This window comes from Nocardioides sp. NPDC092400 (assembly GCF_040684155.1).
GTDB lineage: Bacteria > Actinomycetota > Actinomycetes > Propionibacteriales > Nocardioidaceae > Nocardioides.
Window position 1 is genome coordinate 1094400 of sequence record NZ_JBFBFJ010000001.1, and the last position, 110424, is coordinate 1204823.

At 73.7% G+C, this 110424-nt stretch carries 118 protein-coding genes and 1 pseudogene (1 of these 119 cut by a window edge); 77 read left to right on the forward strand and 42 right to left on the reverse strand.

Annotated elements, in window-relative coordinates; all coding sequences use genetic code 11:
- The 7 genes from AB0N29_RS05365 to AB0N29_RS05395 form a co-directional block, all read left to right on the forward strand.
- A protein-coding gene (locus AB0N29_RS05365) for a hypothetical protein (RefSeq protein ID WP_364864705.1) crosses the window boundary here: on the forward strand, positions 1-166 show its 3' portion. Its footprint begins 398 nt before the window's first position; the window shows 166 of its 564 coding nt (coding positions 399-564); its start codon lies off the left edge, out of view; the stop codon is at positions 164-166.
- Positions 163-915: a hypothetical protein gene (locus tag AB0N29_RS05370; RefSeq protein WP_364864707.1), complete on the forward strand. Its 753-nt coding sequence runs from the start codon at positions 163-165 to the stop codon at positions 913-915. Before AB0N29_RS05365 ends, AB0N29_RS05370 begins: the two co-directional genes overlap by 4 nt.
- A gap of 72 nt (positions 916-987) precedes the next feature.
- On the forward strand, positions 988-1992 hold the full coding sequence (locus tag AB0N29_RS05375; RefSeq protein ID WP_364864709.1) for an NAD(P)/FAD-dependent oxidoreductase: 1005 nt from the start codon (positions 988-990) through the stop codon (positions 1990-1992).
- The gene (locus AB0N29_RS05380) at positions 1989-2183 is read left to right on the forward strand and encodes a ferredoxin (protein ID WP_166188077.1); all 195 of its coding nucleotides are present in this window, start codon (positions 1989-1991) and stop codon (positions 2181-2183) included. The genes AB0N29_RS05375 and AB0N29_RS05380 overlap by 4 nt, the downstream gene beginning before the upstream one ends.
- Positions 2184-2190: 7 nt before the next feature.
- Positions 2191-3102 carry a 3-oxoacyl-ACP reductase gene (locus AB0N29_RS05385; RefSeq protein ID WP_364864712.1) on the forward strand — a complete coding sequence of 304 codons (912 nt, stop codon included), beginning with the start codon at positions 2191-2193 and terminating at the stop codon, positions 3100-3102.
- A 13-nt stretch (positions 3103-3115) separates the two neighbouring features.
- Complete coding sequence (locus AB0N29_RS05390; RefSeq protein ID WP_364864714.1) at positions 3116-3883, forward strand: glucose 1-dehydrogenase; 768 nt, start codon at positions 3116-3118, stop codon at positions 3881-3883.
- 16 nt (positions 3884-3899) lie between these two features.
- Positions 3900-4397, forward strand: a complete 498-nt coding sequence (locus AB0N29_RS05395; protein ID WP_364864716.1) for a PPOX class F420-dependent oxidoreductase — start codon at positions 3900-3902, stop codon at positions 4395-4397.
- A 172-nt stretch (positions 4398-4569) separates the two neighbouring features.
- On the opposite strand, the gene AB0N29_RS05400 is transcribed toward AB0N29_RS05395, so the two are convergent.
- The gene (locus AB0N29_RS05400) at positions 4570-5172 is read right to left on the reverse strand and encodes a TetR family transcriptional regulator (protein ID WP_302271030.1); all 603 of its coding nucleotides are present in this window, start codon (positions 5170-5172) and stop codon (positions 4570-4572) included.
- A gap of 211 nt (positions 5173-5383) precedes the next feature.
- Here AB0N29_RS05400 and AB0N29_RS05405 point away from each other — a divergent pair, with 211 nt between their 5' ends.
- Genes AB0N29_RS05405 through AB0N29_RS05415 form a run of 3 tightly spaced genes read left to right on the forward strand, consistent with a single transcriptional unit; the run spans position 5384 to position 8514 of the window.
- Positions 5384-6676 carry a glycosyltransferase family 4 protein gene (locus AB0N29_RS05405; protein WP_302271032.1) on the forward strand — a complete coding sequence of 431 codons (1293 nt, stop codon included), beginning with the start codon at positions 5384-5386 and terminating at the stop codon, positions 6674-6676.
- On the forward strand, positions 6663-7424 hold the full coding sequence (locus tag AB0N29_RS05410; protein ID WP_364864719.1) for a class I SAM-dependent methyltransferase: 762 nt from the start codon (positions 6663-6665) through the stop codon (positions 7422-7424). Before AB0N29_RS05405 ends, AB0N29_RS05410 begins: the two co-directional genes overlap by 14 nt.
- Positions 7417-8514 (forward strand): prenyltransferase, encoded by a 1098-nt coding sequence (locus tag AB0N29_RS05415; RefSeq protein ID WP_364864721.1) that lies wholly within the window; start codon positions 7417-7419, stop codon positions 8512-8514. The genes AB0N29_RS05410 and AB0N29_RS05415 overlap by 8 nt, the downstream gene beginning before the upstream one ends.
- Here the strand turns inward: AB0N29_RS05415 and AB0N29_RS05420 are convergent.
- The gene (locus tag AB0N29_RS05420) at positions 8473-9135 is read right to left on the reverse strand and encodes a class I SAM-dependent methyltransferase (RefSeq protein WP_302271649.1); all 663 of its coding nucleotides are present in this window, start codon (positions 9133-9135) and stop codon (positions 8473-8475) included. The genes AB0N29_RS05415 and AB0N29_RS05420 overlap by 42 nt on opposite strands.
- A 76-nt stretch (positions 9136-9211) precedes the next feature.
- On the opposite strand from AB0N29_RS05420, the gene AB0N29_RS05425 reads away from it, so the two are divergent.
- Together AB0N29_RS05425 and AB0N29_RS05430 are read left to right on the forward strand one after the other, a co-directional pair.
- A complete protein-coding gene (locus AB0N29_RS05425) occupies positions 9212-11281 on the forward strand; it encodes an acyl-CoA dehydrogenase (protein ID WP_364864723.1) in 2070 nt (689 codons plus the stop codon).
- A gap of 62 nt (positions 11282-11343) precedes the next feature.
- The gene (locus tag AB0N29_RS05430; protein WP_364864725.1) at positions 11344-12483 is read left to right on the forward strand and encodes a CDP-glycerol glycerophosphotransferase family protein; all 1140 of its coding nucleotides are present in this window, start codon (positions 11344-11346) and stop codon (positions 12481-12483) included.
- Between the two features lie 390 nt (positions 12484-12873).
- On the opposite strand, the gene AB0N29_RS05435 is transcribed toward AB0N29_RS05430, so the two are convergent.
- Positions 12874-14118, reverse strand: coding sequence for an alpha/beta hydrolase (locus tag AB0N29_RS05435; protein ID WP_364864726.1), 1245 nt, complete (start codon positions 14116-14118; stop codon positions 12874-12876).
- Between the two features lie 96 nt (positions 14119-14214).
- Here AB0N29_RS05435 and AB0N29_RS05440 point away from each other — a divergent pair, with 96 nt between their 5' ends.
- Positions 14215-15645: a wax ester/triacylglycerol synthase family O-acyltransferase gene (locus AB0N29_RS05440; RefSeq protein WP_302271039.1), complete on the forward strand. Its 1431-nt coding sequence runs from the start codon at positions 14215-14217 to the stop codon at positions 15643-15645.
- Positions 15646-15648: 3 nt separating this feature from the next.
- Here AB0N29_RS05440 and AB0N29_RS05445 read toward each other — a convergent pair whose 3' ends face one another.
- Positions 15649-17202, reverse strand: coding sequence for a DNA polymerase ligase N-terminal domain-containing protein (locus tag AB0N29_RS05445; RefSeq protein WP_364864729.1), 1554 nt, complete (start codon positions 17200-17202; stop codon positions 15649-15651).
- A gap of 62 nt (positions 17203-17264) precedes the next feature.
- On the opposite strand from AB0N29_RS05445, the gene AB0N29_RS05450 reads away from it, so the two are divergent.
- The 5 genes from AB0N29_RS05450 (at position 17265) to AB0N29_RS05470 (ending at position 22830) form a co-directional block, all read left to right on the forward strand.
- Positions 17265-18221: an NAD-dependent epimerase/dehydratase family protein gene (locus AB0N29_RS05450; RefSeq protein WP_364864731.1), complete on the forward strand. Its 957-nt coding sequence runs from the start codon at positions 17265-17267 to the stop codon at positions 18219-18221.
- A gap of 111 nt (positions 18222-18332) precedes the next feature.
- Positions 18333-19688, forward strand: a complete 1356-nt coding sequence (locus AB0N29_RS05455; RefSeq protein ID WP_364864733.1) for a hypothetical protein — start codon at positions 18333-18335, stop codon at positions 19686-19688.
- 28 nt (positions 19689-19716) lie between these two features.
- Positions 19717-20649, forward strand: a complete 933-nt coding sequence (locus tag AB0N29_RS05460; protein ID WP_364864735.1) for a LysR substrate-binding domain-containing protein — start codon at positions 19717-19719, stop codon at positions 20647-20649.
- A gap of 31 nt (positions 20650-20680) precedes the next feature.
- On the forward strand, positions 20681-21928 hold the full coding sequence (locus tag AB0N29_RS05465; protein ID WP_364864737.1) for a CoA transferase: 1248 nt from the start codon (positions 20681-20683) through the stop codon (positions 21926-21928).
- Positions 21925-22830 carry a CoA ester lyase gene (locus AB0N29_RS05470; RefSeq protein WP_364864739.1) on the forward strand — a complete coding sequence of 302 codons (906 nt, stop codon included), beginning with the start codon at positions 21925-21927 and terminating at the stop codon, positions 22828-22830. The genes AB0N29_RS05465 and AB0N29_RS05470 overlap by 4 nt, the downstream gene beginning before the upstream one ends.
- Here AB0N29_RS05470 and AB0N29_RS05475 read toward each other — a convergent pair.
- Positions 22819-23580 (reverse strand): DinB family protein, encoded by a 762-nt coding sequence (locus AB0N29_RS05475; protein ID WP_302271048.1) that lies wholly within the window; start codon positions 23578-23580, stop codon positions 22819-22821. The two genes, AB0N29_RS05470 and AB0N29_RS05475, sit on opposite strands and share 12 nt — an antisense overlap.
- A gap of 72 nt (positions 23581-23652) precedes the next feature.
- Here AB0N29_RS05475 and AB0N29_RS05480 point away from each other — a divergent pair, with 72 nt between their 5' ends.
- From AB0N29_RS05480 to AB0N29_RS05490, 3 genes are all read left to right on the forward strand, one after another.
- Positions 23653-24342 carry a sugar O-acetyltransferase gene (locus AB0N29_RS05480; protein ID WP_364864742.1) on the forward strand — a complete coding sequence of 230 codons (690 nt, stop codon included), beginning with the start codon at positions 23653-23655 and terminating at the stop codon, positions 24340-24342.
- A 52-nt stretch (positions 24343-24394) separates the two neighbouring features.
- Positions 24395-26587 carry an RNA polymerase recycling motor ATPase HelR gene (helR, locus tag AB0N29_RS05485; protein ID WP_364864744.1) on the forward strand — a complete coding sequence of 731 codons (2193 nt, stop codon included), beginning with the start codon at positions 24395-24397 and terminating at the stop codon, positions 26585-26587.
- A gap of 88 nt (positions 26588-26675) precedes the next feature.
- Positions 26676-27545, forward strand: coding sequence for a formate/nitrite transporter family protein (locus tag AB0N29_RS05490; protein ID WP_302271053.1), 870 nt, complete (start codon positions 26676-26678; stop codon positions 27543-27545).
- A 34-nt stretch (positions 27546-27579) separates the two neighbouring features.
- Here AB0N29_RS05490 and AB0N29_RS05495 read toward each other — a convergent pair whose 3' ends face one another.
- The gene (locus tag AB0N29_RS05495; RefSeq protein WP_302271054.1) at positions 27580-29220 is read right to left on the reverse strand and encodes an ATP-binding protein; all 1641 of its coding nucleotides are present in this window, start codon (positions 29218-29220) and stop codon (positions 27580-27582) included.
- A 193-nt stretch (positions 29221-29413) separates the two neighbouring features.
- Between AB0N29_RS05495 and AB0N29_RS05500 the strand changes: the two genes are divergently transcribed.
- The 8 genes from AB0N29_RS05500 (at position 29414) to AB0N29_RS05535 (ending at position 35481) form a co-directional block, all read left to right on the forward strand.
- Entirely contained in the window at positions 29414-29707 is a 294-nt protein-coding gene (locus AB0N29_RS05500; protein WP_302271055.1) for a DUF4193 family protein, read from the forward strand.
- A 73-nt stretch (positions 29708-29780) separates the two neighbouring features.
- Positions 29781-30122: a DUF2200 domain-containing protein gene (locus tag AB0N29_RS05505; protein WP_302271056.1), complete on the forward strand. Its 342-nt coding sequence runs from the start codon at positions 29781-29783 to the stop codon at positions 30120-30122.
- Positions 30123-30190: 68 nt separating this feature from the next.
- Positions 30191-30730 (forward strand): DUF1269 domain-containing protein, encoded by a 540-nt coding sequence (locus tag AB0N29_RS05510; protein ID WP_302271058.1) that lies wholly within the window; start codon positions 30191-30193, stop codon positions 30728-30730.
- Positions 30731-30780: 50 nt separating this feature from the next.
- Positions 30781-31344 carry a GrpB family protein gene (locus AB0N29_RS05515; RefSeq protein ID WP_364864749.1) on the forward strand — a complete coding sequence of 188 codons (564 nt, stop codon included), beginning with the start codon at positions 30781-30783 and terminating at the stop codon, positions 31342-31344.
- Between the two features lie 56 nt (positions 31345-31400).
- Positions 31401-32561 carry a hypothetical protein gene (locus AB0N29_RS05520; protein ID WP_364864751.1) on the forward strand — a complete coding sequence of 387 codons (1161 nt, stop codon included), beginning with the start codon at positions 31401-31403 and terminating at the stop codon, positions 32559-32561.
- A 184-nt stretch (positions 32562-32745) separates the two neighbouring features.
- Positions 32746-33693, forward strand: coding sequence for a MetQ/NlpA family ABC transporter substrate-binding protein (locus tag AB0N29_RS05525; RefSeq protein WP_364864754.1), 948 nt, complete (start codon positions 32746-32748; stop codon positions 33691-33693).
- A 4-nt stretch (positions 33694-33697) separates the two neighbouring features.
- On the forward strand, positions 33698-34822 hold the full coding sequence (locus tag AB0N29_RS05530) for a methionine ABC transporter ATP-binding protein (RefSeq protein ID WP_364864757.1): 1125 nt from the start codon (positions 33698-33700) through the stop codon (positions 34820-34822).
- Complete coding sequence (locus AB0N29_RS05535; RefSeq protein ID WP_302271067.1) at positions 34822-35481, forward strand: methionine ABC transporter permease; 660 nt, start codon at positions 34822-34824, stop codon at positions 35479-35481. Before AB0N29_RS05530 ends, AB0N29_RS05535 begins: the two co-directional genes overlap by 1 nt.
- A gap of 44 nt (positions 35482-35525) precedes the next feature.
- On the opposite strand, the gene AB0N29_RS05540 is transcribed toward AB0N29_RS05535, so the two are convergent.
- Positions 35526-36098: a DinB family protein gene (locus AB0N29_RS05540; protein ID WP_364864761.1), complete on the reverse strand. Its 573-nt coding sequence runs from the start codon at positions 36096-36098 to the stop codon at positions 35526-35528.
- Between the two features lie 95 nt (positions 36099-36193).
- Here AB0N29_RS05540 and AB0N29_RS05545 point away from each other — a divergent pair, with 95 nt between their 5' ends.
- From AB0N29_RS05545 to AB0N29_RS05555, 3 genes are read left to right on the forward strand one after another with little or no spacing between them, the layout of a single operon-like run.
- Positions 36194-37291, forward strand: a complete 1098-nt coding sequence (locus AB0N29_RS05545) for a hypothetical protein (protein WP_364864762.1) — start codon at positions 36194-36196, stop codon at positions 37289-37291.
- 11 nt (positions 37292-37302) lie between these two features.
- Complete coding sequence (locus AB0N29_RS05550; protein WP_302271072.1) at positions 37303-38196, forward strand: ABC transporter ATP-binding protein; 894 nt, start codon at positions 37303-37305, stop codon at positions 38194-38196.
- Positions 38193-39014, forward strand: a complete 822-nt coding sequence (locus AB0N29_RS05555) for an ABC transporter permease (protein ID WP_302271073.1) — start codon at positions 38193-38195, stop codon at positions 39012-39014. Before AB0N29_RS05550 ends, AB0N29_RS05555 begins: the two co-directional genes overlap by 4 nt.
- Here AB0N29_RS05555 and AB0N29_RS05560 read toward each other — a convergent pair.
- Entirely contained in the window at positions 39004-39807 is an 804-nt protein-coding gene (locus tag AB0N29_RS05560; protein WP_364864765.1) for an alpha/beta fold hydrolase, read from the reverse strand. The two genes, AB0N29_RS05555 and AB0N29_RS05560, sit on opposite strands and share 11 nt — an antisense overlap.
- A 148-nt stretch (positions 39808-39955) precedes the next feature.
- Between AB0N29_RS05560 and AB0N29_RS05565 the strand changes: the two genes are divergently transcribed.
- The 6 genes from AB0N29_RS05565 (at position 39956) to AB0N29_RS05590 (ending at position 44941) form a co-directional block, all read left to right on the forward strand.
- Positions 39956-41185 carry a hypothetical protein gene (locus AB0N29_RS05565; protein ID WP_364864768.1) on the forward strand — a complete coding sequence of 410 codons (1230 nt, stop codon included), beginning with the start codon at positions 39956-39958 and terminating at the stop codon, positions 41183-41185.
- A 97-nt stretch (positions 41186-41282) separates the two neighbouring features.
- Positions 41283-41600 carry a hypothetical protein gene (locus AB0N29_RS05570; protein ID WP_364864771.1) on the forward strand — a complete coding sequence of 106 codons (318 nt, stop codon included), beginning with the start codon at positions 41283-41285 and terminating at the stop codon, positions 41598-41600.
- Complete coding sequence (locus AB0N29_RS05575; RefSeq protein ID WP_364864773.1) at positions 41600-42652, forward strand: hypothetical protein; 1053 nt, start codon at positions 41600-41602, stop codon at positions 42650-42652. The genes AB0N29_RS05570 and AB0N29_RS05575 overlap by 1 nt, the downstream gene beginning before the upstream one ends.
- The gene (locus tag AB0N29_RS05580; RefSeq protein WP_364864775.1) at positions 42649-43221 is read left to right on the forward strand and encodes a DUF4919 domain-containing protein; all 573 of its coding nucleotides are present in this window, start codon (positions 42649-42651) and stop codon (positions 43219-43221) included. Before AB0N29_RS05575 ends, AB0N29_RS05580 begins: the two co-directional genes overlap by 4 nt.
- A complete protein-coding gene (locus AB0N29_RS05585) occupies positions 43214-44257 on the forward strand; it encodes a hypothetical protein (protein ID WP_364864777.1) in 1044 nt (347 codons plus the stop codon). Before AB0N29_RS05580 ends, AB0N29_RS05585 begins: the two co-directional genes overlap by 8 nt.
- A 117-nt stretch (positions 44258-44374) precedes the next feature.
- Positions 44375-44941: a dihydrofolate reductase family protein gene (locus AB0N29_RS05590; protein ID WP_364864779.1), complete on the forward strand. Its 567-nt coding sequence runs from the start codon at positions 44375-44377 to the stop codon at positions 44939-44941.
- Between the two features lie 35 nt (positions 44942-44976).
- Here AB0N29_RS05590 and AB0N29_RS05595 read toward each other — a convergent pair whose 3' ends face one another.
- Together AB0N29_RS05595 and AB0N29_RS05600 are read right to left on the reverse strand one after the other, a co-directional pair.
- Positions 44977-46194, reverse strand: coding sequence for a SpoIIE family protein phosphatase (locus AB0N29_RS05595; RefSeq protein WP_302271084.1), 1218 nt, complete (start codon positions 46192-46194; stop codon positions 44977-44979).
- A gap of 136 nt (positions 46195-46330) precedes the next feature.
- Positions 46331-47578, reverse strand: coding sequence for a serine hydrolase domain-containing protein (locus AB0N29_RS05600; RefSeq protein ID WP_302271085.1), 1248 nt, complete (start codon positions 47576-47578; stop codon positions 46331-46333).
- A gap of 134 nt (positions 47579-47712) precedes the next feature.
- On the opposite strand from AB0N29_RS05600, the gene AB0N29_RS05605 reads away from it, so the two are divergent.
- Together AB0N29_RS05605 and AB0N29_RS05610 are read left to right on the forward strand one after the other, a co-directional pair.
- Entirely contained in the window at positions 47713-48861 is a 1149-nt protein-coding gene (locus tag AB0N29_RS05605) for a sensor histidine kinase (protein ID WP_364864782.1), read from the forward strand.
- Positions 48858-49538, forward strand: a complete 681-nt coding sequence (locus AB0N29_RS05610) for a response regulator transcription factor (protein WP_302271088.1) — start codon at positions 48858-48860, stop codon at positions 49536-49538. The genes AB0N29_RS05605 and AB0N29_RS05610 overlap by 4 nt, the downstream gene beginning before the upstream one ends.
- 9 nt (positions 49539-49547) lie before the next feature.
- Here AB0N29_RS05610 and AB0N29_RS05615 read toward each other — a convergent pair whose 3' ends face one another.
- Complete coding sequence (locus AB0N29_RS05615) at positions 49548-50000, reverse strand: VOC family protein (protein WP_364864784.1); 453 nt, start codon at positions 49998-50000, stop codon at positions 49548-49550.
- Between the two features lie 87 nt (positions 50001-50087).
- On the opposite strand from AB0N29_RS05615, the gene AB0N29_RS05620 reads away from it, so the two are divergent.
- Positions 50088-50315, forward strand: coding sequence for a hypothetical protein (locus AB0N29_RS05620; RefSeq protein WP_364864786.1), 228 nt, complete (start codon positions 50088-50090; stop codon positions 50313-50315).
- Positions 50316-50332: 17 nt separating this feature from the next.
- Here AB0N29_RS05620 and AB0N29_RS05625 read toward each other — a convergent pair whose 3' ends face one another.
- The 4 genes from AB0N29_RS05625 to AB0N29_RS05640 are packed head-to-tail and all read right to left on the reverse strand — an operon-like array spanning position 50333 to position 52599.
- Positions 50333-50959 (reverse strand): dihydrofolate reductase family protein, encoded by a 627-nt coding sequence (locus AB0N29_RS05625; RefSeq protein ID WP_302271092.1) that lies wholly within the window; start codon positions 50957-50959, stop codon positions 50333-50335.
- Between the two features lie 47 nt (positions 50960-51006).
- Positions 51007-51396 (reverse strand): hypothetical protein, encoded by a 390-nt coding sequence (locus AB0N29_RS05630; RefSeq protein ID WP_364864790.1) that lies wholly within the window; start codon positions 51394-51396, stop codon positions 51007-51009.
- A 51-nt stretch (positions 51397-51447) separates the two neighbouring features.
- A complete protein-coding gene (locus AB0N29_RS05635) occupies positions 51448-51708 on the reverse strand; it encodes a hypothetical protein (protein WP_364864792.1) in 261 nt (86 codons plus the stop codon).
- A gap of 21 nt (positions 51709-51729) precedes the next feature.
- Positions 51730-52599, reverse strand: a complete 870-nt coding sequence (locus AB0N29_RS05640; protein WP_364864794.1) for an alpha/beta hydrolase — start codon at positions 52597-52599, stop codon at positions 51730-51732.
- Positions 52600-52712: 113 nt separating this feature from the next.
- On the opposite strand from AB0N29_RS05640, the gene AB0N29_RS05645 reads away from it, so the two are divergent.
- The 6 genes from AB0N29_RS05645 to AB0N29_RS05670 are packed head-to-tail and all read left to right on the forward strand — an operon-like array spanning position 52713 to position 58170.
- On the forward strand, positions 52713-54944 hold the full coding sequence (locus AB0N29_RS05645; protein WP_302271098.1) for an acyl-CoA dehydrogenase: 2232 nt from the start codon (positions 52713-52715) through the stop codon (positions 54942-54944).
- Complete coding sequence (locus AB0N29_RS05650) at positions 54941-55471, forward strand: MaoC family dehydratase N-terminal domain-containing protein (protein WP_302271099.1); 531 nt, start codon at positions 54941-54943, stop codon at positions 55469-55471. Before AB0N29_RS05645 ends, AB0N29_RS05650 begins: the two co-directional genes overlap by 4 nt.
- Positions 55468-55884 carry a Zn-ribbon domain-containing OB-fold protein gene (locus AB0N29_RS05655; RefSeq protein ID WP_364864797.1) on the forward strand — a complete coding sequence of 139 codons (417 nt, stop codon included), beginning with the start codon at positions 55468-55470 and terminating at the stop codon, positions 55882-55884. Before AB0N29_RS05650 ends, AB0N29_RS05655 begins: the two co-directional genes overlap by 4 nt.
- A gap of 1 nt (position 55885) precedes the next feature.
- Complete coding sequence (locus AB0N29_RS05660) at positions 55886-56272, forward strand: MaoC family dehydratase (protein WP_302271102.1); 387 nt, start codon at positions 55886-55888, stop codon at positions 56270-56272.
- Positions 56272-57438 carry a lipid-transfer protein gene (locus tag AB0N29_RS05665; RefSeq protein ID WP_364864800.1) on the forward strand — a complete coding sequence of 389 codons (1167 nt, stop codon included), beginning with the start codon at positions 56272-56274 and terminating at the stop codon, positions 57436-57438. Before AB0N29_RS05660 ends, AB0N29_RS05665 begins: the two co-directional genes overlap by 1 nt.
- A 54-nt stretch (positions 57439-57492) precedes the next feature.
- Complete coding sequence (locus tag AB0N29_RS05670; protein ID WP_364864802.1) at positions 57493-58170, forward strand: DUF4396 domain-containing protein; 678 nt, start codon at positions 57493-57495, stop codon at positions 58168-58170.
- A gap of 5 nt (positions 58171-58175) precedes the next feature.
- Here AB0N29_RS05670 and AB0N29_RS05675 read toward each other — a convergent pair whose 3' ends face one another.
- Complete coding sequence (locus tag AB0N29_RS05675; protein ID WP_364864804.1) at positions 58176-59588, reverse strand: PLP-dependent aminotransferase family protein; 1413 nt, start codon at positions 59586-59588, stop codon at positions 58176-58178.
- Here AB0N29_RS05675 and AB0N29_RS05680 point away from each other — a divergent pair.
- The 4 genes from AB0N29_RS05680 (at position 59587) to AB0N29_RS05695 (ending at position 62280) form a co-directional block, all read left to right on the forward strand.
- Positions 59587-60567, forward strand: coding sequence for a DMT family transporter (locus AB0N29_RS05680; RefSeq protein WP_364864806.1), 981 nt, complete (start codon positions 59587-59589; stop codon positions 60565-60567). The genes AB0N29_RS05675 and AB0N29_RS05680 overlap by 2 nt on opposite strands.
- 38 nt (positions 60568-60605) lie before the next feature.
- Positions 60606-60860, forward strand: a complete 255-nt coding sequence (locus tag AB0N29_RS05685; protein WP_364864808.1) for a hypothetical protein — start codon at positions 60606-60608, stop codon at positions 60858-60860.
- Positions 60861-60938: 78 nt separating this feature from the next.
- Complete coding sequence (locus AB0N29_RS05690; RefSeq protein WP_364864811.1) at positions 60939-61769, forward strand: sulfurtransferase; 831 nt, start codon at positions 60939-60941, stop codon at positions 61767-61769.
- A 79-nt stretch (positions 61770-61848) separates the two neighbouring features.
- Positions 61849-62280, forward strand: a complete 432-nt coding sequence (locus tag AB0N29_RS05695) for a VOC family protein (protein WP_364864813.1) — start codon at positions 61849-61851, stop codon at positions 62278-62280.
- Positions 62281-62298: 18 nt separating this feature from the next.
- On the opposite strand, the gene AB0N29_RS05700 is transcribed toward AB0N29_RS05695, so the two are convergent.
- Both AB0N29_RS05700 and AB0N29_RS05705 read right to left on the reverse strand, forming a co-directional pair.
- Positions 62299-62742 carry a hypothetical protein gene (locus AB0N29_RS05700; protein ID WP_302271113.1) on the reverse strand — a complete coding sequence of 148 codons (444 nt, stop codon included), beginning with the start codon at positions 62740-62742 and terminating at the stop codon, positions 62299-62301.
- Between the two features lie 97 nt (positions 62743-62839).
- Positions 62840-63256 (reverse strand): nuclear transport factor 2 family protein, encoded by a 417-nt coding sequence (locus AB0N29_RS05705; RefSeq protein WP_302271114.1) that lies wholly within the window; start codon positions 63254-63256, stop codon positions 62840-62842.
- A 73-nt stretch (positions 63257-63329) separates the two neighbouring features.
- On the opposite strand from AB0N29_RS05705, the gene AB0N29_RS05710 reads away from it, so the two are divergent.
- Positions 63330-63500 carry a hypothetical protein gene (locus AB0N29_RS05710; protein WP_364864816.1) on the forward strand — a complete coding sequence of 57 codons (171 nt, stop codon included), beginning with the start codon at positions 63330-63332 and terminating at the stop codon, positions 63498-63500.
- Between the two features lie 104 nt (positions 63501-63604).
- Positions 63605-63994 carry a hypothetical protein gene (locus AB0N29_RS05715; RefSeq protein WP_364864818.1) on the forward strand — a complete coding sequence of 130 codons (390 nt, stop codon included), beginning with the start codon at positions 63605-63607 and terminating at the stop codon, positions 63992-63994.
- A gap of 51 nt (positions 63995-64045) precedes the next feature.
- On the opposite strand, the gene AB0N29_RS05720 is transcribed toward AB0N29_RS05715, so the two are convergent.
- The gene (locus AB0N29_RS05720) at positions 64046-64780 is read right to left on the reverse strand and encodes a dienelactone hydrolase family protein (RefSeq protein WP_364864820.1); all 735 of its coding nucleotides are present in this window, start codon (positions 64778-64780) and stop codon (positions 64046-64048) included.
- 27 nt (positions 64781-64807) lie between these two features.
- Between AB0N29_RS05720 and AB0N29_RS05725 the strand changes: the two genes are divergently transcribed.
- Both AB0N29_RS05725 and AB0N29_RS05730 read left to right on the forward strand, forming a co-directional pair.
- Complete coding sequence (locus tag AB0N29_RS05725) at positions 64808-66304, forward strand: cryptochrome/photolyase family protein (protein ID WP_364864822.1); 1497 nt, start codon at positions 64808-64810, stop codon at positions 66302-66304.
- A 13-nt stretch (positions 66305-66317) separates the two neighbouring features.
- Entirely contained in the window at positions 66318-66821 is a 504-nt protein-coding gene (locus AB0N29_RS05730; protein WP_302271123.1) for a hypothetical protein, read from the forward strand.
- 118 nt (positions 66822-66939) lie between these two features.
- On the opposite strand, the gene AB0N29_RS05735 is transcribed toward AB0N29_RS05730, so the two are convergent.
- Both AB0N29_RS05735 and AB0N29_RS05740 read right to left on the reverse strand, forming a co-directional pair.
- Positions 66940-67143, reverse strand: coding sequence for a cold-shock protein (locus AB0N29_RS05735; protein WP_300954850.1), 204 nt, complete (start codon positions 67141-67143; stop codon positions 66940-66942).
- 215 nt (positions 67144-67358) lie between these two features.
- Entirely contained in the window at positions 67359-68429 is a 1071-nt protein-coding gene (locus AB0N29_RS05740) for a spore photoproduct lyase family protein (protein WP_364864826.1), read from the reverse strand.
- Between the two features lie 60 nt (positions 68430-68489).
- On the opposite strand from AB0N29_RS05740, the gene AB0N29_RS05745 reads away from it, so the two are divergent.
- Complete coding sequence (locus AB0N29_RS05745) at positions 68490-69731, forward strand: DUF480 domain-containing protein (protein ID WP_364864829.1); 1242 nt, start codon at positions 68490-68492, stop codon at positions 69729-69731.
- A gap of 10 nt (positions 69732-69741) precedes the next feature.
- Here AB0N29_RS05745 and AB0N29_RS05750 read toward each other — a convergent pair whose 3' ends face one another.
- Both AB0N29_RS05750 and kstD read right to left on the reverse strand, forming a co-directional pair.
- On the reverse strand, positions 69742-70623 hold the full coding sequence (locus AB0N29_RS05750) for a MaoC/PaaZ C-terminal domain-containing protein (RefSeq protein WP_364864831.1): 882 nt from the start codon (positions 70621-70623) through the stop codon (positions 69742-69744).
- On the reverse strand, positions 70623-72377 hold the full coding sequence (gene kstD, locus AB0N29_RS05755; protein WP_364864833.1) for a 3-oxosteroid 1-dehydrogenase: 1755 nt from the start codon (positions 72375-72377) through the stop codon (positions 70623-70625). The genes AB0N29_RS05750 and kstD overlap by 1 nt, the downstream gene beginning before the upstream one ends.
- 167 nt (positions 72378-72544) lie before the next feature.
- On the opposite strand from kstD, the gene AB0N29_RS05760 reads away from it, so the two are divergent.
- The 7 genes from AB0N29_RS05760 (at position 72545) to AB0N29_RS05790 (ending at position 78797) form a co-directional block, all read left to right on the forward strand.
- Positions 72545-73456 (forward strand): acetaldehyde dehydrogenase (acetylating), encoded by a 912-nt coding sequence (locus AB0N29_RS05760; RefSeq protein WP_364864835.1) that lies wholly within the window; start codon positions 72545-72547, stop codon positions 73454-73456.
- Between the two features lies 1 nt (position 73457).
- Entirely contained in the window at positions 73458-74537 is a 1080-nt protein-coding gene (gene dmpG / locus AB0N29_RS05765; RefSeq protein ID WP_302271130.1) for a 4-hydroxy-2-oxovalerate aldolase, read from the forward strand.
- A 128-nt stretch (positions 74538-74665) separates the two neighbouring features.
- Positions 74666-75052 (forward strand): VOC family protein, encoded by a 387-nt coding sequence (locus tag AB0N29_RS05770; protein WP_364864838.1) that lies wholly within the window; start codon positions 74666-74668, stop codon positions 75050-75052.
- 86 nt (positions 75053-75138) lie between these two features.
- Positions 75139-76305 carry a 3-hydroxy-9,10-secoandrosta-1,3,5(10)-triene-9,17-dione monooxygenase oxygenase subunit gene (hsaA, locus tag AB0N29_RS05775; protein WP_364864840.1) on the forward strand — a complete coding sequence of 389 codons (1167 nt, stop codon included), beginning with the start codon at positions 75139-75141 and terminating at the stop codon, positions 76303-76305.
- A gap of 1 nt (position 76306) precedes the next feature.
- Positions 76307-77227, forward strand: a complete 921-nt coding sequence (hsaD, locus tag AB0N29_RS05780) for a 4,5:9,10-diseco-3-hydroxy-5,9,17-trioxoandrosta-1(10),2-diene-4-oate hydrolase (protein WP_364864843.1) — start codon at positions 76307-76309, stop codon at positions 77225-77227.
- Positions 77224-78123 carry an iron-dependent extradiol dioxygenase HsaC gene (hsaC, locus tag AB0N29_RS05785; RefSeq protein WP_302271134.1) on the forward strand — a complete coding sequence of 300 codons (900 nt, stop codon included), beginning with the start codon at positions 77224-77226 and terminating at the stop codon, positions 78121-78123. Before hsaD ends, hsaC begins: the two co-directional genes overlap by 4 nt.
- 17 nt (positions 78124-78140) lie before the next feature.
- Positions 78141-78797: a flavin reductase family protein gene (locus AB0N29_RS05790; protein ID WP_364864846.1), complete on the forward strand. Its 657-nt coding sequence runs from the start codon at positions 78141-78143 to the stop codon at positions 78795-78797.
- A gap of 52 nt (positions 78798-78849) precedes the next feature.
- On the opposite strand, the gene AB0N29_RS05795 is transcribed toward AB0N29_RS05790, so the two are convergent.
- The 7 genes from AB0N29_RS05795 to AB0N29_RS05825 all read right to left on the reverse strand — a co-directional run bounded on the left by AB0N29_RS05795 (position 78850) and on the right by AB0N29_RS05825 (position 86025).
- Positions 78850-79932: a winged helix DNA-binding domain-containing protein gene (locus AB0N29_RS05795; RefSeq protein ID WP_364864848.1), complete on the reverse strand. Its 1083-nt coding sequence runs from the start codon at positions 79930-79932 to the stop codon at positions 78850-78852.
- 82 nt (positions 79933-80014) lie between these two features.
- Entirely contained in the window at positions 80015-81091 is a 1077-nt protein-coding gene (locus AB0N29_RS05800; RefSeq protein ID WP_364864850.1) for a spore photoproduct lyase family protein, read from the reverse strand.
- Positions 81092-81149: 58 nt separating this feature from the next.
- Positions 81150-81287: a hypothetical protein gene (locus tag AB0N29_RS05805; protein WP_302271138.1), complete on the reverse strand. Its 138-nt coding sequence runs from the start codon at positions 81285-81287 to the stop codon at positions 81150-81152.
- A 98-nt stretch (positions 81288-81385) separates the two neighbouring features.
- Positions 81386-82369 carry an acyl-CoA dehydrogenase family protein gene (locus AB0N29_RS05810; RefSeq protein ID WP_364864853.1) on the reverse strand — a complete coding sequence of 328 codons (984 nt, stop codon included), beginning with the start codon at positions 82367-82369 and terminating at the stop codon, positions 81386-81388.
- Position 82370: 1 nt separating this feature from the next.
- On the reverse strand, positions 82371-83327 hold the full coding sequence (locus tag AB0N29_RS05815) for an acyl-CoA dehydrogenase family protein (RefSeq protein WP_302271140.1): 957 nt from the start codon (positions 83325-83327) through the stop codon (positions 82371-82373).
- On the reverse strand, positions 83324-84496 hold the full coding sequence (locus AB0N29_RS05820) for an acyl-CoA dehydrogenase family protein (RefSeq protein ID WP_364864855.1): 1173 nt from the start codon (positions 84494-84496) through the stop codon (positions 83324-83326). Before AB0N29_RS05820 ends, AB0N29_RS05815 begins: the two co-directional genes overlap by 4 nt.
- A 5-nt stretch (positions 84497-84501) precedes the next feature.
- Complete coding sequence (locus AB0N29_RS05825; protein WP_364864857.1) at positions 84502-86025, reverse strand: FadD3 family acyl-CoA ligase; 1524 nt, start codon at positions 86023-86025, stop codon at positions 84502-84504.
- 81 nt (positions 86026-86106) lie between these two features.
- Between AB0N29_RS05825 and AB0N29_RS05830 the strand changes: the two genes are divergently transcribed.
- From AB0N29_RS05830 to AB0N29_RS05845, 4 genes are read left to right on the forward strand one after another with little or no spacing between them, the layout of a single operon-like run.
- The gene (locus tag AB0N29_RS05830; RefSeq protein ID WP_302271143.1) at positions 86107-87330 is read left to right on the forward strand and encodes an acyl-CoA dehydrogenase family protein; all 1224 of its coding nucleotides are present in this window, start codon (positions 86107-86109) and stop codon (positions 87328-87330) included.
- Positions 87327-88154 (forward strand): SDR family oxidoreductase, encoded by an 828-nt coding sequence (locus AB0N29_RS05835; protein WP_364864860.1) that lies wholly within the window; start codon positions 87327-87329, stop codon positions 88152-88154. Before AB0N29_RS05830 ends, AB0N29_RS05835 begins: the two co-directional genes overlap by 4 nt.
- 25 nt (positions 88155-88179) lie before the next feature.
- A complete protein-coding gene (locus AB0N29_RS05840) occupies positions 88180-88788 on the forward strand; it encodes a TetR/AcrR family transcriptional regulator (protein ID WP_364864862.1) in 609 nt (202 codons plus the stop codon).
- Positions 88781-89944 (forward strand): acetyl-CoA C-acetyltransferase, encoded by a 1164-nt coding sequence (locus AB0N29_RS05845; protein WP_364864864.1) that lies wholly within the window; start codon positions 88781-88783, stop codon positions 89942-89944. Before AB0N29_RS05840 ends, AB0N29_RS05845 begins: the two co-directional genes overlap by 8 nt.
- Positions 89945-90090: 146 nt before the next feature.
- On the opposite strand, the gene AB0N29_RS05850 is transcribed toward AB0N29_RS05845, so the two are convergent.
- From AB0N29_RS05850 to AB0N29_RS05875, 6 genes are read right to left on the reverse strand one after another with little or no spacing between them, the layout of a single operon-like run.
- Positions 90091-90456 (reverse strand): hypothetical protein, encoded by a 366-nt coding sequence (locus tag AB0N29_RS05850; protein WP_302271149.1) that lies wholly within the window; start codon positions 90454-90456, stop codon positions 90091-90093.
- Between the two features lie 2 nt (positions 90457-90458).
- Entirely contained in the window at positions 90459-90917 is a 459-nt protein-coding gene (locus AB0N29_RS05855) for a hypothetical protein (RefSeq protein ID WP_302271150.1), read from the reverse strand.
- 29 nt (positions 90918-90946) lie between these two features.
- The gene (locus AB0N29_RS05860; protein WP_364864867.1) at positions 90947-92014 is read right to left on the reverse strand and encodes a nitronate monooxygenase; all 1068 of its coding nucleotides are present in this window, start codon (positions 92012-92014) and stop codon (positions 90947-90949) included.
- Positions 92011-92793 carry a CoA-transferase gene (locus AB0N29_RS05865; protein ID WP_364864869.1) on the reverse strand — a complete coding sequence of 261 codons (783 nt, stop codon included), beginning with the start codon at positions 92791-92793 and terminating at the stop codon, positions 92011-92013. Before AB0N29_RS05865 ends, AB0N29_RS05860 begins: the two co-directional genes overlap by 4 nt.
- The gene (locus AB0N29_RS05870; protein ID WP_364864871.1) at positions 92790-93683 is read right to left on the reverse strand and encodes a CoA-transferase; all 894 of its coding nucleotides are present in this window, start codon (positions 93681-93683) and stop codon (positions 92790-92792) included. Before AB0N29_RS05870 ends, AB0N29_RS05865 begins: the two co-directional genes overlap by 4 nt.
- Positions 93680-94450 (reverse strand): enoyl-CoA hydratase family protein, encoded by a 771-nt coding sequence (locus tag AB0N29_RS05875; protein ID WP_364864873.1) that lies wholly within the window; start codon positions 94448-94450, stop codon positions 93680-93682. Before AB0N29_RS05875 ends, AB0N29_RS05870 begins: the two co-directional genes overlap by 4 nt.
- A 37-nt stretch (positions 94451-94487) precedes the next feature.
- Here AB0N29_RS05875 and AB0N29_RS05880 point away from each other — a divergent pair, with 37 nt between their 5' ends.
- From AB0N29_RS05880 to AB0N29_RS05895, 4 genes and pseudogenes are all read left to right on the forward strand, one after another.
- The gene (locus AB0N29_RS05880) at positions 94488-95243 is read left to right on the forward strand and encodes an SDR family oxidoreductase (RefSeq protein WP_364864875.1); all 756 of its coding nucleotides are present in this window, start codon (positions 94488-94490) and stop codon (positions 95241-95243) included.
- A gap of 50 nt (positions 95244-95293) precedes the next feature.
- Entirely contained in the window at positions 95294-96175 is an 882-nt protein-coding gene (locus tag AB0N29_RS05885) for an SDR family oxidoreductase (RefSeq protein WP_364864877.1), read from the forward strand.
- Between the two features lie 242 nt (positions 96176-96417).
- Positions 96418-96543 (forward strand): annotated as a pseudogene (locus tag AB0N29_RS05890) (type IV toxin-antitoxin system AbiEi family antitoxin domain-containing protein); the annotation flags it as partial.
- Between the two features lie 202 nt (positions 96544-96745).
- A complete protein-coding gene (locus AB0N29_RS05895; RefSeq protein WP_364865460.1) occupies positions 96746-97351 on the forward strand; it encodes a hypothetical protein in 606 nt (201 codons plus the stop codon).
- A 217-nt stretch (positions 97352-97568) separates the two neighbouring features.
- Here the strand turns inward: AB0N29_RS05895 and AB0N29_RS05900 are convergent, their stop codons facing one another.
- The gene (locus tag AB0N29_RS05900) at positions 97569-98732 is read right to left on the reverse strand and encodes a steroid 3-ketoacyl-CoA thiolase (protein WP_364864879.1); all 1164 of its coding nucleotides are present in this window, start codon (positions 98730-98732) and stop codon (positions 97569-97571) included.
- 133 nt (positions 98733-98865) lie between these two features.
- Here AB0N29_RS05900 and AB0N29_RS05905 point away from each other — a divergent pair, with 133 nt between their 5' ends.
- Together AB0N29_RS05905 and AB0N29_RS05910 are read left to right on the forward strand one after the other, a co-directional pair.
- A complete protein-coding gene (locus AB0N29_RS05905; protein ID WP_302271162.1) occupies positions 98866-100110 on the forward strand; it encodes a cytochrome P450 in 1245 nt (414 codons plus the stop codon).
- Between the two features lie 40 nt (positions 100111-100150).
- The gene (locus tag AB0N29_RS05910; protein WP_364864882.1) at positions 100151-101392 is read left to right on the forward strand and encodes a cytochrome P450; all 1242 of its coding nucleotides are present in this window, start codon (positions 100151-100153) and stop codon (positions 101390-101392) included.
- A gap of 21 nt (positions 101393-101413) precedes the next feature.
- Here the strand turns inward: AB0N29_RS05910 and map are convergent, their stop codons facing one another.
- Positions 101414-102217: a type I methionyl aminopeptidase gene (map, locus tag AB0N29_RS05915; RefSeq protein ID WP_302271164.1), complete on the reverse strand. Its 804-nt coding sequence runs from the start codon at positions 102215-102217 to the stop codon at positions 101414-101416.
- Between the two features lie 27 nt (positions 102218-102244).
- Here map and AB0N29_RS05920 point away from each other — a divergent pair, with 27 nt between their 5' ends.
- Positions 102245-103066 (forward strand): pentapeptide repeat-containing protein, encoded by an 822-nt coding sequence (locus tag AB0N29_RS05920; RefSeq protein WP_364864886.1) that lies wholly within the window; start codon positions 102245-102247, stop codon positions 103064-103066.
- Here the strand turns inward: AB0N29_RS05920 and AB0N29_RS05925 are convergent.
- Genes AB0N29_RS05925 through AB0N29_RS05935 form a run of 3 tightly spaced genes read right to left on the reverse strand, consistent with a single transcriptional unit; the run spans position 103063 to position 106251 of the window.
- The gene (locus AB0N29_RS05925) at positions 103063-104226 is read right to left on the reverse strand and encodes a thiolase domain-containing protein (protein ID WP_364864888.1); all 1164 of its coding nucleotides are present in this window, start codon (positions 104224-104226) and stop codon (positions 103063-103065) included. The genes AB0N29_RS05920 and AB0N29_RS05925 overlap by 4 nt on opposite strands.
- Positions 104226-105278 (reverse strand): thiolase domain-containing protein, encoded by a 1053-nt coding sequence (locus AB0N29_RS05930; protein WP_364864890.1) that lies wholly within the window; start codon positions 105276-105278, stop codon positions 104226-104228. The genes AB0N29_RS05925 and AB0N29_RS05930 overlap by 1 nt, the downstream gene beginning before the upstream one ends.
- 13 nt (positions 105279-105291) lie before the next feature.
- On the reverse strand, positions 105292-106251 hold the full coding sequence (locus AB0N29_RS05935; RefSeq protein WP_364864892.1) for an OB-fold domain-containing protein: 960 nt from the start codon (positions 106249-106251) through the stop codon (positions 105292-105294).
- Positions 106252-106309: 58 nt separating this feature from the next.
- Between AB0N29_RS05935 and AB0N29_RS05940 the strand changes: the two genes are divergently transcribed.
- From AB0N29_RS05940 to AB0N29_RS05950, 3 genes are read left to right on the forward strand one after another with little or no spacing between them, the layout of a single operon-like run.
- Complete coding sequence (locus tag AB0N29_RS05940) at positions 106310-107353, forward strand: LLM class F420-dependent oxidoreductase (RefSeq protein ID WP_364864894.1); 1044 nt, start codon at positions 106310-106312, stop codon at positions 107351-107353.
- The gene (fadD8, locus tag AB0N29_RS05945) at positions 107350-108996 is read left to right on the forward strand and encodes a fatty-acid--CoA ligase FadD8 (RefSeq protein ID WP_364864896.1); all 1647 of its coding nucleotides are present in this window, start codon (positions 107350-107352) and stop codon (positions 108994-108996) included. Before AB0N29_RS05940 ends, fadD8 begins: the two co-directional genes overlap by 4 nt.
- Positions 108997-109033: 37 nt before the next feature.
- Complete coding sequence (locus tag AB0N29_RS05950) at positions 109034-109579, forward strand: TetR family transcriptional regulator (protein ID WP_302271173.1); 546 nt, start codon at positions 109034-109036, stop codon at positions 109577-109579.
- Positions 109580-109599: 20 nt separating this feature from the next.
- Here the strand turns inward: AB0N29_RS05950 and AB0N29_RS05955 are convergent, their stop codons facing one another.
- A complete protein-coding gene (locus AB0N29_RS05955) occupies positions 109600-109869 on the reverse strand; it encodes a hypothetical protein (protein WP_364864899.1) in 270 nt (89 codons plus the stop codon).
- Between the last annotated feature and the right edge of the window lie 555 nt (positions 109870-110424).

The window sequence follows — 110424 nt, forward strand, 5'->3', positions numbered from 1 at the left end:
CGGCGACCTCGACGCCGACTCCGCGCTCGTGTACGTCGCCGCCGACAGCGAGGTCGAGAACGTCACCACCGAGGGCAGCAAGCAGCCGCGCTACTACCGGCTGCAGCTCGACATGGTCCGCGAGGACGGCGAGTGGCTCGCCTCCTCCGTGCAGTTCGTGGGATGAGGAGGGACGTGGACGTGTCGACCACCGACGAGAAGACCTGTCCGTTCTGCGCGGAGACCATCAAGGCCGCCGCCATCCGCTGCCGCTACTGCGGCTCCGACCTCGAGCCGGCCGCTGCACCTGCCGCCGCGCCGGTCCCGGACCGGGTGCCGGGCCCGGACCCGGCGCCGGACCCGGTGCCGGACCCGGTGCCGACGCCGGTGCTGGACCCGGTGCCGGCCGACCGCGCGCCCCGTCGCTGGCCGGCGCTCGTCCTGGCCGTCGTGGTGGCGGTCCTGGCCGTCGTCGGCGTACGGATGCTGGTGGTCGACGCCGACGAGCCCGGCGTGCCGGACGGCACCACGCCACTGGCCGATGGCGTGGTCTTCGAGTCCGAGGGGGCCAAGTCCGCCGGCCTGAGCGCGGCCAGCGAGGCGGCCGAGAAGGTGCTGTCGTACTCCGCGAAGACGCTCGACGAGGACATGGAGGCCGCGCTGCCCCTGCTCGCGCCGCGGATGCGCACGGAGTACGCCGAGACGCTCGAGGCGATCCGGGAGGACACCGAGCGCAACCAGGCGGTCGTCGAGGCCAGCGTCGTCGCCGCCTCGGCGATCTCGGTGAGCGAGCACGACGTGAAGGCGCTGCTGTTCGTGAACCAGTCGACGACCGGCAAGGAGTCCGAGCAGCCGCGGGCGGACCTCAACCGGGTGGTGGTGACCCTCCATCGCGGTGAGGGGGACTGGGTCGTGACGGATCTCGACGCGCTCTGATAGAACTGTCCCGACCGGACTGGAACACGTTCTAGTGCCACCACCCCGGGCGTGAGGAGCAGGTACGCCGCCGTGACCGCCACCCAGGCCCCGACCGCGCCCCGCCGCGTCGAGACCGACGTGCTCGTCGTGGGCGCCGGCCCGACCGGCCTCTTCGCGACGTACTACGCCGGCTTCCGCGGGCACCGCGTCGCCGTCGTCGACTCCCTGCCCGAGCTCGGCGGCCAGGTCACCGCGATGTACCCCGAGAAGCAGATCCTCGACGTCGCCGGGTTCCCCTCGGTCAAGGGCCGCGACCTGGTCGCGGGCCTCGTTGAGCAGGCCGCGACCGCCGACCCGACGTACCTGCTGGACCGCACCGCCACGACGCTCGAGCACGGCACGGACGGTGTGGTGGTCACGCTCGACGACGGCACCGAGGTCGCCGCCGGGGCGGTGCTGGTCACCGCCGGCATCGGCAAGTTCAGCCCGCGCCCCCTGCCGGCCGGCGAGGGGTGGCTCGGCCGCGGCCTGGAGTTCTTCGTGCCGAGCTTCGCGCCGTACGCCGGCAAGGACGTGGTCGTCGTCGGCGGTGGCGACAGCGCCTTCGACTGGGCGCTCCACCTCGAGCCGATCGCCCGGTCGGTCCGGCTGGTGCACCGCCGTGACGCGTTCCGCGCCCACGAGCGGACCGTCCAGCAGGTGCGCGACTCCTCGGTCGAGATCGTGACCCGTGCGGAGGTGACCGCGCTCCGCGGCGAGCAGGTCCTCGAGTCCGTCGAGCTCCTCGTCGACGGCGAGCCCGCGACGTACCCCGCCCAGGCGGTGGTCGCCGCGCTCGGGTTCCTCGCCGACCTCGGGCCGCTCCAGGACTGGGGCATCGAGGTGCGCAAGCGGCACGTCGTGGTCGACTCCGCGATGCGGACCAGCCTGCCCCGCGTCTTCGCCGCGGGCGACATCACCGAGTACCCCGGCAAGGTCCGGCTGATCGCCGTCGGCTTCGGCGAGGCGGCGACCGCCGTCAACAACGCGACCGTGGCGATCGACCCGACCGCCCACGTCTTCCCCGGCCACTCCAGTGAAGGGAGCCAGTCATGAGCAGGATCAAGGTCGACTTCGACCTCTGCGAGTCCAACGCGCTGTGCGAGGCGATGGCGCCGGAGGTCTTCGAGCTCGACGACGACGACTACCTGCAGGTGAAGGCCGAGGAAACCACGCCCGAGAACGAGGGCGACGTCAAGCGAGCCGTCGCGGCCTGCCCGCGCGCGGCCATCTCCCTGGAGGACTGAGCACCTGATGAGCACCACCACCGACGACCTCTCCCTCGACGGCCGCGTCGCCGTCGTCACCGGCGCCGGCGCCGGCCTGGGCCGGGCCGAGGCCCTCGCCCTGGCCGCGGCCGGCGCGAGGGTCGTCCTCATCGACCTCCCCGGCGCCGCCGACGAGGCGGTCGAGGAGATCCGCTCCCGCGGCGGCGAGGCCACCGTGGTCGAGGGCGACGTCTCCGAGCGGTCGACCGCCGACGCGATGGTCGCGGCCGCCGTGGACGGCTTCGGCTCGCTCGACATCGTCGTGAACAACGCCGGGATGACCCGCGACCGGATGCTCTTCAACATGTCCGACGAGGAGTGGGACGCGGTCATCAAGGTGCACCTGCGCGGCCACTTCCTGCTCTCGCGCAACGCCGCGGCGTACTGGCGCGGGAAGTCGAAGGAGGCCGACGCCCCGGTGTACGGCCGCGTCGTGAACACCGCGAGCGAGGCGTTCCTGGGCGGGTCGCCGGGGCAGCCGAACTACGCCGCCGCCAAGGCCGGCATCGCCGCGCTGACGCTGTCGACCGCCCGCGGTCTCGGACGCATCGGCGTGCGCGCCAACGCCATCTGCCCGCGCGCCCGGACCGCGATGACCGCACAGGTCTTCGGTGAGGACACCTCCGGCTCGGAGATCGACCCGTACTCGCCCGACCACGTCGCGCCGCTCGTCGCCTACCTCGCCTCACCGGCGGCGGACGCGATCACCGGCCAGGTCTTCGTCGTGTACGGCGGGATGGTGGCGCTCGTCGCCGCGCCCGTCGTCGAGCAGCGCTTCGACGCCTCCGGCTCGGTCTGGGAGCTCGAGGACCTCGCCAAGCAGGTCGGCGGGTTCTTCGAGGGGCGCGACCCCTCGGTCGGCTTCGCGGCCGACTCGATCATGCAGCTGACGGTCTGAGGGAGGTCTGGTCGTGGGACGTCTCGCGGGGAAGGTCGCCATCGTCACCGGTGGCGCGATGGGGCAGGGCGCGGCGATCAGCCGCGCGTTCGTCGCCGAGGGGGCCTCGGTCGTGCTCGCCGACATCGCCGAGGACGCCGGTCAGGCGCTGGCCGACGAGCTGGCGGCGGGCTCCGAGGGCGGCGCGCACTTCGCGCGCCACGACGTCGGAGACGCCGCCTCGTGGGCGACGCTGGTCGAGGACACCCACCAGCGCTTCGGGCCCGTGGGCGTCCTGGCCAACAACGCCGGGCTGCTGCGCTTCGGGGAGATCGGCACGATGCCCCAGGAGGAGGTCGAGCTGCTGTTCCGCGTCAACCAGCTCGGCTGCTTCCTCGGCATGCAGGCCGTCACCGCGACGATGCGCGAGCACGGCGGCGGCTCGATCGTCAACGCCTCCTCGGTCGAGGGCCTGGCCGGGATGGCCGGCTGCGCGGCGTACGCCGCGACGAAGTGGGCGATCCGCGGGATGACCAAGTGCGCGGCCATGGAGCTCGGCCCGCACGGCATCCGGGTCAACTCCGTGCACCCCGGGATGATCGACACCCCGATGACGCGGGTGCACGGCGGCGACGCGGCGATGGAGTACGGCGCCTCCAAGGTGCCGCTGCGGCGCGTCGGCCAGCCCCAGGACATCGCACCGCTGTACGTCTACCTCGCCTCGGAGGAGTCGGCGTACGTCAACGGTGCCGAGATCGCCATCGACGGCGGCGTGACGTCCACGCACGCCTTCGGTGGCTGACCGCTAGGTTCACGCCATGGCCAACCAACGTTCCCAGGTCGTCATGTCCGACGCCGAGGTGGACACCTTCCTCACCCAGCAGCGCAGCTCCACCGTCGCGACGATCGGCCCGAACGGCCAGGTGCACCTGGTCGCGATGTGGTACGCCTGGCTCGACGGCCACATCTGGATCGAGACCAAGGCCAAGTCGCAGAAGGTCGTCAACCTGCGCCGCGACCCGCGGATGAGCTTCCTCGTCGAGGCCGGCCACACCTACGACCAGCTCCGCGGCGTCTCGCTCGAGGGCTCCGGCGTCGTCATCGAGGACGAGCAGACCGTCTGGGACGTCTGCGTCAACGTCTTCGAGCGCTACAACGCGCCGTACACCGAGGAGCTGCGGCCGTTCGTCGAGGTGATGGCCCGCAACCGCGTCGTCGTCCGCCTCGACGTCGACCGCACCCGCAGCTGGGACCACCGCAAGCTCGGCATGGATCCCATGGACCTCGGCGGCTCCACCGCGGAGTTCCTGGACTGACCTGCGCGGGGCTGGTGTGCCAGCCGGTCGCTGGAAGTTTCATCGGCTGGCCGCTGAACCTGTCGGTGGGACGCTGAAACTTCATCGGCCAACCGGAAGCTTCATCGGCTGGCCGATGAACCTCCCGGCCAACCGGCGGTCGAGAGCCAGTCGGGCGACCCGGCCCGCAGGGTCAGTCGCGGAGGATCAGGTGGACGGCGCGCTCGATCTGCTTGCCGGTGTCGGCGGCGGTCTGGCGGCCGGTGACCCAGGCGACGAGGGCGGCGAGCCAGACGTCGCCGATGACGCGGGCGATGGTGACGTCGTCCTCGTTGGGCTCGGTCTGGCCGGGGTGCATGGCGCGGGTGAGCATCCGGGTCAGGAGCATGCCGACGGTGTGGATCTCGGCCTGGACCGAGGCGTCGGCGAACATGAACGCCCGGGTGAGGGCCTCGGTGAGGTGCGGGCTGCTCTGCAGGCCGCGGGTGGTGCCCTTGAGGACGTTGATGACGCGCTCGGAGGCGGTGTCGCCGGGGACGACCTCGTCGCGGCGCAGCACCTCGGTGCGCTCGAGCTCGCGGCCCAGGGCGCTGACGAGCAGGTGGATCTTGGAGGGGAAGTAGCGGTAGAGCGTGCCGAGGGCGACGTCCGCCTGGTCGGCGACGGCCCGCATCTGCACGGCGTCGAAGCCGCCCGTCGAGGCGAGGTCGATGGTCGCGTCGAGGATCCGCTTGCGCCGGTCGCGCTGGGCTGCGGAGCCGAGGTCCTCCACGCTGAGGGAGTTGGTCGTGCTCATCGCTGCTGCCCCTGGGTGCTCGTTCCGGTCATGTCGAGCCGGTGTCCTGCACAGCGGGATCCGATGCAGATCCCGGACGAGACCGCCGGTATGTGGCACTAGGCTACCGGCAGGTGTTCCGTGATAGGAACACGTTCCAGTTCGTCCGGTCCGGCGTGTCAGACATCCGGTTCATGTCCGGATGTCGGCAACGGCACAGTCGAGAAAGGTCGTGACGCGCGTGCGGATCGCGATGCTGTCCTACCGGAGCGCACCCCACACCGGCGGTCAGGGCGTGTACCTGCGGCACCTCAGCCGTGAGCTGGCCAACCTCGGTCACGAGGTCGAGGTGTTCTCGGGGCAGCCCTACCCCGAGCTCGACCACCCCGACGTCCGGCTGACCAAGGTCCCGAGCCTGGACCTCTACCGCCAGCCCGACCCCTTCCGCGTGCCGAAGCTGCGCGAGTTCCGCGACCGCATCGACGTCGAGGAGTTCGCGACGATGTGCGTCGCCGGCTTCCCCGAGCCCAAGACGTTCAGCTCCCGGGTGGTGCGCGTGCTGCGCGACCGGGTCGACGACTTCGACGTCGTCCACGACAACCAGGTGCTCGGCTACGGCATGCTCGAGATCGAGCAGCTGGGGTTGCCGCTCATCACCACGCTGCACCACCCGATCACCTTCGACCGGCGCATCGACATCAGCCAGACCCGCAACCCGTGGCGCAAGCTCACGCTCTGGCGCTGGTACGGCTTCCTGCGGATGCAGGCGAAGGTCGCCCGCGCCGCCCGGAAGATCCTCACGCCCTCGGAGGCATCCAAGCGCGACATCGCCCAGGACTTCGGCGTCGACCCGGCCCGGATGCAGGTGATCCTGCTCGGCGTCGAGGACACCTTCAAGCCGCCGACGAAGCCGCGCGTCCCCGGCCGGATCCTGGCCATGGCCAGCGCCGACGCCCCGATGAAGGGCATCGCGACGCTGCTCGAGGCCTTCGCCAAGCTGCGGACCGAGCGGGACGTCGAGCTGGTCCTGATCACCAAGCCCCGGCCCGGCGGGACGACCGAGAAGCTCATCGAGCGGCTCTCGATCGGCCACTGCGTGCGGTTCGTCAGCGGGGTCACCGACGCCGAGCTGGTCGAGCTGATGGGCTCCGCCGAGGTCGCCTGCGTGCCGTCGCTCTACGAGGGCTTCTCGCTGCCGACCGCCGAGCTGATGGCGTGCGCGACCCCGCTGGTCGTCTCCCGCGCCGGCGCGATCCCCGAGGTCACCGGCCCCGACGGCGAGGCCGCCGACCTGGTCACGCCCGGTGACGTCGGCGAGCTCACCGCCGCGTTGGGTGCCCTCCTCGACGACCCCGAGCGCCGCGAGCGGATGGGTGCCGCCGGCCGTCGCCGGGTCGAGGAGATGTTCAGCTGGCGTGCCGTGGCGGTCAAGGTCGCCGAGGCGTACGAGGAAGTGATCGAGGACTACCGCCGCGAACGCGCCGCGGGTCCGTCGGACGAGAGGAACAACCGTGCTCACCGTTGACTTCGACCGCCTGGGGCTGCGCCCGGGCGACCGTGTGTTGGACATGGGCTGCGGCGCCGGCCGGCACGCGTTCGAGATGTACCGCCGTGGGGGCGACGTCATCGCCTTCGACATGGACGCCGACGAGCTGGCGAAGGTCCGCGACCTCTTCGAGGCCATGAAGGACGCCGGAGAGGTCCCCGAGGGCGCGCAGGCCGACGTCAAGGAGGGCGACGCCCTGCAGCTGCCCTTCGCCGACGGTGAGTTCGACCGGATTGTCGCCGCCGAGGTGCTCGAGCACATCTGGGCCGACGTGGACGCGATCAAGGAGCTCGTCCGCGTGCTGCGCCCCGGCGGCACCCTGGCGATCTCGGTGCCGCGCTGGCTGCCCGAGGTCATCAACTGGAAGCTGTCGGAGGAGTACCACAACGCGCCCGGCGGCCACATCCGTATCTACACCGACCACGAGCTGGTCGACAAGGTCACCAAGGCCGGCCGGCCCAACGACGGCGAACCCGGCGACGCGATGGTCTTCGAGGGCAAGGACTACGCCCACGGCCTGCACGCGCCGTACTGGTGGATCAAGTGCGCCGTGGGCGTCGAGAACGACGACCACCCGCTCGCCAAGGCCTACCACCGGCTCCTGGTGTGGGAGATCATGAAGCAGCCGACCGCGCTCAGGCTCGCGGGCAAGGTGCTCGACCCGCTGATCGGGAAGAGCATGGTGCTGTACTTCCGCAAGCCCGGGACCGCGGGTGCCGATGACTGAGCAGCTCCCGCACGTCGACGGGGTGCTGACCGCCTCCCAGGTCGCCGACACCGCTGCGTCGATCGCGGCCATGCAGGAGCCCTCGGGCGCCGTGCCGTGGACGACGGGTGAGCACGTCGACATCTGGAACCACGTCGAGGCCGCCATGGCGATGCTCGTCGGCGGGCAGGTCGAGGCCGCCGAGCGCGCCTACGCCTGGGTCCCCACGATGCAGCGCCCCGACGGGTCCTGGCCGATGAAGATCGTCGCCGGCGAGGTCGACGACGAGCGCGGCGAGGTCAACATGTCGGCGTACTTCGCCGTCGGCCTCTGGCACCACTGGCTGGTGCGCCGCGACCTCGCCTTCGTGCGGCGGTACTGGCCCAGCGTGCGCGCGGGCCTGGACTGGGTCGTCGGCCAGCAGCTGCCCTTCGGGGGCATCCGGTGGACGCCGACCGAGGAGGGCGCCCTGCTCGCGGGCTCCTCCAGCATCTACCAGTCGCTGCGCGCGGGGGTGGCGCTGGCCGACCTGCTCGACGACCCGCAGCCGGAGTGGGAGCTCGCCGGCGGACGGCTCGGCCACGCGGTGCGCGAGCACCGCGACCTGTTCCTGGACAAGGCGACCTACTCGATGGACTGGTACTACCCGGTCCTCGGCGGCGCGGTCCGCGGCCAGGCCGCCCTCGACCTGCTGGCGACCCGGTGGGACGACTTCGTCGTGCCCGACCTCGGCATCCGCTGCGTCGACACCAACCCGTGGGTGACCGGCGCGGAGACCTGCGAGCTGGTGATGGCGCTCGACGCGATCGGCGACCACCGCCGGGCGCTGCGGCTGCTCGCCGACATGCAGCACCTGCGTGCGGACGACGGGCGGTACTGGACCGGCTGGGTCTTCGGCGACGACGTCAACTGGCCGCACGAGTGGACGACGTACACCGCGGCCGCGGTCGTCCTGGCCGTCGACGCGCTCGGCGAGGTCGCCGGGCACGGCACCGCCGGCTCGGGGATCATGCGCGGGACCTCGCTGGCCCCCCACTTCGCCGAGCTGGCCCTCGAGTGTGGCTGCGAGTCAGCCGACGAGCTCGCCCGCAGCGCCGGTCGTCCGTCGTAGGACGCGCATGGAGCCCAGCGCCTCGACCTCCTCGAAGGCGCCGGACTCCAGCGCGCGCAGGAAGACGTGGTACGGCGGCTGGCCGCCGTCCGCCGGGTCCGGGAAGACGTCGTGGATGACGAGCAGCCCGCCGACGTCGAGCCAGCGCGCCCAGCCGGTGTAGTCGTTCTGGGCGTGCTCCTCGGCGTGGCCTCCGTCGATGAAGAGCATCGACAGCGGGGTGCGCCAGTGGGCGCTGACCGTCGTGCTGCGGCCGATGACCGCGACGACCTGGTCCTCCAGGCCGGCCAGGCGCAGGGTCCGGCGGAACGTCGGGAGGGTGTCCATGACACCGAACTCCTCGTCGACCAGGGTCGCGTCGTGGTGCTCCCACCCGGCCTGGTTCTCCTCGGACCCGCGGTGGTGGTCGACGGTGAAGACCACCGCCTGCGGGCCGCCGACCTCACGGGCGGCCGCGCCGAGGTAGATCGCGGACTTGCCGCAGTAGGTGCCGACCTCGAGCGCCGGCCCGTGGGCGAGCCGTTCGAGCGCGACGCGGTGCAGCAGCATGCCCTCGTCCTCAGGCATGAAGCCCTTCGCGGCCAGGGCGTGTCCCAGCCAGTCGGACGTGGGATCGACCATGTTCGTCACGGCGCCAGACTAGTAGGTTGTAACACGTTCTAGTTCCGGCCCCGCCGCGTCGCGCGAGAGGACACTCATGTCGATCGGGATCTCCGAGGAGCACGTCGAGCTGGCCGCGAGCCTGCGCAAGTGGGCGACGACCCTCGACGGTCCGGCCGTGGTGCGGTCCGCGGAGGGCGAGGCCGCCGAGGCGTTCGCGCCGACCTGGCAGGCGGTCCAGGAGATGGGCGTCGCCACCATCGGCCTGCCCGAGGCCGCCGGCGGCGGCGGGGGATCGGTCCTCGACCAGGCGGTCGCCCTCGAGGCGTGCGCCCACGGGCTCGTGCCCGGGCCCCTGCTCGGGCCGGTGGTCGCGCACTCGCTGCTGGGCGGGTCCGAGGTCGCCGCCGCGCTGGGCGAGGGTGCGGTCGTCGCCGTCGGTCTCTCCGACCTGGTGTGGGACGTCCCCTCCGCCACGCACGTGCTGCTCGAGGTCGGGTCCGGCGGGTGGCGCGTCCTGCCCGTCGAGGCGGTCACGACCGCCGCGAGCACGGGCCTCGACCTCTGCCGGCGGTACGGGACGGTCGCGGTCCAGGACGCCGGTGCCGGGGTCGCGGTGCCGCACCTGACCCGCGAGCTCCTGCACCGCACGGCCGTCACGTACGCCGCCGCCGAGGCGGCCGGGCTGGCCCGCTGGTGCCTGGACACGGCCGTGGAGTACGCCAAGGTCCGCGAGCAGTTCGGCCAGAAGATCGGGGCGTTCCAGGCCGTCAAGCACCTGTGCGCGGAGATGCTGGAGACCTCCGAGGCGGTCACCGGCGCGGCGTGGGACGTCGCGTCGGCCGCCACCGGACCCGAGGAGCAGTGGGCCTTCGCCGCCGACGTCGCGGCGGTGACCTGCTTCGACGGCGCGGTCGAGGTCGCAAAGACCTGCATCCAGGTGCTCGGCGGCATCGGCTTCACCTTCGAGCACGACGCCCACCTCTACCTCCGCCGGGCGGTCGCCCTGCGGGCGCTGCTGGGCAGCAGCGACGAGGCCGCGCGCCGGCTCGCGGCCCGGGCGGTCGCCGGCACGCGGCGCGCCCTCGAGGTCGACCTCGAGGGCCGCGACGCCGAGGTGCGGGACGAGGTCCGCGCGGCCGTCGAGCAGGTCGCCGCCCGGCCGGCCGCGGAGCAGCGGGCCGGCCTCGTCGACACCGGCCTGCTGATGCCGCACTGGCCGGCGCCGTACGGCAGGGGCGCGGACGCGGTGACCCAGATCGTCATCGACCAGGAGCTCGCCCGCGCGGGCGTGACCCGCCCCGACATCGTCATCGCCGGCTGGGCCCTCCCGACGATCCTGGAGCACGGCACCGACGCCCAGCGCGAGCGGTTCGTCGAGCCCTCGCTGCGCGGCGACCTGGTCTGGTGCCAGCTCTTCTCCGAGCCCGGCTCCGGCTCGGACCTGGCCTCCCTGCGCACCCGTGCGGAGAAGGTGGACGGCGGCTGGCGGCTCAACGGACAGAAGGTGTGGACGTCGGTGGCCGACCGCGCCGACTGGGGCATCTGCCTGGCCCGCACCGACCCCGACGCGCCGCAGCACAAGGGGATCTCCTACTTCCTCGTCGACATGCGCTCGGCGGGCATCGACGTGCGGCCGCTGCGCGAGATCACCGGCGAGGCGCTGTTCAACGAGGTCTTCCTCGACGACGTCTTCGTGCCCGACGAGATGATGGTCGCCGGCCCGGGGGACGGGTGGAGGCTCGCCCGCACCACCCTCGCCAACGAGCGGGTGGCGATGGCGGGCAGCCGCCTGGCCAAGAGCACCGAGCGGGCCGTCGAGCTCGCCGCGGCCGGGGTGGGCGCCGCCCAGGAGGTGCGGGTCGGCCAGGCGGTCGCGCTGTCGACGGTCTGCTCGCTGCTCGGCGTGCGCTCGACGCTGCGCTCGCTGGCCGGCCAGGGCCCCGGCCCGGAGTCGAGCGTCGCCAAGCTGCTCGGTGTGCGCAACCGCCAGGACGGCTCCGAGCTGGTCGTCGCCCTGCACGGTGACCGGGCGCTGACCGACGCCGAGGACGTCCGCGCCGACGTCTGGGAGATGCTCAACACGCGGTGCCTCTCCATCGCCGGCGGGACCACCCAGGTGTTGCGCAACATCGCCGGCGAACGCATCCTCGGACTGCCCCGATAGCGCAGGTCAGAACGGTTTTCAGCCGATTCTGAGAAGGTCTTCGCGACCTCTACGATCCTCCGGTGCTCGACGCCTCCATCCTCGCCTACTTCGCCGACGACACCACCCGCACCTACCAGCTCGTCCAGTGGCTGCCGGTGCTCGAGCTGCTGGCCGAGCAGCATCCGGTGGGCGTCGTCGCGCGCGACGAGGCAGCGGCCGAGGTGCTCCGCTCGAGGACGCTGCTGCCGGTCGAGGTCGCGGCGTCGTTCCCCGAGCTGACCGAGCTGTACGCCGCGGCGGACCCCAAGGTGGTGCTCTACTGCAACAACTCGATGCTGAACTTCCAGTCGCTGCTCCACGGCCGGGCGCTGCACGTCCACGTCAACCACGGCGAGAGCGACAAGCAGAGCATGGCCAGCAACAACGCCAAGGCCTACGACCGGGTCTTCGTGGCGGGTGAGGCGGCCGTGCAGCGGCACCGCTCCGGTCTCCTGGAGTTCGACACCGGGCGCCTGGTGCGGACCGGCCGCCCGCAGCTGGACCTGCGTCGCGACCCGCTGCTGGCCCCGACCGACCGCCGCACCGTGCTCTACGCGCCGACCTGGGAGGGCGACGCGGAGTACAACGACTACACCTCCGTCGACACGATCGGCCCGGACGTCGTCCGCGCGGTGCTCGCCGTGCCCGACGTGCGGCTGGTCTACAAGCCGCACCCGAAGGTCGCCACCAGCCTGACGCCCGCCGTCCGCGACGGGCACCGAGCGATCCTCGCGCTCGTCGACGAGGCGGCCCGGCGGGACCCCGAGGCCGGGCACACCGCGATCGTCGCCGGCGACATCCTCGCGCTCATGCCCGACTGCGACGCCATGGTCACCGACGTCTCCTCCGTCGGCCTGGACTGGCTCTACCTGCGCACCGAGCGGCCGGTCTTCATCACCGACCGTCACCACGACGCGGAGCGGCTGCGCCAGGAGGTCCCGGTCAGCCGGTGCGCCGACGTCCTCGACGACGTCGACGTCGCCTCGCTGACCGAGCTGCTCGCGGCCCGCCTGGACCACGACGAGCACCACCTGGCCCGGGTGGCGATGCGCCACCACTACTTCGACGACCTGCAGGTCGGCGACAGCACCGTCCGCTTCCTCGACGCCGTCGCCGAGCTCGTCGCCCTGCGCGACTCGCTGCTCGGCGAGCCGGTCGAGGACGCCGCCATCACCGCCTGACCCGCTGGACCGCCGCGTGCTGCTGGTCGAGCAGGGAGGCGCGCCAGCGCCGAGCGTCGTCGAGACCCGGCGAGGTGCGTGCGGTGGTGCGTGCCCTGCTGGTCGAGCAGGAAGGCGCGCCAGCGCCGAGCGTCGTCGAGACCCGGCGAGGTGCGTGCGGTGGTGTGTGGGTGCGGGGGTCTCGACGACGCTCGCTGGCGCTCGCTGCTCGACCAGCGGTGGTGTCGCGGCGCTCGCTGCTCGACCAGCGGTGGTGCGTGCTGCTGGTCGAGCAGGGAGGCGCGCCAGCGCCGAGCGTCGTCGAGACCCGGTGAGGGGTGTGCGGTGGTGCGTGGGTGCGGGGGTCTCGACGACGCTCGCTGGCGCTCGCTGCTCGACCAGCGGCCGGGCTCAGCCGGCGACGCGGCCGCGCTCGCGGCGGTACTGGTTCCAGTGCCAGTGGAGGTAGCGGTCGATCGCGCGGACGACGTGCGAGCTGCGGATCGACGGGAAGACGTCGAAGGCGTGCTGGGCGCCGGGCAGCTCGGCGTACACCACCGAGCGCTTGGAGACTCTCCGCAGCCGCTCGACGAAGGCCCGCGCCTGGGCCACGGGCACGAGGGTGTCGTAGGTGCCGTGGACGACGAAGAAGTCCGGCGCCTCCGGGGTGATCCGCAGGATCGGCGAGGCCTGCTCGAAGACCTCCGGGTCGTCGGCGTACCTGCGCCGCAGGACGTACGGCGCGAGGAACCGGTCGCGCAACAGGACCGCGGCCCGGGAGCCGGTGGAGCCGGCGAGGTCGTAGACGCCGTAGTGGGGGACCGCCACCTGGACCGAGGTGTCGGCGTCCTCGAACCCCGGCTGGTACGTCGCGTCGCCGGGCGTCAGGGCGGCGAGGGCGACCAGGTGGCCACCCGCCGAACCGCCGGTGATCGCGACGTAGTCCGGGTCGCCGCCGTGGTCGGCGATGTTGGCGCGGATCCAGGCGATCGCCTTCTTGACGTCCACGACGTGCGCGGGCCACTCGGACCGCGGCGAGAGCCGGTAGTTGATCGCGACGCACACCCACCCCTTCGAGGCGAGGTGCTGCATGAGCGGGATGCCCTGCTGGTCCTTGTTGCCGATGGTCCAGCCGCCGCCGTGCACCTGGAGGAGCACGGGCGCGCCGCCGTCGGGGACGCCGCCGGCGGGGGAGTAGACGTCAAGCAGCCCGCGCCTGCCGATGGCGGGGTCGTAGGCGATGTCGCGCTCCACGCGCACGGCGGCGTTCCGCATCCGGAACGGGACGACCAGCCGCCGCCACGGCACGGCCAGGTCGGCCGGCGTCGGCTCGGCGTCCAGCTGCTCGGCGTAGTCGGCGCCGAGGGCCTCGACCAGGCTGTCCTCGGCGCGCTCCCGCACCTGCCGCGCCTGCAGCACGAGGTAGGAGAGGCCGGCCACGCTGGCCGCGGCGAGGGCGAGGCCGCGGGGGTCGCGGCGGCGTCCCGTGGCGTGCGCGGCGGCGTCCGCCACGGTCAGGGCCAGGACGTGCGGCGCCATCTCGCCGACCAGCCAGCCGGCGAAGAAGGAGGGGATGCCGGGGCGGAAGCCGGGGAGCGGGCGGAGCGCGTTCGCGGTGAGCGCGGCGGTCACGACCTGTCGGCGCAGGAACGACATGAGGACGACCCTAGTCCGGAACGGGGAGGACCGGCGTGACGTCCCGCCGCCTCACCCGTTGGTGGGTGGAACACGTTCTAGGAGAGGATCCCACTCGTGGTGGACCGACTGTCGGGGCTCGACGCGAGCTTCTTGTACCTCGAGACGCCGGCGCAGCTGATGCACGTGTGCGGGGTGATCGTGCTCGACCCCGCGACGATGCCCGAGCCGTACTCCTTCGCCCGGCTGCAGGCGACCATCGACGAGCGGGTCCGCGACACGCCGGCGTTCACCCGCAAGCTGCGGCGCGTGCCGCTGGGGCTGGACCACCCGATCTGGGTGCGGGACCGGCAGTTCGACATCGAGCGCCACGTGCACCGTCTCGCGCTGCCGGAGCCGGGCGGCCTCGCCGAGCTGACCGAGCTGGCCGGGCACCTCGCCGGCCAGCCGCTGGACCGGTCGCGGCCGCTGTGGGAGATGTGGGTGGTCGAGGGGTACGACGCGGGGCTGGGGCGCGACCTCGTCGCGGTCTTCATGAAGATGCACCACGCGACCGTCGACGGGGTCTCCGGCGCCAACCTGGTCTCCCACCTGTGCAGCCTCGAGCCCGGCGCGGAGCCGCTCGGGACGGCGGACGACCAGCGCTACGGCCGTGACCCCGACCAGCTCGAGCTGCTCGGCCGGGCGCTGCTGTCGAACGTCACCAAGCCGGTGCAGGCCGCCCGGCTGCTGAGCCCCTCGGCCCAGCTGGTCACCCGCACCATCGGCCGGGCCCGGGCCGGCACCGCGATGGCGGCCCCGCTGACCGCGCCGCGCACGTCGTTCAACGGCACGATCACCGGCCACCGCGCCATCGCGCTGGTCGACATGGAGCTCGAGCACGTCCGCGAGGTGAAGTCCGCGACCGGCACCACCGTCAACGACGTGGTGCTCACCGTGGCCGGCGGCGCGCTCCGCTCCTACCTCGAGGAGCGCGGCGAGCTGCCGTCGGACTCGCTGCTGGCCACCGTCCCGGTCTCGGTCCACGGCAGCTCCAGGCGGTCGGCCGGCGTCAACAAGGTCTCGGCGCTGTTCGCCAAGCTCGGGACCGACGAGGAGGACCCGCTGGTCCGCCTCGAGGAGATGGCGACCCGCAACCGGCACGCCAAGGAGCACCACAACGCGATCAGCGCGGACGCGCTCCAGGACTGGGCTGAGTTCGCGGCACCACGGACCTTCGGGCTGGCGATGCGCACCTACGCCGGGCTCCGGCTCGCCGAGCGGCACCCGGTCGTGCACAACCTGGTCATCTCCAACGTCCCGGGGCCGCCGGTCCCGCTGTACTTCTGCGGCGCCGAGGTGCTCGGCCTCTACCCGCTCGGCCCGGTATTCCACGGCGCGGGGCTCAACGTGACGGTGATGTCCAACCACGGCCACCTGCACGTCGGCGTCATCGCCTGCCGGGAGTCCGTGCCGCAGCCCGAGGACCTGGTGCAGCGCTTCCCGGCCGAGCTGGCCACCCTGCGGGCCGCGGTCGCCGCGCAGCGCTCCTTCACCGCGGTCGAGTGATCCTCAGCTGATCTCGGGCAGCTCCTGGGCCGCGCCCAGGAGTGCGCGGAACGGGTCGCCGTGGGTGGCGACGCGGTCCAGCACCGTGCGGACGGTCCAGCGGTCGGGGCGCAGGTCGGGGTCGTCGAGCTCCTCCCAGCGGATCGGGACCGACACCGGGGCGCCCGCTGCGGGACGAGGTGACCACGGCCCGACGAGCGTCTTGTTGACGGCGTTCTGCGTGTAGTCGAGCCGCGCGAGCCCGCCCCGCGCCCTGACCTCCCACTTCCAGCTGACCAGCTCCGGGACGACCTTGCCGACCGTGCGCGAGAGCCGCTCGACCCACGCGCGGGTGTCGGCGAAGGTGTAGCCGGGCACCACCGGCACCCACACCTGGATGCCACGCCGACCGGTCACCTTCGGCAGCGCGGTGACCCCGAGGTGGTCCAGCGCCGTGCGGTGCAGCCGGGCGAGCACCAGCAGCTCCTCCCACGTGGTGCGCTCGCCGGGGTCGAGGTCGACCAGGGCGTACGTCGGCTCGTGCATCGCCGCGGTGCGCGAGGTCCACGGGTGCCACTCGAGCGCCCCGAAGTTGGCCATCCAGACCAGGGTCGCCGGCTCGTCGGCCACGACGTACGCCGTGGTCTCGCCCTCGTCGGCGTCCGGGTTCTCCCAGCACCCCACCCACGCGGGAGCGTGGTCGGGCCGCTGCTTGTGCCAGAAGCCGCCGTGCGCGGCGCCCTCGGGGTAGCGGTGCAGGTTGACCGCCCGGCCCTCGAGGTAGGGCAGCGCGACCGGCGCCACCTGCGCGGCGTAGGCGAGCAGCTCGCGCTTGGTCACGGGCGGCTCGTCCTCCCGCCCGGGGAAGAGCACCTTGTCCAGGTTGGTCACCTTGACCCGCCGGTCGTGGACCTCCCACGTGCCGCCGGTGCCGGGGAGCGCGGCGAGCGCGTCGACCACCTCGTCCGGCACGCCGGCCGCCGGGGTCGGCGGGACGCCGGCGGCGACGTCGTCGTTCGAGCGGCCGCTCAGCACCGACCGGGGGTGGTCCTCGGGGTCCCACCCGTCGACCGCGTGCTCGTCGCGCTTGTGCAGCAGCATCCACTCCTCCTTCTCGCCGGCCTCGCGCCGGACGAGCACCAGCCGCCCGCGCAGCTTGCGGCCGTGGACCTCGACGTGCAGCTCGCCCGCCGCGACGGCCGCGGCCGGGTCGTCGGTGTGGACCGGCTCGAACGTGCCGGTGTCCCAGACGACCACGTCGCCGCCGCCGTACTCCCCGCCCGGGATGGTGCCCTCGAAGAGCAGGTAGTCGACCGGGTGGTCCTCCACGTGCACCGCCAGCCGCCGTGCCCTCGGGTCGAGGGTCGGCCCCTTCGGCACCGCCCAGCTGACCAGCACGCCGCCGATCTCGAGGCGCAGGTCGTAGTGGAGGTGGCTCGCCCGGTGCCGCTGCACCACGAAGCGCGGTGCCCCGCGGCCGGGGTCCACCGCGCCGGCGGGCTCCGGCGTGCGCGCGAAGTCGCGCTTGGCGCGGTACGCCGCGAGCAGGTCCGCAGGCTCGGGCGTGCTCGTGCTCATGGCCGGCCGGTACCCACGCAGGGAGGGGCCGCCGGTGTGGGCGCGCGTGCCAGGGTGGCGCCATGAGCGAGTCGTCCACCAGCACCAGCACCAGCACGCCCGTCGTCGTCGTGACCGGGGCCAACGGCTTCGTCGGGGCCCGCACCTGCGCCGCCCTCGTCGAGCGCGGCGCGAGCGTCCGCGCGGTCGTGCGCCGGCCCGGCACCGCCCCGGCCCTGCCCGGTGTCGCGGAGCGCGTCGGGGAGTTCACCGACCCGGCGTTCGCCGCGGACGTCGTCGACGGCGCGACCGCCGTGGTCACCACCGTCCACCCGATGGGCTCGGACCGCGGGACGCAGGAGCGGATCGGCGTCGAGGGCACGAGCACCCTTGCGCGGGCGGCCCGCGACGCCGGCGTCGGCCGTCTCGTGCACGTCTCGACCGCAGCGGTCTACGACCGCTCCCCGTCCGTGGGCGACGTCGACGAGGCCTCGGCGCTGGTCGGCGAGGACGGCGGGGACTACGGGGTCACCAAGCGCGACACCGACGCCGCGCTCGGCAGGGTCGACGGCATCACCCGCGTGCTCGTCCGGCCCCCGGCGATCCTGGGCCCGGGCGAGACCTCGGTGTGGAACACGCTGCGGCCCGCCGCCGTCCGGGACCAGCCGGAGGCGCGGCGCACGACGCCGGGCGCGACGTTCGCGTGGGTGCACGTCGAGGACCTGGCCGCCTTCCTGGCCGACGTGGCGACCGGCCGGGTCGCGGACGCCACCGATCCCGAGCGGGGCCCGGTGGCGGGGGAGTGCACGCCGGTCAACCTGGCCGCCGAGCCGGCTGCGACCCGGGACTACCACGAGACGGTCACCTCGGCGGTCGGCGTCGAGCCGGAGTGGGCCGAGGGGCCCGCGTGGACGGGCCGGATCGTCGCCGACCGCGCCCGCGGCTGGGGCTGGACCCCGCGGGTGGACCTGGCCGGGGCGCTCGCCGAGCTCGGCGAGGGCCTGCGCGACGGCGGGGCGCGGAGCGCCGATGAGGCATAAGCCACGCTGATGGCACCCCCGCCCCGAGCGGTCTACCGCGAATGACGGGAGCGTGGTTTCCTCGGCCCTCGTGACCGGCATCACCTGCGCCGGTCCGAGGGAAGGAAACCGATGATCGTCCTGTACGCCGTCATCGCCATCGCGGCGGTGCTGAGCCTCATCATCTGGCTGAAGGTCGAGCCCGTGATCGCCCTCGTGGTGGGCTCGCTCTTCCTCGGTCTCGCCGGCGGCGTCGGGCTCACCGGAACGCTGGACGCCATCGCCGTCGGCTTCGGCGACATCATGGCCGAGGTCGGCCTGCTGATCGGGTTCGGCGTGCTCGTCGGGTCGCTGCTCTACGCGCTGGGCGCGCTGCAGAAGCTCGTGGCGCTGCTGCTGCGGGTGCTCGGCACGCGGCGGCTGCCGTACGCGATGAGCGCCGCGCTCACCACGCTCTTCCCCTCCATCTACGTCGACGTGCAGCTCGTCCTGGCCTCGCCGCTGGCCCGCTCCGCGGCGCCCGAGCTGGGGCGCAACGGGCTGCCGCTCCTGGCGGGGTCGCTGACCAGCGGCATCCTCGTCGGCTACGTCTTCGTCATCCCGGGCCTGGGCACGCTCTCCATCGCCGGCCTGCTCGACATCCCGCTCGGCACGATGCTGCTGTTCGGGCTGGTCGTCGGCCCGCTCACCGCCGTCCTCACCACCTACGCGTTCAAGCTGCTGCTCGCCACCGGGATCTGGAACCCCGAGCGCGACGAGGACGCCTCGCCCGCGCTCCTCGAGGCCGAGCGGGCGGCCGCCGAGGAGGAGGACGCCGACCTCCGGACGCCGCCGCTGGGGGTCTCGCTGCTCCCGATCCTCGTCCCGCTGGTGATGATCGCCTTCGGGGCGATCGCGGACGCCGCCGGCTTCGACAGCCCCGTCACCCGCTTCGTCGGCAACGCCGTCTTCGCCCTGTTCGTCGGCCTGCTCGGCGCGTACCTCCTCGCCCGGCGCAGCCTGGGCCGCGAGCGCACCGACGAGGCCGTCGGGCGCGGCCTGAGCACGACCGGGCAGATCCTGCTGATCACCGGTGTGGGCGGCTCGCTCGGTGCGGTGATCGGCGCGACCGACCTCGCCGACGTGCTGGGCGACCTGTTCTCCGCGGAGAGCGGCGCGCCCGTGGTCGTCACCATCCTCCTGGCCTGGCTGATCGCCGCGCTGCTGCACTTCGCCATCGGCTCGATCTCGGTCGCGGCCATCGCCGCCGCCGGCATCATCACGCCGATCCTCGGCACGCTGGACGTCGCGCCGGTCGTCGTCGGCCTCGCGATCGGCGCCGGTGCGCTGTTCGCGCTGCAGGTGAACAGCAACTTCTTCTGGATGTTCCAGAGCCTGCTCGGGATCACGACGTCGGGTGCGCTCAAGGCGCTGACGCTGGTCACGGCGATGGCGTCGGTGATCGCGCTGCCGATCATCATCGTCCTGGGCTTCCTGGTGCCGGCGTGAGCCGGTCGCTGCTCCCGTCGTCCCCGGGGTGCTTGTGGACATCGCGGCGCTGAGGGACTTCATCCTGGTCGTCGACGCGGGCAGCCTCACCCGGGCGGCCGCCCTGGCCGGGGTCTCCCAGCCGGCGATGAGCCAGCGCATCGCCCAGCTGGAGACCCAGGTCGGCCACCGGCTGCTGGAGCGCGGCCCCCGCGGGGTCGAGGCGACCGCCGCGGGCCTGGAGCTCTACCGGGGCGCCCAGCAGGTCGTGCGGCAGGTCGACCGGCTCGCGGAGTCCCTGGGCTCGGGCATCCGCGACATCCGCGGCGCGGTGTCGGTCGGCCTGCCCTCGACCGTCGCGCCCAGCCTGGTGCCCGAGCTGGTCCCGCTGGTGGCGGCCCGGCACCCCGGCATCCGGCTGGAGCTCTTCGAGTCGATGAGCGGGTACGTCGAGGAGCTGCTCGGCCGGGGACGGCTCGACCTGGCCGTCCTCTTCCGCCCCGACGCCACCGACCGGCCCGGCGAGGTCGCGTTGTACGAGGAGGAGCTCTTCCTCGTCACCGGCACCGAGGTCGACCCGGCCACGGAGCCCGCGAGCGCCGCCGAGCTGGTCGACCGGCCGCTGGTCGCGCCCGGCGAGCGCAGCAACCTGCGCCACCTCGTCGAGCGGTTCTTCACCGCCGCGGGCGTCCGGCCGCGGGTCGTCGCCGACGTCGAGTCGCTGGCCGCCATGGTGCGGATCGCCCAGACCGGCGCCGCCTCGGCGGTGCTGCCCCGCTCGGTGGCGACGGCGTTCACGGGTCCCGACCTCACCCTGCGGCCGCTGCGTCCCGCGGTGCGCCGCACCGTCGCGGTCTGCACGGCCGCGGAGTTCTACGAGCCCCGGGTGGCGGTCCTGGCGGTGCGCGACGCGGTCGTCGACGCCGTCCACCACCTGGCCGACCGGTCCGCCTGGCCGGGGATCGCCCCGGTCCGCCGATGACCTCCCACGCCCCTCTCGAAAGGAACGCTGCATGACCACGCCCGACCAGGCCCCGCTGCACGGGCTGCGGGTCCTCGACCTGTCCACGATGATCGCGGCCCCCCTGACGGCCACCCTGCTCGCCGACTACGGCGCGGACGTGGTCAAGGTCGAGATGCCCGGTCCCGGCGACCACGTCCGCCGCTTCGGCGCCCAGAAGGACGGGCAGGGGCTGTACTGGAAGGCCCTGAGCCGGGGGAAGCGGAGCGTCTCCCTCGACCTGCGCCGGCCCGAGGGCAAGGAGCTGCTCCGGCGCTGGATCGGCCAGTTCGACGTGCTGGTCGAGAACTTCCGCCCGGGCACCCTCGAGCGCTGGGACCTCGCGCCCGACGACCTGCGGGCGATCAACCCCCGGCTCGTCGTCCTGCGGGTCACCGCCTACGGGCAGGACGGGCCGTACTCCACCCAGCCCGGCTTCGGGACGCTCGCCGAGGCGCTGGCGGGGCTGGCCTCGGTCTCGGGCTTCCCGGACCGTCCGCCGCTGCTGCCGGCCTACCCGCTCGCCGACATCATGGCGGGCAACCTCGGGGCCACCTCGGTGCTCGCCGCCCTGCAGCGGCGCGCCACCACCGGCACCGGCGACGTCATCGACCTCGCGATCTACGAGGCGGCGCTGAAGCTGGTCGAGATCAACATCCTCGAGTACCAGCAGCTCGGCAGCGAGCACGGCCGCACCGGCAACCGCTACGGCCCGGCCGCGCCCCGCGGCAGCTACCAGTGCCGCGACGGGCTGTGGGTGGCCCTCTCGGGGAGCACCCAGGCGATGGCGGTCAACGTGCTGCGCACCATCGGCGGCGAGGAGCTGGTCGCCGACCCGCGGTTCACCACGAACGCCGAGCGCCGAGAGCACGTCGAGGCCCTCGACGCGCTGATCTCGGCGTGGTGCGGCGAGCGGGACCGGCCCACCGCGCTGGCCGAGCTCACCGCCGGGGGCTGCGCGGTCGGCCCGCTCGAGTCGGTCGCCACAATGATGGACAACCCCCAGGTCGTGCACCGGACCTCGATCGCGACCGTCGAGGACCCCGACCTGGGTCCGCTGGCGATGACCGGGGTCTACCCCCGCTTCCAGGAGGCGGCGCCGCGGATCGGGCGCCCGGGTCCCGCGGAGGTCGGCCAGGACACCGACGAGGTGCTCGCCCAGGACCTCGGCCTGGACCGCGAGGAGCTCGCCCGGCTGCGCGAGGCGGGCGTCACCGACGGACCCGCCGGTGCCGCGGCGGACATGCCGGGTGCCCCGTGAGCGCCGGGAACGCCCGGAGCCGCGAGGCGGCCTTCGCGCGGCGCACGCAGCTGTTCCTGCCGGCCGACCGACCGGAGCGGGCGGCGAAGGCCGCCACCTCGGGCGCGGACGCCGTGCTGGTGGACCTCGAGGACAGCCTGCCGCCCGACGGCCGCCCGGCCGCCCGCGCGGGACTCGCGGGGCTGGTCGCCGCCGTGCGGGCCGCCCGGCCGGTGCCGGTGCTGGTCCGGGTCAACTCCGACGACCTCGCCGTCGACGTGGAGGCCGCCGTGCTGGCGGCCGCCGACGGCGTGCTGGTCCCCAAGGTCGAGTCGGCCGCCACCGTCCACGAGGTCGAGGACCTCCTCGACGACGCCGAGCGCCGGCACGGGCTGCCGGCCGGGTCGCTCGAGGTGCAGCTGCTGGTCGAGACCCCGCGGGGGCTGCTCGCGGCCGCCGACATCGCCGCGGCCGGCGCGCGGACGGTCGCGATGGTCCTCGGCGTCGAGGACCTCGCCGCCGAGCTCGACGTCGACCCCACGTCGCCGTACGCCGACCTGCGCTGGGCCCACGCGACGGTCCTGTGCGCCGCGCGGGCGCACGGGCTGGCGCCGTACGGCCTGCTGGGCAGCCTCACGAACTTCCGGGACCTGCCTGCCCTGGCCGAGGACGCCCGGCGCTCCCGCGGCTTCGGCTACCTCGGGGCGCTGTGCATCCACCCGGCGCAGGTCGAGGTGCTGGCCGAGGCGTTCGGGCCCACCGCCGAGGAGGTCGCCCACGCCGAGGCCGTCGTCGCCGCGATGGAGCAGGCCGAGCGGGAGGGTCACGCCGCGGCGCAGCTCGACGGCCGGATGGTCGACACCCCGGTCGCCGTCCGCGCCCGCCGGCTGCTCGCCCGGGCGCACCGGCCCTCAGCGGGCTGAGCGGCCCGCCTCGACGGCGTCGAGGTCGCGGAGGGCGAACCGCAGGTGCGACCACTCCTCGCCGAGGATGACGTGGAGGCACGAGCGGGTCGTGGCCAGGCGGCCGGGGTCCCACGGGCTCGGGTGGGTCTCCTCGAGCTCCGGCTCGGTGACGGCGGCGAGGAAGTCGCGGACCATCGCCACCCGTCCGGCCCGCGCCGCCAGGACCTCCTCCCAGGTCGGCGTGCCGGAGGCGAAGACCGACGTGTCGTAGCCGTCCAGGGCGTACTCCGCGTGCGGCTGACCCAGCGGGTGGTAGGGCTGCTCGAGCTCGCGGATCCCGCGGCCGAGCCAGGTGTCGGTGGCCATCACCAGGTGTCGCAGGGTCTGGGAGAAGGACCACTCGCCGTCGACCGAGACGTCGACGGTCCCCGCAGGCATCGCGGCGGCCCGGTCGACCGCGACCGCCCACGCGGCCTCGACCGCCGCCCAGGCGGCGCGCAGGCCGGCCGGGTCGGCGGCCCGGCGGTCGGCGCGGCCCGGGAAGCGGCGGTCCAGCTCGGCCTCGACCAGCGGGACGACGTCGACCCCGTTGACGAGCAGCACGGCGTCGTCGTCGGCGAGCCAGGGGGCGTCCAGGTCGGCACCCTGGAGGTCGACCGAGCGCATGACCGCACCGGAGAGGTCGGCGCGCACGAAGCGTGCGCCCCGGAGGTCGGCGTCGACGAACGACGGGGTCCCGGTCTGGTCGGCTCCGGTGCTTGCGGACACGGGACCGACCTTCCCACGGCGTCCCGCCCGCGGGAAGGGCTCACCGGGCCGGTGCTGCGTACGCTCGCCGCCATGAGCGACGAGCGCCCGGACGACACCCGCACGATGCGCGAGCGCATGCTCGCCGGCGACCTCTACATCGCCGACGACCCCGACATCGAGGAGGAGAGCGCCGCCGCGCGGGACCTGATGGCGGCCTACAACGCGACGACGGCGCGGCAGAAGCCGCTGCGCCGGGCCATCCTCGAGCAGCTGCTCGGCTCGGTCGGTGAGGGGACCGAGCTGCGCCAGCCGGTGTACGTCGACTTCGGCACCAACATCTCGATCGGCGCCCGCTGCTTCGCGAACTTCGGCCTGGTGGCGCTCGACGTCGCGCCGATCACCATCGGCGACGACGTGCAGATCGGCCCGAACGTCCAGCTGCTCACCCCGACCCATCCGGTCGAGCCGGGGCCGCGCCGCGACAAGTGGGAGGCCGCCGAGCCGATCACCATCGGCGACAACGTCTGGCTCGGCGGCGGCGCGATCGTGCTGCCGGGCGTGACGATCGGCGCGAACACCGTGGTCGGTGCCGGGTCGGTCGTCACCAAGGACCTGCCGGCGGACGTCGTCGCGGTCGGCAACCCCGCCCGGGTGGTCAAGCACCTCACCGACGACTGGTCCGGGCCTGGTCCGGGCCGGTCCGGGCCCGGTCGGGTCCTGCGCAGCGGCTCCGGACGCACGAACGGCGAGGGGGAACCCCTCGCCATGTCCAAGGTATAGCGCAGCAGGGGGCTTGCGGCAAGGCCCCCGACCGGCCCCAGAATCGCCCGCCGTGACCAGGGACGAGACAGCTCAGCAGACGACGGGACCGGTCGGCGGGAGGTCGGTCTTCGCGCTCGACGAGCGGCTCGCGGCCAAGGCCGACCCGCGGCTCGTCGCGGCCGACGAGGCGCACTTCGCTGCGATCGCGCGCACGCTGGAGGAGACGCTGGCCGACCTCGGCGACCGGCTCGACGCGGCACGCCGCGGGACCGACCGGCACGGGCAGGCGGCGCTCGACCGCGACCAGGAGGTGCACCGGCTGGCCGCGCGGGCCAGGACCCTGCGCCGCTACGGCCTCGACGTGTGCCTCGGGCGGATGGTGCCCGCGGTGGGGGAGCCGGTCCACGTGGGCCGGCTGGGCCTGACCGACCGCACGGGCCGGCGGCTGCTCGTCGACTGGCGCTCACCGGCCGCGGAGCCGTTCTTCGGCGCGACCCACGCCGATCCGATGGGGCTGGTCAGCCGGCGGCGCTACCGCTGGAGCCAGGGGCGGGTCACCGACTACTGGGACGAGGTGTTCACGCCCGAGGGGCTCGAGGGCCACGCCGCGCTGGACGACCAGTCGGCGTTCCTCGCCAGCCTCGGCGGCAGCCGGGACGGCCGGATGCGCGACGTGCTCAGCACCCTCCAGGCCGACCAGGACGCGATCGTCCGGGCCGGCTCCCGCGGGGTGCTGGTCGTGGACGGCGGGCCCGGGACCGGCAAGACGGTCGTGGCGCTGCACCGCACGGCGTACCTGCTCCACGCCGACCCGCGGCTCGGGCACCGGCGCGGCGGCGTGCTCTTCGTGGGTCCGCACGCGCCGTACCTCTCCTACGTCGCCGACGTGCTGCCGAGCCTCGGCGAGGAGGGCGTGCTGACCTGCACGCTGCGCGACCTCGTCCCCGAGGCGGCGACGGCTCCCGAGGAGCCCGACCCGGAGGTGGCACGGCTCAAGGGGTGCGCCGCGATGGTGCACGCGATCGAGCCTGCGGTGGCGCTGTACGAGGAGCCGCCGAGCGAGGGCCTCGAGGTCGCGACGCCGTGGTCCGACGTCTGGCTCAGCGCGGAGGAGTGGGCGGAGGCCTTCGCCTCGCCCGACCCGGGCACACCCCACAACGAGGCGCGCGACCAGGTGTGGGACGAGCTGCTCGACCTGCTGGTCGAGAAGCACGGCCTCGACGAGGACGACCCGGAGGTGGACCCCGACGACGTGCGCCGCGCCCTCGAGCGGGACCGGGACCTGCGCACGGCCTTCGACCGGGCGTGGCCGCTGGTCGACGCCGAGGACCTCGTCGGCGACCTGTGGACGGTGCCGGCCTACCTCCGCCGGTGCGCACCGTGGTTGACCGCCGAGCAGGTGCGCGCCCTCCGCCGCGACGACTCGCAGGCCTGGACCGCCGCGGACCTGCCGCTCATCGACGCCGCCCGGCACCGGCTCGGCGATCCCGAGGCGTCCCGCCGGCGGCGTCGGGCGGGCGCGGCGGCGGCAGCAGAGCGGGCGCGGATGGACGAGGTCGTGGACCACCTCGTCTCCGTCGACGACTCCGAGATGTCGGTGATGTCGATGCTCCGGGGGGACGACCTCCGGGCCTCGCTGGCTCCGGAGCAGCCGGGCCGCGCGGACGCCGAGCGGCTCGCCGGTCCCTTCGCGCACGTCGTCGTCGACGAGGCCCAGGAGCTCACCGACGCGGAGTGGCACATGCTGCTGCGGCGCTGCCCGTCCCGCAGCATGACCGTCGTCGGGGACCGGGCCCAGGCGAGGCACGGGTTCCCCGGCTCCTGGGCCGAGCGGCTGGCCGGCGTCGGCCTCGAGCACGTGCGCGTCGCGTCCCTGGGCACGAACTACCGGACGCCGGTGGAGGTGATGTCCGCGGCCGAGCCGGTGATCCGAGCGGCCCTGCCGGACGCCAACGTGCCGACCTCGGTGCGCAGCACCGGCCGGCCGGTGCGGCACGGATCCCCGGACGACGTCGACGCCGTGCTGGACGCGTGGCTGGCGGAGGACACCACCGGCACGGCCTGCGTCGTCTCGGCCGCGGGGGAGGGCCGCGACCGGGACCGCGTCCGGTGGCTGACCCCGCAGCTGGCGAAGGGCCTGGAGTTCGACCTGGTCGTCCTCCTCGAGCCCGAGTCGTACGGCGCGGGCGTCACCGGCGCCGTCGACACCTACGTCGCGATGACGCGCGCGACCCAGGAGCTCGTGGTCCTCGCACGCAGGTGAGCCGCGGTCGGGGCATCCCGGCGGCGCTGACGGGTACCGCCTCCGCGAGGGGCCCGCCCTCGGACCAGCGTCGTCGGAAGGTGCACCCATGCCGGATCGCGAACCGCAGGAGACCGCGGCGGTCGCCGCAGCCGCTGGCGTGAAGAAGGTGCGCCGGTCCTGGGACCGGGTGCTCGTGAGCTCCTTCCTCGCCGGCGCCTACATCGCCTTCGGCGGCATGGTCGCCATCGCGGTGTCCTCGGGCCTGGACCCCGCCACCTGGGGGACGCTGCCCACGCTCTTCACCGGTGCGGCGTTCACCCTCGGGCTGATCCTCGTCGTGATCGCCGGGTCGGACCTCGCGACCGGCAACATGATGCTGGTCCCGCTCGGGGCCCTGCGCGGCAAGCTCGGCGTCGGCGACGTGGCCCGCAACCTCACCCTGGTGCTGCTCGGCAACCTGCTCGGTGCGCTGTTCGTGGCGTTCTTCCTCGCCGTGCAGAGCGGCGTCATCGGCAGCTCGTCGGCCGAGGCCGGGAGCGCGGCGGCGATGACCTTCGACCGCCTCGCGGACATCGCGCACGGCAAGGCCACCGACCACACGGCGTGGGAGACCTTCCTCCGGGCGGTCGGGTGCAACTGGCTGGTCTGCCTCGCGGTGTGGATGTCGCTGGCCGCCACCACGATCTCGGGCAAGATCCTCGCGATCTTCTTCCCGATCATGGCGTTCGTCGCGATGGGCTTCGACCACGTCGTCGCCAACATGTTCTTCCTGCCCGCCGCGGTGTTCGCCGGGGTCCCGGACCTCGGCTGGGGCGACGTCCTGCTGAACTGGGTGCTGGCCGGCGTCGGCAACCTGGTCGGCGCGGTGGTCTTCGTGTCGACCTCCTACTGGTACCTCTTCCTCAAGGACGCGCCCGAGGAGGCGGCCGACACCTCCCGCGTCACCGGGGGCAGCGAGCCGGCCGAGCGGGGGTAGCCACGGGCCGGGTCGTCGCGTGGGGCGTCGCGGGTCAGGACCGCCCCGGGAGGCTGACGGTCACCGTGGTGCCGCGGCCGGGCTCAGAGTCCAGCCGGACCGAGCCGCCGTGCGCCCGGGTCAGCTGGCGGACGAGGGCGAGGCCGAGCCCCGAGCCCTGGATCGCCCGCTGCTGCACCTCGTGCGCACGGAAGAAGGGCTCGAAGACCCGCCCCTGGTCGGCACCGTCGATCCCGATGCCGGTGTCGGCGACGGCGACCTCGACCGCCTCGCCGGCACGCCGGACGAGCAGCGTCACCGAGCCGCCGTCGGGGGTGTACTTCACGGCGTTCGTGAGCAGGTTGACGACCACGCGCCCGATCTCCACGGAGTCACCGCGGACCAGCGCCGGGGTGCTCGGCACCTCCAGCCGGACGTCCAGCGTCCGGCCGACGAAGTGCGGACCCATCGTGTCCCACGCCTGGCGGGCCACCTCGCCGACGTCGACGGTGGACCACACGGGCGCCTGCTCGTCGGCCTCGGCCTGGGACAGGGTCAGCAGGTCCTCGATCAGCCGGAGCAGGCGCTCCCCGTTCCGGGTGACCCGCTCGAGGAGCCGCGCCTGGTGCGGGTCGAGCGGGCCCGCGGCTCCCTCGGCGAGCATCTCGGCGTACCCCAGGATGCTGGTCACGGGCGTCCGCAGCTCGTGGCTGGCGGTCGCGATGAACTCGGTGCGCGCGCGGTCGAGGGTCTTCATCTGCTCCACGACCGCCTCCTGCTTGCGCACGGACTCCAGCAGCAGCTTCTCGGCGCGGTGCCGCGCGCTCACGTCGTCGCAGACCAACGTCGAGCCGTACGCCGCTCCGCTCTCGTCGCGGAGCGTCGTGCGGCGCACCGTCACCACCCGCTGCTCGCCGGCGGCGTCGGTGAGCAGCCAGTCCTCCGCGCCGTCCGGGGTGCCCCGGCCGCTGACCGGGTGCCACGAGCGGGTCAGGTCCTCGAGGTGCTCGAGGGCCATGACCTGCTCGGGGTCCAGCCCCAGCAGGCGGGCCGCGCCGTGGCTCACGAAGGTGATGACCCCGTCGACGTCGGCCTGGATGATGGCCGTGCTCGCGGCGGAGTCCATCGCGCCCATCAGGCGCTGCTGCAGCCGCTCGGCCACGGCCCGCTTGACCCGCTGCGCCACGTCGGTCTCCAGGATGCCGGCGAGGTCGGCCAGGGTCGTGACGTCGGCCTCGCTCCACTCCCGCGGCTCGGAGGCGGCCAGGCACAGGGTGCCGATGACCGTCCCGTCCGGGTGCCGGACGGGGTGCCCGGCGTACGCGACCACGCCGTTCTCGACGACCGCCGGGTGCGTCGCCAGGACCGGGTGCTGCCGGGCGTCGTCCACGACCAGCGGGACCTCGTTGGTGACGACGTACTGGCAGAACGACTGCGCCAGCGGCGTCTCCGTCCTCCCCGCGAGCCGGGCCGGGAGCCCGTGCGCGCTGGCGAAGACCTGCCTGGTCGGTTCGACGACCGTCACCAGGGCCGCCGGCGCGCTGGTGCTCCGCACGGCGAGGCGGGTGAGCCGGTCGAGGCGGGCGTCGCCGTGCGCGACCGACAGGCCGGACTCCTCGATCGCCCTGGCCCGGGACGCGCTGGCGAGGTGGTCGGCCGAGGCGTCGAAGGAGAACAGCCGGTGGGAGCGGGGCATGGCAGGTCACTGTCTACGGGGGAGGGGATGCTGGGAGCGCTCCCATTGCAGCAGTCCGCCGGGGCGGGCGTGGCGGATCGGCCGATGAGCGGACGTGACCTAGGACTCGGCCGGTCGACCTTGGTGCGGAGCCCCGGTAGGCATTGACCTTGATCGACCGCTACCATTCCGCGCCCCCTACCGGAAGGACCCCATGGCGACCGACTACGACGCTTCCCGCAAGACCGAGGAGGAGCAGAAGGAGGAGAGCCTCGAGGCGCGACGCCTCGCCGCGATCGACGCGAAGGGCAGCTCCGGCAAGGTCGACGAGGACGAGGCCGAGGCGGCCGAGTCCTTCGAGCTTCCCGGCGCGGACCTCTCGCACGAGGAGCTGAGCATCGAGGTCACCCCCAAGCAGGACAACGAGTTCACCTGCCAGCGCTGCTTCCTCGTCCAGCACGTCTCGATGCGGGTCGCCGGCACCGACGAGTGCCGGGACTGCGCCTGACCCAGTCGGTGGACGGCGCCCTGAGCGGCGCCGTCACCGGCTCGCCGGCGCCGGCTGCGACTACCGTCGGGGCATGCACCGGATCTTCACCACGAGTGTCGCCTCCGTGTACCCGCACTACGTGGCGAAGGTGGAGCGGAAGGGCCGCAGCGAGGCCGAGCTGCGCGAGGTGGTCCGGTGGCTGACCGGCTTCGACGACGCTGAGCTCCAGGCGCACCTGGACGAGGGGACGACGTTCGAGGACTTCTTCGCCGCGGCCCGGCTCCACCCGGCGGCCTCCTCGATCACGGGCACGGTCTGCGGGGTGCGCGTCGAGGACGTCCCCGACCCGCTGATGCAGCGCATCCGCTACCTGGACAAGCTCGTCGACGAGCTGGCCAGGGGCCGCCCGATGGCCAAGGTCCTGCGGGGGTAGGCGCGTCCCCGACGTGGGTACCGGTCCGTCCACCCCACCTCCCGAGGTGGGGCCGGAGGTGCACTCGGATGATCTCGGACACTGCCTGGAAGGACCGGCCGACGCTCTCGGTGTGGGTCTACGACTCGCCGAGGGGCGCGGCCGCCGGCCAGACGCGGCTCACCAGGCTCAGCCAGCGGGGTGCGGTCGCGGTCGTCGACGCGGTGACCGTGACGTGGGTCGGCGGGGCCCACCGCCCGCGCATCGGGTTCCCGCACGCCGGGCCGCTCGGCGGCCTCACCGGCCTGGACCGGCGGCCGCTCGGCGTGCTGCTCGGGCGCCTGCTCTTCCCGCAGGCCGACGACGCGGACGGCCCCGCCGCGCTGGCCCAGGTCCTGGGGCCCACCGGGGTCGACGAGCAGTTCCTGCGCCAGGTGCGCGACGCGCTCGTCCCCGACACCTCGGCGCTGCTGGTGCTCTCCCGCCGGGCCGCACTCGACGACGTCCGGGAGGTGATGGAGCGCGGCGTGGCACGTGGCGACGTACGGCTCCTCCACGCCGTGCTGACCGCCGACGCGCTGCCGGTGGTCGAGGCCCTCGCGCGCCCGGACGGCTCCTGGCGCGCCTGAGCGCCGCTGCGGCGACGCGCGTCGCGCGCCCGTCTGGGACAGTGCTCGCCGTGACTGGACAGCGCGGCTCCCGACGCCCCGACGTGACGACGGTGGAGCTGGTGGGCGGCGTCGAGAAGCGCGCGCTCGTCCTGGTCGACCACGACCCGCGGTGGCGGGAGGCGTACGCCGACCAAGAGCGACGCATCCGCGCGGCGCTCGGCCCGGCCGCGGTGCAGGTCGAGCACATCGGCTCGACGGCGGTGCCGGGGCTCGCCGCGAAGCCGATCATCGACGTCCTGGTGACCGTCGAGGACGTCACCGCCGAGGAGGACTACCTCGACCAGCTCCTGGGCGCGGGCTACGTGCTCCGCGTCCGCGAGCCGGGCCACCGCCTGGTCCGGACCCCGGACCGCGACGTCCACGTCCACGTGTGGGAGGTCGGCTGCGAGGCCGCCGAGGACTACCTGCTCCTCCGCGACCGCCTGCGCACGGACCCGGCGGACCGCGAGCTCTACGAGCGCACCAAGCGCGCCCTGGTCGCTCGGGACTGGCCGGACATGAACGCCTACGCCGACGCGAAGAGCGAGGTCGTCGCCGCGATCAAGGACCGCGCCCGGTGGTCGCAGACCTGAGCGCTCCCGGGCGTGGGTACAGGACCCCGCCCGTACCCGCCCGTCCAGGAGGACCCGTGCACCGACCTGCTCGACTCGCCGCCGGAGCCGTCGCCCTGGCGGTGGCCCTGCCCCTCACGTCGGCCCCGCCGGCCGCCTCCCGCGAGCGCCCGGCCGAGGGACCGCGCACGCTGCGGGTCGGCCCGGACCGCGCGCTCGCGACGCCCAGCGCCGCCGCGGCCGTGGCCCGGGACGGCGACACCGTCCTGATCGACGCCGGCACGTACGTCGGCGACGTGGCCGTCTGGACCCAGGACGACCTGGTCCTGCGCGCCGTCGGCGGCCGCGCCCACCTCCGCGCCGACGGACGCAGCGCCCAGGGCAAGGCCATCTGGGTGGTCGCGGGGGACCGCACGACGGTCGACCGCATCGAGCTCAGCGGCGCCACCGTGCCCGACGGGAACGGCGCGGGCATCCGCCAGGAGGGCGAGGACCTCCGGGTCACCCGCAGCTGGTTCCACCACAACGAGAACGGCATCCTGACCGGTGCCGCCGCGGGCAGCGACATCGTCATCGAGCGCTCGCGCTTCTTCCGCAACGGGAAGGGCGACGGCTACACCCACAACCTGTACGTCGGGGCGGTCCGCTCGCTCACCGTCACCGGCAGCCACCTCTGGGGCGCCGACGTGGGGCACGAGCTGAAGTCGCGAGCCGCGCGCAACACGATCACCGGCAACCGGATCTCCGACCGGGACGGCACGGTGAGCTACTCCATCGACCTGCCCAACGGCGGCCGCTCGCTCGTCGCCGGCAACGTGGTCGTCCAGGGGCCCCGCTCGGAGAACCCCGCGCTGGTGTCGTACGGCGCGGAGGGGCTGACCGGGTCGCGCGAGCTGTGGGTCGTCAACAACACCTTCGTCAACCGCCGCGACTCCGGCACGTTCGTCGCCCTGGCCGCGGGCAGCGAGGCGCGCCTCCGCAACAACCTCATGGTCGGTCCCGGCGACCTCACCAGCGGCGCCCCGGCCCGGGCACGCGCGAACCGCCGGGTCGGCCTCGGCGGCTTCGTCGCCCCGGCGAAGGACGACTTCCGGCTGCGCGCCTCCTCGCCCGCCGTGGACCGCGGCGTGCGGGTGCCGCGGGCGTGGCGCGCGCGCTGGCAGTACGTCCACCCCGCCGGCCGGGAGCGTCGCCCGGTCGTCGGCCGGGTCGACCTGGGGGCGTACGAGCGCCGCTGACCGCTCGCGGAGCAGGACCGGGTGCGGGTGTGACGCAAGTGACGTGCTCGAGGGCGCCGGGCCCGGAATGTTCACGGCGGGAAACGACCTGAACCGGTGACCGGTCCCGGACCACGTCGGCGACCGGTCCGTCCCTGAGAGCCGCCACCCGGCGGCGTCCCCCTCGTCGAGGAAGAACCTGCACGTGTCGAACACACCCCCGCCCGGATCCACCCCCCTCGTCGACGCGCCGCGTCGCCCCCGCTGGCCCCTCCTGCTGGCCGCGCTCGTCGCGATCGCCGTCGTCGTCGGCCTCGTCGTCGCACTCACCGGCGGGGACGAGGACTCCGCCACCGAGCAGCGCAGCGTGCGCCTCGGTGTCGTCGGCGCGAGCGACCCCTACTGGGCCGACTTCCAGGACGCGGCAGCCGACGAGGGCATCGACGTCGAGATCGTCGACTTCTCCGACTACAACCAGCCCAACCCGGCTGTCTCCGAGGGCGAGCTGGACATGAACCAGTTCCAGCACATCGTCTTCCTCGCCGACTACAACGTCGCCGCCGACGACGACCTGCAGCCGATCGGCGCCACCGCGATCTACCCGCTGGGCCTGCACTCCAAGCAGTACGACTCCGTCGAGGAGATCCCCGACGGCGCCACCGTCGCGGTCCCCAACGACGCGAGCAACCAGGCCCGCGCGCTCGTGCTGCTGCAGTCGGCCGGGCTCATCGAGCTGACCTCGGGCGGCACGATCTTCTCCGACCTCGCCGACGTGGACGAGGACGCCTCGCGCGTGGAGGTCAAGGCGCTCGACGCCGCGCTGACCGCGACCTCCCTGGACGACCTCGCCGGTGCGGTCGTCAACAACGACTTCGTCGAGCGCGCCGGTCTCGACTTCGACGACGCGCTCGCCCAGGACGACCCGAACGACCCGAAGGCGCTGCCCTACGCCAACATCTTCGCGGTCCGCGCCGACGACCTCGACGACCCGACGTACCGCGAGCTCGTCGAGATCTACCAGGACACCAAGGCCGTGCAGGACGGCGTCGTCGACGTCTCCGGCGGTACGGCGGTCATGCTCGACACCCCGGTGGAGGAGCTGCAGGCCTCCCTGGACGAGGTCGAGGCCGACACCCGCGCCGAGCAGGACTGACCCCGTGCCCACCACCCCGAGTACCGGCACCGGCACCGGCACCGGCACCGGCACGGGCGCGGTGACCGGCCCGCGCGCCGGGGACCCGCTCATCCGCCTCGCCGACGTGAGCCGGGTCTTCCCGGCCCGCTCGCGCGGCGGCACGGCGGTGACCGCGCTGGACCACGTCGACCTCGACGTGCACAGCGGCGAGGTGCTCGGGGTGGTGGGCTACTCCGGTGCCGGGAAGTCCACGCTGCTGCGGCTGGTCAACGCCCTCGACCGGCCGACGAGCGGCACGGTGACGGTCGCCGGCCGGGAGGTCAGCGGCCTCTCGGAGCGGGCGCTGCGCGACGTGCGCCGCGACATCGGGATGATCTTCCAGCAGTTCAACCTGTTCGGCTCCCGGACGGTCTGGGGCAACATCGCCTACCCGCTGACGGTGGCGGGCGTCCCCAAGGACCAGCACCGCGCCCGCATCTCCGAGCTGCTGCACTTCGTGGGCCTCGCCGACAAGGCGCACGCCCACGTCGAGCAGCTCTCGGGCGGGCAGAAGCAGCGGGTCGGCATCGCCCGCGCGCTCGCCACCGACCCCCGCATCCTGCTCGCCGACGAGCCGACCAGCGCGCTGGACCCGCAGACGACCAGCGAGGTCCTCGCCCTGCTGCGCCGGGTCAACGAGGAGCTCGGCGTCACCGTCGTGCTGATCACCCACGAGATGGAGGTCGTCCGCTCCCTGGCGCACCGGGTGGCGGTCATGGAGGCGGGCCGCGTCGTCGAGCTCGGCGACACCTACGACGTCTTCTCCGCCCCGCAGCACCCGGCGACGCAGCGCTTCGTCAGCACGCTGGTCGAGAAGGGGCCGGAGCCGCGCGCGCTCGACCGGCTCCGCGACCGCCACCCGGGCCGGATGGTCACCCTGTCCTTCCGCGACGGCGACGCCTCGCCGGCCGACGTCTTCGCGGCGTTCATCGAGCGCGGGGTGACCTTCGAGCTCGTCCACGGCGGCGTCGAGGACGTCCGCGGCCGGACCTTCGGCCACCTGACCTTCGCCCTCACCGGTGACGAGGCCGCCGTCGTGGACGCCGTGGCGCACGTCGCCACGCTGGTCGAGCTCACCACCCCCGAGCCCCGGACGGAGACCTCCTGATGGACCGCCTGATCGAGCTCGACTCCCTGCTGTGGGAGGCGACCCGCGAGACGCTCTACATCGTCGCGATCACCCTCGGTATCGGCGGCCTCGGCGGCCTCCTGCTCGGGGTGCTCCTCTACACGACGCGCCCCGGGGGCATCGCCCCCAACCGGGTGCTCAACGTGGCGCTCAACCTGGTCGTGAACTTCTTCCGGCCGATCCCGTTCGTCATCTTCATCGCCGCGGCGCAGCCGGCCGCGCGGCTCGTGGTGGGGACCGGCATCGGCAACCCGGCGATCATCTTCGCGCTGTCGGTCGCGGCGTCGTTCGGCATCAGCCGGATCGTCGAGCAGAACCTCGTCTCGGTGGACCCCGGCGTCCTGGAGGCGTCCCGGGCGATGGGCGCGGGGCGGCTGCGCACCACGCTGACCGTGCTGCTGCCCGAGGCGCTCGGGCCGCTCGTCCTGGGCTACACCTTCGTCCTGGTGGCGATCGTCGACATGTCGGCGGTCGCCGGCGTGGTGGGCGGGGGAGGGCTCGGTGCCTTCGCGCTGACCTACGGCTACCGGCAGTTCGACCCGGTCGTCACCTGGGCCGCGGTCCTGATCATCATCGCGCTGGTCCAGCTCTGCCAGTTCGCCGGCAACCGGCTGGCCCGGGTCGTCATGCGCCGCTGAGGCGGCCGCTCGCCGGTACTGGCCAGGACTGGCCGGCACGCGCCCTACGCGCCGGTCCTGCCGTCGATCCCCTCGCGCAGCAGGTCGGCGTGGCCGCAGTGCTGGGCGTACTCGGCGATCATCCGGAGCACCAGCCAGCGCAGGTCGACCACCTCGTCCCAGTCCAGGGGACGCGCGGTGTCGTCGAGGTCGTGGGCGTCGACGACCTGGCGCGAGACGGCGCACTCGGCCCGCCAGACCTCCAGGTCGGCCCGGAGGTCGGCGCCGGGAGGCGGCTCGAAGTCCTCGGACCCGACGTGGAGCAGCGGCACGTCGCGGCGCTCGAAGTTCTGCTGGAACCACCACCGCTCCACACCGGCGAGGTGCCGGACCAGGCCGTGGAGCGACATCGAGGACGGCGGCGCCGACCGCGACCGCGCCTGCTCCGGCGTGACGCCCCGGCACTTCATCTCGATCGTCGCCCGGTAGTGCTCGAGGTACGCCGTGAGCGCCTCGCGCTCAGGGGCGACCCGCGGGATGCGGGGGCGGTCGTCGTCGGCCCACCGCGGGGAGAAGTCCTCCTCGGCCAGGCCCGACTCCGGCCGGACCGGCTCGCCGGTCGGCAGGTGCTCGTCCATGCGTGCACCTTCCCGCCGGGCGACCCCGGTTGTCCACGGCCGTCCCGGACGGTTCGCCCGGCCACCCTCGGGGGGCGCGACGTACGGTCGGCGGTGTGACCCCACGACGGCGCTGGAGCATCGTCGCCGCGTCGGCGGTGCTGCTCGCCGTGGCGCCCCTGGCACCGCGTGCGCTCCCCGCGTCCGAGAGCGGGGTCGACGCCGGCACCCTGCTGGGGCGGGTGCAGGACTCGGCCGACGAGGGCTGGTCGGGGTACGTCGAGACGGCCGGGACGCTGCAGCTCCCCGAGGCCGACCGGTTCGACGACGTCGGCGCCCTCGTCGGGGAGCCGGCCCGGATGCGGGCATGGTGGGCCGACCGCGACCGCTGGCGGGTCGACCGGCTCCTGGTCGCCGGCGAGGTGGACCTGGTGCACGCCGACGGGCGGACGACCACCTTCGACTACGAGCGGGCCCGGGCGACCGTCGGCACCGACCCCGACATCCGGCTCCCGCGCAGCGCCGACCTGGTCCCGCCCGAGCTGGCCCGCCGCCTGCTCGCCGGGGTCGACGCAGCCGACGTCACCCGGATCGGGGCGCGCCGGGTGGCCGGCACCAGCGCGGCCGGGCTGCGCGTCGAGCCGGCCTCGGAGCTCTCCAGCGTCGACCACGTCGACCTGTGGGCCGAGCCGCGGACCGGCGTGGCGCTGCGGGTCGAGGTGCACGACACCGCACGCGGGGGCCCGGCGTTCACCACCGGCTTCGCGGACTTCTCCGGCGGGCCGCCCGACGAGGCCGAGGTGTCCTTCCGGCCGACCCCGGGCGTCGAGGTGCGCACCGAGGACGTGCTCGACATCGCCGACGCCGCGAACCAGTACGCCCCTCTGCGGCCGCCCGCCGAGGTCGCCGGCCTGGCGCGGAGCGGGGCGAGCGACGGCGCTGTCGGGGTGTACGGCGAGGGGCTGACCCGCCTGATCGCCATCCCACTGCGCGACTCCGAGGCCGACGCGCTGCGCGAGCAGCTCGTCGTCACCCCGGGTGCGGTCCGCACGCCGACCCACACCGCCGCGGCGCTCGGGCCGCTCTCGGTGCACCTCACCGGTGGCGAGGGGGACGGCGGGTGGCTGCTGGCGGGCACGGTGACGCCGGCCGGGCTGCAGCAGGCGGCCGACGACCTGGTGGCCGGCACCGTCTACGTGGGGGAGGACCGGTGAGCGGGGTGGCCGTGATCAGGACCGAGGGGCTGACCAAGCAGTACGGCGCGCTCCGGGCGGTCGACGGGATCGACCTCGAGGTCGGGGAGGGCGAGGTCTACGGCTTCCTCGGCGCCAACGGGTCGGGCAAGACGACGACCGTCCGGATGCTGCTCGGGCTGGTGCTGGCCACGTCGGGGCGGATGGAGGTGCTCGGCTCCGCGATGCCGGCGGGGTGGCGGCAGGTGCTGCCGCAGGTGGGCGCCATGGTCGAGGGCCCGGCGGCGTACCCCCACCTGTCCGGGCGCCGCAACCTCGCGCTGTTCGACGCGATGTGGCGCGACGGCCGGCGCTCCAGCCGTCGCGCCCGCGTGGACGAGACCCTCGAGCTGGTCGGCCTCGCCGGCGTGGACCGTCCGGTGCGGGCCTACTCGCTCGGCATGCGCCAGCGCCTCGGGCTCGCCGGCGCGCTGCTGCGCAGGCCGCGCCTGCTGGTGCTCGACGAGCCCACCAACGGTCTGGACCCGCAGGGCATCCACGAGATCCGCGAGCTGCTGCTGGGGCTGAACGCCCAGGGCACGACGATCTTCCTCTCCTCCCACCTGCTCGCCGAGATCGAGGCGATGTGCACCCGGGTGGGCGTCCTGGACCGCGGCCGGCTCGTGCTCCAGGACCGGCTCGCGACGCTCCGCGGCCCCACGGGGCGGGTCGAGGTGCACACCGCGGACGTCGAGGCGGCGCGCCGCGTCCTGGACGGCCACGTCGACGAGCACGACGCCGCCCGGCTGCTCGTCCGCACCACCGACGCCGCCGAGCTCAACCGGCGCCTGGTCAGTGCCGGGGTGCCGGTGAGCGCGCTCGTCCCCGAGCGGCGCCGCCTCGAGGACGTGGTCCTCGCCGCGACCACCGCCGGCGGCCGGCAGTGATCCGCGTCGAGCTGGCCAAGCTGCTGCGCAACCGCCGCACCTGGGTGACCATCGCGCTGATCGACGCGCTCCCCAGCCTGGTGGCCGTGCTGCTGGCGGTCACCGACCTCGGGCCGCGCCCCGGCAGCGGCCCCGCGTTCCTCTCGGCCGTGCTCACCGACGGCACGCTGTTCCCGCTCGCCGCGCTCGCGATCGTCCTGCCGCTGTTCCTGCCGATCGCCGTGGCGATCACGGCGGGGGAGGCCATCGCCGGCGAGGCGCAGCAGGGGACGCTGCGCTACATGCTCGTCCGGCCGGTGGGGCGGACCCGCCTGCTCGTCGCCAAGCTCGTGGCGGTGATGGCCTTCGTGGTGCTGACCATGCTGGTCGTGACGGTCACGGCGTACCTGCTCGGCGTGCTGCTGCTCGGGGACGGCTCCGTCGCCGCCGCCGGCCCGGCCACCAGCGTCTCCGGCTCGGGGCTGTCGACCCCCGAGCTGGTGGGCCGCACGCTCATGGCCCTGGGCTACGCCGTGCTGTGCATGCTCGGCGTCGCGGCGATCGCGCTGTTCCTCTCGACGGTGACCGAGTCCCCGCTCGGTGCCGCGCTCGGCACCCTGGCGGTGCTGATCGCCTCGACCCTGCTGCTGAGCCTGGACGCGGCGGACGCGTTCGCCTCCTACCTGCCGACCCGCTACTGGCTGGCGTTCGTCGACCTCTTCCGCGACCCCATCCTGTGGCGCGACGTGGTCCGTGGTGTCCTGCTGCAGCTCGCCTACGTGGTCGTCTTCCTGGGGGCCGGGTGGGCGAACTTCATGACCAAGGACGTCACGGACTGACCCGGCGGCACAGCGACGCGTCGGGCAGGCGGGGCGCAGCGACGCCGAGCTGCTGCTCGACCATCGCGACCACCTCCGGGGCGCGGGGCACGTCGGCGTGGGAGACGGTGAGGTCGGGGCAGACCGCCTGGACGGAGAAGGTGAGCGCGCCCTCGAGCGTGCCCGAGGTCGGCGGCACCACCGTCGCGTCGTCCTCGGTCCACAGCGCGACCCATGACGGCCCGTCCGGCGTCTCGTCGCCCGCCCCCAGCCGGCGCAGGAGCTCGGAGCCCGGATCGAGCTGGCGGCAGGCGGCGGGGCAGGCCCGGTCCCCGAGCGTCGAGGCCAGCGCCGCCAGGTCGGTGCCGTGGTGCGGGGAGGCCAGCGTCACCGCGCGGCGGACCGTGGACCGGCCCCCGAGCTCGGCGACGTAGTAGCGGACGACGACCCCGCCGGCGGAGTAGCCGACCAGGTCCACCGAGGGGGCGCCGGTGCGCTCGATCGTCTCCTCGACGACCTCGGCCAGGTGGGCGGCCTGGTCGCGGAGGTCGTCGGTGCCGGACCCGACCGGTGCGACCACCCGGGCGTCCCGGCCGCCCGCGACGAGGTCCTCGGCGAGGACCTCCAGCGCGGACGTCGACCCGCCGTACCCCGGCACCAGCAGCACTGGTCCCGGACGGTCCTGCGGGGCGGGCCCGGCCTCGTCCTCGCCGCCCACCACCGCGACGACGACCGCCGTCGCGACCACGACCAGGGCCAGGACCAGCAGGGCGGTGAAGAACCGCCGTCGTGCCGGAGCCAGCGAGCGCCACATGGCCCCAGTGTGCGGGTGGGCCCGCAGGGCGGTGGTCCGGCGCGCTCCCGGTGACCGGTCGGCGGCCGCCAGGAGGCGCCCACGCGTCCCTACTGTGCGTTGCGTCACGCCGCGCCCTCCCGTGCGGCACCCGATCCCAGGAGCCCCCATGCGCCTTCTCCGTCGTCCCGCGGTCCGCGCGGCCGCCCTCGTCCTCGGCGTCGCGCCGGTCGCCGTCGGCACGCTCGCCGCCACCGGTGCGTCGTACGCCGCCCCCGCGCCGGAGGCGGCCCGCACGGCTCCGCAGCCCTCGAGCACCGAGCTGCCGCGCGGCTCGCTGCTGACCCACCGGCCGCTGCGGACGGCCGCGGCGCTGCCCAGCGCGCGCCGGACCGAGCTCGTGACGTACATGTCGAAGGGGGTCGGCGGCCAGCGCGTCGTCGTCTCCGGGACGGTGGCGCTGCCGACGACCAGGCCGCCGGCCGGCGGGTGGCCGGTGCTGTCCTGGGCGCACGGCACGACCGGCACCGCGGACGAGTGCGCGCCGTCGGCGGACCGGGTCGGCGGCCCCGCCCACGACTACCTCGGCCGCGTCGACGAGACGCTCGACCGCTGGGTCGACCGCGGCTACGTCGTGGTGCAGACCGACTACGAGGGCCTCGGCACCCCGGGGGACCACCCCTACATCAACGGCGCGAGCGCCCGGCGCTCCGTCGAGGACATCGTCCGCGCCGCGCGCCGGCTCGACCGTCGCGTCGGGCGCGACTACGTCGCCGCCGGCCACAGCCAGGGCGGCCACGCGGCGCTCTTCACCGGCGGCTCGCCGGGCAAGCGCACGGACATCCGCCTGCGGGGCGTCGTGGCGATCGCCCCGGGCGGTGTCGGGCTGAGCCAGACCGCGCCGTACATCCAGAGCAACCAGCCGGGCGCGGACCGAGCCCTCGGGTTCCTGCCGCCGCTGCTGCTGGGCGCCGAGGCCGGAGACCCGACGATCGACGCCTCCGCCTGGGTCACCGCGGAGGGCGAGCGGCTGCTCGCCGCCGGTCGGACCGGCTGCCTCGGCGACATCCGGGAGGTGGCCGCCGGCATCAAGGCCGTCGACGTGTTCCGTCCCGACGTCGACCTGTCCGCGCTGGGCCGCTACCTGCGCCGCCAGGAGCTCCCCGGCCCGCGGCTGCGCGTCCCCACGATGATCGCCCAGGGCACCGCCGACACCGCCGTCGGCAAGCCCGGGGTCGACCAGCTCGTGTCGAGCCTGTGCGGGGCCGGCGCCGACGTGACCTACCGCGTCTACGAGGGTGCCGACCACCGGGCCGCCGTCGAGACGTCGTACGCCGACGCCGCCGCGTTCGCGCGGACCGTCCTCAAGGGCGGGAAGCCCGCCGGCACCTGCGACTGAGGACGTCCGGCCCGTCCTCCGCCGTGGGCGGTCCGCCGGTTTCCGGAGGACCGCCCCCGGGAAGGGTGCCCGCAGGCGGACGACGGGAGACGCGACGATGAGCCAGGTGCAGGTGGTGCCCGCGCAGATGCGGCGGGCGGCGAGTGCCGCGCGGACCGCGGCCGAGGCAGCGCAGGGCCGGGGGTCCTCCGGCTACCTCGGCACCGCGGCCGGTGCGGTCCCCGGAGCCGACTCGGTCGCGCACCTCGGGGAGCTGGGGTCCAGCTGGGACGACCAGGTCGAGTCCTGGGCCGCCGACGTGCTCGCCTTCGCCGAGGACGTCGAGGCGCACACCGACGACACCGAGGCGACCGACGGCGCGGCCGGCGGCCTGCTCGGTGCCCTCGGCGGCGTCCTGGGCGGGACGGGCGGCTGATGCCCCCGGTGACCTTCGGCGACGTGCGGAGCTGGCGACCCGGCCCGCTCGGCACCGCCGGTGACGGGCTCAAGCGTGACGCCGACGAGCTCGAGCGCAGCCGCGACGCGCTGGCGACGCAGTCGGTGCCGAGCTCCTGGACCGGCCTCGCCCGGCTCGCCGCCGAGGTCCGCCGCCGTGCGCTGGTCGCGCGCGTCGAGTCGCACGTCGAGGGCAAGCGCACCGTCCAGCGCGCGCTCTACGAGGCCGAGACCGACGTCACCGAGATCGAGCGGATGGTCGCCGACATCGAGTCCGCGGCCACCGCGCAGCAGTTCGCACTGGGTGACGACGGCTCGGTGACCGACGTGAGCGACCCGCCGACGTTCGAGTCGGTCCTCGACGCGGTCGAGTGGACGGCCCGGCGCAGCAGCCAGGCCCGGGCGCTGGCCGACGAGATCACCGTCGTGCTCGGCAAGGCCGCCGCGGTGGACGCCCTCCTCGCGGGCAGCATCCCGCGCGGGCACGTCGACCACGTCGACGACTACGGCGTCGCCTCGCCCGAGGTCGCCGAGGCCTGGGCGACCATGACCGACGCCGAGCGACGCGCCTTCATCGAGCAGTACGTCGAGGAGTACGCCGACCGGATCGGCATCGACACCCCGGAGATCGTCTACGAGCCCGAGAGCTGGGGTCCCTGGGGCCAGGCGCGCGACAACGGCGGCACCATCGCGCTGAACGAGGGCATCCTCGACGACCCGTTCATCATCAACACCGTCGCCCACGAGATGCGCCACGCCCACCAGTACGAGGCGATCGACGACCAGGACGACTTCCGCTTCCCCTGGCAGGAGGACCCCTTCGACATGCACGAGGACCAAGGGATCAGCGAGGACGACGCCGACACCTGGGAGGAGAACTTCGACGACTACCAGTCGACCGACAACGGCGACACCTACGAGGAGTACTTCGACCAGCCGGTCGAGGTCGACGCCCGCGCCGAGGGCAAGGACGCGCTCGAGGACATGACCGCCGACGAGGTCGAGCGGCTCACCGAGGAGGGCCAGCGATGACCACGCCCGACGCGCGACGGGGGAGCCGGCCGGAGGGAGGGCTGGACGCCCGGCTGGACGACCGGCTGGACGACTGGCTGGACGACTGGTTGGCCGATCCGTCGCCGCGGACCGCGGAGCCGCTGCACGCAGTGGTCCGCGACGCCGGCACGGCGGACGACCAGGACCGGCGCCGGGACGCCGCCGAGCGGTCGCGGCGCGGGGACCACGCCGGCGCGCTGGCCGTCCTGGGGACCCTCCTGCCCGGCGCCCTGCTCAGCCCGTCGGTGCACGCCCGGCAGGCCGCCGCCCTGCGCCACCTGGGCCGCGAGCACGAGGCCGCCCGGCAGGAGCGGATCGCCCGCGCCAGCCTGGCGGCGATCCGGGCCTCCGGGGACGGGACCGCCGAGCGACCGTGGTCGGTGCTCCGCGTCGCCGACGAGTACGACCTCCTGCGCGCCCTCGGCCGGCGCCCGGTGAACCAGAGCCTCGTCGGCCGGGAGGGCCGCGCGCTCGACCGCCTGGTCACCGAGGACGGCGGCGAGGCGTGGTTCGCGGTGGCCGGCCTCGGTGCCCCCACGCGTGGCTAGGGCACGGTCGGCGGCGGCGCTGGCGGCCGCCGTCCTCGTCACGGGCCTGGGTGGCTGCGGCGAGGCCGACCGTCCCGAGCCGGACCCCGGTGGCGGCACCGGTGGCGGCACGGCCGGTGCCAGCGTGCCCTTCGAGCTGGTCCTCACCGACGACGTGGCGGTGAGCCCCGACGGCAGGCGGGTGCTCGCGGACTGCTGGGAGGGCATCTGCACCTGGGACGTGGCGACCGGGGCGCTCACGCTGGTGCCCGACCGGAACCAGGTCGCGGTCGCGCCCGACTGGTCCACCGTCGCCACCGTCGACGGTGGCGACGTCGTCCTCGAGGGCCTGCCGGACGGCGCGCCGGTGCGGACGTTCCGCGGCCTCGACGACGCGGAGGTCACCGACGGCTCGCCCCTCACCGCCGTCGCGTTCAGCCCCGACGGCCAGCTGCTCGCGGCCGCGGGGCTCGACGGACGCGTCGTGGTGTGGTCGGTGGACGACGGCGCCGAGCAGGCGGCGTTCACGGCGGCGTACGCCCCGCAGACGCTGGTCTTCAGCCCGGACGGCAGCCGGCTCGCGCTCGCGGGCGGCGGCCCGGTCGAGGTGCGCGACACCGCGGACGGACAGGCGGTCGCCACGGTCCAGGGCTCCGGCGAGGCGGGCGCCCTGGCCTGGTCCCCGGACGGCCGTGCGCTGCTGGGCCCGGGTGCGGGCGACGTGCCGACGGTCTGGGAGGCACCTGCGTTCGAGCCGGTCGAGGAGCTGCCCGGGGTGCGTCTGCACGAGCTGGCGGTCTCGCCGGACGGCCGGACCGTCGCGGTCACGGCGTTCGACACCACGGCCGTCCGCCTGTGGCGGCCGCGGGCGCTGGCCGGCGCGGGCGGCGTCCGGTCACTGGTCGGGCACGTCGCCGACCCTGGCGCCGTGGCCTTCGCCCCCGACGGCACGAGGCTCTACTCGGTGGCCGCCGACGACGGCGTGCGCGCCTGGGACGTCGCGTCCGGCAGGCCGGTGGCGAGGACCTTCGAGGTGCCGGAGGGCCCCGACCGGTAGTCGCGCCTGCTCGGTCCCGACGGCCCGACCGATGAGAATGACCGCTGCCCCCTGTCGTACCGGACGGCACCCTCCGGCAGCAGGCTGCCGGACCCCGACCAGCACCCAGGAGCCATCGTGCGCACGCTCATCGTCACCGCCTTCATGTCCCTCGACGGCGTCATGGAGGCCCCCGGGGGAGAGCCCGGTCACCGCAGCTCGGGCTGGACCTTCAACGACATCGAGATGGACCCCGCGGTCTACGAGCTCAAGGGCAGGGAGCAGGAGGAGGCCGGGGCCATGCTCCTGGGCCGTCGCAGCTACGAGGCGTTCGCGCCGGTGTGGCCGACGATGACCGACGACTTCGCCGGCTACAACGCGATGCCGCGGTACGTCGTCTCCACGACGCTCGAGTCCGACGACCCGCGGTGGCCCGCGACGGTCCTCCGCTCGCTCGACGACGTCGCCGCCCTCAAGCAGACCGAGGGTGGGCCGATCATCGTCCACGGCAGCGCCACCCTCGGGCACGCCCTGGCCGACGCGGACCTCGTCGACCGGTACCACCTGCTGGTCTTCCCGGTGCTCCTCGGCGCGGGCAAGCGGCTGTTCAGCGGTGCCGACAAGGACAAGACCATGCTCGACGTCCGGGAGTCCGAGACCTACGGCAACGGCATCACCAAGGTCGTCGCCGACGTCCGTCGCTGAGCCCGGCGCCCGGGTCCCAGAGCGTGCAGGGCGCCCTAGGGCGCGTCGACCCGGGCCACCAGGATGGCGATGTCGTCCTCGGCCGCGTGGTCGCCGACCACCTCCGCGAGCCCGCGGATGCACGCCATCTCGGGGTCGTCCGCGCCCGCCAGGACGGCTGCGAGACGCGCGGTGTTGTCGTCGAGGATGTCGGTGGACGAGCGGCCGTGGGCCGGGCGCCGCTCGACCAGGCCGTCGGTGTAGAGGCAGATCGACCCGCCGGCCGGGACGGTGACGACCTTGCTGTGCCGGACGGTGTCGGGATCCATCCCCAGGAGCCGGTCGGTGACCAGGTCGGCCACCTGGGCGGGCTCGCCGGGCGTGGCGACGAGCGGCGGGAAGTGACCGGCCGAGCTGAACGACCACTCCGTGAACGGTGCTCGGCCGATGCCGAGGGTGACCGTGGCGAGGGCGTCGGGCTCGAAGTGGCAGATCTTGCGGTCCAGCCGGGCGAGCACCTCCGCCGGGTCGTCGTAGTCCAGGGCGTAGGCACGCAGGGCGCTGCGCAGGCGGCCCATGACGACCGCCGCGTCGAGGCCGTGGCCCAGGACGTCGCCCATCACGAGCGCGAGGCGTCCGTCGGGCAGCTCGAAGACGTCGTACCAGTCGCCGCCGAGGTCGCCGTCAGTGGGCACGTAGCGGGCCGCGATGGATATCCCGGGCGGGGTCTCGACGGCGGTGGGCAGGAGGCTCCGCTGGAGGACCAGGGCGGCGGTGTGCTCGCTGTCGACGAACCGGTCGTGCAGCGCCGCCCCGAGCTCCGCCGCGAGGTCCGTGAGCGAGCGCAGCTCGGTGTCCGTGGCGGGGTGCCGGTGGAGGTAGCCGACGTGCAGGACACCGATGAGCTCGGAGCCGTCCATGACGGGGACGCCGAGGAGCGACTTCACGCCGTGGTCGATGAGGACGGGGTTGATGACGGTGGAGCTGTCGACCTCGGTGAGCGTCACCGGCTGGCGGGTCTGGGCGACCCGTCCGGCGAACCCCTCGCCGACCGGCACGCGGCGGGCGCGCCGCAGGGTGCGGTCGAGGCCGACCGTGGCCGCCGGCTCCAGCAGCGTCCGGGTGCGGTCGAGCACGAGCACGGTCGCGGTGTCGGCGTGCATGGTCGCGCGCGCCCGCCCCAGCAGGTCGCCGAGCCCGGGGTAGGTCTCGGCGCTGTCGGGGTGCGCAGCGCTCCGCTCGACGGGGGTCACGGTCTCGGCGAGCCCCGTCATCGGGCAGGGCCGGCCTGGGGGCCGGCGGCCCGGGCGTCCCGTCGCGTCGTGGGGTGCACGGCGGGAGCCTAGTCGCCCGGGACGGGGGTGCTCACCCGGGACGCCGGATGCTGCCCGGGCCGCTCACCCGCGCCGCTCACTCGCGGCCGGTGCCGCAGAGCGCGTGGTCGATGAGGGTCCGGGTCATCTCGCGGCGGGGGACCCGGACCCCGGGGCGCGGGACGAACGAGTCGGTGTTCATCGTGATCGTCACGCTGCGGCTGCCGTCGGCGAGCACCGCGTTGCGGGTCGCGAAGCCGAGGATGTCCCCGCCGTGGGACCAGGCCGTCCCGCACGAGACCGGGGTCAGCTCCAGGCCGAGGCCGTAGCGCGACCCGGGCCAGCTCTGCTGGAACGCCTCGTCGTTCGGCACGGTGCTCATCAGCTCGGCCTGCTCGGCGGGCTCGAGGAGCCTCCCGCGGACCAGCGCCCGCAGGAACCGGTTGGTGTCGCGGGTGGTGCTGATGATCTCGCCGGCGGCTCCACCCCACGACGGGTCCTGCCGCGTCGCGTCGATCGGCTCGCCGTACCCCGGGTCCTCCGGGGTGGGGTCGGGGCCGGGGAAGCGCTCGTAGCCGACGGCGTGCGGCTCCGGCAGGCCGGTGCGGGTGCCCGGCAGCACCGTCCCGTCGAGGCCGAGCGGCTCGACGATGCCGTGGCGGACGGCCGCCCGCCACGACCGGCCGGTGACCTTCGTGACGATCATCGCGGCGAGCCGGTAGTTGGTGTTGGAGTAGCTCCACGAGGTGCCCGGGGCGAACAGCGGCTCCATGGCGAGCGCGATCCGCACCGCCCGTCGGGACGTCACCGTGTCGAACCGGTGCTTCTCGAACCCCTGCTGGGAGAACAGCCAGGGAAGGCCGCCCAGGTAGTCGGGCAGGCCGCTGGTGTGCTGCAGGAGCTGTCGAACGGTGACCCGGCCGGCGTCCTCGTGGTCCCGGACCAGCGCGGGCAACCAGTCCGCGACCCTGTCGTCCAACGACAACCGGCCGCGGCCGACCAGCTGCAGGAGGGCGGTGCTGACGAACGGCTTGGTGAGGCTGCCCACGCGGAAGTGCGCGCGCCAGGGGACCGGCTCCCCGGTCGCGGTGTCCGCGACGCCGGACCGCACCTTCACCCGCCGCGCGGGGGTGCGGAGGTCGACCAGCACGCCCGGGGCGCCGAGGTCGACGAGCCGCTCGGCGTCCCGCTGCAGCGTGCTGCGGAGGGGCCGGTCCGGCGCACCGGACTGGGGGGACGGTGCCGAGGCCGTGGCCGGTGCGACCAGCGTCGCCGCGACGACTGCCGCCGCCGCGGCGCCCATGCCCGTCGTGGTCATCCATCTCTTGCATCGGTTCGGGGTCATGGCCTCGACGCTGCCGTGTCCGGCCCCTCGCGTCGTCCCCCTGGCGTGGTCGACCCGCCTACCCCCACGGAGGTACGACCGAGCACCCCGCACGGGCGACGACGCGTGCTCGGTCCGTCCCTACGCTGAGCGTCATGCGGCTGTTGCGGACCCCGGTGCTGGTGGACGTGTCGGTGGCGTTCATGCTCTCGTGCCTCTCGCTCGTCGCGGCGCTCGGCTCGTCCGAGGTGGGCCCGGCCGGTGCCGTCCTGGCGGTGCTCTCCGTGGCGCCGCTCGCCGCCCGCCAGGTGGCCCCCACCGCGACGCTGACCGTCATCACGCTGGCCCTCGGCGGCTACGCGCTGCTGGGCCACGAGGACACGCCGAGCGCCGCGATCGGCCTGGTGATCGCACTCTTCACGGTCGCGACGGTCAGGCCCCGAGCGACGGTCGCCGTCCTCTTCCTGATGCCGCTCGCGGTGCTGGCGGTCACCTACCTGCGCGTCGACGGGGTGACCTGGGCCCTGGTCGGCCAGGCCGTCGTGCTGCTGCTCTGCGCGTGGGCGCTGGGCGACAGCACCCGGCGGTGGGCGGTGCTCGCGCAGGACGCCGCAGCCCGGGCCGAGCGCTCGGTCTCCGACGAGCGCACCCGCATCGCCCGGGAGCTGCACGACGTCGTCGCCCACCACATGTCGGTCGTGGCGCTGCAGACCGGTGTCGCCCGCTTCGTCGTCGACACGGACGTGCCGGCGGCCCGAGCCGCGCTGGTCGACGCCAACGACGCCACGCGCGAGGCGCTGGCCGACATGCGGCGGATGCTGGAGGCGTTGCGCACGGACGAGGACGGCGCCGGCTTCGCGCCCCAGCCGGGCCTGGCCGACCTCGACCAGCTGGCCGACCGGCTCGGGCCGGCCGGCCTGACGGTGACCGTGACCCGCACCGGGGAGCCGCGACCGATCGGCGCCGGGCGGGAGCTGTGCGTCTACCGCACCGCCCAGGAGGCGCTCACCAACGTCCTCAGGCACGCCGGCACCCACCGTGCCGAGGTGACCCTCGACCTCGGCCCACGGGTGCTCAGCCTCACCGTCGCCGACGACGGCCGGGGGGCGTCCGCCGGCGCCCGGGACGGCTTCGGCCTCACCGGCATGCGCGAGCGCGCCGAGCTCTTCGGCGGGGTGCTCGACGCCGGTCCCCGACCCGGCGGCGGGTTCGCCGTGTGCCTGCGACTCCCGCTGGCTGCCGCGCCGGTGACCGGTGAGCCCGCCCGCCGTGCCGCGCCGGTGTCGACGGGGCGTGCCTCGTGACCATCCGGGTGCTGGTCGTCGACGACCAGCCGTTGATCCGCGGCGGGCTGCTCGCGTTGCTCGCGGCCGCGCCGGGCTTCGAGGCGGTCGGCGAGGCCGCGGACGGCGAGGACGCCGTGCGGCTGGCCGCCGAGCTCCGCCCGGACGTCGTGCTGATGGACATCCGCATGCCCGGCACCGACGGGGTGGAGGCCACGCGCCGCATCCTGGCGGGCCCGCAGCCGCCCGACTCCGTCAAGGTGGTGGTGCTGACGACCTTCGACCTCGACGACTACGTGGTGGCCGCGCTCGGCGCCGGCGCCGCGGGCTTCCTGCTCAAGGACACCCCGCCCGCCCAGATCCTCACCGCGCTGCAGCTGGCGGCCGCCGACCAGGTGCTCATCGCCCCGACGGTCACGCGGCGGCTCGTGGAGTCCTACGCCGACCGCCACGCCGGGCAGCGCGGTGCTCCGCAGTCGCTGGACGCGCTGACCGTCCGGGAGACCGAGGTGCTCCAACTGGTCGGCAACGGCCTGAGCAACGAGGAGATCGCGACGCGGCTCGTCCTGAGCGAGTCGACGGTGAAGACCCACGTGAAGCGCGTGATGTCCAAGCTGGGGCTCGCGAGCCGCGCCCAGGGGGTGGTCGTGGCCTACGAGAGCGGGCTCGTCGTTCCGGGTGGTCGCACCACCGGCTGAGTCGGCGCCTCAGACCTGGTCCGGTGCGCCCTCCTGCAGCTCCTCGGCGAGCATGACGATGATGCCGCTGGGGCCGCGGACGTAGGTGAGCGCGTACACGTCCTGGTACCTCGCCACGCCTCCCAGCGGGTAGCAGCCGTGCCGCGCCGCGACCTCGAGGGCCGCGTCCAGGTCATCGACCGAGAAGGCCACGCGGTGCATGCCGATCTCGTGCGGCTGCGTGGGCTCGGTCGCGATCGGCTCGGGGTGGATGTGCTCGAACAGCTCGAGCCGCCCGTGCCCGTCCGGCGTCTGCAGCATCGCGATCCTCGCGTGGTTGCCGGTGAGACCGACGGCTGTGTCGGACCACTCGCCGCTGACCGTGTCCCGACCGAGGACGGTGAGCCCGAGGTCGGTGAAGAAGGCGATGGTCGCCTCGAGGTCGCGGACCGCGATCCCGACGTTCTCGAGCTTGATCGGCATGCGCGTGACGCTAGCGATCCGGACGCGTCCCGGCCACCGCTGGCGACGGGCGTTCCGCTCCGGCCGCGCACGTGGCAGGGTGCGGGCGTGCTCCCCGGCGCCTTCACCGACACGACGTCCGGGCCCAGCCCGGTCACCTGTGAGGACCACCGGCTGCGGTGGAACGGCAAGGCGGTCCGCCTCGTCATGCCCTTGACCTGCCTCCACGACGGTGACCACGGCGCGGTCCGCGTGGCGGTGCTCACCGAGAACGGCTCCGACTCCGTCCGCCCGCCCGAGGGCCGGAGCGCCACGCGCTGGATCGCCCGCGGCTGAGCCGGTCCCGGCGTCGCTCAGCGGCGCCAGAACAGGTGGTGCGTGACGCCGCTGCTGCTCGGCACGACGTCGAGGTGGAAGCGGTCGCGGAGCTCGTCCGGCGACTCCCACAACCGGGACCCGGCGCCGAGCTCGGTCGGCACGACGGCCACGTGCATCGTGTCCACCAGGTCGGCGTCCAGGAAAGCGCGGATCGTCCGGGCGCCCCCGCCCAGCCGCACGTCCTGCCCTCCGGCGGCCTCGCGGGCCCGGTCGAGGACGTCTGCCGGCTCGGCGTCGGTGAAGTGGAACGTCGTGTCGGACAGGGAGAACGACGGCCGGACGTGGTGGGTCATCACGAAGACCGGCGTGTGGAACGGCGGCTCGTCACCCCACCAGCCCTGCCACTCCAGGTCGGTCCAGGGGCCGCGCTGGGGACCGAACTTCCCGCGCCCCATGATCTCGGCGCCGATGCCGTGGGCGAAGTCCCGGGTCAGGTAGTCGTCCAGGCCGCGGCTGCCCCCGGGGTCGGTACGGTTCGGCCAGCTCGCCGTGGCGCCTGCCCAGGCGAAGTAGACACCCGGGTCCAGGTCACCCATCGGCCGTTCGAGGCTCTGGTCCTCGCCGGCGCCGTACCCGTCCCGGGAGACGGTGAAGTTCTGCACTCGCAACAGCTGGTCCATGCCCGTCGGACCGCGACCGCCGGTCGGACTCATCGGCCCTCGGCCGACGACCGCATCGCCTCGGCGATCTCCCGCTGGTCGGCGTCCCGGTCCCGCAGGTCGGCCCCGTGGTCGCGCTCGTCGGCGGCGGCGTCGCGGTCCTCGGCGGCGTGCTCGCGTGCGTCGGCCGTCGCGTCGCGCTCGTCCGCCGCCCGGCGCCGCTCCTCCGCGAGGCGGTCCGTGGCGCGCTGCCGGGCATCCTGCGCCGCGCCGCCGCCGCGCTGGACCCGCGTGCGGTCCTCGGCGGCCCGGTCCCGCTCGTCGGCGGCGACGTCGCGCGCGTCCGCGGTGCTCGAGCGCTGCTCCAGGTCGATCTCGCGCTGGTCCAGCGCGAGGTCGCGCTCGTCCGCCGCGCGGTCCCGGTCCTCGGTGCGGCCCATGCCCCGATGGTGGCACGCGGCCGCTCCCCCCGGTAGGCCGCGCCGCGGGGGTCAGTCGGCGGGGCCGGAGGTCCGCGCGCGCAGCCACGACGTGGTGCCGGGCGCCATGCCGCGGGACTTCGGCGTGTGGTGCAGCGGGACGACGATCAGCGCGGAGTCGTCCGGCAGCGACCACTTCAGCGCGTGGTAGACCGCCGAGAGGTGCTCGGTGCTCTCGACCGCGAGCAGTCCCGGGGCGATCTGCCGGACCTCGGACCACGGCCCGACGAGGTCCTCGGGTGGTGCTGCGGTCCAGGCGAGGTAGGCGGTCACGGGTCCCATGGTCCCGCGGCGTCAGCGGCTGACGTCGCGGCGCCGGGCGTCGACGGTCGTCGCCGCCTCGACGAAGCGCGGGACGAAGAGCTCGGCCTGCAGCACGCACCCGGCGTGCCCGGCGTCCACCTCGTGCACGGTGGCGCCGGGGATGCGGCAGGCCAGCGCGAGCTGGCGCTGGACGGGGATGACGCGGTCGCCCAGGGTCGCGACGACGGCGGTCGGCGCGTCGATGCGGCCGATCCAGGGCTGGGAGTGGTGGCCGCCGAGTGCGCTGAGCGCCTGGCCGACCGCCCACGGGCTGGTGCTGCGCAGCTCTCGCAGCGCCCAGTCATGGACGTCGGTGGGCCGCAGACCGGTGGCCCCGCGCGCCGCGCGGACCGCCGTGCGCGAGCGGGAGACGCCTCGGGCGGCGAGCATGGTCACCCCCATCCCGGCGAAGAACCCCTGCTCGACCGGGTTGTTGCGGAACCGGTCGCTCGTGGCGGCCAGCACCAGGCCGGCCACCAACCCGGGGTGCTGGCGCCACACGCGCTGGGCGACGACGCCGCCCATCGAGTAGCCGCCGACGACCACGCGGTCCAGCCCCAGCACGTCGCAGAGCGCGGCCACGTCGTCCGCGCAGTCGCGCAGGGAGAAGTCGTCGCTGCGGATCCCCTGGCCGTGCCACCGCTGGTCGAGAGTGACCACGCGGAACCGGCGCGAGAGTGCTTCGATCGCCGGGTACCACGTCAGCAGTCCCGTGCACCCCAGCGCGTGGAGCAGCACGATCGGCGTGGACCGGGCCGAGGGCCCGGCGGTGTCGGTGACGTACGTCGTGCCGCGACCGGGCAGCTCGACCGTCGTGCCGGCGGGGATCCGCGCCCACGGCAGGTAGACCCGTCGGAGCACGCTGCGGGGGCTCGGGAGAGCCAGTGGGATCGCCTCCTCGCGACGAGGTCGTGCTGTGCTAGAACACGTTACAGTTTCGGGTGGGCAGAAGCCCGAGTCGTGAGGAGACGGACGTGGGTACGGACGGCTACACCGAGCTGGACACCGAGCGGGCGGAGTCGCTCGACGCCGTCCGGTCGGTCATCACCGAGGCGCTCGACCGCAGCACCGACAGCTGGCGCGAGGACTGGGCGGCCCTGGCCGCCAACGGCCTCACCGCCCTCCCGGTGCCGACCGAGCACGGGGGAGAGGGGCTCGGCCTCGCCGAGGTCGCGGTCCTGCTGCGCGAGACCGGCACGCGTGCCCGACACCTCCCGGTCTGGGAGACGCTGTGCTGCGGCGCGCTCGTCCTCGCGGCCCACGGCTCCGAGGAGCAGCAGCGGGCGTTGCTGCCCGCCGTCGCGGCCGGTGACCTGCTGCTGACGCCGGCGCTGCGCGAGGTCGGTGCCGGGCTCGGCTCCGCCGCGGTCGCCGCCCCCTCCACGACGTACGCCGACGGGACCGTCTCCGGCCGCAAGGTCGGGGTGACGTACGCCGACGCTGCCGGCCGCCTGCTGGTCACCGCGACCCGCGGCGGGGAGGGCGGCGAGCCCGTCCTCGTGCTCGTCGACCCGCAGGGTCCGGGTGTGGAGCTGCTCGAGTCGCCGTCCTCCGCCCGGGTCCCCGAGCACACCGTCGTCCTCGACGGCGCGCCGGCCGAGCTGGTCGGCGGACCGGACGCCGCCCGCGCGCTGCGCGAGCACGCCGTCGCCGGCCTGGTGCTGACCGCCGCGGGCGTCGTCGCCGGCGCACGCGACCTGACCGCGGCCTACGTCAAGGGGCGCACCCAGTTCGGGCGGTCGCTGGCGGAGTTCCAGGCGGTCGCGATGCAGGTCGCGGACGTCTACATCACCTCGCGCCTCGCCGACCTCGCCGGCGCGAACGCCGCCTGGCGCATCGAGCAGGGCCTCGACGCCACCGACGACCTCGCCGTCGCGGCGTACTGGATCTCGGCCGAGGCGCCCCGCGCCATGCGCACCTGCCACCACCTCCACGGCGGCATGGGCGTCGACGAGACCTACCCGATGCACCACTACTACTCCTGGGTCATGGACGTCGTGCACGCCCTCGACACCCGGCCCGAGCAGGTCCGCGTGGAGGACCCGACCACCAAGAACCTCGAGCTCAGCGCCGACCAGCGCGCGCTCAAGGCCGAGCTGCGGACCTACTTCACCAACCTCGCCGACCACGACCAGCACCTCGACATGGGCAAGGACCGGCACGGTCCGACCTACCAGCGCGTCGTGCGGCAGATGGGCACCGACGGCTGGATGGGCGTCGGCTGGCCGAAGGAGTACGGCGGCCACGGGCTCGGCGAGATCGAGCAGACGATCTTCGCCAACGAGGCGCAGCACGCCGACGTGCACCTGCCGGCCGTGACGCTGCAGACCGTCGGGCCGACGCTGATCCGCTACGGCACCCAGAAGCAGAAGGACCTGTTCCTCAAGCGGATCCTCGAGGGCGACGTCCACTTCGCGATCGGCTACTCCGAGCCCGACGCCGGCACCGACCTGGCCTCGCTGCGCACGACCGCCCGGCGCGACGGCGACCACTTCGTCGTCAACGGGCAGAAGATGTGGACCACCGGCGGCCACCAGGCCGACTACGTGTGGCTCGCCGTGCGCACCGACCCCGACGCGCCCAAGCACAAGGGCATCTCGATCCTCATCGTCGACACCACCGACCCCGGCTACTCCTTCACGCCGATCATCACCGCCGACGGCAGCCACCACGTCAACGCGACGTACTACAACGACGTGCGCGTGCCGGTCGACATGCTGGTCGGGGAGGAGAACCAGGGCTGGAAGCTGATCACCACCCAGCTCAACCACGAGCGGGTCATGCTCGGCCCGGCCGGCCGGATCGAGGGCCTGCGCGACCGCGTCCTGGACTGGGCGACCAAGGCGGGCGTCGCCGACCGGCCCGACGTGCTGGAGGTGATGGGCCGCACGACCGCGGTGTTCCGGGTCAACGAGCTGCTCAACTGGGAGGTCGCCCGCGCGGCCGCGGTCGGCGAGGTCTCGGTGGGCGACGCGTCGTCCTCCAAGATCTTCGCCGCCGACCAGGTCCAGCACCTGCTCGACGACCTGACCCGGATCGTGCACCGGTACGGCGACCCGGGGGAGGCCGAGACCCGCCACCTCGCGGAGTACCTCGACGCGCAGGCCAAGCGGAACCTCGTCCTCACCTTCGGCGGCGGCGTGCAGGAGGTCCAGCGCGAGCTGGTCGCGATGTTCGGCCTCGGGCTGCCGCGGGTGCCCCGATGAGCACGGGCGAGGCGGCCGGCGAGACCGTGCACGAGCGGATCATGGCGGAGGCCGAGCGGATCCGGGCGCTCGGCGAGGCCGCCGAGCGCGACGGCCGCGACCCGGTCAACCAGCCCACGATCAACAACTGGCTCGAGGCGATGGGAAACACCAACCCGCGCTGGAGGGCGGGCGAGGCGCCGCCGTCGATGGCGCAGGTCTGGACGATGTACGGCCTGGGCGGCAAGCCGCCCGCCGACGACCCGCTGCACGGGATGATGAAGGTGCTCACCGACGAGGGGTTCACCGCCGTGCTCGGCACGAACTGCGAGCAGGAGTACCGCCGTACCCTCCGGGTCGGCGAGCAGGTCCGCGTCACCACCGCCCTCGACTCGGTCGTGGGGCCCAAGCGGACCGGCATGGGTGAGGGCTACTTCGTGACCTCGCGCAACACCTGGTACGTCGGCGACGAGGTGGTCGCGACGATGCTGTTCCGCGTCCTGAAGTTCGTCCCGAAGGGCGCGAGCGCCGAGGCGGCCGCCTCGTGACCGGCACCGGCTCCACGACCCCGGGCGTGATCCGCCCGATGCGCAACCGCGACAGCGAGTTCTTCTGGGAGGGGACCGCGGCGGGCGAGCTGCGCGTCCAGCGGTGCAACGGCTGTGGCGCCCTGCGCTTCCCGCCGGGCCCCTCCTGCCCGCAGTGCCACTCCTTCGACCAGTCCTACGTCGTCGCGGCCGGCACCGGCACGGTGTTCTCCTACGTCGTGCACCGGCACCCGCCCGTGCCCGGCAAGGAGCTGCCGATCGTGCTCGCGCTGATCGACCTCGACGAGGGCGTCCGCATGGTCGGCGAGGTCGCCGACGTGAGCGCCGAGGAGATCGCGATCGGCATGCGGCTGCGCGTCGACTTCCACCGCATCGACGACGACCTGACCCTCCCGACCTGGCGGAAGGCCTGACATGACCACCCTGACCGTCGGCGACACGATCCCGACCTGGGAGCTGCCGATCACGCCCACCCTCGTGGTGAGCACGGCCATCTCCACCCGCGACTTCCAGGACGTCCACCACGACCGCGACATCGCCCAGGCGGCCGGGTCGAAGGACATCTTCGTCAACATCCTGACCTCGACCGCGCTGGTGGAGCGCTACGTCACCGAGTGGGCCGGCCACGACGCCGACGTGCGTGGCATCGCGATCCGCCTCGGTGCGCCGGCCTACCCCTACGACACCCTGACCTTCACCGGCTCCGTCGAGTCGGTCGAGGACGGCGTCGCCACCCTCAGGGTGACCGGCTCGGTCTCCCTCGGAGACCACGTCATCGGCACCGTGAAGGTGGCCGTCTGATGGCCGGCCTCTCGCGCGAGGCCGCGATCGTCGGGATCGGCGCCACGGAGTTCTCCAAGGCGTCCGGGCGCTCGGAGCTGCAGCTCTCCGTCGAGGCGGTCCTCGCCGCGCTCGCCGACTGCGGCCTGACGCCGGCCGACGTCGACGGCCTCACGACGTTCACCATGGACACCTCCTCGGAGATCGCGGTGGCCCGCGAGCTCGGGGTGCCGGAGCTGCGGTTCTTCTCCCGGATCAACTACGGCGGCGGCGCGGCCTGCGCGACCGTGCAGCAGGCGGCGATGGCCGTCGCGACCGGTGTCGCGGACGTCGTGGTCTGCTACCGCGGCTTCAACGAGCGCTCGGGCAGCCGCTTCGGGCAGGTCTCGGTCGCCGCGGCCACCCAGGTCAACACCAACGGCCTCGACAACGCCTGGACCTACCCCATGGGCCTCGGCACGCCCGCCGCCACCGTGGCGATGCAGGCCCGGCGCTACATGCACGAGTACGGCGCCACCTCCGAGGACTTCGGCCGCGTCGCCGTGGCCGACCGCCGGCACGCCGCGACCAACCCGAACGCCTTCTTCCACGGCAGGCCGATCACCCTCGAGGACCACCAGGCCTCACGGATGATCGCCGACCCGCTGCACCTGCTCGACTGCTGCCAGGAGTCCGACGGCGCGGTCGCGCTGGTCGTGGTCTCCGCCGAGCGGGCCAAGGACCTGCCGCAGAGGCCGGCGTACGTCGCGGCCGCGGCGCAAGGGAGCGGCCGGGACCAGTTCGTGATGACGTCGTACTACCGCGACGACATCGGCATCCCGGAGATGGGCGTGGTCGGGCGCGAGCTGTGGCGCCAGTCCGGCCTCCGGCCCGAGGACATGCCGGTCGCCGTCCTCTACGACCACTTCACGCCGTACGTCCTGATGCAGCTGGAGGAGCTCGGCTTCTGCGGGCGCGGCGAGGCGCCGGGCTTCGTCGCCGACGGGGCGATCGAGATCGGCGGACGACTGCCGGTCAACACCCACGGCGGCCAGCTCGGCGAGGCCTACATCCACGGGATGAACGGCATCGCGGAGGGCGTGCGCCAGCTGCGGGGCACCTCGGTCAACCAGGTCGAGGGCGCCGAGCACGTGCTGGTCACCGCGGGCACCGGCGTGCCGACGAGCGGCCTGGTGCTCTCGACCTGAGCGCCGGTCGACGGCAGGTGGAATACACCCCCCGGGGGTATGTGTTCCACCGACATGGACCACGCGACGGCGCACCACGGCGGGCACGACCACGAGCACCACCACGCGCGGGAGAGCGGGCACGATCACGGGAGCAGCCGGTCGATGGCGCTCAGCGCGACCCTGCACTGCCTCACCGGCTGCGCGATCGGCGAGATCGCCGGCCTGATGATCGGCACGGCGGTCGGCCTCTCGAGCGGCTGGACGATCGCGCTGGCGGTGGGGCTCGCGTTCCTCTTCGGGTACACGCTCTCGACGCTGCCGCTGGTCAAGGCCGGCCTGGGCGTCGGCGCCGCGCTGGGCGTCGTGCTGGCCGCCGACACGCTGTCCATCGCGACCATGGAGGTCGTCGACAACCTGGTCATGGCGCTGATACCGGGGGCGATGGGCGCCGGCCTGGTCGACGTCACCTTCTGGGTCGGCATGCCGATCGCGCTCGCCGTGGCGTTCCTCGCGGCGTACCCGGTCAACCGGTACCTCCTGCAGCGCGGGAAGGGCCACGCGCTCACCCACGGGTACCACGACGCCCCGGCCGACCCGACCGGCGCACGGCGGTTCATCCCGTCGTTCGCGACCTCGACCCTGGTCGCCGCGATCGCGGCGTTCCTGCTCGGCGGGCTGGTCGTCTCCGCGGCCGACCAGCTCGACGCCGGAGGGACCCACGGCGCCGCACCCGCCGTCGTGCAGCGCTGACGACGTCAGCCCGTGACGCCGGACAGGGCCGCGCCGAGGATCCGCGCCGCCCCGGGGAAGGCCGAGGGGTCCGGCCCCGCGTAGTTCAGCCGCAGGTACGGCGCCGCCGGCTCGGCCGGGAACCACTCGGTCCCGGCGCCGACCAGCAGGCCCGCCCGCTCGCAGTCCGCGCCCAGGCGCTCGAGGTCCGTGCCGTCGGGCAGCCGGGCCCACAGGTTGAGCCCGCCCGGCGGCAGGTGCTCGACGACGGCCTGCGGCGCGTGGTCCCGCAGCGCCCGGGCGAGCAGGTCGCGGCGGTCGCGGAGCTGGTCGCGGAGCCGGCGCCGGTGGGTGGTCCACCCGGGGTCGGTGACGACGTCGAGCGCGGCGGCCTGCAGGACGGGGCTGACGTACATCGACTCCACGGTGCGGTCGGCCCGGATCCGGTCCCGCACGGGACCGCGGGCGACCACCGCCGCCACCCGGACGGCGGGGGAGACGCTCTTGGTCAGCGACCGCAGGTGGATGACGTGGCCGGCGTCGTCGAGGCCGGCGAGCGGCGTGACGGTCGTGCTGATGCCGAAGTCGTGCGCCCAGTCGTCCTCGACGAGGAAGGCGTGGCGGGACCGCACCACCTCGAGCACCGTGCGGCTCACCTCGGTCGGCCACTGCGCGCCGGTCGGGTTGGCGTAGCTCGGCTGGGCGTACAGGACGCGCGCCCCGGTCTCCGCGAAGGCGCGGTCCAGCTCGGTGGGGTCCGGACCGGCGGGCCCGCTCGGGACGGGCACGAGCCGGACCCCGGCCTGGCGGGCGGCGAGGAGTGCTCCCCAGTAGGTCGGGGACTCCACCAGCAACGGCTGACCGGCCCCCACGACCGACCGGAAGATCGAGGTCAGGCCGCTCTGGCTGCCCGGCAGGACGGTGACGTCGCCGGGCGCCACGGCCGACACGTCGGCCGGCGTCGTCCCGGCCAGCTCCTGGGCGAACCACGCCTGCAGCTCGGGCAGCCCGGCGACCGGAGCGCGCGCCGACGCACCCGCGCCCCGCGCGGCACGCGTGAGCGCGGCCCGGACCAGCCGCTCGGGGAGCAGCTCGCGGTCGGGGTAGCCCGAGTGCAGGGCGATGACGTCGTTCGGGGCGCTGCGCAGCGTCGTGGACACCGAGCCGATCCGCGCCGGCGGCGCGCCCAGGGCGGCGGTCTGCCAGCCGTGGTCGGCGGCCCGTGCGCGTCGTGGCCCGAGGACGAACGTGCCCACCCCGGGCCGGCTCTCGACGAGGCCCTCGGCCAGCAGCGCCCGCAGCGCACGCTGCACCGTCACCGGGCTGGCCTGGTGGCGCGCCACCAGCTCCCGGGTCGAGGGGAGGCGCGCGCCGGGGGCGGACGCGCCGACCCAGGCGCGCAGGTCGGCGGCGATCCGCCCGCTGCTACTGTCGGACATGAAGATCGACGATAGCGCTACTCACCCGCCCGGCAAGCCGTTACCAACGCCGACGTCGCCGCGGGCCTCGACGCCGGCAGCGGCGCCGGCCCGGGCCGGGCTCGCCTGGGGTTCGCTCGGCGTGCTGGCCTTCTCCTTCACCGTCCCCCTCACCCGGTTCGCGGTGGGCGGCCTGTCCCCGGTCTTCATCGGCGCGGGTCGCGCCGTCGTCGCCGCCGTCCTCGCCGCGCTGGCCCTGGCCCTCACCCGGCAGCGGCTGCCCCGGGGGCGGCAGTGGGCCCGGCTCGCGGTCGTGGGTCTCGGCGTCGTCGTCGGCTTCCCGCTGCTCACCTCGTTCGCGCTCACGTCGGCGCCCGCGAGCCACGGCGCGGTCGTCATCGCCCTGCTCCCCGCCGCCACCGCGGTGCTCGCGGTGGTGCGCGGGCGGGAGCGGCCGCCGGCGGCGTTCTGGGTCGCCTCCGCGCTCGGCGCCGTCGCGACCGTCCTGTTCGCCAGCCTCGGGTCGGGCGGGGCCGGCCTCGGTCACCTCCGGTGGGCGGACCTCCTGCTGCTCGGTGCCGTCGTCGCCGCGGCGGTCGGGTACGCCGAGGGCGGGCTGCTCGCCCGTGAGCTCGGCGCCTGGCAGACGGTGTCGTGGGCCCTGGTCGTCTGCTCCCCGCTGATGGGTGCGCTCACCGTGGTCGCCGTGCGTGCCGAGGCGCCCCGCGCGACGTCGGCGGAGTGGGCGGCCTTCGCGTACCTGGGTGTCGTCAGCATGTTCCTCGGCTTCTTCGCCTGGTACCGCGGCCTCGCGATCGGCCCGATGGCCCAGGTCAGCCAGGTCCAGCTCGCCCAGCCGGTCCTCTCCATCGGCTGGGCCGCCCTGCTGCTCGGCGAGCAGGTCGGCACCGCCACCGTCGTCGGCGGGCTGGTCGTGGTGCTCTGCGCCGGCAACGCGGTCCGGGCACGTCTGCGACCCGCGCGCCGCCCGGCGCGGTGAGGGTGGCGGCCGGGCGGTCGGGGACGCATGCTGGTGGCATGCGCGACCGGGCCGCACGCGACGAGCAGGCGCTCCAGGTGGGCGCGCTGGTGCTCCTGCCGGGGTTCGTGGTGGCGCTCGGGATGGTCGTCCTCGGGCTGGTGCACCGGTACGTCGGCGAGGTGCCCGAGGGCGTGGCGAAGGTCTACCTCTTCGGGGTGCTGGCGCTCGCGCTGTCCGTCGCGGCGGTCGACCACGCCCGCTCCCGCCGCCGGGAGGCGCACGCCCGCGACGACGCGTCGGCCCGGCACTGACCCGCAGGCCGGCGCAGGCCGGCGCGGGCCGGCGCGGGCCGGTGGGCTCCCGCGGGTCCTCCTGGGTACCTCCCGAGCATGAGCGACGTACCCCGCCACGTGTCCGTCGAGTGGCTGCACGAGCACCTGGCCGATCCCACGGTGCGGGTCCTCGACGGCACGGTCCACCTCAGCCCCGGTGACGACGGCCCGCGGATCGAGCCGGGCCGGGCGTCCTACGAGCAGGAGCACGTGCCGGGAGCGGTCTTCGTCGACCAGGTCTCGGCGCTGAGCGACCCCGAGGGCGAGGCGCCGTTCGCCGCGGTGGGCCCCGACAGGTTCGCCGCGGTGGTCGGCGAGCTGGGGGTCGGCGACGAGCACCGCGTCGTCGTCTACGACTCGGTCAACGGGATCTGGGCGACGCGCCTGTGGTGGCAGTTCGGGCTCGAGGGCTTCGACCGGGTCTCGGTCCTCGACGGCGGCCTCGACGCGTGGCGGGTCGCCGGGTTCGAGACGACCTCCGGCACCGAGACGTACCCGCCGACCACCTTCACCGCCCGGCGCCGCCCCGATCGGATCCGGTCGACGCAGGACGTCGAGGCCGCCGTCGACGACCCGGACGTGCTGCTGGTCAATGCGCTGGACCGCGGGCTCTTCGCGCAGGGCCACATCCCCGGCAGCGTCAACGTGCCCTTCGACGAGCTCGTCGGGCCCGACGGCCGGATGCGGCCGATCGAGGAGCTGCGCGAGCTGCTCGCCTCGGTCGGCGCGCTCGACCCGGGCAAGCGGCCCGTGACCTACTGCGGTGGCGGCATCGCGGCCACGGCCGTCGCGCTCACGTTGATGGACCTCGGGCGCGACGACGTCGCGGTCTACGACGGCTCGATGAACGCCTGGACCGCGGACCCGGGGCGTCCGCTCGAGCGATGACGGCGTTCCGCCCACCGCAGGTGGCGCTCCTCAGCCGGGACGCGGCGCGGACGGCGCAGTCCCGCGGCGGGCGCGGCCGGTGACCGGCGCGGTCGACGGGGGCCACCCCGTCCTGATGCACACGGTGCTCGACGCGCTCGAGTGCCGGCCGCTCGCGGAGTTCTACCGGGAGCTCCTCGGGCTGCGCTACCGGCCCGGGGACGAGCCGCCGACCGACGGCTCGCCCGACGACGCCGACTGGCTCGTGCTCGTCGACGACGCGGGCCGGCGCGTGCTGGCCTTCCAGGACGTCCCCTCGATCGAGCGGCCCGACTGGCCCGACCACACCGTCCCGGCCCAGCTGCACCTCGACTTCGCCGTCCCGGACGTCGAGGCGCTCGAGCGGCACCGGCGGCGGGCCGAGGAGCTCGGGGCGACGCTGCTGCTCGACCGCACGTACGTCGCCGAGGAGCCCCTGTACGTGCTGGCCGACCCCACCGGGCAACCGTTCTGCCTGATGGTCGGCGCCTGACCGGGGCCTCCGGGCTGCTCAGGAGCCGGTGGCGGCCCGCACCAGCGCCACGACCCGCTCCTCGACCCGGTCGTTCCAGGCGACGACGGCGTACGACACCGGCCACATGTCGCCGTCGTCGAGCGCGGCGTTGTCCTGGAAGCCGATCGTGGAGTAGCGCGCGCCGAACTTCCCGGCGTCCTGGAAGAAGACCACGGCCTTGCCCGAGGCGTCGGCGTACGCCGGCATGCCGTACCAGGTCTTCGGCAGCAGCTGGGGCGCCGTGGCCGTCACCGCGACGTGCACCCGCTCCGCGAGCAGGCGGTCCTCGGGGGTCATCTGCGCGATCCGGTCCAGGACCGCCTTGAGCCCGTCGGCCTTCTTCGCGCCACCGCGGCCCTCGGCGCGCAGCTCGGCCGCGCGCTCCTTCATCGCCGCGCGCTCCTCGGGGGTGAAGCCGTCGGTCCCGCTCGCTCCGGTCATGGTGTCCCTCGTTCCTCTCGCGTGGTCGTCGACGGGACCGACGCTAGGGGCGGGGGACGCGCGGGCGCTTCTCGATTCCTGACCGGCTCGCGGCCCCTCAGCCGAGCAGGTGCTGGCCCAGGTCGCCGGTCAGGTCGAGCCGCATGGTCCGGGTGGCGAACCACCAGGTGCCGTCGAGCCGGGTGAAGGTGTCGACATAGCGACCGGCCGCCACCGGCTGCAGCGGGAGGGTGTCGGTCGCCTGGAGGACGGTGAACCGCGAGCGGCACGTCGCGGTGCCGGCGGCCTCGTCGACCTCGATGACCGGGTTGGAGACCACGTGGTGGGTCCGCGGGGTGCCGGTCTCCTCGTGGACGCGCATGGTGGCGGCGTACATCTCGCGGACGGACTCGGCGCCGTGGTGCCCCACGACGCTGCCGTGCTCGAACAGCGCGCCGACGCCGTCGAGGTCGCCGGCGTCGACCCGCTCGGCGTAGACGTAGAGGAGGTTCTCGATCGCGCGGGCGCTGTCCACGTCCGGCAACGTAGCGGCGCGGCGGCGCCCGGGTCAGCGGGTATGCCGATGGGTGGGCGCGGAACCGGACGGCATGACCGCCTGGATCGTCCTCGTCGTGGTGCTGGTGGCACTCGCCCTCGGCTACGTGCTCGCGAGTGCCCGCTCGACCCGGCGCCAGCGCCAGCGGATAGAGAACGGCATCGCCGGGGAGCACCTGGACACCAAGCTCGACCCGCACCCCGGGGCGCCGCGGGAGGACTGACCCCGCCCCGGCCCCGCCGCGCCCGGTGCTGCACCGCCCGACCTGCACCGGATCTCCACATCTCCTCGACACCTCCCGGCCGGCCGGGCTCCTACCGTCGTGGCATGACTCCTCGCACCGCCCACCGGCTCGGCCTGCTCGTCGCCGCCGGAGCCGCCGTCGTGCTGGTCCTCGCCGCGGGTGCCGTCGGCATCGTGGGGGACGGGGGCCGCGTGGACCGGGTGTACGTCGCCGTGCCCGCCGTCCTCGTCCTCGGCTCGGTGGCCGCGCGGCTGCGCCCCCGCGGCATGGTCCTCGCGCTCGGCGCCACGGCCCTGACCCAGGTGGTCGTGACCTCCACGGTCCTCCTGGCCGACCTCCACGCCGGCGCCTCCGCCACCGACCTGGTGGTCGTCACCGCCGGCTTCGCCGCGCTGTTCGCTGCGTCGGCGGGGCTGTTCGCGCTGGCCGCAGGCTTCATCGGCTGGCCGCTGAACCTGTCGGTCGGCCGCTGAAGCTTCATCGGCCAACCGACAGTTCCAGCGGCTGGCCGCTGAACCTTGCGGCTACCGCCGCAGCTGCGCCTCGAAGAACTCCAGCACCGCCTCGACCGCCTCCTCGTGGCGGTGCAGGGTGAGGGTGGAGTGCTTGGAGCCGGGCAGGTCGACGCGGAGGAACGCGTCGCCGATCTCGCGGGTGAGCGTCTCGAACCGGGTGCCGACCATCCGGTCGCCGCGGTAGCGCAGGCCCAGCACCTGGCAGCCGCCCGCCGCGCGGTCGCGGACGGTGGCGAGGTCGTCGGGGGAGAGCCCGAGGTCGGCGGCGCGCCGGCGCCCGAGGGGGAACGGCGTCGAAGGCTGGGCCAGCACCGGCGCGGCCACCGCGGGGTCGACCATCATCGCCAGCGCGAAGCCGCCGGTGAAGCACATCCCCAGGGCACCGACACCCGGTCCGCCGAGCTCCGCGTGCAGCGACCGGGCCAGCGACCGGAGCCAGCCGGCGACCGGCGTCGTGCGACCGGCGGCGAGCATGCTCATCTCGCGGCTCACGCAGATCTGCGCCATCGCCCGGGCGACGGACGCGGCGCCGACCGGCGCCTCGGGCCGGCCGAACAGCTGGGGCAGCACCACGGTGTAGCCGGCCGCGACCAGCTCCTCGGCGTACCCGACGACCTCCGGGGAGATGCCCGGGATCTCGTGGACCAGCACGATGCCGGGTCCCTCGCCCTTGCGGTACGTCGGGTGCGCGGTGCCGTCGGCGTCGACGTGCTCGCCGCGGGTCCAGGTGTCGAGGAGCGCCATGCCCGGAGTATGGGTACCGGCCCGCCCGTGACGGAACGGCGTGTCCAGCTGGTGATGCCCCACCAGCTCTTCCTCGACCACCTCGAGGCGCCCCACGGCACGACGTACGTCCTCGTCGAGCACGACCTGCTGTTCCGCCAGTACCGCTTCCACGCCCAGAAGCTCGTCCTGCACCGCGCGTCGATGCGCCGCTTCGCCGACCGCCTGCGCGAGGCCGGTCGCGACGTCGAGGTGGTCGAGACCTCCGCGGAGCGGTCCAGCCGCGAGGGCCTGGTGGAGGTGCTGCGGCGGCTGCGGCCGACCGAGGTGCGGGTGTACGACGTCGTCGACGACTGGCTCTCCCGGGACCTGACGGCGGCGCTCGCCGAGGCCGGGCACGAGCTGCGGCCCGAGGAGGTGCTCGAGACGCCGATGTTCCTGACCTCCCGCGCCGACCTCGCCGCGCACTTCGACGGGGTGGCCGGTCCTCGCGGGCGGGCGGCGCGGATGCAGCACTTCTACTCCTGGCAGCGCATACGGCTCGACGTGCTCGTCGAGGGCGACGGCGAGCCGGTCGGCGGACGGTGGTCCTTCGACGAGGAGAACCGCAAGAAGCTGCCGCGGCACCACCCGGTCCCCGACGTCGCGGCCCCCGAGCGCCACCCGGCGGTGGAGGAGGCGATCGCCTGGGTCGGCCGGGAGTTCCCCGACAACCCCGGTGACGCGTCGGCGTTCGCCTGGGCGACCTCGCACGAGGAGGCCGAGGCGGCGTACGACGCGTTCCTGGCCGACCGGTTCCCGCAGTTCGGTCCCTACGAGGACGCGGTGTCGACCGAGCACGACTTCCTCTTCCACTCCCTGCTGACCCCGGCGCTCAACACCGGCCTGGTCACCCCCGCGCGGGTGCTCGACCGGGCCCTCGAGGCCGGGGAGTCGGCCGACGTGCCGCTGGCCTCGCTGGAGGGCTTCGTGCGCCAGGTGATCGGGTGGCGGGAGTACATGCGGGCCTCCTACGTCCTGTGGGGTCGCGCGCTGCGCAGCCGCAACCACCTGGGCCACACCCGGCCGCTCGCCGAGGGCTGGTGGGACGCCACGACCGGGCTCGAGCCGGTGGACCACGTGCTGGCCAAGGTGCTGCGCACCGGCTACGCCCACCACATCGAGCGGCTCATGGTGCTGGGCAACGCGATGTGCCTGCTGCGGACCGAGCCGGACGCGGCGTACGAGTGGTTCATGGAGATGTTCATCGACGCCTACGACTGGGTGATGGTGCCCAACGTGTACGGCATGAGCCAGTTCGCCGCGGGCGAGGCGATCGTGACCAAGCCCTACGTGTCGGGGTCGAACTACCTGCGCAAGCTCACCGACTTCGGCCCCGGTGAGTGGCGGGCCGACTGGGACGCGCTCTACTGGACCTTCGTGAGGGACCACCAGGACGTGTTCGCGCGCAACCCGCGCTCCCAGATGGTCGCCCGGCTCTACGACGGGATGGAACCGGCCACCAAGGCCGGGCACACCCGGCGGGCGACGGCGTGGCTCGCGTGACGGGGCGCCGCTGATGCCGCTGCACGCGCTCGAGCTGGTCCCCGACGAGGCCGGCCAGGAGGCGGTCCGCCACGACTGGGAACGGCTCCGCGACGCCGGCCTGCCCTCGCAGCTGGACCACCGGGGCCCGACCAACGCCCCGCACCTGACGGTCGTGTCGGCGCCGGAGCTCCCCGACGCGGCGATCGACGTCGCCTCCGCGCGCCTGGGCTCGCTGCTGCCGTTCCGGGCCCGCTCGGCCGGGCTGCTGCTGCTCGGCGGGGACCGGCTGACCGTCGCCCGCGCGTTCGACATCGACGACGACGTCGTGCGCCGCGTGCTGGCCGTGCGCGTCCAGGTGCCCGACCGGGCCCACCTGGGCTGGTTGCCGCACGTGACGCTGGCCCGCCGGCTGGCCCGCGAGGACGCCCAGCGGGCGGTCGACGTGCTCGGTCACGAGGACGTCGTGCTGACCTTCACCCGGCTGCGTCGCTGGGACCCCGACACCGGGCGCGTCACCACCGTCGCCGGGTGGTGAGCGCCGGGAAGCCGGACACTTCGGGCCCCGCGGTCGGCACCAGACCCCCGAAATCGCCGGACGGCGGCCACCGATGCGTGATCGGTGAGCCGCCGTCGGACGGAGTGCGGGGTGGGACTCAGAGAGCCCGGACGTTCTCGGCCTGCGGACCCTTGGGGCCGGCGACGACGTCGAACTCGACCTTCTGGTCGTCCTTGAGGGACTTGTAGCCGTTGCCCTGGATGTTGCTGTGGTGGACGAAGACGTCCGCGCCGCCGCCCTCCTGGGCGATGAAGCCGAAGCCCTTGTCGTCGCTGAACCACTTGACGGTGCCGTTAGTCATGCTGCTGATCCTTCGTGTTGGTAGCGGCGGGCGACTTGTTGCCCGCTGCGGGGCTGAAGACAAAGCGAGGCGCCTGATACCAACGTGCGAACCAAGGACAAGCGATGAGCTCGGCGGCCGGATCGGCCACCAGGTGGGGAGAACCCCCTTCAACTCCCTCGACCGTAGCAGGGTCGGGCCCGGAAAGCCCGTCCTCGCCGGGGCGGACCTGGGCCTCACGTCCAGTAGAGCAGCGGCGCGCCGGGCAGGCGTGCCTCGAGGGCCTTGGTGAACCACGCCCGCATCACGGTCATCGTCTCCCGCGGGTAGACGTGCTTGACCCCGCCGAACTTCGTGCGCTTGGCGGCGCGGACGGACTCGTCCATCTCCAGCCTCGTGCGCGGGTACCAGCCGAGCAGCACCTCCTTGGACCCCGGCGTGAACCGGTGGGTGATCACCTCGGTCGTCAGGTCGAGGTCCGGGACGTCGGCCAGCGCGCCTGCGACGGAGTCCAGCAGTGCGGCGTACTGCTCCTGCCACCCCTCGACCGGCATGACCGGGGCGATGGTCAGCCCGACCCGGTAGCCGGCCAGCGCTGCTCGGCGGAGCGCCCCGATGCGCGCCGGGACCGGGGACGTCCCGCCCTCGAAGCGGCCGGCGACCTCCTCCGCGTTCACCGAGACGCGCATCCGGGTGCGGCGGGCGTGGGGGAGGGGGAGCAGGTCGTCGACCGCCTCGAACTTCGTGGTGAACCGCAGGGAGACGTCGTCGCCGTACGCGCCGGTCCCGACCCGCCGCACGGCCTCGGCCAGCGAGCCGGTGAGGTGCTCGATGCCCAGCGGGTCGGTGTAGCAGGACAGCTCGTACGTCGTGCCCTCGTGGCCGCGCTCCTCGGTGCCGCTGGTGACCGCACCCCGACCGGCGTGCGTGCCGATGCCGGCGAGGACGTCGTCGAGGTTGGCGTAGGCCCGGGTGATCGGCGGGCCGGTCAGCGAGCCGGCGAGGTAGCAGTACTGGCAGTGCGCCGGGCACCCCTTCGCCAGGTCGATGCGCCAGTCGGCGCTGGGCGGGATCGGCTGCGGCCGGATCGCGCTCGGCGGGGCGACGACGAGGGCGAGGGTGGCCTTGGCGCGGGCGTAGACCTCGCGCTCGGAGCCCTCGGCCAGGCCGGTGAGCCGGTTGCCCGCGAGCATGCGGATGTCGGTCACGCCGGCCGCCTCGATGCGGCGCAGCATCTCGGCGGTGTGCGGCTGCTCGGCGGCGGCAGCGGTGACCAGGACGTGCCGGGGGATCCAGTGACGTGGCATCACCGGTGCAACAACCGGCCCGCCCGGGCCGTTCCCCTCGGCGGCACCTATCGTCGCGGCGTGACCGAGACGCAGCCCACGTCCGACCTCCCGCTCGACCCCCCGCTCGACCCCCCGCTCAGCGAGGAGGAGCAGCGGGTCCTCGGAGCGCTGCTGGAGAAGCAGGTGACGGTCCCGGCCTCCTACCCGCTCACGCTCAGCGCCCTCCGCGGTGCCTGCAACCAGACCAGCAGCCGCGAGCCGGTCGTGGAGTACGACGAGCAGCTGGTCGAGCAGGTCGGCCGGCGGCTCAAGGACCGCGGGCTGCTGCGGATCGTCTGGTCCGACACCGGTCGCCGGACGCTGAAGTACCACCAGGTGCTCGACGAGGTGCTCGGCCTGGCCGCGGACGAGCGGGCGCTGGTGACCGTCCTGCTGCTCCGCGGTCCGCAGGCGCCGGGGGAGCTCCGGACCCGCACCGAGCGGCTGCACCCCTTCGCGGACCGCCAGGCGGTCGAGGCCTGCCTGGGCGGCCTGGCCGGGCGCGGGCTGGTCGTGCAGCTGCCGCGTGGGCGCGGCGAGCGGGACGCCCGCTGGCGCCACCTGCTCGGCGCGTCCGAGGAGACGCCTGCGCCCGCGGCGGCCGCGGCCGAGGGGCCGGTCGTGCTGCCGGAGGACCGCGACGACCGGGTGCGGGCCGCCTACGGGGCGGTCGCTGCGGACTACGCCGACACCTTCGCCGACGAGCTCGCGGCGATGCCCTTCGAGCGGTGGCTGCTGGACCGCGTGGCCGCGGACGCGGTCGCCGCCGGCCGCCCCGTGGTCGAGGTGGGCAGCGGGCCGGGCCACGTGACGGCGTACCTCGCGGCGGCCGGGGCGGACGCGACCGGCCTGGACCTGGCCCCGGAGATGGTCGAGCAGGCGCGGACGCGCTTCCCCGACGCGACGTACCAGGTCGGCGACCTGCGCCGTCTCGTCCGACCGCCGGCGGCCGACGGGTGGGCCGCGGTGCTCGCGTGGTACTCCCTCATCCACCTCGCCCCCGCCGAGCTGCCGGACGCCGTGGCGGCGCTGGCCCGGCCGCTGGCCCCGGGCGGGCGCCTCGTGCTGGCCCTGCAGACCGGTGGGCCGCGCCGTGTGCACCGCATCGAGGAGTGGCACGGCCACCAGGTGTCGCTGGACTTCGTGCACCACGACGTCGCCGAGGTCCGCGCCGCGGTGGAGGCGGCGGGGCTCGGCGACGTGGAGTGGTACCGGCGCGGACCGGTCGCCGCGCGGGGCGAGACGACCGAGCGGCTCTACCTGCTGGCGGCCCGCACCTGAGAGAGGCCGGTCAGGCCAGGTCGAGCACCACGTCGCCGAGGACCGGCGAGGCGTCCCGGTCGCCGCCGGCGATCTCGGCCGAGGCCAGGACCCGGCCGTCCTCGCGCCAGCCGCGGGTGCGGATGGTCTCGCCGGGGAAGACCACGCCGGCGAACTTCGCGGCGAAGCCACCGACCTTCGTGGCGTCGCCCTCGAGGAGCTCGTCGGTCAGCGTGCGCAGGACGATCCCGTAGGAGCAGAGCCCGTGCAGGATCGGTGCCGGGAAGCCCGCCGCCTCCGCGAAGGCCGGGTCGGCGTGCAGCGGGTTGCGGTCGCCGCAGAGGCGGTAGAGCAGCGCCTGCTGCGGGGTGACGTCGTACGTCGCGTCCGCGTCGGCCGGGCGGTCGGGCAGGACCACGGGTGTCGAGGTGCCCCGGTCGCCGCCCCAGCCGCCCTCGCCCCGCACGAAGATCGACGAGCGCACCCGCCACAGCTCCTCGCCGGCCGGGGAGGTGGCGACCCCCTCCTGCCAGATCACCGCGGCCTTGCCCTTGTCCCACACGTCGGTCAGCGTCGTGGAGACCGTGGCCGTGCCGCTGGTGGGCAGCGGACCACCGGTGACGGTGATCGACTGCGAGCCGTGGACGACCTGGGCGAGGTTGATGTCACAGCCCGGCAGGTCCAGCGGCGGCGGGTCGGTCTCGTGGAAGGTGGGCGCCACGACGCCGAACGACGGCAGCACCTGCAGCCCGGGGCCCTCCAGGGTGTAGCGCAGCGCGCCGGGGGAGAGGTTGTCGCCCGCGCGGGAGCCGGCGCCGATGCCGAGGTGGTAGAGCAGCACGTCGCTCTCGGCCCAGCTGAACTCGCGGGAGCCCAGGTCGGCCCCGATCGCCACGGAGGGGTCGATGGGCATCAGGCGGTCTCCTTCTCGACGGCCGTGCGGGTGGGCGCGGGCCCGCTCGCGATGTCCTCCGCGGCCAGGTAGCCGAAGACCAGCGCGGGGCCGATCGTGCCACCGGGCCCGGGGTAGGTGTGGCCCATCACGGCCGCGGACACGTTGCCGGCGGCGTAGAGGCCCTCGAGCACCGAGCCGTCCTCGCGCAGCACCCGCGCGCGCTCGTCGGTGACGAGCCCGCCCTTGGTGCCGAGGTCGCCGGGCACGATCTTGACCGCGTAGAACGGCCCCTCGTCGATGGTGTGCAGCGACGGGTTCGGCTTGACGGTGGGGTCGGAGTAGTACTTGTCGTAGGCCGACTCGCCGCGGTGGAAGTCGGCGTCGACACCGGTCCGGGCGAAGCCGTTGAACCGCTCGACGGTCCGCTCCAGCGTCTCGGCGGGCACGCCGATCTCGGCGGCCAGCCCGGCGAGCGAGTCGGACTTCCTGACCACGCCCTCCTTGAACCACCGGCCGGGGAACGGCTGGCGCGGCATGAGCCCGGCGAAGACGTACCGGTTGCGGTAGCGCTGGTCGATGACCATCCACGACGGCACGTGGGCGACGCCGGTCTCCTCGCCCCGGTACATCTCGTGCACCGCCTCGACGTAGGGCAGCGCCTCGTTCATGTACCGCTCGCCGGCCTGGTTGACGATGATCGAGCCGGGCAGGTTGCGCTCGGCCAGGCAGAACCACGGCCGCCCCGGCAGCGGGATGGTCGGGCCCCACCAGCCGTCGTCGAGCAGGTCGGTGCGGGCACCGGCGGCCTGGCCGGCGACCAGCCCGGCGCCGGTGTTGTTCTTCGAGCCGGTGGTCCACTCGACCGAGGTCGGGTGCGGCAGGTAGCGCTCGCGCAGCTCGAGGTTGCGCTCGAAGCCGCCGCTGCCCAGCACGACGCCGCGCCGGGCGCGGACGACCTGCTCGACGCCGTCGCGGAGCACCCGCACGCCGACGACGCGGCCCTCCTCGACCACCAGGTCGCGCAGGTCGGTCTCGTAGTGCACCGGCACGCGCGCCTGGACCAGGCCCTGGCGCAGGCCGATCGCGATCGCGTTGCCCATGGCGTACATCCGGCGGCGCAGCAGGCCGGAGACGATCCGCTTGATCGTCACCTTGACCATCGTCAGCGGGCCCTTGAGCGTGCGCATGCCGAGGCTGATCTTCCGGAAGTCGGCCTGGGTGACGATCATGTTGGCCGGCGCCTTGGTGTACGGCGGGTGGAGCCGCTCGAGCTCGGCGCCCAGGAAGCCGGCGTCCAGCGGGACCGGCTCGACCGTGCGGCCGCGGGGTCGCCCGCCCGGCTGCTCGGGGTGGTAGTCGGCGTAGTCCGGCACCCAGGTGAAGCGCACCGGGGTGCGGGCCTTGAGGAAGTCCATGACCTCGGCGCCGCGGTCGACGTAGGTGTCGCGGCGGACCTTCGGGACGACGTCGCCGACGATGGAGTCCAGGTAGAGCTTGGAGTTCTCCAGCGGGTCGTCCTGCCGGGCCGCCTTGAGCGCGTAGTTGCCCGGGATCCAGACTCCGCCGCCGCTGCGGGCGGTGGAGCCGCCGAAGTAGCGGCTCTTCTCCACGAGGATGGTGTCGAGGCCGCGGTCGGCGGCGGCGAGGGCCGCGGACATGCCCGCCGCGCCGGCCCCGACGACGACGACGTCGACCTCGCTCGGGAGGTCGGTCGGCGAACCGTTGGACGTGCGCTCGGCAGGGCGCGGAGCAGCGTGGGAAGAGCCCGTCATGGCGCGGAACTGTAACAGGTTCTACCATGGTCGGACCGTGGCTCGTCCCGCTCGCCGGGAGTCCCGCGGCGCCCGGGCGAGGCCGCTCCCGGTGAGTGGTCCGCGGGCGCCCGCGAGGCCCTCAGCGTGCCACGCTCGAGCCCACCGACTGAGAGGTCCACCCAGAAATGACCAAGCTGACCGCGGCCATCGTCGGGCCGGGCAACATCGGCACCGACCTGATGTACAAGCTGCTGCGCTCGGACGTCGTCGAGCCCCGCTGGATGATCGGCGTCGACCCTGCCTCGGAGGGGCTCAGGCTCGCTTCCCAGCAGGGCCTCGAGGCCTCCCACGAGGGCGTCGACTGGCTGCTGAAGCAGGACGAGCTGCCCGACCTGATCTTCGAGGCCACCTCCGCCTACGTGCACCGGGAGTACGCCCCCCGCTACGAGGAGGCCGGCATCCGTGCCGTCGACCTCACCCCCGCCTCCGTCGGCCCCGCGGTCATCCCGCCGGTCAACGGCGAGGAGCACGTGGGCGCGATGAACGTCAACATGATCACCTGCGGTGGCCAGGCGACGATCCCGATGGTCGCCGCCGTCTCCCGCGTCGCCCCGGTGCCGTACGCCGAGATCGTCGCCTCGGTCTCCAGCGTCTCCGCGGGGCCGGGCACCCGGGCCAACATCGACGAGTTCACCCGCACCACCGCCGCCGGCGTGCAGACCATCGGCGGCGCCGAGCGCGGCAAGGCGATCATCATCCTCAACCCGGCCGAGCCGCCGATGATCATGCGCGACACGATCTTCTGCGCGGTCCCCCCGGACGCCGACCGGGACGCCATCGTGCAGTCGGTCTTCGCGATGGAGAAGTCGGTCCAGGAGTACGTCCCGGGCTACCGGCTGCTGCAGGAGCCGCAGATCGACGAGCCGTCGGCCGCCACGCAGGGCCAGGTCAAGGTCTCGATCTTCCTCGAGGTCGAGGGCGCCGGCGACTACCTGCCGCCGTACTCCGGCAACCTCGACATCATGACCGCCGCCGCGACGCAGGTCGGCGACAACATCGCCCGCTCGCTGCTCGCCGGCCGCTCGAAGGAGTCCTGAGATGACGGACCTGAACACGCTGACCCGCACCTGGAAGGACGCCCACGGCGGCGACCTCGACCTGCGGCTGACCGACACCTGCCTGCGCGACGGGTCGCACCACAAGCGGCACCAGTTCACCGCGCAGGAGGTCCACGACATCGTCGAGGCCCTCGACACCTCCGGCATCCCGGTCATCGAGGTCACCCACGGCGACGGCCTCGGCGGCTCCTCGTTCAACTACGGCTTCTCCCGCACGCCCGAGCAGGAGCTCATCCGGATCGCGGCGGAGACGGCCCGGACGGCGAAGATCGCCTTCCTGATGCTGCCCGGCGTCGGCACCAAGGACGACATCCGCGCCGCGCAGGACAACGGCGGCCAGATCTGCCGGATCGCCACGCACTGCACCGAGGCCGACACCTCCATCCAGCACTTCGGGCTCGCCCGCGAGCTCGGCCTGGAGACGGTCGGCTTCCTGATGATGAGCCACACCCAGCCGCCGGAGGTCCTGGCCAAGCAGGCGCGGACCATGGTCGACGCCGGCTGCCAGTGCGTGTACGTCGTGGACTCCGCCGGCGCGCTCGTGATGGAGCAGACCGCCGACCGGGTCTCGGCCGTCGTGGCCGAGATCGGCTCGCAGGCCGACGTGGGCTTCCACGGCCACGAGAACCTCGGCCTCGGTGTCTCCAACACCGTCATCGCCGCCCGCGCGGGCGCGACCCAGATCGACGGCTCGGTCCGCCGCTTCGGCGCCGGGGCCGGCAACACCCCGCTCGAGGCGTTCATCGGCGTCTGCGACAAGCTCGGCTGGCGCACCGGCGTGGACTTCCTCCAGATCGTCGACGCCTCCGAGGACGTCATCAAGCCCGCGATGCCCGAGGAGTGCCAGCTCGACCGGATGACCCTGATGATGGGGTACGCCGGGGTCTACTCCTCCTTCCTCAAGCACGCCGGCAACGCCGCCGACCGCTACGGCGTCTCCGGCGCGAAGATCCTGCTCGAGGCCGGCCGCCGCAAGCTGATCGGCGGCCAGGAGGACCAGCTCATCGACATCGCGCTGATGCTCAAGGCCGAGCAGGACAAGGCCGCCGCCAACGCCTGACCCCCGGCCCGGCGCGACCCGGCGCGACCCGGGCGGGGCCGGTGGTCGTCCCCTCGCGGGCCGACCACCGGTCCTGGCCCGCGGGAACGCGCTCGACCCGGCGGAGCGGCGTGGGGTACAGAGGGCCCATGGCATCCCGCGCATCCAACTTCTGCATCGACGCCCACGACCCGTACGCCCAGACCATGTGGTGGGCGCAGGTCCTCGAGGACTTCACCCTGCCCACCGGCGAGTGGGAGAACAAGCCGGGGGAGGAGGAGTGCGGGCTGGTCGGGCCCGACGACCGGTTCCTGCTGTTCCTCAAGGTGCCCGAGCCCAAGACGGTGAAGAACCGCATGCACATCTGCCTGCGCCCGACCGACCGCAGCCGTGACGAGGAGGTCGACCGCGTCGTCGGGCTGGGCGCGACGCTGGTGGACGACCTGCGCGACGGCGAGAAGGGCTGGGCCGTCCTGGCGGACCCCGAGGGCAACGAGTTCTGCGTGCTCACGCCCTACCGGCCGACCCCGGCGTAGCCCGCACCCGCTGGGCGGGAGTCGTCTGGTCCAAAACGAGAACGTGTTCTAGTATCGACGTCGTCCCACCACGACAGGAGTTGGCGATGTCCCAGGCTGTTCTCGACGGCGTCCGTGACCTGCTGCCCGCGTTCCGCGAGCGCGCCGACGAGGCCGAGCGCCTGCGTGTGGTGCCCGAGGCGAGCATCAAGGAGCTGGAGGAGGTCGGCTTCTTCCGGTTGCTCCAGCCCCGGCGTTTCGACGGGTACGAGGCCGACCCGGTCACCTTCTACACCGCGGTCCGCGAGATCGCCTCGGCGTGCGGCTCCACCGGCTGGGTCTCCAGCGTCGTGGGCGTCCACCCCTGGCAGGTCGCGCTCTTCGCCGACGAGGCGCAGCAGGCGGTGTGGGGCGAGGACACCAGCACCCGGCTGAGCTCGTCGTACGCCCCGACCGGCAAGGCGACCGTCACCGAGGGCGGCTACCTGCTCTCCGGCAAGTGGAGCTTCTCCTCCGGCTGCGACCACTGCAGCTGGGTCCTGCTCGGCGGTCTCGTCTTCAACGAGGAGGGCCAGGTCGTCGACTTCAAGACCTTCATGGTCCCGCGGGAGAAGTACCAGATCATCGACGTCTGGCACATGGTCGGCCTGCGCGGCACCGGCTCCAACGACATCCTCGTCGAGGACGTGTTCATCCCCGAGGCGTTCACCCTCTCGATGAGCCAGACCGGCGCCTGCAAGGGCCCCGGCCAGGAGCAGAACACCTCCGACCTCTACAAGCTGCCCTTCCACTCGATCTTCACCGGCACCATCACCACGCCGATCATCGGCATGGCGCGGGGTGCCTACGCCGAGCACGTCGAGATGCAGCAGAAGCGCACCCGCGCGGCGTACCTCGGCGAGAAGGCGTCGCTCGACCCGTTCTCGGCGGTCCGCATCGCCCGGGCGAGCAGCGAGATCGACGCGGCCTGGGCGCTGCTGGTCAACAACGTCCGCGAGGAGATGGACCACGTCGCCAAGGGCGAGCGGATCCCGCTCGGCCTGCGGCTGCGGGTCCGCCGCGACCAGGTCCTCGGCACCCAGCGGGCGATCGACGCCATCGACGCGCTGTTCGAGGCCTCCGGCGGGCGGGCGCTCGCCGAGGGCACCTACCTCCAGCGCGCCTGGCGCGACGCCCACGCCGGTCGCGTCCACGCGGCCAACGACCCCGAGCGGGCGCTGCAGATGTACGGCGCGCACGAGTTCGGCCACAAGGTAGACCCGGGGATGTACTGACGTGACGGCCGTCCCGTCCCGGTTCGCGCAGCAGAGCGTCCGCCGCTCGGCCAAGGCCGGCGACCTCACGCTCAACTACTACGAGGCCGCTCCCGACACCCAGCCCAGCCAGGTCGGCGGCGGGCTGCCGCTGGTGATGCTGCACGGCGGCGGACCAGGCGCGTCCGCGTGGTCCAACTTCGGCCCGGCGCTGCCGCACTTCGCCTCGGTGTTCCGCACGCTGCTCGTCGACCAGCCCGGCTTCGGTGGCTCCGACAAGCCGCCGGTCGTCGGCAACTACTACCGCTTCGCGGCCGACCACGTCGTCCGGCTGCTCGACGAGCTGGGCATCGAGCGGGTGCACCTGCTCGGCAACAGCCTGGGTGGCGGCACGGCGATGCGCCTGGCGCTCACCCACCCCGACCGCGTCGGGCGGCTGGTGCTCATGGGCCCCGGCGGGCTCTCGCTCAACCTGTTCCACGCCGACCCCACCGAGGGTGTCCAGCGGCTCATGGACTTCGGCGCCGACCCGACCCGCGAGAAGCTGCGCGCGTTCATCTCGACCATGGTCGTGGACCAGTCGCTGGTCACCGACGAGCTGGTCGAGGCCCGGTTCGCCGACGCGACCGCCCCGGGCGCCCAGGAGGCGATGCGCTCGATGGGCATGTCGTTCTGGAACCCCGAGACGGCCGAGGACGGCATGCTCTGGCGCGAGGCGCACCGCCTGCGCAAGCACACCCTGCTGACCTGGGGCCGCGAGGACCGGGTGAACCCCCTCGACGGCGCCATGGCGGCGCTCAAGCTCATCCCGAAGGCACAGCTGCACGTGTTCCCCAACTGCGGGCACTGGGCGCAGATCGAGGCGGCCGAGGAGTTCGCCGAGATCACCACCGCGTTCCTGTCCCGCCACACCGAACGACCTAGAGCAGGAAGCACCCCGTGACGATCGACATCAAGTCCATGGGCTACGTCCGCGTGGCCTCCACCGACCTCGAGCAGTGGAAGGTCTTCGCCGGCAAGGTGCTGGGCCTCGCCGAGGGCCGTGGACCCAACCCCGAGCACCAGTACTGGCGCATCGACGAGGTCTCCGCGCGCCTCGTCGTGGTCCCCTCCGACCGCGACCTGCTCGAGTCGACCGGTTGGGAGGTCGCGGACCACCGTGCCCTGCAGGACGCGCGCGAGCACCTGCAGAAGGCCGGCGTCGCCTTCGAGGAGGCCACCAAGGAGGAGCTCGACGAGCGCCGGGTGCAGGAGATGATCCGGTTCACCGACCCGTGGGAGAACGTCTTCGAGCTCTTCCACGGCATCACCTACGAGTCGCGCCCGATCGTCACGCCGTACGCCGCGAGGTTCGTGACCGGCGACCAGGGCATGGGCCACATCGTCATCCCGGTGCTCGACGACGTCGAGGCGCTGCGGTTCTACACCGACGTCCTCGGCTTCCGCCTGCGCGACTCGATGAGCATGCCCGGCGAGTTCGTCGGCAAGCAGCCCGGCGAGAAGGTCTGGCTGCGCTTCCTCGGGGTCAACCCGCGGCACCACTCGCTGGCGTTCCTGCCGATGCCGAACCCCGCCAAGTGCGTCCACATCATGCTCGAGGTCGACGAGCTTGACCACGTCGGTCGCGCGCTCGAGCGGGTCCGCAAGCACCAGGCGCCGCTCTCGGCGACCCTCGGCCGGCACATGAACGACGAGATGGTCTCCTTCTACGTCAAGTCGCCCGGCGGCTTCGACGTGGAGTTCGGGACCGACGGGCTCGAGGTGGACGACCAGAAGTGGGTCGCGCGTGAGTCGACGGCGGTGTCGTACTGGGGCCACAACTTCGCGGGCGGTCACTAGTGGCTAGCGTGGGAGCCATGTCAGCCCACTCGGGGGCCTCTCCGGACATCCCGGAGGGCATGAACCCCAACGCCGCCGAGACCTGGCCCAGCTCCGAGCTGATCTCCTCCTGGCTCGGCAGCGAGGCCTACGAGCTCGAGCCGCTCGGCCCCGGCGAGGGATCCGCGGTCCCGACCGACGACCCGGCGAAGCAGGCGGAGGCGCGCCACTTCCGCGACGTCCTGGGCCGGTTCGGCTCCGGGGTGACGGTCGTGACCGCGATGAGCGGCGGCGAGCCGGTCGGGATGACCTGCCAGTCGTTCTCGAGCGTCTCGCTCGACCCGCCGCTCGTGCTCTTCGTGCCGGCCAAGACCTCGCGCGCCTGGCCGCTCATCCAGCGCTCCGGGCGGTTCTGCGTGAACTTCCTGGCCGACGGCCAGGCCGAGCTGTCGAATAAGATGGCCAGCCGCGGGACCGACAAGTTCGCCGGCGTCGCGTGGCACCCCGCCGAGGCGACCGGCTCACCGGTGCTCGAGGGCTCGTTGGCCCACGTCGACTGCAGCGTCCACGCCGTCCACGAGGCCGGCGACCACTGGGTCGTCATCGGCCGGGTGCTCCACCTGGCCACCGCGCCCGAGGGCGCCACCGAGGACCCGCTGCTGTTCTACCGCGGGAAGTACGGCACCACCCGCTGACCCTGCTGACCGCCACCCGGTCGTGGCGCCCAGGCGCCGCTCGGCCACCGGGTCAGCCGTCGGCCAGCCGGAGGTCGGGCTCGAGCCCGAGGAAAGCGGCGTACCGGTCGGCGGCGTCCTGCAGCGCCCGGACCGCAGCGGTGCCCAGGGGGCGGTACGGCACGACGTCGAACCGCGCCCGGGCCCCGAGGGTGCGCCTCATCCGCCCGACCAGCTGCGCGTCGACGACCGCCATCCCGATCGCGGTCTCCCGGCCGCCCGGCACGACGCCGGCGACGTCGATGAGCATCCGGCTGTCCTGGAACCCGCGGTAGGTCTCGTCGAGGATCTGCAGCAGGTGGCCGGCCGGCTGCCGGCCCGCCGCGGGCGGCGCCGTGCCGGCGGCGTGCCAGTAGGTACGCCCCTCGTGCTCGAACCGCTCCAGGTGGTCGGCCGCGCCGGCCAGGCCGCGGCGCACGTCGCCGAGCGGCAGGGTCGCCCAGTAGGCGAGGTCGCGGTCGGTGGCGGGGCCGTGCCCGGCGAGGTACCGGCGGGCGAGCTCGGCCAGTGCCTCGTCGCGCTCCCGGGCCGGCGCGGGCGGCACCCGGTCGGCCATCAGCGCGTAGGTGTGGGTCCCGTCGTCGGTGGGGGGCCCGCTGCACACCAGCCGGTCCAGCTCGGTCAGCCCGAGCAGCAGCATCAGCTCGTGGCCGGTGACGGTGACGTCGCGCTCGGCCAGCGCGGTCCTGACGCCGTCCCGCGTGAGGCCGGCCCCGCCGAGGGCGTCCAGCACCGCACCGGTCGCGCGGCCCAGGTCGGCGGTGGTCCAGCCGGTGTCGGTGAGCTGCCGCAGCAGCGTCGGTCGCACGCGTGGCGCGGTCAGCTCGAGCAGCCACGCGACGTCCGCCGCGGCCACGAAGTGCCAGGTCGGTCGCAGCACGTGGGTGCGGAGAACGGCGCCGCTGCTCAGCAGCCCGGCGAGGTCGTCGCCATCAGGGCGCGAGGTCCGGGCCGCAACCGCCCACGCCGCCTGGGTCGGGTTCTCCGCCTGGACCGCCAGTAGGCCGGCGACCACGTCGGTCGCGGATCCGGCGTGCGGCGCCGTGAGGTGCTGGGTCGCGAACCGCCAGCGGGCGATGTCGTGGGAGCTGGTCACCGGGGGAGTCTGGGGCCGTCCGGGGCACCGGGACAACCGGGTCCGGTCGAGCGGGGCGCCCGCCCGCGCCGGTGCCGGCTGCTCAGAACGCGTACCGCACCCGGCAGGTCGGGAGCGTCTCACCGATCATCGCGGTCAGCTCGTCGACCCAGCGGCGCTTCCAGGCGACCTTGTAGCGGACGTTCTCCTGGCCGCTCTCGGACCGCTTGCGCTGCTGGAGGTCCGGGCGCCACAGCTGGTCCTCGCCGCGTGGGTGCCAGCCGAGGTTGACCTCGTGCAGGTCCTCGTTGTGGGTCAGGAAGATGACCTCGCAGGCCAGCTGCGCCCTGGCCTTCTCGCCGATGCCGTCGGCGACCTGCTCGAGCAGCTCGGCCCACTCGGCCTTCCACCCCTCGTGGACGACGACCGGGCTGAAGTTCAGGTGCACCTCGTAGCCGGCCTCGACGAAGTCGTCGATCGCAGCGATCCGCTCCGCGATCCGGGAGGTCCGCAGGTCGAGCTTCTTCGACATCTCCGCCGGCATCAGCGAGAAGCGGACCCGGGTGCCGCCGCGCGGGTCCCAGTCGAGCAGGTCGCGGTTGACGAACTTGGTGGCGAAGCTCGCCTTGGCCCCGTCCAGGCGGGCGTAGAGGTCCACCAGGTCGCGCACGTTGTTGCTGAAGAGCGCGTCGACCGAGCAGTCGCCGTTCTCGCCCAGGTCATAGACCCAGTCGACCGGGTCGCACTGGTTCGGGACCGTCTTCGGTCCCTGGCGCCCCGCGTGCCGCTCGAGGTAGCCGAGGATCCGCTCGATGTTGACGAACGCGGTGATCGGGTTGGCGTACCCCTTGCGGCGCGGGACGTAGCAGTAGGAGCAGGCCATCGCGCAGCCGTTGGAGGTCGAGGGGGCGATGAAGTCCGAGCTGCGGCCGTTGGGCCGGGCGGTCAGTGACTTCTTCACGCCCAGGACGAGCACCTCGCGCTTGTTGCGCACCCAGTCCTCGACGTTGCCCTCATTGCCGTAGAGGCCGGGGATCGCCTGGTGGGAGAGCACCTCGACGCGTTCGGCGTCGGGGAAGCGGGCGAGGATCTCGGCGCCGCGGGCGAACTCGGCGACGTCGCGCTCGTGGAAGATCGTCCTGACGTCGAGCAGGCGGTCGGCGTGGGTGCGTGTCGTCATCGTGGGTACAACCCACCACGCGCCGCCGACAATCCCGGTCGGGGCGACCGGGGTGGGTTCAGATGCGCGTGCGGATCGGGTTGGCGATCATGCCGATGGGGTAGTCGTCCTGCTCCTGCGCCGCCCCGGATGCCTGCGCCGCCTCGGCTACCGCGGTCGGCTGGTCCATCTCGGTGAGGTCGGCGTCGATGCTCATGGATCCCAACTTAGTAGGCGTCTTCGCAGGTCACGGCCACGGAAGAGGAACGGCGGAGGAACATCTCGGTGGCGTTCCTCACAGGACTGCCCCGGCGGTCACAGGGGCACCGCAGCGCGGTGCGCGCGGGCGCTGCCGAACAGCTGCCCCAGCGAGTGGGCGCGCTTGAGCACCAGGTGGGCGTCGTGCTCCCAGGTGATCGCGATCCCGCCGTGCAGCTGCACGGTCTCCCCGGCGATGCTGGCCAGCGCCTCGGAGCAGTAGGCCTTCGCCACGTGGGCGAGCCGTTCGGCGTTCGCCGCGCGGCCGGAGACGGCGTACGACGCCGCCCAGGACGCCGAGCGCGACATCTCCAGCAGCACCAGCATGTCGGCCATCCGGTGCTTGAGCGCCTGGAAGGAGCCGATCGGGCGCCCGAACTGCACCCGCTCGCGGGAGTAGGCGACGGTCATCTCGAGCGCTCGGGCGGCGGTGCCGGCCTGCAGCGCCGCGACGCCCGCGGCGCCCACCAGGGCCGCCCGCTCGACGGCAGGTGCCGCCTCGCCGATCCGGGTCGCGGCGGAGGTGTCGACCTCGACGCGCGCGAGGCGCAGCGTCTGGTCCATCGTGGGGGTCCAGGTCCGCGTGGTGGCCGCGGGGTCGAGGGACCACAGCCCGTCGTCGGTCGCGGCGACCAGGACCGTGGCCAGGTCGCCGTCGACGACGTCGGGCACCGAGGTGCTCGCGCCGGTGGCGTCGACGAACGCGCCGACCTCCCCGCCGGCGAGCCGGGGGAGCAGCTCGTCCCTCGCCTCCGCCGTGGCGCCCGCGAGCAGCGCCTCGGAGGTCACCAACGAGGACAGCAGCGGCGACGGGACGAGCGAGCGGCCCACCTCCTCGAGCGCCACCATGGACTCGAACAGGCTGAAGCCGGCGCCGCCGTGCTCCTCGGGGATGCCGAGCGCGGCCACCCCGATCTGCTCGCACAGCAGCTGCCACAGCGACTCGTCGTAGGTCCCGACCCGGGGGTCGGCGCGCTTGGCGAGCAGTGCGCGGACGGTCGCGGCGAGCTCCTGCTGCTCCTCGGACAGCGCGAAGTCCATCTCAGGCCTCCACCGGGGTGCCGGCGGCGGCGACGAGGGTCTCGAGCAGCGCGGCGCGGTGCTGCGCCGGCGTCCCCCACGCGGTCACCAGTGCGCGGACCTTGGTGATCCAGATGCTCAGGTCGAGCTCCTGGGTGTAGCCCACCGCGCCGTGCACCTGCAGCGCCGTGCGGGAGGCGAGGTACGCCGCGTCCGCGCAGGCGACCTTGGCCGCCGCGGCCGGGACCTCGCCGAGTGCCGCGCCGAGGACGAGCGGCCGGGCGAAGTCCAGGGCGATCCGCACGTCCGCCAGCGCGTGCTTGATCGCCTGGTAGGAGCCGATCTCGCGGCCGAACTGGCGCCGCTGCTTGACGTAGGCGACTGCGTCGTCGAGCAGCCGCTCACCGCACCCGAGCAGCTGGGCCGAGGTGGCCAGGACGGCCGACTCCAGCGCAGCGCCGAGGTCGGCGCCGGGCACGGGGTCGCCCGCGACCAGGGTGGTCAGGTGCCGGGTCCGGTCGACGGAGCGGAGCCGCTCGCCCCGCGTCGCGGTCCGCAGCGTCGTGCCGGTGCAGGAGAAGACGTGGTCGGCGACCTCGGCGTCGAGGGCGTACGGCGCGTGCGCCGCCTCCGCCACGGTGCCGACCGCGCCCTCCGCGAGGGCGGCGAGCAGGTCGGCGTCGGCCAGGGCGAGCGGGAGGTACGCCGCGGACTCGACCCAGGGGCCGGGGACGCCGTGCCGGCCCAGGGCCTCGAAGGCGACGACGAGCTCGACCGCGGTCGCGCCCATCCCGCCGTGCTCCTCGGGGACGACCAGCGCGTTGACGCCCTGCTCGGCCAGCCGCCTCCACAGCTCCAGCCCGGGTGCGGTGTCGCCCTCGGCCCACGCCCGCGCGGCGCCGACGGTGTCCGCGCCGGAGAGCAGCGCGTCGAGCGAGCCTCCGAAGTCCCGCTGGTCCTCGGTCAGGACGAACCTCATCGACCGGCCCCCTTCGGCTCGCGCGGCAGGCCGAGGATCCGCTCGGCCACGATGTTGCGCTGGATCTCGTTGGTGCCCGCGTAGATCGGGCCGGACAGGGAGAAGGTGTAGCCGTCCAGCCACCGCGACTCGACCTCGGCGTCGGCGCCGAGCAGGTCCAGGGCGGTCTCGTGGAGGGCGATGTCGAGCTCGGACCAGAAGACCTTGTTCACCGACCCGGCGGTGCCCATGTCACCGCCCGCGGCGAGCCGGGTCACCGTCCCCCAGGTGTAGAGCCGGTAGGACTGGGCTCGCAGCCAGGCGTCGACCACCCGGGCCGGCGCCGTCTCGGTGGCGGCCGGGGTCGCACCGTCCGCGACGGTCGACCGGTAGAGGTCGACCAGCCGGTCGGCGGCGGCGCAGAACCGGCCGGGGGAGCGCAGCGAGAGGCCGCGCTCGTTGCCGGCGGTCGACATCGCGACCCGCCAGCCGTCACCCGGGGCGCCGAGCACGTCGGAGTCGGGGACGAACACGTCCTCGAAGAACACCTCCGCGAAGCCGGCCTCGCCGTCGAGCTGGGCGATCGGGCGCACCGTGATGCCGTCGGCGTCGAGGGGGAAGAGGAAGTAGGTCAGCCCGGCGTGCCGCTGGGCCTCCGGGTCGGAGCGGAACAGCCCGAAGCCCCAGTGGGCGAAGGAGGCACGCGAGGACCAGGTCTTCTGGCCGTTGAGCACCCACCCGCCCCGGGCCTCGTCGCGGCGGGCGGTCGAGCGCAGTGAGGCCAGGTCGGACCCGGCCTCGGGCTCGGACCAGCACTGCGCCCAGACCTGCTCACCGGACGCCATCGAGGGCAGGAAGCGGTCCTGCTGCTCGCGGGTGCCGTGGTCGAAGATGATCGGCGCGAGCAGGAAGATGCCGTTCTGGGAGACCCGGCCGGGTGCGCCGGCGCGGTAGTACTCCTCCTCGAAGACCACCCACTCCACCAGCGACGCCTCGCGGCCGTGGTACTCCCGCGGCCACGACACCACGGCCCAGCGGGCCTCGGCCAGCCGCGCCTCCCACTCCTGGTGGGCCTTCCAGCCGGCCTCGGTGTCCATCGAGGGCAGCGGCTCGGCCGGCACGTTGGCGGCCAGCCACGCCCGCGCCTCGGCCTGGAAGGCCAGCTCGGACTCGGACAGGGACAGGTCCATGGTTCTCACTCGCTCCTGAGCTGGGTCTTGAGCACCTTGCCGGACAGGTTCCGCGGCAGCGAGTCGATGAACTCGACGCGTCGCGGGACCTTGAAGTTGGCCAGCCGCTCCTTGCAGTACGCCGTGACGTCCTCGGCGGTGAGCGCCTCGCCCGCGGGGCCGGCCGCGCGGACGACGTACGCCGCGCCGAGCTCGCCCATCCGCTCGTCCGGGACCCCGACGACCGCGACGTCGGCGACCCCCTCGAGCCGGGCGAGCAGCTGCTCGACCTCCGCGGGGTAGACGTTGAAGCCGCCCGAGATGTACATGTCCTTGAGCCGGTCGGTGATCGTGAGGTTCCCGGCCTCGTCGAGCGTCCCGACGTCGCCGGTGTGCAGCCAGCCGTCGGCGTCGATCGCGGCGGCGGTGGCGGCCTCGTCGTCGAGGTAGCCGAGCATCACGTAGTCACCGCGCAGCAGCAGCTCGCCGGCCTCGCCGGGGGCCGCGTCGATCCGCGCCTCCATGCCGGGGATCGCCCGCCCGCAGGTGCGGGCGACGAGCTCGGCGGGGTCGCCGGCGCGGGCCATGGTCGCGACGACCGCCTCGGTCATCCCGAACGCGGTCACGACCTGGTCGAAGCCGAGGCCCTCGGGTGCCGGCCGGCGCATCCGCTCGATGAGGACGACCGGGACGACGGCCGCGCCGGTGACGGCCAGGCGCAGCGAGGTCAGGTCGCGCTCCTCGCGGCCGGGCGCGCCCAGGAGCGACTGGTAGATGGTCGGTGCACCGGGGAGGACGGTGATCCGCTCCTCCTCGACCAGGCGCATCGTCCGGTCGAGGTCGAAGGTCGCGACCGGGTAGAGCGTGGCGCCGGTGACCAGGCCGGTGACGATCCCGACCTTGTAGCCGAAGGAGTGGAAGAACGGGTTGACCACCAGGTAGCGGTCCTGGCCGGTCACCCCGCCGAGCTCGCCCCACGCGCGCGCCACCCCGACGGTCTGCCGGTGCGCCGACATCGCGCCCTTGCTGCGGCCGGTCGTGCCGGAGGTGAAGAGGATGTCGCTCACGTCGTCGGGGGAGACCGACTCCGCGACGGCGTCGACGTCCGCGGTCGTGACCGACCCGGTGTCGAGGTCCCCGAGGTCGGCCAGGTCGATGACCCGCAGGACCGAGGGCAGGTCGCCGGTCGCCCGCAGGTCCGCGACCTGGGTGCGCCCGAGGAAGCCGTCGGCCACGACGACCAGCCGGGCCCGGGTCCGCTCGACCACGTCGGCGACCTCGTGCGCGGTGTAGCGGGAGTTGAGCGGGACGAGCACGCCGCCGGCGTACGTCACCGCCAGCCCGGCCACGACCCATTCGATGCTGTTGGGCGCCCACAGGCAGACCCGCTCACCGGGACGCAGTCCCGCGGCGACGTACCCGCGGGCCGCGCGGCGCACGCGACGCAGCAGCTCGAGGAACGAGACCACCTCGCCGTCCTCCACGTACGCCGGGTGCTCGCCGAAGCGGTCGGCCGCCGCGCCGAGCGCGGCCGGGATCGTCTGCTCCACGTCACCTCCACCAGGACCGGGTCGGTCGGCAGCCGGTCTCTCGACTGCCCAACCAAGCAATTGCTTGGTACTGTAGCACTCGTGGACCTGACCTACACGGCCGAGGACGAGGCCTTCCGCACCGAGGTGCGTGACTTCCTCGAGGAGCACCTGCGCGGTGAGTTCGCCGCGCTCAAGGGCCTCGGCGGGCCCGGACGCGACCACGAGGCGGTCGAGGAGCGCCTGGCGTGGAACCGGCACCTGGCCGCCCACGGCTGGACCTGTGTGGGCTGGCCGACCGAGCACGGGGGCCGCGGACTGACGCTGTCCCAGCAGGTGATCTTCCACGAGGAGTACGCCCGCTCGAACGCCCCGGCGCGGCTGAACCACCTCGGTGAGGAGCTGCTCGGGCCGACCCTGATCGCCTTCGGCACCCCCGAGCAGCAGGCGCGCTTCCTCCCGCCGATCGCCGCGGTCGAGGAGCTGTGGGCGCAGGGCTACTCCGAGCCCGGCGCCGGATCGGACCTCGCGAACGTGCAGACCCGCGCCCGGCTCGAGGACGCCGCGGACGGGTCGGGCCGGCAGGAGTGGGTGGTCGACGGGCAGAAGGTGTGGACCTCCAACGCGCACTTCTCCCAGTGGGTCTTCGTCGTGGCCCGCACCGAGCCGGGTTCGCAGCGGCACCACGGGCTCTCGTTCCTGCTCGTGCCGCTGGACCAGGAAGGCGTCGAGGTCCGCCCGATCGAGCAGCTGACCGGCGGGTCGGAGTTCAACGAGGTCTTCTTCACCGGCGCCCGCACCGCTGCCGACCTCGTCGTCGGCGAGCCCGGCCAGGGCTGGCGTGTCGCGATGGGCCTGCTCGGCTTCGAGCGCGGCGTCTCGGTGCTCGGCCAGGTCGTCGGCTTCGCCCGCGAGCTCGAGGCCGTGGTCGACCTCGCCAAGGCCAACGGCGCGATCGACGACCCGCTCCTGCGCGACCGCCTCGCCGACCTCACCGTCGAGCTGGAGGTCATGCGGTTCAACGCGATGCGCGGCCTCTCGGCCGTCACCGGCGGGGACGACTCCGCCGCGGGCGGGGGAGCGGCCTCGATCTTCAAGCTCGTCTGGGCCGCGTGGCACAAGCGGCTCGGCGAGGTCGCCATGGAGGTCCTCGGGACCGCGGGGCTGACCGCCCGCGGCGCGCCGTACGACCTCGACGAGTGGCAACGACTCTTCCTCTTCGCGCGCGCCGACTCGATCTACGGCGGCAGCGACGAGGTGCAGCGCAACATCCTGGCCGAGCGCGTGCTCGGCCTTCCCCGAGAGCCGAAGGGCAGCACCACGTGACGACCACCGAGACCACCGGGCCCACCCAGCGCCGCGCCGAGCAGCCGGCCCCCGACTACGTGCCCGGCCACGACCTGCTCGCCGGGAAGGTGGTCGTCGTGACGGCCGCGGCCGGTGCCGGCATCGGCGCGGCGGTCGTGCGGCGCGTGCTGGAGGAGGGCGCGAAGGCGGTCGTCTTCAGCGACACCCACGCGCGCCGGCTCGCGGAGGCCGAGGAGGCCCTGGCCGCCGAGTTCGGTGCCGAGCGCGTGCGCCAGCTGGTCTGCGACGTGACCGACGAGGCGCAGGTGGCCGCGCTGCTCGACGTCGCCGACGAGCTCGGCGGCGTCGACGTGATGGTGAACAACGCCGGCCTCGGCGGCACCGCCTCGGTGCTGGAGATGACCGACGAGCAGTGGCTCCGGGTCCTCGACATCACCCTGACCGGCACCTTCCGCTGCGTGCGGGCCGCGGGCCAGCGGATGGTCGCCGCGGGCAAGAAGGGCGTCATCGTCAACAACGCCTCGGTGATCGGCTGGCGCGCGCAGGAGGGCCAGGCCCACTACGCCGCGGCCAAGGCCGGCGTCATGGCGCTCACCCGCTGCTCCGCGATCGACCTGGCCCCGCACGGCATCCGGGTCAACGCGGTCTCCCCGAGCCTGGCCATGCACCCGTTCCTGGCCAAGGTCACCTCCGACGAGCTGCTCGCCGAGCTGAAGAGCCGCGAGGCGTTCGGCCGCGCGGCCGAGCCGTGGGAGGTCGCCAACGTGATGGTCTTCCTCGCCAGCGACTACGCGTCGTACATGACCGGCGAGGTCGTCGCGGTCAGCAGCCAGCAGGCCTGACCACCGCGTCGGAGAGGATGGCCCCATGAGCGCGCAGGCCCGCACCGAACGCCCCGAGGGCACCGACCGCCGGCGGCAGCTGCTGTCGATCGCCGCCGAGCTGTTCGCGGACAAGGGCTTCAAGAACACCACCGTCCGCGACATCGCCGACGCCGCGGGCATCCTCTCCGGCAGCCTGTACCACCACTTCGACTCCAAGGAGTCGATGGTCGACGAGATCCTGTCGTCCTTCCAGGCCGAGCTGTTCGCGGCGTACGACGAGGTCCTGCGCAGCGGCGACGACGCCCGCACCAAGATCGAGCGGGCCGTGCGCCTCTCCTTCGAGGCCATCGACCGGCACCGCCACGAGGTGGCGATCTTCCAGAACGAGGCCGACTTCCTCGGCCAGCAGGAGCGCTTCGACTACCTCGCCGAGCGCAACGCCCAGTCCCGAGAGGTGTGGATCACCCTCCTCGAGGACGGGCTGAGGTCCGGTGCGCTCCGCGCCGACCTCGACGTCGAGCTCACCTACCGCTTCATCCGCGACACGGTCTGGGTGGCGGTGCGGTGGTACCGCCCCGGCGGGAAGCTCACCCACACCGACGTCGCCGACCAGTACCTCACCATCCTCCTAGACGGGATCGCCCATGCCTGAAGCATTCATCGTCGACGCGGTGCGGACGCCGACCGGCAAGCGCGGCGGCGCGCTCGCCGGCGTCCACTCCGCCGACCTCGCCGCCCACTCGATCTCGGCGCTGGTCGACCGGACCGGGGTCGACCCGGGCGCCGTCGACGACGTCATCCTGGGCTGCTGCGACACGATCGGCTCCCAGGCCGGCGACGTCGCGCGCACGGCTTGGCTCGTCGCCGGCCTGCCCGACCACGTCCCGGGCGTGACCATCGACCGCCAGTGCGGGTCCTCCCAGCAGGCGGTCCACTTCGCCGCCCAGGGCGTCATGTCCGGCACCCAGGACCTCGTGGTCGCCGGCGGCGTGCAGAACATGAGCGCCATCCCGATCTCCGCGGCGATGATCGTCGGTCAGCAGTACGGCTTCTCCACGCCGTTCGCGGAGTCCCCGGGCTGGCAGAAGCGGTTCGGCGACCAGGAGGTCAGCCAGTTCCGCTCCGCCGAGATGATCGCCGAGAAGTGGGGCCACTCCCGCGAGCAGCTCGAGGCCTTCGCCCTCGCCTCGCACGAGCGGGCGCTGGCGGCGATCGCCGAGGGCCGGTTCGCGAACGAGGTCGTGCCGGTCGCGCTGCCCGACGGCACGACGTTCGAGGTCGACCAGTGCCCGCGGCAGACGTCGCTGGAGAAGATGGCCTCACTGGAGCCGCTGGCCCCCGGCGGCCGGATCACCGCCGCCGTCGCCTCGCAGATCTGCGACGCCTCCTCGGCGGTGCTCATCGCCTCCGAGCGGGCCGTCGCCGACCACGGGCTCACCCCGCGGGCGCGCGTCCACCACCTCTCGGTCCGCGGCGACGACCCGGTGTGGATGCTGACCGGTCCCATCCGCGCCACCCGCCACGCGCTGGAGCGGACCGGCCTCTCGGTCGACGACATCGACCTGTTCGAGTGCAACGAGGCGTTCGCCCCGGTCGTCCTGGCCTGGATGGAGGAGATCGGCCTCCCGCACGAGAAGGTCAACGTCAACGGCGGCGGGATCGCCCTCGGCCACCCCATCGGCGCCACCGGCACCCGCCTGATGACCACGCTGCTCAACGAGCTGGAGCGCACCGGCGGCCGCTACGGCCTGCAGACAATGTGCGAGGGCGGCGGCCAGGCGAACGTGACGATCATCGAGCGTCTCTGAGCTGTTGGCGCTGGGCTGCTGTCGGGTCGCCCTGGGCCGGGGATGTTTCAGCGGCCGGCTGACGAAGCTCCCGGTTGGCCGCTGAAGCTTCATCGGCCAACCGACAGTTCCAGCGGCCAGCCGCTGAAGCGTGCGCAGAGGCCGACCTACCTCAGCACCAGCCACACGCCGACGATGCCGGGGATCGTGCCGAGCAGGAGCCAGGGGGAGAGCGGGTTCTTCCGGTGGATCGCCAGCGCGGCGACGACGGCCAGGACGCCGAACGCGCCACCGAGCACGCACAGCCCGATCTGGGAGGTCCGGAACTCGTCGTCGATCACCAGGCCGGCGATCACCAGGCCGACCGAGAGGTGCAGGATCGTCGTCGCGGCCAGGACCGACATCACGTAGCGCTGGACGGTCTCGATGCTCATCGCACCCTGCTTGCGGGGGCGGGAGGGACGCGTCGGCCGGGGGTTGTCGGGGTCGAGCAGGTGCCGGGACCGGCGGGGCGACGGCGTCGGGGCGCTCATGCTCACGAGGGTACGGCGGTGCGCCGCCGGCCGGCCGTCAGGGTCACCAGCAGCACGACCCAAGCGACGACCGTGACGAGGGCGGAGGTCGCCATGATGGTCAGCGTCGCCGTCCACGCCCAGCCGTGGTCCCCGAACACCTGCGTCAGCAGCGCCATGTCGCTGTCCTCGGTGTCGCCGAAGTCGAAGGAGAAGGCGCCGAAGACGAGCATCCCCAGCCACGTGCCGAGCTGCGCCTGCGCCTGGGGCCGGGTGAGCTCCCGGGGGCGACCGGGCTCGCCGTCCTGGGTCAGCGCCAGCACCGTGGTCACGAGCAGCGCGATGAGCAGCACCGGGACCACGCTCATCAGGTAGACCAGGATCATCCAGCCGCCGACGCCGAAGAGCACCCGGCCGATCCACACCCAGCCCACGAGCAGCAGGTTGAGGGGGATCATCCACAGCAGCACGGTCCGGGTCACCCGGCGCACTGTAGGGGCGTGATCGACCCTCACACGACGTACGACGCGGCGCGGCGAAGCTCGTCGGCGGCCCGGGTCACGATCCGGTCGACGAGCTCCTCGCAGGTCGGCAGGTCGTCGATGACGCCGACGACCTGGCCGCTCGCGAGCACCCCCGCGCTCGTGTCGCCCTCGACGAGGCCGGCCTTGAGCATGGTGGGGGTGTTGGCGGCGAGCGCCATCTGGCCGAGGGTGCGGCCCTGGGCCTTGCGCATCGCCCGGCCGTCCTTGGCCAGTGCCGCCCAGCTCATGCCGCTGTCGCGCTTGAACTCCAGCGTCCGGCGCACGGTCGGGGCGAGCCGCTTGAGGGTGCCGGTCTCCTCCAGCTCCTCGACCAGGTCGGTGCGCAGCATCCGGTGCGGCATGCCGTCGACCTTCGCGGTCACGACGGTGTCGGTGAGGCCGCGCTCGAGGTAGAGCCGCTTGACGGCGTCCGGCACCGCGCTGTCCTGGGTGAGGAGGAACCGCGTCCCCATGCCGACCCCGGCGGCGCCGTACGACAGCGCTGCGGCGAGGCCGCGGCCGTCGAAGAACCCGCCGGCCGCGACGACCGGGATGTCGACGGCGTCCAGGACCGTGGGCAGCAGCAGCGTCGTGGGGACCGGGCCGGTGTGGCCGCCGCCCTCGCCGCCCTGCACCATCACCGCGTCGGCGCCCCAGGAGGCGACCTTGACCGCGTGCTTGGCCGCTCCGATCGAGGGCATCACGACGATGCCGTGCTCCTTGAGCGTGGCGATCAGCTCGGGCTTCGGGGCGAGGGCGAACGACGCCACCTTCACGCCGTGGTCGATGAGCAGCCGGCACCGGTCGGGCGCGTCGGCGGCGTCGGCTCGGAGGTTGACGCCGAAGGGCCGGTCGGTGCGGCTCTTGACCTCGATGATCGCCTGCTCGAGCTCGGCGAAGGTCATGGTCGCGCTGGCCAGGATGCCCAGGCCGCCGGCGTTCGCGGTGCCGCTGACCAGGCGGGGGCCGGAGACCCAGCCCATGCCGGTCTGGACGACCGGGTGGCGGACCCCGGTCAGGTCGGTGAAGGGGGTGCGGATCAGCTGCTCGATCACGCCGGGACCTCCTTGAAGCGCAGCCCCTTGGGGTCCAGCACCTCGCGGATGATGACCTGCTCCTCCAGGGACGGCTCGCGCGTGGTGGGCACGTCGGTGGGGACCTCCAGGTCGAAGCCGGTCGCCGCGCGCACCTCGTCGACCTCGACGCCCGGGTGGACGCTCAGCAGCCGCACGGTGTCGTCGGCGCCGCGGACGTCGAGCACCGCGAGGTTGGTGACGATCCGGTGGATGTCGTGGTAGGTCGAGGCGCCGGGGCCGGCCTCCTTGGCCCGCTTCGGCCCGACGCCGGAGACGATGTCGACGGCCTCGACGAAGACGCGGGGGGAGTGCTTGGGGACCCAGTACGACGTGCGGTTGTTGACCGTGTTGCCCGGTGCGCCACGCGAGCCGAGCAGCTGGCGCTCGGGGCGTGCCCAGTCGCCGATGGCGGAGATGTTCTGGTTGCCGTGGCGGTCGACCTGGGTGGCACCCATCATCACGTGCCGCTTGCCGTAGGCGACGACGTCGAAGACCTTCCGGAAGGGGATCCAGCCCTCGACGACGTCCGCCTTCGCGAACAGCGGCGGGACACCGGCCAGGAAGAGCGACTCGCCGTCGCTGATGACCAGGTCTGGGTTGGACGTCAGCTTGGCCAGGCGAACGCCCAGCATCGGCAGCATCCCCATCGGGCTGGCGAAGATCTCACCGTCGTCGCGGAACGCGTCGGCGATGGCCGCCGCGCACACGTCGGCACGGGTCACGCCGACCGCTCCGTCGATGTCCTGGGTGCTGCTCACTTGCCCTCCTCGGCGAACGCGGCGACGGCCGCCTGGTAGGCGACCTCGTCACCGGACAGGAACCTCTGCTCGAAGGCCGACCAGTCCTCGTCGGACCCGCCGGCCGCGGCGGCGTACGCGCGCTGGAACCGCTCGTCGCGCTCGTAGTCGGGGGTGCAGGTCGTGAAGTGGGCGCCGTTCGGGGTCTCGACCACGCCGCTGACCATCATCCGGTTCAGCAGGAGTCGCTGGACCGGGGCGTCGACGGTCAGGCCGGCGGTGTCGACGACCTGCTCGCAGGAGACGAACGCGCGGTCGGCGGCCATGCAGAAGAGGTCGTCGAAGTACGGGTCGGGCCCGAGGTACGTCGCGTTGCCGTGCGCGTCGGCGCGGTTCATGTGGACGAGGGCCACGTCGAGGTGCAGCGCCGGCACGGCGACCAGCTCCTCGTGGGCGCCGTCCGCGGTGGCGTACGGGCTCGTGACGGTCCTGATCCACGGCTGGTTGACCAGCACGTCGGAGCCGAGGCCGGCGCGCATCGGCAGGAACGGCAACCGCTGGGCGGCGGCCTGGAGGCCGGTCTGGAACATGCCCTCGTCGAGCTCGACGAGCTCGGGGATGGTGCCCGCCTGGCGCGCCCGCTGGAAGTTCGGCTCCAGCGGCACGGAGTCGAGGGAGACGAAGGCGTAGACCAGCTTGCGGATCTTGCCGGCGCGCGCGAGCAGGCCGACGTCGGCGCCGCCCCAGCTGACGACGGTCAGGTCCTGGAGGTCGCTGCGCAGGATCGCGCGGACCAGTGCCATCGGCTTGCGCCGCGGGCCCCAGCCGCCGATCCCGATGGTCATGCCGTCGCGCAGCTCGCCGACGACCTCGTCGATGCTCATCCGCTTGTCGCGGGGTCCCTTGGTCACGCTCGTTCCTTCTTCTGGGCGGACTTGTCTGTCCCGGCGAACCCGTCGCGCAGCTCGTCGCTGACGCCGGCGAGGTTGAGCTCGAAGGTGAACCCCTGCTCGAACCGGTAGCTCTTGTTCACGTCGGTCGGGTCGATGCCGTTGAGCGCCTCCTTGGCGGCGCGGACGACCCGGGTGTCCTTGGCGGCGATCTCGGCGGCCACCGTCATCGCGGCGTCGTCGAGCCGGTCGCGGGGGACCACCTCCAGGACGCTGCCGAACTGCACGAGGTCCTGGGCCTTGATCGTGCGGGCGGTGAAGTACAGGCTGCGCATCATGTGCTGCGGCACCAGCCGCGCCATGTGCGTCGCCGCGCCGAGGGCGCCCTGGTTGACCTCGGGGACGCCGAAGTAGGCGTCGTCGCTCGCGACGACGCAGTCGGCGTTGCCGACCAGGCCGACGCCGCCGCCGAGGCAGAAGCCGTTGACCGCGGCGATCACCGGGACCGCGCACTCGTAGACCGCCTTGAACGCCGCGTAGCAGCCCTTGTTGGCGCCGATCAGGGCGTCGAACCCGGTGGTGTGCTGCATCTCCTTGATGTCCACGCCGGCGTTGAACCCGCGGCCCTCGGCGCGCAGCACCACGACGTGCGTGGCCTGGTCGCGGCCGGCCTCGCCGAGGGCGGCGGCGACGTCGAACCACCCCTGCACGGTCAGGGCGTTGACGGGTGGGTGGGCCATCGTGATGACGCGGATCCCGTCCGCGCGGAGCTCCGAGGTGGTCGGCATGTGTGCCAACCTAGCATTTGCTTGGTATGGTCGCAGTATGTCGCTCGCCCTCGACCTCACCGGCCGCGTCGTCCTCGTGACGGGCGGGACCAAGGGCATCGGACTCGGCATCACCCGCGTCTTCCTGGCCGCCGGGGCGACGGTCGCGACCTGCTCGCGCTCCGACGTCGAGCCCGTCGCCGGGACGACCCACCACGTCTGCGACGTCCGCGACGCCGAGGCGGTCGCCGGCATGGTCGACGCCGTCGTCGGTGAGCACGGCCGGCTCGACGTGCTGGTCAACAACGCCGGCGGCGCGCCGTACGCCATGGCGGCGGACGCCTCGCCCCGCTTCCACGACAAGGTGGTCGGCCTCAACCTGATGGCCCCGCTGGTCGCCGCGCAGGCGGCGAACCGGGTGATGCAGGCCCAGCCCACGGGCGGGTCCATCGTCAACATCAGCTCGGTGTCGGCCACCCGGCCCTCGCCGGGCACCGCGGCGTACGGCGCGGCGAAGGCCGGCCTGGACTCGCTCACCCGGTCCCTGGCGATCGAGTGGGCGCCGCGCGTGCGGGTGAACTCCGTCGACGTCGGCCTGTGCCGCACCGAGAACACCGACGACCACTACGGCGGCGACGACGGTGTCGCCGCGATCGAGCGGACCATCCCGCTCGGCCGGATGGCGCGGCCCGAGGAGGTCGGCCACGTGGCGGCCTTCCTCGCCAGCGACCTCGCGTCGTACGTCTCCGGGGCGCGCGTGGAGTGCCACGGCGGCGGCGAGCCGCCGGTGTTCCTCTCCGCCGTGACCGGCTGACCCGCTTCGAACCCCTCCCGACTCCCGACCCTGATCCCAGGAGCATCTTGATGAGCACCCTCCTCGACGGCCGCGTCGCCATCGTCACCGGCGCGGGCCGCGGCATCGGCCGCGCCCACGCGCTCGAGCTGGCCCGGCACGGCGCCCGCGTCGTCGTCAACGACTACGGCGTCTCGATCTCCGGCGAGGGCACGGGGGAGACCCCGGCCGAGTCCGTCGTCGCCGAGATCGAGGCGATGGGCGGCCAGGCCGTCGTCAACGGCGCCGACGTGGCGGACTTCGCCGCGGCCGAGGCGATGGTGCAGCAGGCCATCGACGCCTTCGGCGGCCTGGACATCCTGGTCAACAACGCCGGTTTCGTGCGGGACCGGATGCTCGTCAACACCTCCGAGGAGGAGTGGGACGCCGTCGTGCGGGTCCACCTCAAGGGCCACTTCTCCCCGCTGCGGCACGCCGGTGCTTACTGGCGCAACGAGGCCAAGGCCGGCCGCACCCGCGCCGCCCGCGTCGTCAACACCTCCTCCGGCGCCGGCCTGCAGGGCTCCATCGGCCAGGCGACGTACTCCGCGGCGAAGGCGGGCATCGCCGGGCTCACCCTCGTCGCCGCCGCCGAGCTCGGGCGGTACGGCGTCACCGTCAACGCGATCGCGCCGGTCGCCCGGACCCGGATGACCGAGGGCGCCTTCGACACCTCGGCCATGCCCGAGCCGGAGGACAACTCCCCGGTCGTCGCCTGGCTCGCCTCCGAGGAGGCCGGCGACGTCACCGGCCGCGTCATCGAGATCGAGGGCGGCAAGGTCACCCTCGAGAACGCCTGGGCCCACGGCCCCTCCCGCGACAAGGGCTCCCGCTGGGAGGCTGCCGAGCTCGGTGCCGTCCTGCGCGACCTGATCTCCTCCGCGCCTGCCCCGGAACCGGTGTACGGCGCCTGAGCCCGCGGCGTGTGTGCGGGTCGGTGAGGGCGGTTCATCAAGGGATGCAGATGACTTGCTGCTTCCCTGGGTGAGCTCCACTCGGGAGGCGGCGCTTCATCAAGGGATGCAGATGAACAGTCGCCCACGAGCGCCCGCCCGTCCCGCGTCCACAGGTGCGCGAACGCCTGGCCTGTCCACAGCCGTCGGCGACGCTGCTCCGTCGGGTCCAGTCGGCCCGCGACCGTCCTGCCATGGACCCGATGCGCGTGCTCGCCGAACGGAACGGCTTCTTCACGCGGCGCGACGCCCGCAGTGCGGGGTACGCCGACCGCGACATCACCAAGGTCGTCCGACACCGGGTCTGGGTCCGCATCCGCCGCGGCTACTACACCTTCACCGAGCTGTGGCAGGCGCTCTACGACCTCGGGCGCCACCGCGTGCGGAGCGGCGCGGTGCTCGACTCGCTCGGTGACCGGGTGGCGCTCAGCCACGTGTCAGGAGTCGTCGAGCACGGCATCGACACCTGGGGCGTGGACCTCTCGCGAGTGCACGTCACCCGGCTCGACGGCGGCCCGGGCCGGATCGAGGGTGACGTCGTCCACCACGAAGGCTTCTGCGCCCGCCGACGAGGTGCTCGACGCGGGCGGTCGGCTGGTGCTGCCGCCCGAGCGTTGCGCGCTCGAAGCCGGCTCCCGGGCCACGAACGAGCAGGCGCTGGTCATGCTGGACTCCCTGTTGCGCCGCGGCCTGGTGAGTCCCGAGGCCCTCATGGGGCGCTTCGAGCTCATGAGCCACTGGCCGTTCGTGCAGCACCTGCACCTGATGGTCCGGATGGCAGATGCGCGTGCGGAGTCGGTGGGCGAGTCCCGCGGCCGGTACCTCTTCTGGAGCCACGGCCTGCCGGCACCTCAGCTGCAGTACGCCGTCCACGACACGGGCGGTCAGCTGGTCGCCACCTCGGACTGGGGGTGGCCGGAGCACGGACTGCTCGGGGAGTTCGACGGGCGCGTGAAGTACGGACGCCTGCTCCGGCCGGGCCAGGAAGCAGGGGCGGTCGTCTTCGCCGAGAAGCAGAGGGAAGATCGTGCCCGCGAGGCCAGCGGCATGGGCATGGTCCGCCTGGTCTGGTCGGACTTCGACCGCCCGACCCTGACGGTCGCGCGGGTCAGGCGGGGGCTCCGACTGTCCGGCTGACCGCAGGCTCGCTGGGTCGCGCCTCGCGGGGTGACCGTTCGGCTGCATCCCTTGATGGCGCGCCGCTTCCCTGGTGAAGTTCGCCCCGGGGAGTGATGAGTCGGCTACATCCCTTGATGGAGCGCCGCCTCCTAGGTGTAGCTCGTCCAGGGAAGAGGCGGTTCGGCTGCATCCCTTGATGAACAGCCACCACCCGCCCCGAGCCGGACGAACCCGCTCAGATCCGCTCGAGCAGCGTGCCGGTGGCCATGGCACCGCCGGCGCACATGGAGATCAGGGCGGTGGAGGCGTCGCGCCGCTCGAGCTCGTGCAGGGCGGTGGTGATCAGCCGGGTGCCGGTGGAGCCGACGGGGTGGCCCAGGGCGATGGCGCCCCCGTTGACGTTGACCCGGTCCATGTCGACGCCGTGCTGGCCGGCCCAGGACAGGACGACGGAGGCGAAGGCCTCGTTGACCTCGAACAGGTCGATGTCAGAGATCGACCGGCCCGACCGGGCGAGCACCCGCGCGGTCGCCTCGACGGGGCCGTCGAGGTGGTAGTACGGGTCGGAGCCGACCAGGCAGTGCGTGACGATCCGCGCGCGGGGGGTGAGGCCCAGCGAGCGGGCCTTGTCCTCGTCCATGATCAGGACCGCCGAGGCGCCGTCGCTGATCTGGGAGGACGTGCCGGCGGTGTGCAGGCCGTCGGGCAGGACGGTACGCAGCGCCGCGAGGCCCTCGGCGGTGGTGTCGCGCAGGCCCTGGTCGGTGTCGACGAGGCGGGTCTCGCCGGTGGGGGAGCCGTCCTCGCCGAGGACGGGCGCCTCGATCGGGGCGATCTCGCGCTCGAAGCGGCCCTCGTCCACGGCGACGCGCGCCTTGCGCTGGGAGGCGAGGCCGAAGGCGTCGAGGTCGGCGCGGCCCAGCCCGCGGTTGCGCGCGATCCGGTCGGCGGCCTCGAACTGGTTGGGCATGTCGATCGTCCAGTCGTCGGGCCGCGGGTCGCCGAGGCCGGCGGGGACGTTGCCGCCCAGCGGGATCCGCGACATCGACTCGACGCCGCAGGCGATGCCGACGTCGATGGTGCCGGCGGCGACCATGTCGTGCACCAGGTGCGCGGACTGCTGGCCCGAGCCGCACTGGGCGTCGACGGCGGTCGCGCCGGTGTGCTGGGGGAGCCCGGCGTGGAGCCAGGCGCGGCGCACCATGTCGTTGGACTGCTCACCGGCCTGGGTGACGCAGCCGCCGACGACCTGCTCGACGAGCTCGGGGTCGACCCCGGCGCGCGCGAGCACCTCGCGCTGCGCGAACCCGAGGAGGACGGCGGGGTGCACGCCGGCGAGCCACCCCTTCTTCTTCCCCAGGGGGGTGCGGACGGCGTCGACGATCACGGGAGTGCCCATGGGGGCAGACTAGAACAGGTTCTCGTTCCGCGAGAGGGTCGTCCCGGTCAGGGGGTCGCGGGGTCCTTCCCTTACCTACCGAGAGTATGTAACCTCGGCCACTAGAACACGTTCCAGTGACGAAGGGCTGCTCGTGACCTCTACCGCCGTGCCGGTGTTCGACCCCACCGATCCCGACGTCATGGCCCAGCGCCTGCCGCACGAGGAGCTCCTCGCGCTGCGGCGTACGTCGCCCGTCGCATGGATCGCGCAGGACGAGGCGGCCCGCGCCGGGTTCCCCGACCACGAGGGCTACTGGGCGCTGAGCCGGCACGCCGACGTCGCGGCGGTCTCCAAGGACCAGGCCAACTTCTCCACCCGCGAGAACGGCGTGATCATCCGCTTCGCCCCGGGGATGACCCGCGAGGAGGTCGAGCAGACCGGCTTCCTCCTCATCAACCACGACGCGCCGGACCACACCAAGCTGCGCCAGATCGTCTCCCGTGCGTTCACCCCGCGAGCGATCAACGCCCTGCAGGACGGGCTCAAGGCGCGCGCGGAGAAGATCGTCGACGACGCCCTGGCCAAGGGCGAGGGCAACTTCGTCGAGGACGTCGCGGCCGAGCTGCCCCTGCAGGCCATCGCGGAGCTGCTCGGGGTGCCGCAGGAGGACCGCGGGAAGCTCTTCGAGTGGTCCAACCAGATGCTGTCCTACGACGACCCCGAGGTCGAGGGCGACCAGATGACGGCGTTCATGGAGATCCTCGCCTACTCGATGGCGCTCGCCGACCAGCGCCGCACCCACCCCCAGGACGACATCCTCACCCGCCTGGTGACCGCCGACGTCCAGGTCGGCAGCGAGGAGGGCCGCGGGCTGACCGACGACGAGTTCGGCTTCTTCATGATCCTGCTCGCCGTCGCCGGCAACGAGACGACCCGCAACGCGATCACCTGGGGCATGCACGCCTTCATCGAGAACCCCGACCAGTGGGAGCTCTACAAGCGTGAGCGCCCGGCCACCGCCGTGGACGAGATCATCCGCTGGGCGACGCCCGTGACGGTCTTCCAGCGCACCGCGACGAACGACGTCGAGGTCGGCGGCCAGCTGGTCCGCAAGGGGGACCGGGTCGGGCTGCTCTACGCCAGCGCCAACTTCGACGAGGACGTGTTCGAGGACCCGTTCCGCTTCGACGTCACGCGCGACCACAACCCGCACCAGGCCTTCGGTGGCCACGGCGCGCACTACTGCATCGGCGCCAACCTGGCCCGGCTCGAGGTCGACCTGATCTTCCGCGCCCTGGCCGACCGGGACGTCACCGTCACGCAGCTGTCCGAGCCGCGCAAGCTGCGCAGCTCGTGGATCAACGGGGTCAAGGAGCTGCGCGTCGCCTACCGGTGACGTGCTCGGGCCGGCTCGGAAACGCACAAGGAGGAACGCAGTGACCGCCACCGACGTCCGGGCCGAGGGGTTCGACCCCACGGACCCCTTCGTGAACGAGAAGTCCGTCCCGCACGACCGCTTCCGCGAGATGCGGCAGGCCGGCCCGCTGACCTGGGTCGAGCAGGCGCCCGGGACGTACGACGGCATGGCGCCCGAGTCCGGGAGCGGCTACTGGGCCGTCACCCGGCACGCGGACGTCTCAGCCGTCTCCAAGAACTCCAAGGACTGGTCCAACGCCGAGAACGGCGCGATCATCCGGTTCTCCGAGGGGATGCTGCGCGAGCAGGTCGAGATGCAGCGGGTGATCATGCTCAACCAGGACGCCCCCGAGCACCCGACCACCCGCCAGATCGTCTCCCGGGCCTTCACCCCGCGCTCGATCAACGAGCTCGAGGACCTGATGCGCCAGCGGGCGGAGACGATCGTGACCTCCGCCGTCGAGCGCGGGACGGGCGACTTCGTCGAGGAGGTCGCCGCCGAGCTGCCGCTCCAGGCGATCGCCGACCTGATCGGCGTCCCGCAGGAGGACCGGTTCAAGCTGTTCGACTGGTCCAACCAGATGCTGGCCTCCGACGACCCCGACTACCCGGGCGACCCGGACGTCGCCGCCGCGGAGATCCTGGGCTACGCGATGTCGATGGCCGCCGAGCGCCAGGCCAACCCCCGCGACGACCTGATCACCCGGCTGCTCAACGCCCACAAGGGCGAGCGCGGCCTGACCGACGACGAGTTCGGCTACTTCGTCATCCTGCTCGCCGTCGCCGGCAACGAGACGACCCGCAACGCCATCTCGCACGGGATGAACGCCTTCCTCGACAACCCCGAGCAGTGGGAGCTGTGGAAGGCCGAGCGGCCGGCCACGATGGTCGACGAGGTCGTCCGGTGGGGAACGCCGGTCACGGTGTTCCAGCGCACCGCGGTGCGCGACGTGGAGATCGGCGGCGTCACCGTCCGCCAGGGCCAGCGGGCCGGGCTGTTCTACGCCAGCGCGAACTTCGACGAGACGGTCTTCGACGACCCGTTCCGCTTCGACATCACCCGCGAACCGAACCCGCAGCTGGGGTTCGGTGGCCACGGGGCGCACTACTGCCTGGGGGCGAACCTCGCCCGCCAGGAGATCCGGGTGCTCTTCGACGCGCTGGCCGACCACGCCCCGGGGATCGTCAAGGAGCGGGAGCCCCGGCGGCTCCGCCACTCCTGGATCAACGGGCTCAAGGACCTGCCGGTCCGCTACGCCTGACCCGACGACCCGGCCGGCGGTTCAGGCCCGCACGAGCCCGCCCTTGAGGACGGGCTCGTGCTGGCGCGCGGTCAGCACCAGGGGGCCGTCCTCGGTGACGGCGACGGTGTGCTCCATGTGGGCGCCGCGGGAGCCGTCGAGGCTGCGCAGCGTCCAGCCGTCGGCGTCGGTGAAGATCTCGTCGGTGGTGTGCAGGAACCACGGCTCGATCGCGATGACCAGGCCGGGCTTGAGGGTGTACCCACGGCCGGGGCGCCCGTCGTTCGGGATGTGCGGGTCGCCGTGCATGGTCCGGCCGACGCCGTGGCCGCCGAACTGCGTGTTGATCTTCAGGCCGGCCTCGCGGGCGACCGAGGCGATGGCGTGGGAGATGTCGCCGATCTTCGCGCCCGGCTGCGCGGCCGAGACGCCGGCCTCGAGCGCCCGCTGGGTCGTCGCGATCAGCGCGAGGTCCTCGGGACGGGCGGTGCCGACGACCAGGGAGTACGCCGAGTCGGCCACCCAGCCGTCGACGCTCGCCGCGAAGTCGACGCTGAGCAGGTCGCCGTCCTGCAGGACGTAGTCGCGGGGGAGCCCGTGCAGCACCGCGTCGTTGACCGAGGTGCACAGCACCTTGCCGAACGGCGAGGCCCCGAAGGACGGGTGGTAGTCGATGTAGCAGGACTCCGCACCGCGCTCGCGGATCATCCGGTGCGCCAGGGCGTCGAGCTCGAGCAGGTTCATGCCCACGTCGGCGGTCTCGGCCAGGGCGGTGAGGACGTCGGCGACGAAGCGGCCTGCGGCGCGCATCTCCTCGACCTGGGCAGGGGTGCGGAGCTCGATCACGCCCCCAGCCTAGATAGGTTCGTCCCCGTGGCCCACATCGACCATCGGTCGCACCTGCGGGCCGACTGCGCCCGCTGCACGGGCCTGTGCTGCGTCGCGCTCGCCTTCGCCCCCTCCGCGGACTTCGCGATCGACAAGCCCGCGGGCACGCCGTGCCCGCACCTGGCCGGCGACTCCCGCTGCTCGATCCACGACCGGCTCCCCGAGCGCGGGTTCCGCGGCTGCACGACGTACGACTGCTTCGGCGCGGGCCAGCGCGTCGTCGGGGACGTGCTGCCCGGGACCGACTGGCGCGCCGACCCCGCGGCGGCCGGGCGGATGTTCGCGGTCTTCCACGTCGTCCGCGGCCTCCACGAGCTGCTCTGGTACGTCGCGGAGGCGGCCTCGCTCGTGGACGGCCCGCTCCACGCGGAGCTCGAGGCGGTGCGGGTCCGGCTCGAGGGGCTGGCCGGTGCGGACGCCGACGTCGTCGCCGCGGTCGACGTGGACGAGGAGCGGGCCGGCGCCGTGCCCCTGCTGCGTGCCGCGAGCGAGCGGGCCCGCGCCGGCTCGGCGGCGCCCGACCTGCCCCGGGACCTCGTCGGCCGGGACCTGCGCGGCGCCGACCTCGCCGGCGCGGACCTCCGCGGCGCGCTGCTCATCGGCGCGGACCTGCGCGGCGCCGTGCTGGAGCGGACCGACCTCACCGGCGCCGACCTGCGCGGTGCGGACGTGCGGGGCACCGACCTGGCACGGGCGCTCTTCCTGACCCAGCAGCAGGTCGCCGCGGCGGACGGGGACGCGGGCACGACACTGCCCGAGGCGCTCGGTCGCCCCGGGCAGTGGCCGGTGGACGGGTCGCCCGGCTAGTTGCCCGGCTTGTCCGCGCCGACGACCCACATCGCGAAGAACTGGGACCCGCCGCCGTACGCGTGGCCCAGCGCCCTGCGGGCGCCGTCGACCTGGTGCTCCCCGGCCGCTCCGCGCACCTGCAGGGCGGCCTCGCCGAACCGGAGCATCCCCGAGGCGCCGATCGGGTTGGAGGAGAGGACGCCGCCGGAGCAGTTGACCGGCAGGACGCCGTCCATCGCGGTGCCGCCGGACTCGGTCAGCCGCCAGCCCTCGCCCTCCGCGGCGAAGCCGAGGTTCTCCAACCACATCGGCTCGAACCACGAGAACGGCACGTAGATCTCCGCCGCGTCGATCTCTCGGAGCGGGTCGGTGATCCCCGCCTGCTGCCAGAGGTACGCCGCGGCGTCGCGCCCCGCCTGCGGGTTGACCTGGTCGCGCTCGGCGGCCGTGGTCGCCTCCGAGCGCATCACCGTGCCGTGGATCCAGGCCGGGTTCGGCGACGCGGCCGCGGTGTCCTCGTCGACGATCACCATCGCGCAGGCGCCGTCGGAGGAGGGGCAGGTCTCGTCGTACCGGATCGGGTCCCACAGCACCTGCGAGGCCAGCACCGACTCGACGGTGGTGTCGGGGTTGCGCAGGTGGGCGTAGGGGTTGCGCAGCGCGTTCTGCCGGTCCTTGGCCGCGACGATGGCGCCGACGTGGGTCGGCGCGCCGGAGCGGCGGATGTAGGAGCGCACGTGCGGGGCGAAGTACCCGCCGGCGCCGGCGTGCACCGGCATGTTGAACGGCACAGGCACCGAGAGCGCCCACATCGCGTTGGACTCCGACTGCTTCTCGTAGGCGACGGTCAGGACCCGCTTGTGCACGCCCGCCTGGACCAGCGAGGCGGCGACGATGGCGGTCGAGCCTCCCACCGAGCCGGCGGTGTGCACCCGCAGCAGGGGCTTCCCGGCCGCGCCGAGCGACTCGGCGAGGAACAGCTCGGGCATCATCACGCCCTCGAACAGGTCCGGCGCCTTGCCGACGACGATCGCGTCGATGTCGTCGAGGGAGATGTCGGCGTCGGCGAGGGCCCGGTCGATGGCCTCCCGGCAGAGGCCGGCCATCGAGACGTCCTCACGCTTCGCGCGGTGGCGGGTCTGGCCGACGCCGACGATCGCGGCTGGCTGCTTGGCCATCAGTTCCTGCCCTCCATGGTGCACACGATGTTCTGCTGGAGCGCGGGGCCGCTGGTGGCGTGGCCGAGCACCTTGCCTGCCTCGCCGTCCCACACCTTGCGCGCGGCCTCGCCGAGGCGGATCAGGCCGCCGGTGAACATGGGGTTGCCGGCCAGCGCACCGCCCGACGGGTTGACCGCCACGTCCTCGGCCAGGCCGAGCTCCCGGCGCAGCACGAGCTCCTGGTGGCTGAACGGCGCGTGCAGCTCGGCCACCTCTACGCCGTCGACGCCCGCGGCCCGGCCGGCGCGCTCGGCCGAGGGGGAGCGGGTGAGGTCGCGGCTGCCCATGCTGATCGCGTCCACGTAGTGGCTGAAGCCGCTGATCCACGCCGGCCGGTCGCGCACCTCGCGGGCCCGGTCGCCGGCGGCGAGGACCATCGCGGCCGCGCCGTCGGTGACCGGCGCGCAGTCGTGCTTGCGCAGCGGGTCGGCGTACATCGGCCGGGCCAGGAGCTCCTCGACCGACGAGCCGCCCTTGCGCACGGCGTACTCGTTCTTCTCCGCGTCGGTCAGCGAGCGGTTGGCCACCTCGGCCATCGCCCGCTCGTCCCAGAGCCCGGCGTCGATGCCGGCGCGGGCCTGGAGGCCGGCGAGCGACACGGTGTCGGGCCACAGCGGCGTCATCGTGTAGGGGTCGAGCTGCAGCGCCAGGGTCCGGCGCAGCACGCCCGCCGAGCTCTTGCCGAACCCGTAGACCAGGGCGGTGTCGACCTCCCCGGTCTGGATCTTCAGCCAGGCCTCGTACAGCGCCCAGGCCGCGTCCATCTCGACGTGCGACTCGTTGACCGGCGGGATGACGCCGATCGCGTCGACCGCCTGGACGAACGAGAAGGACCGGCCGGCCAGGTAGTCGGAGGACCCCGAGCACCAGAAGCCGATGTCGCGCCGGGTCCACCCGGTCTGCTCGTAGCACTCCGCGAAGAGCGGGACGAGCAGCTCCACGCACGTGGGCGACCCGTCGAACTCCTCCATCTGCCGCTGGGCGAACCCGACGACGGCGACGTCTCTCATCGTCTCTCCCGCCTCAGAGGTGGTGCTTGTAGGTGTCGTAGTCCGCGTCCGGCTCGCCGGTGGGACGGAAGTGGCTGATGTTCTCGATCGTGGTGCCCCACTCCTCGCGGGGCTTCCAGACCGCCTCGACCCGCATGCCCATCCGGACCTCCTCGGCCGGGAGGTCGAGGATCAGGTGCAGGAAGGCGATGTCGGCACCGTCGAGCAGCACGTACGCCGAGACGTACGGCGGCTTGATCCGCTGGCCCAGGAACGGCACGTTGACGATGCAGAACGTCGTCACCGTCCCGGTCTGGGAGAGCTCCACCTCGTCGGTGGTCGGTGTGCCGTCGGCCGGGCACGCGCTGCGCGGCGGCACGTAGACCTTGCCGCAGGTGGGGCACCGCTGGCCGATGATCCGGCCCTCGGCGATGGCGCGGTAGAAGGACGACTCCTCCGGCGACGCGGCGTACTGGTAGTCCAGCTCGACGGGGGTGACGACCCCCGTGACGGGCTCGCCCAGGTCGCCGAGCTCGGTCGCGGAGCCGGTCGCTGCGTCCTCGGCCGGCTCGAAGCAGGAGATGTCGGTGATCGCGCCGACCCGCTCCTCGGCCCAGCGGACCCGCACGCGCATGCCCGTGCGGACCTCGGCGGGGGAGCCGACGTCGAGCGCGTGCACCAGCGGCGCGTCGGCGCCGTCGAGGGTCACCAGCACGAAGGCGAAGGGGCGGTCGAGCGGCTGGCCGGCCACCGGCTCGGGGACCCAGCTCCACGAGGTGACCGTGCCGGTGTCGGCGACCTCGACGAAGTCGTCGAGCTGCCGGTGGGTGACCGGGTCGTACTCGGGCGGGGGGACGACGACGCGGCCCTCGGAGGTCCGGCCACCCACGACGCGGCCCTCGCGCAGGCCGGTGAGGAACCGACCGAGGACCGGTCCGGTGGACCGCGTGTAGTCGAAGGCGACCGTGACCGGTGCGGACAAGGTTCGGGACATGGTCGGGAAGTGAAACATGTTCTAGAAATCGCGGCAAGGGTCTGCCAGGGTGACGACCATGAAACTCGGACTGCAGCTCGGCTACTGGGGCGCGCAGCCCCCGACGGGTGTCGCCGAGCTCGTCGCGGCCGCCGAGGAGGCCGGCTTCGACGCGGTGTTCACCGCCGAGGCGTGGGGCTCCGACGCGTTCACCCCGCTCGCCTGGTGGGGGCGCACGACGACGCGCCTGCGGCTCGGCACCTCCATCGTCCAGATGTCCGGCCGGACGCCGACCTCGATCGCGATGCACGCGCTCACGCTCGACCACCTCAGCGGCGGCCGCGTCGTCCTCGGCATGGGCGTGAGCGGTCCGCAGGTCGTGGAGGGGTGGTACGGCGAGCCCTTCGCCAAGCCGCTGGCCCGCACCCGCGAGGTCGTCGACATCATCCGCCAGGTCCTCGCCCGCGAGGCGCCCGTGACCAACGACGGTCCGCACCACCCGCTGCCGTACGCCGGCCCGGGCGCGACCGGTCTCGGCAAGCCGCTCAAGCCCATCGTCCACCCGCTGCGCGCCGACGTCCCGATCTGGCTCGGCGCCGAGGGGCCGAGGAACGTCGCGCAGACCGCCGAGATCGCCGACGGCTGGATCCCGATCTTCTACACGCCCCGGTCCGCCGGCATGTACCAGCCGTGGCTCGACGAGGGCTTCGCGCGCCCGGGCGCCCGGCGTACCCGGGCCGACTTCGAGATCGCCGCCACCTGCCACCTCGAGATCGTCGAGGACGGCGCCGGCAAGCAGGCCGTGATCGACGCGATGAAGCCGTTCGTCGCGCTCTACATGGGCGGCATGGGGGCCAAGGACCAGAACTTCCACAAGCAGGTCTTCGAGCGGATGGGCCACGCCGAGCTGGCGGCGCAGGTCCAGGAGCTCTACCTGACCGGCGAGAAGGACAAGGCGGCGGCGCTGGTCCCCGACGAGCTGGTCGACGACATGCACATCATCGGAACCGCCGGCGAGGTGCGCGAGCGCGTCGCCCAGTGGGAGGAGACCGGAGTGACCACCTTGCTGCTCAGCTGCCGATCCGCGGACGAGGTCCGCCGCGTCGCCGAGGTGCTCGCATGAGCACCCCCGCGCTGGTGCAGCCCGCCGAGACCCAGGCGACCCAGGAGCTCCTACGGCTCGGCACCCACAACGGACACCTCATGGTGGCCGCCCTCAGGAAGCACCGCACGAAGCCCGTGATGCACCTCGGCGACGTCACGCTGACCGGCGGCGAGGTGGCCGAGCGGATCAGCCAGTACGTCCAGGCGTTCGAGGCGCTGGGTGCCGGGCGCGGCACGGCCGGCGCCCTGCTCGCGCTGAACCGGCCCGAGGTGCTGTTCATCCTCGGTGCCGGCCAGACCCAGGGCTACCGGCGCACGTCGCTGCACCCGCTGGGCTCGCTGGAGGACCACGCCTACGTCATCAACGACGCCGAGATCACCACGCTGGTCATCGACCCGAACCCGATGTTCGTCGAGCGCGCGCTCGGCCTGCTCGAGCGGTGCCCGGGACTGGACACCGTGCTCACGATCGGCCCCGTGCCCGAGCCGCTCGCGTCCGTGGGCGCGGACCTGACCGCGAAGGCGGCCGAGTTCGAGCCGCAGCCGCTCGAGGCCGCGCTGCTGCCGCACGACCACGTCGTGTCGATCACCTACACCGGCGGGACGACCGGCAAGCCCAAGGGCGTCATCGGCACGTCGCGGCAGATGAACACGATGACCCAGGTCCAGATGTCGGAGTGGGAGTGGCCCGAGTCCCCGCGCTTCCTCATGTGCACGCCGCTCTCCCACGCCGGCGCGGCGTTCTTCGTGCCGACCGTGCTCAAGGGCGGCTGCCTCTACGTGCTGGCGAAGTTCGACCCCGGCGAGGTGCTGCGCACGATCGAGGAGCAGCGGATCACCGCGACCATGCTGGTGCCCTCGATGCTCTACGCGCTGATGGACCACCCCGATTCGAGGACCCGGGACCTCTCCTCGCTCGAGACCGTCTACTACGGCGCCTCGGCGATCAACCCGGTCCGCCTGCGCGAGGCGATCGACCGCTTCGGGCCGATCTTCGCGCAGTACTACGGCCAGTCCGAGGCGCCGATGGTGATCAGCTACCTCGGCAAGCAGGACCACGTCTCCGCCGACGACCGCCGCCTCGCCTCCTGCGGCCGCCCCTCGGCGTTCCTGCGGACCGCGCTGCTCGGCGAGGACGGGCGGCCCGTGCCGACCGGCGAGCCCGGCGAGATCTGCGTGGCCGGGCCGCTCCTCGCCGGCGGCTACTGGAAGCTCCCCGAGGCGACCGCCGAGACGTTCCGCGACGGCTGGATGCACACCGGGGACGTGGCGCGCGAGGACGAGGACGGCTTCTGGTACATCGTGGACCGCACCAAGGACATGATCGTCACCGGCGGCTTCAACGTCTTCCCGCGCGAGGTCGAGGACGTCGTCGCCGAGCACCCCGCGGTCGCGCAGGTCGGGGTGATCGGCACGCCGCACGAGAAGTTCGGCGAGGCGGTCACCGCCATCGTCGTCCTGCGGGAGGACGCGGCCTGCGACGAGGAGTCGGTGGCCCGGATGACCGCGGAGATCCAGGAGATGGTCAAGGAGCGCAAAGGGTCGGTGCAGTCGCCCAAGCAGGTCGTCGTGGCCGACGCGCTCCCTCTGACCGCCCTGGGCAAGCCGGACAAGAAGGCGCTGCGTGCGCAGTACTGGACCGGGGACCGCGCCGTCGGGTGAGCGGCCGGTGCGCCCGCGCAGCCACTAGCCTGCGCGGGTGACCGGGCGCAGCACACGGACGGCGATCGCGGAGGCCGCACGCCGGCAGTTCCAGGCCGGCGGGTACGCCGCGACCTCGGTGCGCTCGGTGGCCGCGGAGGCGGGCGTCGACGCCGCGCTGGTGATGCGGCACTTCGGTTCCAAGGAGCAGCTGTTCCTCGAGACGATCGACGTCGAGGGCGCCTTCGAGCAGGCGCTGGACGGCCCGCCGGAGCGACTGGGGGAGCGACTGGTCACGCTCGTGCTCGACGACCGGCTCGGACGCGTGTTCCGGACGACGTACCGGGCGATGATCCGCGCGACCGACAGCGACCAGGTCCGGACCCGGCTGCTGGAGGCGATGGAGACGACGCTCGCCGCCCCGATCGCCGGGCGGCTCGAGGGCGAGGACGTCGAGCTGCGGTCGCGGCTGGTGGCCGCGCAGGTGGGCGGGCTGCTCGAGGCCCTGGCGATCCTCGAGGACCCCGTCGTCACCGCCGCGCCGCCCGAGCGGGTGGCCCGCTGGTACGGCGCGGCGGTGCAGGCGCTGGTCGACGGCGCGTAGCCGTCAGGACCCGCGAGCCCTCAGAGCAGGCCCTGGACGGTCCGGGTGTCGCCGCTGCGGCCGACGACGAACAGGGTGCCGTCGGCGTTGTCGAGGTACTCGCGCACGGGGTCGAGCCCGAGCCCGGTGGCCTCGGCGATGTCGGTGTCGGGGATCGCGGTCACCGACTGCCCGAAGCCCGACGGCGGCGCGAGGTCGTCGCCCGTCGCCCCGCCGCCCTGGGCACGCTGCCAGAGCTCGCGGATGGTGTTGTGCAGGTCGTCGGTCGTGGCCTCGGTGTCACTGGTCATGCCCGAGCGGTACCCGGGTCACCACCGGACAACGTCGCTCGGCCCTGTGGGGAACCTCTCCGCCGCGTGCTGCTGGTCGAGCAGGGAGGCGCGCCAGCGCGGACGTGCTGCTGGTCGAGCAGGGAGGCGCGCCAGCGCCGAGCGTCGTCGAGACCCGGTGGGGTGCCCACGGCTCTGCTGGTCGAGCAGGGAGGCGCGCCAGCGCCGAGCGTCGTCGAGACCCGGTGAGGTGCCCACGGCGCTGGGGACGGTCACCGGGTCTCGACGACGGCTCGCCAGGGCTCGCCTGCTCGACCAGCGGGCGGGCTCGGTTGGTCGAGCAGGGAGGCGCGCCAGCGCCGAGCGTCGTCGAGACCCGGTGAAGTGCCCAGGGCGGTCGGGACGGTCGCGGGGCCTCGACGACGGCTCGCCAGCGCAGGGCACCCGCTGGTCGAGCAGGGAGGCGCGCTAGCGCCGAGCGTCGTCGAGACCTGGTGAGGTGCCTGCGGCGCTGGGGACGGTCGCGCGGTCTCGACGACGGCTCGCCAGGGCTCGCCTGCTCGACCAGCGGTGCGG

Coding starts and splice junctions, on each gene's coding strand:
- AB0N29_RS05370 (WP_364864707.1), top strand. CDS start 163: ATGAGGAGGGACGTGGACGTGTCGACCACCGACGAGAAGACCTGTCCG.
- AB0N29_RS05380 (WP_166188077.1), top strand. CDS start 1,989: ATGAGCAGGATCAAGGTCGACTTCGACCTCTGCGAGTCCAACGCGCTG.
- AB0N29_RS05385 (WP_364864712.1), top strand. CDS start 2,191: ATGAGCACCACCACCGACGACCTCTCCCTCGACGGCCGCGTCGCCGTC.
- AB0N29_RS05395 (WP_364864716.1), top strand. CDS start 3,900: ATGGCCAACCAACGTTCCCAGGTCGTCATGTCCGACGCCGAGGTGGAC.
- AB0N29_RS05400 (WP_302271030.1), bottom strand. CDS start 5,172: ATGAGCACGACCAACTCCCTCAGCGTGGAGGACCTCGGCTCCGCAGCC.
- AB0N29_RS05415 (WP_364864721.1), top strand. CDS start 7,417: ATGACTGAGCAGCTCCCGCACGTCGACGGGGTGCTGACCGCCTCCCAG.
- AB0N29_RS05420 (WP_302271649.1), bottom strand. CDS start 9,135: ATGGTCGATCCCACGTCCGACTGGCTGGGACACGCCCTGGCCGCGAAG.
- AB0N29_RS05425 (WP_364864723.1), top strand. CDS start 9,212: ATGTCGATCGGGATCTCCGAGGAGCACGTCGAGCTGGCCGCGAGCCTG.
- AB0N29_RS05435 (WP_364864726.1), bottom strand. CDS start 14,118: ATGTCGTTCCTGCGCCGACAGGTCGTGACCGCCGCGCTCACCGCGAAC.
- AB0N29_RS05445 (WP_364864729.1), bottom strand. CDS start 17,202: ATGAGCACGAGCACGCCCGAGCCTGCGGACCTGCTCGCGGCGTACCGC.
- AB0N29_RS05450 (WP_364864731.1), top strand. CDS start 17,265: ATGAGCGAGTCGTCCACCAGCACCAGCACCAGCACGCCCGTCGTCGTC.
- AB0N29_RS05455 (WP_364864733.1), top strand. CDS start 18,333: ATGATCGTCCTGTACGCCGTCATCGCCATCGCGGCGGTGCTGAGCCTC.
- AB0N29_RS05465 (WP_364864737.1), top strand. CDS start 20,681: ATGACCACGCCCGACCAGGCCCCGCTGCACGGGCTGCGGGTCCTCGAC.
- AB0N29_RS05480 (WP_364864742.1), top strand. CDS start 23,653: ATGAGCGACGAGCGCCCGGACGACACCCGCACGATGCGCGAGCGCATG.
- AB0N29_RS05490 (WP_302271053.1), top strand. CDS start 26,676: ATGCCGGATCGCGAACCGCAGGAGACCGCGGCGGTCGCCGCAGCCGCT.
- AB0N29_RS05495 (WP_302271054.1), bottom strand. CDS start 29,220: ATGCCCCGCTCCCACCGGCTGTTCTCCTTCGACGCCTCGGCCGACCAC.
- AB0N29_RS05500 (WP_302271055.1), top strand. CDS start 29,414: ATGGCGACCGACTACGACGCTTCCCGCAAGACCGAGGAGGAGCAGAAG.
- AB0N29_RS05505 (WP_302271056.1), top strand. CDS start 29,781: ATGCACCGGATCTTCACCACGAGTGTCGCCTCCGTGTACCCGCACTAC.
- AB0N29_RS05510 (WP_302271058.1), top strand. CDS start 30,191: ATGATCTCGGACACTGCCTGGAAGGACCGGCCGACGCTCTCGGTGTGG.
- AB0N29_RS05535 (WP_302271067.1), top strand. CDS start 34,822: ATGGACCGCCTGATCGAGCTCGACTCCCTGCTGTGGGAGGCGACCCGC.
- AB0N29_RS05540 (WP_364864761.1), bottom strand. CDS start 36,098: ATGGACGAGCACCTGCCGACCGGCGAGCCGGTCCGGCCGGAGTCGGGC.
- AB0N29_RS05560 (WP_364864765.1), bottom strand. CDS start 39,807: ATGTGGCGCTCGCTGGCTCCGGCACGACGGCGGTTCTTCACCGCCCTG.
- AB0N29_RS05565 (WP_364864768.1), top strand. CDS start 39,956: ATGCGCCTTCTCCGTCGTCCCGCGGTCCGCGCGGCCGCCCTCGTCCTC.
- AB0N29_RS05570 (WP_364864771.1), top strand. CDS start 41,283: ATGAGCCAGGTGCAGGTGGTGCCCGCGCAGATGCGGCGGGCGGCGAGT.
- AB0N29_RS05575 (WP_364864773.1), top strand. CDS start 41,600: ATGCCCCCGGTGACCTTCGGCGACGTGCGGAGCTGGCGACCCGGCCCG.
- AB0N29_RS05580 (WP_364864775.1), top strand. CDS start 42,649: ATGACCACGCCCGACGCGCGACGGGGGAGCCGGCCGGAGGGAGGGCTG.
- AB0N29_RS05595 (WP_302271084.1), bottom strand. CDS start 46,194: ATGACGGGGCTCGCCGAGACCGTGACCCCCGTCGAGCGGAGCGCTGCG.
- AB0N29_RS05600 (WP_302271085.1), bottom strand. CDS start 47,578: ATGACCCCGAACCGATGCAAGAGATGGATGACCACGACGGGCATGGGC.
- AB0N29_RS05605 (WP_364864782.1), top strand. CDS start 47,713: ATGCGGCTGTTGCGGACCCCGGTGCTGGTGGACGTGTCGGTGGCGTTC.
- AB0N29_RS05615 (WP_364864784.1), bottom strand. CDS start 50,000: ATGCCGATCAAGCTCGAGAACGTCGGGATCGCGGTCCGCGACCTCGAG.
- AB0N29_RS05630 (WP_364864790.1), bottom strand. CDS start 51,396: ATGGGCCGCACCGAGGACCGGGACCGCGCGGCGGACGAGCGCGACCTC.
- AB0N29_RS05650 (WP_302271099.1), top strand. CDS start 54,941: ATGAGCACGGGCGAGGCGGCCGGCGAGACCGTGCACGAGCGGATCATG.
- AB0N29_RS05660 (WP_302271102.1), top strand. CDS start 55,886: ATGACCACCCTGACCGTCGGCGACACGATCCCGACCTGGGAGCTGCCG.
- AB0N29_RS05665 (WP_364864800.1), top strand. CDS start 56,272: ATGGCCGGCCTCTCGCGCGAGGCCGCGATCGTCGGGATCGGCGCCACG.
- AB0N29_RS05670 (WP_364864802.1), top strand. CDS start 57,493: ATGGACCACGCGACGGCGCACCACGGCGGGCACGACCACGAGCACCAC.
- AB0N29_RS05680 (WP_364864806.1), top strand. CDS start 59,587: ATGAAGATCGACGATAGCGCTACTCACCCGCCCGGCAAGCCGTTACCA.
- AB0N29_RS05675 (WP_364864804.1), bottom strand. CDS start 59,588: ATGTCCGACAGTAGCAGCGGGCGGATCGCCGCCGACCTGCGCGCCTGG.
- AB0N29_RS05685 (WP_364864808.1), top strand. CDS start 60,606: ATGCGCGACCGGGCCGCACGCGACGAGCAGGCGCTCCAGGTGGGCGCG.
- AB0N29_RS05690 (WP_364864811.1), top strand. CDS start 60,939: ATGAGCGACGTACCCCGCCACGTGTCCGTCGAGTGGCTGCACGAGCAC.
- AB0N29_RS05700 (WP_302271113.1), bottom strand. CDS start 62,742: ATGACCGGAGCGAGCGGGACCGACGGCTTCACCCCCGAGGAGCGCGCG.
- AB0N29_RS05710 (WP_364864816.1), top strand. CDS start 63,330: ATGACCGCCTGGATCGTCCTCGTCGTGGTGCTGGTGGCACTCGCCCTC.
- AB0N29_RS05715 (WP_364864818.1), top strand. CDS start 63,605: ATGACTCCTCGCACCGCCCACCGGCTCGGCCTGCTCGTCGCCGCCGGA.
- AB0N29_RS05720 (WP_364864820.1), bottom strand. CDS start 64,780: ATGGCGCTCCTCGACACCTGGACCCGCGGCGAGCACGTCGACGCCGAC.
- AB0N29_RS05730 (WP_302271123.1), top strand. CDS start 66,318: ATGCCGCTGCACGCGCTCGAGCTGGTCCCCGACGAGGCCGGCCAGGAG.
- AB0N29_RS05735 (WP_300954850.1), bottom strand. CDS start 67,143: ATGACTAACGGCACCGTCAAGTGGTTCAGCGACGACAAGGGCTTCGGC.
- AB0N29_RS05740 (WP_364864826.1), bottom strand. CDS start 68,429: ATGCCACGTCACTGGATCCCCCGGCACGTCCTGGTCACCGCTGCCGCC.
- AB0N29_RS05750 (WP_364864831.1), bottom strand. CDS start 70,623: ATGCCCATCGACCCCTCCGTGGCGATCGGGGCCGACCTGGGCTCCCGC.
- kstD (WP_364864833.1), bottom strand. CDS start 72,377: ATGACGGGCTCTTCCCACGCTGCTCCGCGCCCTGCCGAGCGCACGTCC.
- AB0N29_RS05760 (WP_364864835.1), top strand. CDS start 72,545: ATGACCAAGCTGACCGCGGCCATCGTCGGGCCGGGCAACATCGGCACC.
- dmpG (WP_302271130.1), top strand. CDS start 73,458: ATGACGGACCTGAACACGCTGACCCGCACCTGGAAGGACGCCCACGGC.
- AB0N29_RS05770 (WP_364864838.1), top strand. CDS start 74,666: ATGGCATCCCGCGCATCCAACTTCTGCATCGACGCCCACGACCCGTAC.
- hsaA (WP_364864840.1), top strand. CDS start 75,139: ATGTCCCAGGCTGTTCTCGACGGCGTCCGTGACCTGCTGCCCGCGTTC.
- AB0N29_RS05790 (WP_364864846.1), top strand. CDS start 78,141: ATGTCAGCCCACTCGGGGGCCTCTCCGGACATCCCGGAGGGCATGAAC.
- AB0N29_RS05800 (WP_364864850.1), bottom strand. CDS start 81,091: ATGACGACACGCACCCACGCCGACCGCCTGCTCGACGTCAGGACGATC.
- AB0N29_RS05805 (WP_302271138.1), bottom strand. CDS start 81,287: ATGAGCATCGACGCCGACCTCACCGAGATGGACCAGCCGACCGCGGTA.
- AB0N29_RS05810 (WP_364864853.1), bottom strand. CDS start 82,369: ATGGACTTCGCGCTGTCCGAGGAGCAGCAGGAGCTCGCCGCGACCGTC.
- AB0N29_RS05815 (WP_302271140.1), bottom strand. CDS start 83,327: ATGAGGTTCGTCCTGACCGAGGACCAGCGGGACTTCGGAGGCTCGCTC.
- AB0N29_RS05820 (WP_364864855.1), bottom strand. CDS start 84,496: ATGGACCTGTCCCTGTCCGAGTCCGAGCTGGCCTTCCAGGCCGAGGCG.
- AB0N29_RS05840 (WP_364864862.1), top strand. CDS start 88,180: ATGAGCGCGCAGGCCCGCACCGAACGCCCCGAGGGCACCGACCGCCGG.
- AB0N29_RS05845 (WP_364864864.1), top strand. CDS start 88,781: ATGCCTGAAGCATTCATCGTCGACGCGGTGCGGACGCCGACCGGCAAG.
- AB0N29_RS05850 (WP_302271149.1), bottom strand. CDS start 90,456: ATGAGCGCCCCGACGCCGTCGCCCCGCCGGTCCCGGCACCTGCTCGAC.
- AB0N29_RS05875 (WP_364864873.1), bottom strand. CDS start 94,450: ATGCCGACCACCTCGGAGCTCCGCGCGGACGGGATCCGCGTCATCACG.
- AB0N29_RS05880 (WP_364864875.1), top strand. CDS start 94,488: ATGTCGCTCGCCCTCGACCTCACCGGCCGCGTCGTCCTCGTGACGGGC.
- AB0N29_RS05885 (WP_364864877.1), top strand. CDS start 95,294: ATGAGCACCCTCCTCGACGGCCGCGTCGCCATCGTCACCGGCGCGGGC.
- AB0N29_RS05900 (WP_364864879.1), bottom strand. CDS start 98,732: ATGGGCACTCCCGTGATCGTCGACGCCGTCCGCACCCCCCTGGGGAAG.
- AB0N29_RS05925 (WP_364864888.1), bottom strand. CDS start 104,226: ATGGCCAAGCAGCCAGCCGCGATCGTCGGCGTCGGCCAGACCCGCCAC.
- AB0N29_RS05930 (WP_364864890.1), bottom strand. CDS start 105,278: ATGAGAGACGTCGCCGTCGTCGGGTTCGCCCAGCGGCAGATGGAGGAG.
- AB0N29_RS05935 (WP_364864892.1), bottom strand. CDS start 106,251: ATGTCCCGAACCTTGTCCGCACCGGTCACGGTCGCCTTCGACTACACG.
- AB0N29_RS05940 (WP_364864894.1), top strand. CDS start 106,310: ATGAAACTCGGACTGCAGCTCGGCTACTGGGGCGCGCAGCCCCCGACG.
- fadD8 (WP_364864896.1), top strand. CDS start 107,350: ATGAGCACCCCCGCGCTGGTGCAGCCCGCCGAGACCCAGGCGACCCAG.
- AB0N29_RS05955 (WP_364864899.1), bottom strand. CDS start 109,869: ATGACCAGTGACACCGAGGCCACGACCGACGACCTGCACAACACCATC.